The following is a 113,535-nucleotide window of genomic DNA, read 5'->3' as shown; positions in this document are numbered from 1 at the left end:
AGCTTTAGTTTTGGTAGATTAAAAGTGCCTAGTATGTTTAATGATGGGGTTTTGGTTACTTCGTTTTTAATTGATAATAATTCTTTAGATAATACAAATATAAATGCTTATTTTGTAGATAATTTTGATTTGAGTGAAAGTAGTTTGATAAACGAAAAAGCAATAAATCAAATATCTTATAAAATACCACTGAAAGCTACAAATCTGCCAAAGAATTTAAAATCACAAATCTATAATCAAAACCTTTATGGGTTAAATATTAATTATCATAATGATTTAATAAATCTTACTTTAGGTGCTGATTATCTTAATGATTTTGCTATTTTTTATGGAGTGGATTTGAAAAGTTATTTAGGAGATAAGAAGAGTTATCATTATTCTTTTAATTCTCAACTAACTAGCACATCATTAAAGCAAAATTACAAAACTTCTCTAAATGCAAGTAATTCTATATTTTATGGCGTTGAAATTCTAGTCGGATTTAAGAATTTTGATTTTGAGTTAGGCTATATAAATTATGGTAAAAAGGATAAAGCAAATTTTGTAACTTGGCATGATAAAGGATTGCTTTTGCATTCGGGAAAAACGATAATAGATGGATTTTATGGTGGAATAGGTAAAAGAGAATATTTGTATTCAAATATATCTTATAAATATGATAATTTTAATTTTTTATTTAGCATAATTGATGGTGGGGTAAAGCTTGATTTAGCTAAATATAAGCAAATAGAATTAATGCCAAAAATTGTTTATAAATATTCTAAGAAATTAAAATTTAGCGCATTTTATGATTATGCGATTACTAAAACCTATATGAAAAATATTAAAACTTATAAAACTAGATTAGAAGCTAAATACTCGTTTTAACTATATTAAGAATTTAATTTAGGAATTTAAAATAAATATATAGTTTTAAATTCCATTTTTCAATTAGTTTTTATCTAAATTATAATTTAAGATTTAATGTTTTCTTTGATAGCTGCTTTGATAACTTCTACAAATTCTCTACTATCTAAATAATAGTTAGGATAGGCTTTCCTTAGGGTTTTAATTTTGTCTGATGATACAAGCACTACATCAGTATTGTTTGCATTTTTTGATTTTTGTTCTAAAAAATCATAATATTCTTTAGCTTTTTCAAAATCTGATTTTTTATATCCAGTAATCCTTAAACGCTTTGTATTCATATCAAGGTCTATTACAAAATAATAATGTATCTTTTTTTGAAATTCTTCAATGTTTTTGCTAGATACTAAAAGTCCAGAAAGCATTGCTAATATGTTGTATTTTTTATCTAGTTCTAAAATCTTTTGGCATATTTCTTGTTGTGTAAATTTATTATAATTTTCGTGAATTTTTGTTTGTTCTATCATACAAAACAAAGCACTTGATAATCTAAAAAATTCTTTATATTGTTCTTCCCCTTCACCTTGCTTGATTTTTGATTTACTAGTTATTCCTAAAACTTCCACTGCTGTAGCCCAAAAATGCTGCAATTGTGTTCTAAGTTGCAATTCTAAGGCTCTTTTTGTCGTATCTTGATATTCATAAATCTGATGGATTGAGCGGTATCCATCATCTTTTGGTTTATTGATATAATCACTAGTTCGTAAAAGTTTAAATTTTTTTATACCCTTAAGATAGGTTTGTTCCATAATTTGCTGAAAAGTTTTAGTATTGTCAAGATTGGTAAATACTATCCTAAGTCCTGCAATATCTTGCATTCTATCAAGCTTCATATCTGGAAATCTTTTTAACTTGTATTCAACAGAATTTAGCCTTTTTAATCTTCTTGCTACTACTATAGGGGTAATTTTATTTGTTTTTAGTTTTCTATTAATTGATGTTGCAAAGCTTGACATTATTTGAGCGTGAACACTTCTCCAAAAAGACACTATCTCATAGTCGTTTTCAGTGGCAATACCTATTCTTATATTATCTCCAGCTTTTCTTACTTGTTGTTTGGTTGCAATTATATCGTTTTCGCCCATTTTTACTCCTATTATTGTAATTTTTAATATCAAAATCAATGCTTTTTCGTAGTGTAGTATATCAAAAAGTAATTTAGTTAATATTAGAATTAAACAACATAACGAAATTTAAGACTATTTTGTGGATTTCATTATAGCTTGATTGTAAAAATTAAATAAGAATAAATAATAAATTGTAGGAATTTAAAATAGGAAATTTATTTTAAAATTCCTAATTTAAATTCTTAATACACCACATTACTTCCACCAACAGGAATGTAAATAACATCACTTTTTGAAATATCTGTAAAATTATTATTTGTTTTTGAAATTCTTCCTGTTAGAATTTGTTTTAAAGATTCTAAGCCTAATAATTTATTGCATAATTCACTTCTAGTTTTTAGTTTTTTTACCACTATAAAATAATCATCAGTAGTAACTTCTAAACAATCAGTATTTTTAATAGTAAAATACTTATCATCTTTTAGACTTTGAGAAGTCATATCCTTTAAATTACTGCTAAAATTTGTTTGGGTTGTATAATAAGAGCCTAAATCACTAATTAAAATAGCAAGGTTTTGAGATGATTTTACTATTTCAGCATCATCTCTTGTAGCATTTAGTTTAGGAATTGCAACTGCTGCTAATACACCTAATATTACAATAACAAATATAAGTTCTATCATTGTGAATGCTGTTTTCATTAACTTCCTTAAAGTAACTAACCTAGATTAGTTTCTAGGTTAAAAATTAACATTTCCGCCACCGAGTTTGATTTCATAGGCACTAGCTATTCCTTGATGATTTTTTATATCTTTATTTCCCATAGCCGCTTTTACACTACTAGTTGCGAAGAATGATTTGCAAACACCTTTATCAAAGTCCGGAGAAGCAAAAATTTTAATAGTGCTTCCACTTGATTCTGCATTAATTGTTACACAATTTAAATCTTTAATATACAAATAAGCTGTTGAAGTGTTTGATGTGTGTGGTTGCATTACTACATTTGTCATATCTTGTATATTGGTAGCAAAACTTCCTTTAGCTGTGTAATAAGAAGCTATATCACCAAGAAGTGTTGAGAAATTACTAACACCTTTTGTAATTTCAGCATCATCTCTCGTAGCATTTAGTTTAGGTATCGCGACTGCTGCTAAGATACCTAGAATAACTATTACGAAGATTAGTTCTATCATTGTAAAAGCTTTTTTCATCTTTGTCCTTTAAAATTTAAAAAAAGCTAAGCTTGGATTTTACCAAACTTAGCTTTGTAATATTCATCAAATAAAGTGAAATTAGAAAGAAATATTTCCGCCACCTAGTTCGATTTTGTATGGGTTTGCACTATCATAAGTTGATAATTTTTTATTACCTAGAATAGCAGCTATACTACTAACTTTATCAAATGAATCACATATAGGTTCTGGTTTAGCTCCTAAATCTGAACCTTTTTCTATACTTAAAGTACTTCCAGATGCTTTAATTACAGCACATTTTTTACCTTTTATTTCAAAATTTCCACCTGAAGCTAACGCAACATTTGTCATTGTTGCTAAATCTGTTGCAAATGAACCTTTAGCTGTATAATAAGAAGTAATGTCGCTAATAATTGTTGAGAAATTGCTAGCTGCTTTAGCTATCTCTGCGTCATCTCTTGTAGCATTTAGTTTTGGAATTGCAACTGCTGCTAAAATTCCTAAAATTACGATTACGAAAATCAACTCAATCATTGTAAAGCCCTTTTTCATGGCTATCTCCTTAAAAAATAATTTCACTTTATTTACACAAATGTGAAATTAAAATCTATTAGATATATGAAAAATTCCATTGCAAAATCTAGCTAAATTAGACTTAGTTAAAATATTGATAAATAAAAATATTTATTAATTTCGTAAAATAAAATCAAGATTTATAGACAATAAAAGAATTTAAATAGTATTTATTTAAATTCTTTTTAATAATCTTTGGTAAAACTATGTTTTTATCAAAGATTTTATAAAATAAAAAATCTCATTTATAAGCTTTAAGGACTAATATGAAAGATTATTCGCATACTTTATTTGATGTTTTAAGCGAGAGTGATTATGCTAAAAAATTAGCTAAATTTGATGATTTTTACGATGATTTTTTAAGCAATAACCTAGCTTATAATGAATACGAGCCTTTAGTTTTAGAAGAGCCAAGTTATGCAAAAAGCCTTGAGATTATTCACCCAACAAGGATTAAAAGACCAAAAGAACTAAGTTCTGATAATGCTTTAGCAAAGACCTTACACCAAATAGCTCATATTGAGTATTCAGCAATTGACCTTGCATTAGATGCTGCTTATAGATTTTATCATACCGGCGGGCTTTTGTTTGCGAGTGATTTTTTAGAAATAGCTAAAGAAGAATGCTTACACTTTAGTCTATTAAACGACGCTTTAAATGAGCTAGGATATAAATACGGAGATTTTGGGGTGCATACTAATTTATTTGACGCTATGAGAGCTACTAATTCTAGTTTTAAGGTTAGAATGGGGGTTGTGCATAGGCATTTAGAAGCTTGTGGGCTTGATGCTAATCCTTTTGTGGTTAAAAAAATAAGCAGCACAAAACACCAAATAAAATCAAAATTATTAGAAGTTTTAAAAATCATCTTGCACGATGAAATAAGCCATGTAAATAAAGGCGATAGATGGTATAAAAACGCAGGTGGGACAAATGAGAATTTTTGTGATTTACTCTTAGAATACAAACACCTAATAAGACCTATTAAAAATATGAATGAAAATGCTAGAATTATGGCTGGATATACCCAAGATGAATTAGATGAAATAAAAAAGAATTTTAATTAATATGCTAGAGAAAATATCAAATCAAATATCAATTTTAAAAGACTTAGAACTAATTTATAATAATACTAAAATTAATTTTGCAAAAGGCTTTGAATTCGCCTTAGATTACGATGAATTATTAGCAAAATTAAATGATTATAATTTAGAAGAATTAGAGCAAATCTCAATTAATTTAGAATATTTGCAAAAAAATTATATAAATGAAATATTGTTTTTAGAAAATGCACTTAAGGATAAATAATGTTAATTTATGGATTAGATTATATAAAAAATCAATTTACAGCTTTAGAATTTGAATTAGGACTTAGTGTAAATAATGTAAGTTGTGTAAAATTTAGCGAAGAAATATTATCAAAGCCAAATATTAAAAGAGCTATATTTTGCGATACTTTAAGTGAAGTTTTGCAATCAAATGCAGCACTTTGTGAATACATTATCCCAAATGCTAAAATCTTAAAAGACAGCGTATTTTTAGCAGAAAAATATTTATTTGATAGCAAGATTTTATCTTTTATAAAAGATACTAGCGATATTGAAAAAGCCGCTTTAATAGGCGTTGATGCGGTGCTTTTTTGCTATTTTAAAGACTGCAAGGATTATTATATTTAATCTAGGAATTTCCTAGATTAATTAGCAAAAATTCTAATCCCGACATCAATTACTACAAGTATTATTAATATACTTAATAAAGTAATTAATGCTGCGTTAGACTTAGGTTTTATCTCGCTTTTAGCTTTTTCAATTTTCTTTAATTTATCATTTAATTGATATTCAAATTTATTTTGCTCTTCGCTTAATTTTTTAATTTGTTCTTTTAACTCTTGATTTCTAGTTTTAAGCAAACTTGAAAGCTCGTTTTCTAATTCGTTGATAGTATTTGCATCAACTTTTATTAATTCTTTACTTGTTTTATCCATTTTAATCTCCTTTAATGTTTTTATTAAATTCTAAACAATGAAAATTATCGCTAAAGCCAAAAAATAGATATTTAATGGCATTTGCGTATTTAATATCGCTAAATTCATCTACTCCAAATTCCATCAAAGCTCTTGATTGTTTTTTAAAGCTATGTTTTAGATTAAGTTTATCAAAATAAAAGCACAATTCATCATAATTTACATTCCAAGTAATATCACAATTTGCAAATAATTCTTTTAAATTAGCGTTAAATGGGTCAATTAATTGATGATTTTTAAATATTCTTAAACTAAACTCATCATTTAAATATGTAGAAAAATAATCAAATGTTAAAAAATAAAATTCCTTACACTTCTTATCTAAAGCACTTAAAAAATCATATATCATAGGAGAAAATTCCAAGCGTTTTTCAAGTTTATCTTGTAAATATTCATAACTATTTTTATGCTCTTTAAAGATTATTTTGCCATTTTCAACGAAGCCAAATTTATGATTATCATAAAGCTCACAAGCAAAAGCGTCAAATAATTCATTTGCGATAAAAAAGGCATTATTACTACTAAAATCATCAAAATAATAATGTTTAAATTCCACATTCAAATTCTTTTTTTGTAAAGCCCTTAGATTGTCGTGTGGCTCTATGATTTTTACATTAATTTGCTTATAAATTTCAGGGCGTTTATCTTTTAAATATGTTAAAAAATCTTTTAATAAATACCCTTCATTTGCACCGATTTCTACTATATCAATAGGTAGTTTTAAAATCTTTTCATCAACTAAAAAAATAAATCTTTTAGCACACAAAAAGCCAAAAAGCTCTCCAACGCTAACAGCTGTATAAAAATCCCCATCTTTACCAACTTTTACACCTTTTTTATAATACTCTTTACTCCAAGTATCAAAATATTTGCTAAAAATCAATTAAAAGCCTTTGCGTTGAATTTATTTACAAAATCAAGTGGATCAACACTAACGCCTTTTATAGCAATTCCAAAATGAAGATGAGGCCCACTAACCCTGCCCGTATCTCCACTAAGCCCTATAATATCTGATTGTTTTACAAAATCACCAACTTTTACATTAATCTTGCTTAAATGATAATATTGCGAATAAACGCCGTATCCATGGTCAATCACAACGCTACCACCTGAATAATATCTATCTTTTGCAATAACTACTACTCCATCATTACTAGCTGGAACGCTAACTCCAATTGCTGCTCTAAAATCAGTGCCTGAATGATAACTCTTAAGAGTGTTTTCAAACACCCTAGCACTTCCAAAAGGGCTTGTAATAACGCTATCTAAAGGGATTATGAAAGGCTTATTAATATATACTTTTTCGGTGCTTTTTGCATAGATTTTCACTGCTTCATCGTATTCTTTAGCAATTCTTTCTTGAAGCTTTTTGTTTGGCTTAATAATTGATGGCTTTGCAAGTTTAATTTGCTCTTTTTTATATTCTCCTTCAAGCACTTTAAGGCTATATTCTTGATTGTCTAAAGTAATATTTAAAGTTTTACCACTAGAGCGATAATTTGGGGCTAAAATTAATAAGGTTTTATTATTTATCGGATATTTTGTGTAAGTGATTTCACTTTTACTAATTATTGGATTTTGAATGCTAATATCAACTTTGCCATTTATTAGATTATTTGATAGCAAAAATGTTGTAAAAAATGAGATAAAAAATAATTTTTTCATAAAATTCCTTAGTAATTTAATATAGAAAAGATTAGCAAAATAGCATAAATATTGAGTTTTTGCCACTTTTTGATTATCATTATCTTATATATTTTATTTTATTTTAAGTTTTAGGGACTACAATCATTTTTGAAAACGAAAGGATTTTTAATGGATAAAGCTAAGGTTTTAAGTGAAGTTTTAGAATACATTACAATCACTCATCACACAAGTGGTAGATTAAGACTTGATATATCTAGCAAGATAAGAGAATTAAAAGACTTAGAAAGCTACAACATTGATGAAGTTTTTAATCTAAAAGGGATTAATGAAGTTAAAGTTAATAAAATCTTAGGCAAGGTTACTATTTTATATGATGATAAAATCATATCAAAACAAAGCCTTGATAATTTAATCAATGCAAAAAACATTGATGAGATTAACCTAGCTTTAAAGGAGCTTAACATTGCTTGAGCTAAGATTTGAAAACCAAGAGTTTTTGCAAGAACTAGAAAACAGCGATATAAGAAGAGCTTTTGAGCTAGATTTAACTAGCATAAAATTATATGAGTATTATGCTAATTGCTTTAATGATGGTATTTTAAAAGATATTTTAAATGCAAAAAAGCAATTAAATCAATTATTAATTAGCGATAATAATGCTTTATTAGTTGAGTGCAGTTTAAATGATGCTTATTTGCTACTTTTAGCAAAAGAATTTGAAATCGTTCAAGCTTATAAAATAGCGGCTAATGTTTGCAAAGATGAAAAGCTAAAAGACCTTATTTTTAGACTTTGGGCTAGTTCGGTTAATGAGTATCAGGTGGCTTTAAGAAAAAGCCTTGCGACTAATGAATTTAATGTAGATTCTTTAGTTAGTAATTTTTTAAAAGATATTTTAAAATAAAGGAAGATTATCATGCCAATTCCATTCATATTAGGTGCAGCATTAGGCGTAGCTGCAGTAACAATTTATAATAAAAAAGATAGTATTAAAAAAAGTATAAGTGAGTTTAATTCTCAAGATTTTGCAAAAAGTGCAGGAAAAATGACAGAAAATGCAATTTTAAAAATCTCAAAACTTAAACCTTGTTGCAAATGCGAGAAAGAAGTAGCTAAAAAAAGCTCTAAGAAGTAAAAATTATGCTTACATCAAATAGAGTTCCGAGTGATCATTTATTAAGCTCTAGTCTTAATAATTTTTTTACAACTCAAGATTTAAAAGCAAGTTTAAAGGTAGGAGTTACTAGCTATTTTGCAATTAAAACAAGCAATGATATAGCTAGGAAAGATTATAAAAACGCAATAGTTTCTGGAATTAGTGGAATTTTAATTAATCAATTTTTAGGAGAAAATAAAATGACAAATAATAATAATCCATATTTAAACAATAATCAAAATTATAATGTTAATCAAGGATATAATAATCAAAATTATTCTTATAATCCATATTTAAATAATGCTTCAAACAATAATTTAAATAATACAGCAAACAACAATCAAAATACAGGCTTTTTAAGTTCGCTAACAACTCAAGGAACAGGGCTTTTTGGCTCTCCTTTAGTAAAAGGAATTTTAATTGGTGCTGCGGTTACTTATTTATTAAGCAATAAAGATGCAAAAGATACTTTAGCAAAAGGTGTTGCAAAAATTCAAAGTTTTGCTAGTGCTGCTATTGAAGAATTTAAAGAGCAAGTAGAAGATGCAAAAGCTTCAATGCAAGAATAATTGTAAGGTTATTCATCACTCTAAAAATCGTCTTAGAATTAGGCTAAATACGCTTAATAATCTAAGCGATAATCATTTATTAGTAAGTGAGTTTAATCTTAATTTTTCTGGTGTTTTTGTAAGTGTTAATAATGCTTCAAAAAGCTTAGTTTTTACAAGTTCAAAAGAAATTGATAATAATTTAGCTCAAAAAATATTAGATTTTTTTAGCACTTATGAAATTAAGCAATTAAAAAAAGCAAAAGAAACTCCAAGTAAGGCTATGATTTATTCATCTATTTTAGCTTTAGCAAATAGCTATAAAACAAGCCCTATTTATGATGGTTTTGTTTCTAGTGCAACTGCATTGCCTTTATTAAAAGAAGGAACTTTAGAACTTATTGAAAATGGTTTAACTTCAAAAGTATTAGAAGCAGCAGCAGTAGGAGTTTCTTTATATAGAAAAGATTATAAGGCAGCAAATAGCACTAATTTAATGCTAAATATTGGCGAATATATTGAAGAAAGCGTAGTGGCAAAAAGTGATGATTTGATAAAAGAACTAGCAAAACCACAAATAACTCACGCTTGGGTAGAAGTTAATCAAGAGCTTGTTAAAAAAAGTGCGAAAGATTTGGTAGTAGGGGATATTGTAGTGGTATCTCAAGGAGATAATATAGCGGTTGATGGTTATATTGTTGATGGGATTGCTAGTATTAATCAAGTTTCTATGACAGGAGAAGCCCAAGCAGTTACTAAAAGTCGTGGAGATAGGGTTTTAAGTGGAACCGTGGTAGTTGAAGGTCGTATTAAAATATGGGCTGAAAGCGTTGGAGAAAATACATCAACGGCTAAGATTTTACATTATATGAAAGATTGCTTAGAAGAAAAATCAAAAATAGGGCAAAAAGCTTATAAATTAGCAGATAGTTTAGTGCCTGTTACTTTAGGACTTGCTGGACTTGCATATTTATATAAAGGAAGTGCAGCGATGGCTAGTGTGCTTCAGGCTGATTATTCTTGTGCTTTAAAACTAGCAACTCCTGTGGCATTTAAAAGTGCTATTTCTTATGCAGGAAGAAGACAGATATTGCTTAAAGGTAGCACTGCTTTAGAGAATTTAAGCTCGGTTGATACTTTTGTATTTGATAAAACAGGCACATTAACTTATGGGGACTTAAAAGTTGAAAGCGTTCATGTATTTAGTCCAAAATATGATGAAAAAACCTTACTAAATCTTAGTGCAAGTGCTGAAGAGCATTATTTTCACCCTGTTGCAGAAGCTATAGTAAAGGCTGCTAAAGAGCGTGGATTTTCTCATATTAATCACGGAGAAGTGGAGTTTATAGTAGCACACGGCGTTAAAACTAGCATTGATAATGAAGAAGTAATAATTGGTTCAAGGCATTTTTTAGAAGATGATGAAGGTGTTGATTTTTCTAGGGCTAATGCAAATATTAAAGAACTTTTAGATAAAGGCTTAACTCTTTTATATGTAGCAAAATCTAAAGAATTATTAGGCGTAATTGCTATGAAAGATGAAATTAGAAGCAATGCTAAAGAAGTCTTAGCAAAGCTTAAGCAAAACGGCGTAAAAGAATTAGTAATGCTAACAGGTGATATTGAAAGTAGGGCTTTAGAAGTTGCAAAAGAACTTGGAATTGATAAGGTTTATGCAGAGCTTTTACCACAAGATAAAGCAAATATTTTAGCTAGTTTAAAAGCTCAAGGCAAAAAAGTAGCCTTTATAGGCGATGGTATAAATGACGCTCCGTCGTTAGTTCAGGCTGATGTTGGAATTTCTATGCAAAAAGGTGCTGATTTAGCAAAAGCTAGTGCTGATATTGGATTACTAAGAGATGATTTTGCTTGTATTTTAGAAGCAAAAGTTATAGCTAATGAAACTATGAAAAAAATTGATAAAAACTTTAGCACAACGGTATGGGTTAATTCATTCATATTAGGTGCTGCAACACTTGGTTTATTAAGCCCAGCAGCTACTGCATTTGCTCATAATGGCACAACTATTGGCTTATTGGCTAATGCTATAAAACATAAGCAATTATTTTAAATTATATTAGGAATTTGATTTTAAATTCCTAATTTTTCTTTTTAATTATTCTTTAAAATTTAAATCTTTTAATTTTTATAAAACATTAAAATAATTATGTGTAAAATTGGCATTTTAAAGGAGTTAAAATGAAAAACAAATATGTTTGGATTGTTGTAGCGATTTGCTTTTTGCTTTTTGCGAATGTTGTTGGATTTTTGGATTTAGCCATAGTTTTAGCGGCTATATTTTTAGGTGTTAGACTTGGTGGAATTGCCATTGGCTATACTGGTGGGATTGGAGTTATTTTATTAGGTATTTTGTGTGGTATAAAACCAGGCGAAATTCCAACTTCGGTAATTTTAATCATTATGTCAGTAATTGCAGCAATTTCGGCTATGCAATTAGCAGGCGGGCTTGATTATTTGGTGCATATTGCTGAAAAAATACTTAGGAAAAATCCTAAAAAAATCAATTATTTAGCTCCTAGTATTACTTATTTTTTAACTATTTTAGCAGGGACAGGGCATACTGCGTTTTCTATGATACCAGTAATTGTTGAGGTTGCAAAAGAGCAAAATATTAAGCCAAAAGCTCCACTTAGCCTTGCAGTTGTATCAAGTCAAATAGCAATTACTGCAAGTCCTGTTAGTGCAGCTGTTGTTTATCTTAGTGGTGTGCTTGAGCCTTTTGGGTATTCTTATTTAACATTATTAAGCATTTGGATAGGTAGCACTTATTTAGCTTGTATGCTTAGTGCGTTTTTGGTAACTAAGTTTTCAAATCTTGATTTAAGTTCTGATGAGTATTATCAAGAATTACTTAAAAAAGGTGAAATAGTAAAAAAACAAAGTACTCAAAAAGAGATTATTAAAGGTGCTAAGACTAGCGTTGTGATTTTTGTTATTGGCGTTTTAGCTGTTGTTTGTTATGCGACTTATATTTCAGGCTTAAAAGCTGATGAGATAATTATTCCAAGAGATAGTGCTATTATGTGTGTAATGCTTAGCATTGCTACTTTTATTGTATTAAGCACTAAAATCAATACTTCAAAAATCATTGAAACAAGTGTATTTAAGAGCGGTATGAATGCTTGTGTTTGTGTTTTAGGTGTTGCGTGGCTAGGAGATACTTATGTAAGCGCTCATAGTAATGAAATAAAAGAATTTGCTAAAGGCTTAGTAGAACAATATCAATTCTTATTAGCTTTTGCCTTTTTCTTTGCTAGTATGCTTTTATATTCTCAAGCAGCAACTGCTAAAGCAATAGTTCCATCAGTAATTGTTGCACTTGCATTAAATGAAAACCCAGAAAACGCAAAAATAATCATCGCTTCTTTTGCAGCAGTTTCAGCACTCTTTGTGTTACCAACTTACCCAACATTACTTGGTGCGGTTGGAATGGATGATACAAAAACTACTAGGATAGGAAAGTATGTATTTAACCATTCTTTCTTTATTCCAGGCGTTTTAATGATTGCTTTAAGCGTTGCTTTAGGATTTTTATTTGTAAAATTTATTTAAAAAAAACTTGAAATTATCATTATTTTTTGTATAAAATGTATCCTTTTTCAAAAAAGGATACATTATGAAACGACTTACTTGGAGTAATAGACTTACATATATTTTAACCGTTGCAGGTGCTACTATTGGATTTGGAGCTACTTGGAGATTTCCTTATATGGTAGGAGAAAATGGTGGTGGTGCTTATGTTTTATTATTTATAATAGCTATGTTTTTAGTCGGTGTTCCTATTATCTTAGTAGAAAATATAATAGGCAGAAGAATGCATAAAAATAGCGTTGATTGTTTTAGTAAAAAATGGCAATTTGTTGGGTATTTAGGGCTATTTGGAAGCTATGCAATTATGGCTTATTATATGGTTTTAGGTGCTTGGGTAATTAGCTATATTGTTAATATTATTATGTCTATGTTTAATTTAGGCGGGCTTGATTTAACTTCAGTAATTACAGCAGAGCAAACTAGCTTACATTATCAAAAAAATATAGAAAATGACCCTTTAATGATAGGAATTTATACATTTATTTTTGTATTTATTAATTGGATTATTTTAAGGCGTGGAGTTATTGATGGAATTGAGCGTTCTGTTAAGTATCTAATGCCGCTTTTGTTTTTATGTCTTATTGCTATGGTTATTAGAAATGTTACTTTAGATGGGGCAATTGAAGGGATTAAGTTTTATTTATATCCTGATTTTAGCAAGATTACACCTAGTATATTTTTATATGTTATAGGACAAGTATTTTTTGCTTTATCGCTTGGATTTGGGGTTATGATTACATTATCAAGTTATCTTGATAAAGGCGAGGATTTATTAAAAACAGCAATTATTACAGGTATTGTAAATACTCTTGTAGCGGTTTTAGCAGGATTTATGATATTTCCTTCTTTATTTTCTTTTGGATTAAGTCCTGATGCTGGTCCATCATTAGTATTTAAAACCTTACCAATAGTGTTTTCTCATATGCATTTTGGGGATTTCTTTGCTATAGTGTTTTTTGTTTTATTATTAACAGCTGCACTTACTACGAGTTTGCCTATTTATCAAGTAATTATTTCTGTATTAGAAGAAAAATTTAAAATCTCAAAAAATACAGCGATTAATTTAGTTTTAGGTGGAATTTTTATATTAGGAAATACTCCTGCTTTATTAAGTTATGGAGTGCTTGATAATGTTTTAATTTATGGAAGAAATATTTTTGATACATTTGATTTTATTAGTGGAAATATTTTATTTGTAATTACAGCTTTACTTTGTGTAATTTATGTTGCTTTTGTTTTAGGTAAAGATGAAGCTTTAAGAGAAATTAGCAATAATTATGAACTTAAAAATCCACTTTATAAAGCTTGGTTTTATTATATAAAATATTTTATTCCTATTGTAATTATTGTAATTTTTATAAGTGGTTTTGAGAATTTAAAATCATATATTTTGGGATTTTTTAATTAAATATTTTACGATTTAGCATTAGCTAAATCGTAAGTATAAATTATTTTTTGTTTTCTACTTTTTCTTTTTTGTTGTGTTTTGATTTTTTAGCTTCTTTACTTTTTTTATTTTTCTTAGCTTCTTTTTTTGCCTTTTTAATTTCTTCTTTTGTTTGTTTTACTTCTTCTTTAACTACTTCTTTTTTTTCTTCTACTTTATCGCTAACTTGTTTTACCACTTCTTCTTTAGCTTTTGCTTCTTCTACTACCTTTTGCTCACTTTTTTCTAATATTTTTTCAGCTTTTGCGCCATTGATACATTCAGCACTTTTGCAATCTAAAACATCAACTGCAGGAATTTCAGCAGCACATAAATTAAGGCCTATAAAGGCAACTAATGACAAACATACTTTTTTCATTTTTATCTCCTTTTAAAAAAGTCGCGAAATTGTAGGAGCGAATTATTAAAAATGGTTAATAAGAATAAATTATTTTTATCAACATTAATTCTAATTGATAATAATGAAAAAAATAATAAGTATCATTTAGATTTTATTTATTTATAACTCATACAATAATGAGTAAAATTATTATAAAGGTTATCTTGTGAAAAAAATATTTTTGCTTATTTTTGCTATTTGTATATCTTTAATAGCTAGAGATGATGTTGATTATTTCAAGGAAAAAGATTTAATTATAGAAAAGCTAAATAAAGGTTTAGAAGCCTATAAAAAAGGTGATGCAAAAACTGCAAGACAACTTGCAAGTGAAGCTTATTTTCAACATTTTGAAAATATGGAAGGTCCTATTGGAAGAAATATTGGTAGAAAAGGCTATTTGATGGAGAGAAAATTTACCAATCTTCGTGGTTATTATGGGCGTGGAGAAAATATAGGCAAAATTGAAGCTTTAATAGATGGTTTGATATTTGATTTAGAAGAAGTAACGCCAGTTATACAAAATGGCTTTAAAATAGTTGCAGTAGCGTCTGATCCAAATTATGATAAAGCAAAAGCTGAAATGAATGCAAGAGAGAATTTGTTGAAAACTTGCATTGAAGGTGAGATGATGTTTGGAGCAGATGAAAATAGTGCAAAAACTAAATGTGAAGAACAAAAAGCAGCAGAATTAGCCCATCTTAGCAAAGAAGCAAGTGGAGAAATCACAAAACCAACTATGCAAAAAGAAGTTTATGATAGTTTAGAAGACCTTCAAGCAGCAGCTGCGATTGATCCAAAATTACAATATGTATATGATTTATTAAGTGAGAAATTTGACGAAGCTATTCAATACAATAAGCAAGGAGAATTTACAAAAGCAGCTGATACAATTGGCGTTGCAAGAGAAGAAATATATATAAATACAAATATTGAAATTCTAATAAATGCAACAAAAAATCTTAATATGAGAAGCAAGTTAAGAAGTTTTGGCAGTGATATTCGCGAAGGAAAAGTAACTGAAAGCGATATGAGAGCTAGAAGTGAAGAGATATTAGATTCTATATTTGATGTAATGACTAAAATAGATGCTAGTAATTTAGATAAATTAAAATTAGTTGGATATGTTGATGAGACTAAGAATGTAGATTATACTCAAGTTGCAACTGATATTAAAATAGCTTTAAATAAAATAGTTCAAGACTATGAAACAATGGGAGAAAAAGCAAGTATTGATGCTCTTCAAAATATATATTTAGATATTTTTGAAGCAAAAGGAATGGAGAGTAAAATTGGTGCTGTTAATTCAAATATAAAGCTTGAAATAGAAGCAAAATTTACTAAAGGAACAGCACTAATTAAAAGTAAGGCTTCTAAAGATGAGTTAATTGCTAATTTTGATGAGTTAAATAAATTAATTGAAAGTCAGTTAGATAAAATCAATGATACAAGTGTTTGGTTTTTATTTATATCATCACTTACTATTATTTTAAGAGAAGGTTTAGAAGCTTTAATAATAGTAGTTGCAATAATTTCATATATTATTCAAAGCGGTAATAAAGACAGATTAAATATAGCTTATTCAGCACTTGGTAGTGGTGTTGTTTTATCATTTATCACTGCTTTTATAGTTTCATATTTTATTAAAAATTCAGGACAAAGTAGAGAGCTAATAGAAGGTGTAACAATGCTAATTGCTGTTGTTTTATTATTTTATGTTGGCTTTTGGCTACTTAGTAATGCAAGAAATAAAAAATATGCAAGTAATTTAAAAGAGCAAGCAAGACTAGCTATTACAAATGGTAGTGCTAAAACATTATGGTGGACCGTGTTTTTAGCAGTATTTAGAGAAGGTGCTGAAACAATATTGTTCTATCAAGCATTATTGATTGATTCTGGTTCTGGTGCTGGACTTAGTGCTGTTTTAGGTGGTTTAGCTCTTGGTATTGTTATATTAGTAGTTTTATATTTCTTACTTAAAGCTGGTGCAATTAGAATTCCTATAAAACAATTTTTCTTAATAACCTCAATTATTATTTTTTATATGTGTTTTGCTTTTACAGGCAAAGGGATTATGGAACTTGTTGAGGGCAAGGTCTTAACTCCACATCTCATACCAATGCAATTTGAAAGCATTACTTGGTTAGGATTATATCCTTATTATGAGAGCTTAATTTTACAGGCAATAATCCTCGTCCTATTAATAGGAGGAGTTGTTTATATGCAAATCAAATCAAAGGAGAAACAATGAAAAAATCATTGCTTAGTTTAGTAGCAGGTGCTTTTTTAGCGTCTTCAGTGTTTGCAGGAGAAGTTGAAATTCCTACAATTGATGGTGCAGAAAGCTATAAATTACACGGAATGGAAATAGCAGCTGTGTATCTTCAACCAATTGAAATGGAGCCAAGAGGTATTGATTTAGCAGCGTCTTTAGCTGATATTCACTTAGAAGCTGACATTCACGCTCTTAAAGAAAATCCAAATGGTTTTCCTGAAGGTTTTTGGATGCCATATCTTACAATTGGCTATAAATTAACTAACCTTGATAATGGTAAAACAAAAGTTGGAAAACTTATGCCAATGGTAGCTGATGATGGTCCTCACTATGGTGCAAATATTAAAATGGATACAGGAATTGGTAATTATGAATTAGAATTTGTAATTGATAATCCTGAAAAACAAGGTTTTGGTCGCCACGTAGATAAAGAAACAGGTGTTGGCGAGTGGTTTGATACATTTAATGTTAAATACAAATTCAAATACACAGGAACACCTGATAAATAAAACTTAAAATATAGAAAGCTTAGGCTTTCTATAAAAAATATACAAAAATAAGGACAATAATGAGTATATATTTTGTGCATATATTTTTAGAGTGCTTTTTAGTTAGTTTTTTTACAGCTTTTTATGCTAAAAATTCATCATTAAAATTAAATATTATTTTTACTTTAGTTGGTTTTATTTTTGGATATATTTTATTTTATATATTCCACTATGAAAAAGTAGATAGAATAGGGGTATTAACAGCTAATATAATTTTATTAGTTACTTTATTTTTTAGCTTAATTAAATTAGTAATTTTTAAAAATAATTCTTTATTTGCTTATATATTAAGCTTTTTTATATCTTTAGCAGCTTCTTTAAAATACTTTTTATTATCAGTTGCTTATCCTATATTTTCATCAAGCTTATTAGATACTCAAGGGATTTTAAATTTTGGCTTTATTTTATTAGCTATTTTTATTTGTATTATTTTTTATATTAATTTTCTTTTTGCTAATTCAAATTCATTTTCAAAATCAAGAATTTGTATTTATGTAATTTTTGCAATTATGTTTTTAAATACTGCTTTTGCTGAGATTATGTATTATCTAATTAGAATTGGAGTTAGTGATAGCTCTATTTTGCTTAGTTATATTACTAAGAGTAGATATTATGCCGAGTTTTATTATTATATTTGCTTGATTTTAGGTATTATTTATGTTGGCACTTGCTTAAAAAATAGACCAAAATATAGAGAAAAAGCTTGTGATTTTGACATAGAATATAGAAAAAATATCGCAAAAACTTTTAGTATAAATTCTCATTTTACTATTCATTTTATATTAAGTATTAGTGCTGCTTTAGTTATGTTATTTTATGATTTAGTAGATTCTAAACCTATTCAAGTTGATGAGCCAAAAATCATTACTCCTAAAAATAAAGATTATTTTGAATTTGATGCTAAAGATATTCAAGATGGTAAATTATATCGCTATGCTTATATTTCTAGCTCTGGTAAGGAAATTAGATTTTTTATAATTAATCGCCACGCAGGTAAGCAAACTCCTGTAGTAGTATTTGATGCTTGTAGTATTTGTGGGGATAATGGCTATGTTATGAAAAATAATGAATTATTATGTGTAGCTTGTAATGTTAGGATATTTTTACCTAGCGTAGGTAAAGAAGGTGGTTGCAATCCAATTCCTTTAAAATTTGAAGTTATTAACGATAAGATAATTGTGAAAGTAAAAGATGTATTAGGTGGGGAAAACTATTTTAGTAAAGTAGTTGAAATGCAAGTTCAAGACCCAGTAAATAAAGAAAAATTTCTAAACACAAAAGCTAAGAAAACCTATATTTATAATGGTATTAGTTATTATTTTAATTCTGATGAAAGTTATCAAGAATTTAAAAAAGATCCATCAAAATTTGTAAGCTCAAGTGATAAAGCTTTATTTTTGATTGAAAGAAGAAGTTAGGAGTAAAAATGTTTTTAAGAATAGTAAAAAAATCAATTTTAGGCAATCCTATTCAAAAATTATTAAGTTTTGCGACTATTTTTTTAGCTTGTTTGCTCCTTGCTTGTATGCTTAATATAACTCTTGGAGTTGGCAATCAGCTAGGAAAAGAGCTAAGAAATTATGGAGCAAATATTAGTGTTTTACCACAAGGCTCATCTTATAGTATTGAAGTTGGTAATAAAAGCTTTAAATTACAAAGCGAAAGTAAATTCCTAAATCTTGATGATTTGAGAAAAATTAAAGATATTTTCTGGTCAAATAATATAACAGCAATAGCTCCATTTAAACAACGCCAAGTAGAATTTCAAGGCAAAAAAATTAGTATCTTAGGCACATATTTTAATAAAGAATTAGTCATAGAACAAGATAAATTTGGTAATAAAACCGTGGTATTTGATACTGGATTTTTATCTCTTTTGCCTTTTTTAAAGACTGATTTAAACTTTGTAAATGATAATAGTTTAGAAAATGAAGTAAATATAAGTGAAAAATTAGCAAATTCTTTAAATCTTAAAGCTAACGATACTTTTAAAGTGCTTATAAATGATAAAGAAGTAGAGTTAAAAGTAGTTGGCATTGTGAGTAATTTGGGTGATTATGAAGATAAAATTTTAATTAATATAGATAGATTAAATGATATTTTAAATGAGCCAAATACTTATGAAAGAGCAGAAGTATCAGCTCTAACAATTCCAGAAAATGACATAGCTCATAGGGCAAGATATGATATAAAGAGTTTAAATCAAGTAGAATTTGATAATTGGTATTGCACGGCTTTTGTAAGCTCTATTGCATATCAAATTGAAGAAAATTATAAAGGAGCAAGTGCAAAAGCTGTTAGTAAAGTAGCAGATGCTGAAAGCTCTATCGTTAAAAAAATTCAAGGTCTAATGGGAATTATTTTTATCATATCTTTAATCGTTGCAAGTATTGCAGAAGCGTCTTTAATAAATAGCGATGTTTATAGAAGAAAAAAAGAAATAGGTTTGTTTAAAGCATTAGGCGCTAGTAATTTACAAGTTTATTTGGTTTTTGCAATTGATTATTTGTTTGTTAGTTTAATTGCTAGTATTTTTGGTGCTGTGTTTGGATTTTTTGTAAGTGATATTATATCTTATAGTATTTTTTCTCATAGTATTGAATATAACTTCATAATTATATTTATTTGTATGTTTTTTGCTAGTTTGGTGGCTTTACTTGGCTCATTAATAGCTACTAAGAATTTTGTAAATCTTGAAATAGTTGAGGTGTTATATGAGCGTAAATAACTTTTTTTTCACACAAGTTAAAAAGAGTATAGTTTTTTCAAAGCAAAGATTAATAATAGTTTTAATATCAATTTTTATAGGAACTTGCGTTACTAATGCTTTTTTAAACATATATTTTGATATTGACAATAAAATGAGCAAAGAACTTAAAAGTTATGGAGCTAATATGCTAATTAGTTCTAAAAGTGATGATTATTTAGATATTAAAGAAGCTAATTTAATTAAATCAAAAATTAGTAAAGACAAATTATTAGCTTATTCTCCTTATTTATACTTTAGCCCTGTTTTTTCTACAAGGCAATTAATAGTAGCTGGGGTTGATTTTGATGAATTTAAAAAAATCAATAAGTTTTTATTAGTTAAAAAAGGTAGCCTAAGTCAAAGCGAATATTTAAAAGATAATAGTATTTATTTAGGTATAGACTTAGCAAATACTCTAAAAAAAGACATAAATCAAAAACTACCTTTAACAATAGTAAAAAATGGAATTCCTTATGAGAAAACTTATATTATAAAAGGGATTTTTTCTACTGGAGATGAGATTGATGCTATGGCTTTTATCAATTTAAATTCTGCTAAAGATTTATCAGGTATTAATGATAAATATTCTTATGTATCTTTAATAGTTGATGATGATTTTGAAAATCTATCAGAGCTTAGCAAAATAGCAGTAAGCAATAATGCAGAATTAAAACCAATTTTAAGTGTTAGTTTAAAAGAAGGAGCAATTTTAGAAAAAATAAAAGGTCTTATGTTTTTGATTTCTATTGTTATTTTAATAATTAGCTCAACAAGTGTTAATACAACTCTTAGTTCAATTATTTTTTCAAGAAAAAAAGAAATAGCCTTGCATTTAGCTCTTGGGGCTAGTTTTAAAGATATAGCAAAATTATTTGCTTATGAAGTATTTATTTTAGCTGTTGTTTCATCTTTATTAGGCACTATTGGTGGGTATTTTTTAGCACAGATTTTAGGCAATATTATTTTTAATGCTAGTATAGATTTTAGATTAAGTGCTTTTGTGCTTTCAATTTTTATATCGTTATTTTTTGCATCATTTGCTGCGTATTTTCCGATAAAAAAAGCATTGCAAATAGATATAGTAGGTAATTTAAGAGGAGAATAAATGAGTATTATTAAGGTTAGTAATTTACATAAAAGATTTGATAAAGCCCATGTTTTAAAAGGTCTTAATTTTGAATTAAATCAAGGTCGTTGGCTTAGTATCGTAGGTAAGAGTGGTAGTGGCAAAACTACGCTTTTAAATATTTTATCATTGCTTGATAATGCAAGTGAAGGCGAATACTTTTTAGATGGTATTAATGTAACTCATTTAAGTGAAGCTGATAAACAAAGAATAAGAAGAGAAAAAATAGGGCTTATTTTTCAACAATTTCATTTAATACCTTATTTAAGCGTATTAGAAAATGTTATGTTAGCTCAATATTATCATTCAAGTATTGAAGAAAATGATGCTAAGAAAATCTTAGATAAAGTAGGATTGTTAGATAGATTAGAGCATTTACCTAGCGAATTAAGTGGTGGTCAGCAACAACGCCTTTGTATAGCTAGAAGTCTTATTAATAATCCAAATATTTTATTAGCTGATGAGCCTACTGGCAATCTTGATGAAGAAAATGGAGAAATAGTTTTAGATATATTCAAAAAATTAAGAAGCGAAGGCAAGACAATTATATTAATTACTCACAATCCTGACTTGGCTAAAAATGGAGATGAGATAATTACTATTAAAGATGGACTTATAGTGAATGAATAAAATTCTAATAGTTTTAATACTTTTGTTTTTTGTATCTTGCGAAGATAATAAGTTAGTATTAAATAAACAAGCTCCTAATATTCTTGCAAAAACTACAGCTTTAAATAAAATAGAGTTAAAAAGACAAGGTATAGAATTGATAGAATTTTGGCAAAATGGTTGTGCTGCTTGCCTTAAAGTAATGGCTGGATTAAATGAATTTGCGAATGAAAATAATATTAGTATCTATGCAATTAATTCTATTGATGATTTAAATACTATTAAAAAACACGAATTAGAACACCAATATTCAAATATGATTTTTTTAAAAGATGAAGAAGACATTAGCTGGAGTAGGTATGATATTTTTGCTGTTCCGACTTTATTTATTTTAAAAGATGGAGTTTATGTGGATAAAGTATTAGGTGATAGAAGTTTGGAATTTTTAACTAATAAGATTAAGGAATATTTATGAGATTTTTTCTAGCAATTTTCATATTTTTACTTTGTGCTTGTAAAGATGAAGCAATGTTAGCTTTAAATTCAAAAGAGCCAATACATTTAAGTTATAGTGCGAAAGAACAAGCATTAAAGGGATTAAATGAGCCTTTTATGTTGTTTTTTTACACAAAGGATTGCGGTGTATGTGCTAAACAAATTCCTATCTTAAATGAACTTAGTAAGGATTATAAAATTATTGCTGTATTAGGTGGTATGAGAGATTATGATATGGCAAAAGAAAGCTTAAAAGGTGTTACATTTGCTACTATTTATGAGAGTTTAGATGTTGAGTATTTAAGCAATGTAGTAGGTGGTGTTTGGGGTGTGCCTGCTATGTTTATTTACGATAAAGATGGAAAAATGGTTAAAAAATTTATATCGCTTACTCCAAAATCTGTCTTAGAAAATGAATTAAATATGTTGATTTAATATTAAAAACGCATAAGTAAAATCTAAAATATTTTTCATCTAAAAATAATTAAGAATTTCATTTGATACTTTAATATTCAAAAATTAGCAAAACTTTAATTAGTATTACAAAACTAAAAGGTTTAGAGTTTAAGTTACTCTTCCTTTTAGTATAAATTTTATTAATTGTTTTCTAAAATACTTTTAGCTAGGGCTTTTGCTTCTTTATAATCTACCTTTCCACTGCCTAATAATGGAATTTCTTTTATCAAAATATATTTACTAGGTTTATAAATTGCTAGTATTTCGCTTTGTTTTATTAAATCTACAAAATAATCAAATTTTTCTTCACTACATTCAATTAATAAAACTACCATCTCGCCTTTTTTATCATCTTCTAAAGAAGTAGAGCAGAGTTTTACTTCATCATTATTAATCACTTTAGCAACTTCGCTTTCAACAAGTCCTAAAGAAATCATCTCTCCACCAATTTTTGCAAACCTTGAATATCTATCTACAATGTATAAAAATCCATCTTCATCTAAATGTCCCTTATCCCCTGTGTTATACCATCTAATGCCATCTATTTCTTTTATAACTTCGGCAGTTTTTTCAGGATTATTTAAATATCCTTGCATTACTTGGTGTCCGCCTATTAAAATAAGCCCATCTTCGTTTGCTTTTAATTCTTCATAGCTTAGTGGATCAACTATTCTAATAGCAGTGCCAGGTAAAGGCATACCTACGCTTTTATCTTTATTTGCTCTATGTAGTTGCCAATATGTGCTATCAAATTTATTAGGTAAATTCACACTTGCAACAGGCGTTGTCTCGGTAGCTCCGTAACCTTCGTAAATATTTTTTTTGAACTTTAGCTCAAAAGCTGATTTAATCTCGGGCTTTAATTTTTCAGCACCTGCAACTACAATTCTAAGGCTATCAAACATAATTTCATCTATTTTTTTATTTCTTGCATATATTCCTAAAAATGTAGAAGTTGCACACATAATGCTAACATTATTTTTTACTATAGTTTTTGCGACGCCTAAAGCATCGGTAGGGTCAGCACAAGTTGCACTTTTTATCCCTTCTATTAAAGGCATAAAGGTAGTAACGGTTAGTCCAAATGCGTGAAATGGCGGTAAAGATGAGAGTATTACATCATCATCTTTTGCACAAATTATGCTAGAAATTGAAGCAATATTGCTTAAAATATTTTTATGGCTTAACATAACTCCTTTAGGCATTCCTTCGCTACCACTACTAAATAAAATTGCAGCTGTTTTTTCATTGTTTAAATTCTTAGTAAATAAGGCTTGTAATATAAAGCTAGGTAAGATACTTATTAAAAAGAGTTTAAAGATAATATCTAGCTTTTCTTTTTTTATTGCTTTTATTAAATCTTCTAAATAAATGATATTTACATTTTCTAATTCTAATTTAAAGCCTTTATTTTCTAGCTTTTCTAAGAATTTAGATGATGTATAAATATGCTTTATATTTGCACTTTCTTTTGCTTGATTGATTGCTTTTATTCCTGCGGTGTAATTTAGATTTACTATGGTTTTTCCAGCAAATAAACTAGCTAGATTTACAAGCGTTGAAGCAAATGAAGCAGGTAATAATATGCCTATATTTTCATCGTTAGGGATTTTTTTACTAAGCACTAGGCTTAATGCTAGGAGTTTTTTGTAGCTTATATCTCCTGCTAAAGGGTCGTTTATCGCTATATTTTGTGAGTATTTTTTAGCACTTATGATAAAGGCTTTTTCTATTGTTTTTAGATTATCGCTTTTAGTTTTTGTAGCTAAGAATGATAGTTCAAATACTTTAGCTTTTACTAATTCTTTACTTGAATGTATGCTAAGGGCTGTTCCGAATGCTATTGCTATTTCTCTTTTACCGATTTTTTTATTTCTTAGATTGTATTCTTCATCACTTCTTGAAAACGAACTACCCCAAAGCCCGTGGATATAAAAAGGAATTATAATCCCATCATCTTCGCTTAAATCCTTGCATGCTAATTCAAAACCACTTTTAAATTCATTTAAATGTCCGTGTCTTGAGAGAGTTCCTTCAGGGAAAATACAAACAATTTCGCCTTTTTTGATATAAGTTGCAATTAATTCTAAGGCTTCTTTACTTGCAGCAGAGCTTACAGGGATTACTCCAAAATGCTTTATAAACATTCTAATATACCATTTTTGATAGTATTTTCTCTCCATTACAAAATGCACTTTTTTAGGGATTGCCATTTGTATGATAGCCCAGTCAATAAAGGAAATATGATTGCCTAATAATAGCACTCCTTTATTTTGTGGGATATTTTCAAATCCTGCTACTAATAATCTATATTTTTGATAAAAAGCAAGGCTTACTATTATTCTTACTAAAGAAAAAGGCAGTTTTATTAATACATAAAAAGAGCCTAAAAAACTCACAACTACAATGAAATAAAACAAATATAAAACATCAATTTCTAAATAAGCAAAAAAAGTAGCAAGTATTACAAAACTTAGCATAAAAATATTTTGAATAAAATTATTTCCTGCTAAGACTATACCTAATTCATTTTCTTTAGCATTAAATTGTATTAAAGAATTAAGAGCGATTGTGAATATTGCCCCAGATATGCCAAATATAAAAAATACAAGTGCAAAGGCAAATAAATTATTAAGAAAGCTTATTAATAATGAGCTTAAAAATAATCCTAAAGCACCAAGCGGGATAAGCCCTAATTCAATGTAGTTTTTAGAAAATCTACCTGCAATTATTGAGCCTATAATAACGCCTATTGCACTAGCTGCCATTACGCCTTGCACATAAAAGGTATTTAATTCATTTAGATGAAACTTAGCAAATACAGGAAAAGATACTAAATATAATTGAGAAATAGCCCAAAAGAAGGCAATTCCTATTATACATAGCCAAATTACTTTATTTTGAAATATTAAGCTAAGGTTGTTTTTAAGCAAAACTCCTTTTAAATAATCGTTTTTATTGAATGCTAAATTAGAATTTTCGCTTTTAACCTGCGGTAATTTAGACGCTAAAATAAATTCTAAAACACTAAAAGCTACTAGCAATAAGCCTAATGGAGCTACTTGAGTTAATATATCCTTACTCGTGCTAAACTCGTTTAATAATAATTCAAAACCTAAAGAAAATACAAGCATTCCGCACAAAATAGCCACAATACTAACAGCATTTATAGCACCATTTCCCATAGCAAGTTGTTTGATACCAACTAGCTCTTTAATATAACCATATTTAGCAGGAGAATATAAGGCTGATTGAATACCCATAATAAGCGTCATTATAAAGGCTAGATAAAAATAACCATTGTAATAACTAAAACAAATGATTGATACTAAAAATATATTTGCTAAAGCAGTTATTTTCATAACTTTATTTTTAGGATATTTATCAGCTAAAAATCCTGATATTGAAAAGCTAAAAATATAAGGCAATAAAATTAAAGCATTAATAATTGCGGTTAAAAATAATTGCGTACTGCCATCATAAATCTTATAAACCGTGTTTTGAATGATGATTTTATGTCCTAAATCAACAAAAGCATTCAAAAACCCAACTAATAAAAATGCGATTATTCCATTGATTTTTAAAAAATCGTTTCTCATTTATAACCCCTAAGAAATAATTTATTTAACTATTTTTTTATTTTATTGTAAATTAGTTATAACGCTTTATAAGGTGGTTATAAATATGGTTGGTTTGATTATTAATTGTTTTGGAATTTGAAAAATAAATGTATTTATGAGTATTTTTAGTTTTATTGAACGCTTAAAATATTTATAGGTAATAAAAGCTTATAATGCTAAAAGTAATTTAGCTAGAATTGTTTAAAAACCTAAAACTAAACAATAATTAGTGATTTTAAAGTTATTACATTATTGATTTAGCTAAGGTATTAATTTAAGAATTTTAAATGTATGATTTAATTTCTTATTATTTATATTTTAAGTGATTTTTATACATAGTTAAGATAACTTATTTATTGTTTAAAAGGTTGTTTATATCTGATTTTTCAAGTCTATGTAGTAGCCATTCATCTTTTGTTTTAGCTCCTATTTTTTTATAAACTTCAAGGCTTGGGTAATTATCTTTAAGACAAACCCAATCAATTCTTTCATAATCATTTTGATTGGCTATTTTTGCAAGTTCTTTTATAAGTGCTTTTCCTATTCCTTTATTTCTATATTCAACATCAACAAATAAATCTTCTAAATAAATTCCACATTTTCCTAAAAATGTAGAGAAATTATTAAAATACAAAGCAAATCCAACAGGTTTCAAATCATAATAAGCTATTAAAACATAAGCTTTTTGTTGTATAAATAAGCTTTCTTTTAAAAGTTCTTTAGTAGCCACAACGCTACTTGATAAGTTTTCATAATCAGCTAATTTTTTAATAAATTCTAAGATTAAATCTAAATCTTTTTCTGAAGCTTTTTGTATTGTAATCATTCTATAAACGAAATTCTATAAACGGAGAAAAATCTCCGTAATATTAGCGTTTAAGTTCTTTAATTCTTGCAGCTTTACCACGTAATCTGCGTAGATAGAATAGTCTTGAGCGTCTTACTTTACCATGGCGAACTACCGTAATACTTTCTAGACTATCAGAATAAATTGGGAATATTCTTTCTACTCCAACACCATTTGCACCAATTTTGCGAACCATAAAAGTTTCACCTGTGCCTTGACCACGACGAGCTATACAAATACCTTCAAAATTTTGAACCCTTGACTTATCACCTTCTTTAATATGAATAGCAAGTTTTAATGTATCGCCAGCTCTAAAATCAGGAATATTTTTTCCTTCAATTTGTTTAGCTTCAAACTGCTCAATATATTTATTTCTCATAGTTTTTCCTTAAATTATTGTGCTTAGCAAGTAAATCCGGGCGGTGGAATTTGGTCTTGCAAAACGATAGATGATTTTTTAAAAGGCTAATATTAGCGTGATTACCCTTAACAAAACTTGAAATTGAATAAAATTTCTTAAAAATATTATTTTTTTTATATTCAAATATAAAAGGTTTAGTAAAAGATGGAGCTTCTAATAAATAATTTTCAAAACTTTCTTCTACTAAGCTTTCTTGTTTTATTACTCCATTTATATTTCTAGCAATTGCATCGCACATACAAAGAGCTCCTAATTCCCCGCCCGTTAGGACAAAATCACCTATGCTAAAAACTTCATTAGCATAATTTTCATACACTCTTTCATCAATACCTTCATATCTTCCGCATACAAAAGTAATTTCATTTTTTAAGGCAAGTCTTTTAGCATCAATTTGTTTAAAAGGTTTTCCTGTAGGGCTTAAAAATATAATATGAGAATTTTTATAATTTTCTAAACAATCAAATAAAGGTTGGCAAGCCATAAGCATACCTGCTCCGCCGCTGATTTTCGTATCATCTACTTTATTATGTTTGTTTGTAGAATAATTTCTAGGATTGTCAAAATGTAGTTTTATAAGCTCTTTTTCTCTTGCAATTTTTAAAATGCTTTCATTAAAATAATTTTCAATTAGATTTGGAAATAAACTTATAAAATTAAATTTCATTATGAATTTTCTAAAATACTTTCAGAATTATTTACCTTGATAATATCACTTACTGAAATTATAAAATTATTGTGAAAAGGTATATAAAAACTCTTAGATAAGCCTAAATTTACTAATTCATCGCTAGTTTTTATCTCTAATAAATCATTAGCTCCTGTTTCTAAAATATCAACAACGCTACCTAAAAACTCATCATCTTGATATACTTTTAACCCAATAATATCAAAATAAAAATATTCATCTTTTTTAAGCTTAATATTTTTTCTAGTATTTTCAATATTAGAGTAAAGTTCCATATTTACAAGTTCTTTAGCCTTATTTACATCTTCATATCCTACAAATTGCACTAAAGAATTTGAAAAATCAAAAGATTTAATTATGAATTTTTTACCATTTTTATCAAAAAATTCAGCTTTAGGTTTAAATTGTTCGTAAAAATCACTTTTATTATGAAATTTTAAAAAACCAAGTAATCCGTGAGTTTTACCAATTTTAGCAACATAAACTAGATTATTCATCAAAAGTTTTTACCGTGATTTTATAATTTAATTTTTGAGTATTTTTGTGATTAACTGCTATTGTTTTAATTGCGGTTATGATTTTTCCTGATTTTCCAATAAGTCTTCCGGCATCTATTTTAGTAGCCATAATAACAATATCTATTAGGTTATTTTCTTTTTCTTCTACAAAAATTTCTAGCCGCTCAGGATTTGCGGCTATTGTTTTTGCATATGTAAAAATAAATTCTTTTACCATTATTTTGTAATTCTTGCTACACGATCGCTTAATTTAGCGCCTACGCTTTTCCAGTAAGCTAGTCTTTCAGCATCAAATTTGATTGTTTCAGGCTCGCTCATAGGATTGTAATATCCTATACTCTCAATCCAACCGCCATCTCTTCTTTTTCTGCTATCTGTTACTACGATACGATAAAAAGGACGCTTTTTTCTACCCATTCTTGTTAGTCTTACAACTGTCATTATTTTCTCCTTGATTGATTTAAAGATTTTTTATAAACAAAAATTGTCTATAAAAAAGCTTTAAATAAGTTTAAAGCTTTAAAAATTTTTAATTATTTTGGAAAATTTCCTTGATTTAGCATAGAACCTAACCCTTTCATACCACCTTTTGAAAGTTTTTTAGCGATTTTTGACGCATTTTCAAATTGTTTTAAAAATCTATTAACTTCCATTTGAGATAGACCTGCGCCTTTTGCAATTCTTGCTTTTCTAGCATTGTTTAATAGGCTTGGAGTTTCTCTTTCTTTTGGTGTCATTGAGCTAATCATTGCCTTTATATGTATCATTTCTTTAGAACTTTCCAAATCTATATCTTTTACTTTATTAGCAATGCCACCAAGACCTGGTATCATTCCAACTAATGAACCTAAATTCCCTAATTTTTTTACACTTTCAAGTTGGTTTATAAAATCATTGAAATTAAATTCACCTTTTTTGATTTTTTTGCTTAAGATTTTTGCTTCTTTTTCATCAAAAACTGCTGAAGTTTTTTCCATTAAAGTTGCTAAATCGCCTTCTCCCATAATACGACCAACAATTCTTTCTGGAACAAAACTCTCAAAATCTCCTACCTTTTCGCCAATACCTACGAATTTTAAAGGTAGATTTAATAATTTTGCTATACCTAAAGCAACCCCGCCTTTAGTATCTGCATCAAATTTACTTAAAATAACACCACTAATGCCTATTTTTTCATTAAATGTTTCTGCAGTTTTTACACCTTCTTGACCACTCATAGCATCAGCTACATAAAAACTCTCATAAGGATTTATTATATCTTTTACACGAGCTAATTCATTCATTAAAGGCTCATCAATCGCTAAACGACCTGCAGTATCCACTAATAATACATCATATAAGCCATCTTTAGCTTTATTAAGAGCGTTTTTTGCTACTTCGCAAGGGTCTTTGCTATCCATTGAAAATAAATCAATTTCATTAGCTTCACATAATTGTCTTAATTGCTCTACCGCAGCAAGTCTTTGTAAATCACACGCTGCTACTAGAACTTTTTTCTTTCTAAGTTTTAAATAATTTGCTAATTTTATCGTGCTAGTTGTCTTTCCACCACCTTGTAAGCCTATCATCATTACAGATGTTAAACCACTTGGAGAAAATCTAAATTCGCTTATTTTATTTTCTGGTGTTAGTATGTTTGTAAGGTTATTTTTAATTGCATCTAAAAAATGCTTTTGACCGATTCCTTTTGCTTTTACTTCATTTTCTACATTAACTAATAATTCTTTCGTTACCTTAAAATGAACATCAGCCTTTAATAAAGACTTTTTAAGAGTTTCCATAGCGTTTTTTAACGCTTTTTCATCATCTATTGTTTTTAATTTATTTACCGCTTGCTTAAAAGAATCACTAATCAACTCAAACATTAAAAATATCCTTTAATTTAAATTTTAAAAAAAGGGGTAATTATAACCCCAAATGCTTTATATTTGTTTAATAAATTATATATCTATATCACAAATAGTAGCAATCATAACAGCTTTTATAGTGTGCATTCTATTTTCTGCTTGATTAAAAATTATATCAGCATTATTCTCAAATACATTTTCTGTAATTTCATTACCTTTTACTGCAGGTAAGCAGTGCATTATTATTGTATTTTTTCCAGTTTTTAAAAGCAATTCATCATTTACTTGATAAGGTTTTAAAATATTTATTCTATCTTTTGCTTTTTCTTCTTCTCCCATAGAGCACCAAACATCAGTATATATAATATCAGCACCCTTAATATCTTCAATATTATCGCTGATTTTTATACTTGAGTTATTCGCAAAACTTTTGCAAAGATTTATTAATTTATTATCAGGATGAAGTTCTTTAGGGCTAATATTTATATAATTTAATCCTAATTTAGCACAGCCTATCATAAGAGAATTTGCCATATTGTTTCTACCATCTCCAATATATGCAAAATTAAGCCCTTCTAGTTTGTTAAAATGCTCGTAAATAGTTAGCATATCGGCTAGAATTTGAGTTGGATGAAATTCGTTTGTCAAACCATTCCAAACAGGAACATCACTATATTTTGCTAAGGTTTCTAAATCACTTTGATTAAAGCCGCGAAACTCAATGCCATCAAACATTCTGCTTAATACCCTAGCGGTATCTTGTATGCTTTCTTTTTTGCCTAATTGTATATCGTTAGCACCTAAATATTCAGGATAAGCTTTTTCATCGTTACAAGCTACTACAAATGCACATCTTGTTCTAGTTGATGGTTTTTCAAATATTAAAGCTATGTTTTTTCCTTGCAAATGATTGCCTGTTATACCTTGCTTTTTCTTTTCTTTTAGCTCTTTTGCAAATTTAATAAGTGCTAGGATTTCATCTTTACTAAAATCTTTTAAAGTTAGAAAATCTCTGTTTGTTAGTTTCATTTTTTCTCCTTTTGTTACTAATTTATACAATTTTAAAATATTTTTGAAGAATTTATTTTAATTTATTGTAAAAAAAGTTATTATAAAGCAATTTTTTTAAGGAGGACAAATGGAAAAATTACAAATAAATAAATCAAATCTGCGTTAAAACTTATCACTTCTTTTATTCTATTTTTTATTTTTTACATTTTTTTATTTTTATTAATTTTTAGGAGATTATTATGAAACAAATTTTTATAGCTACATTGCTAGCTTTAGGGCTTTTCGCACAAGAGATTTATAAGGTTGGCACAGGATATGATTATCCACCATTTGATTATATAGAAAATGGTGAAATTGTAGGATTTGAGATTGATTTAGTAAGAGCAGTAGCAAAGGAGTTGGGTATTCAGGTTGAGCCTGTTACAATGCCATTTGATGGGCTTATTGCGGCTTTAAAAGTGGGTAAAATTGATATTATTTCAGCAGGTATGAGTTATACTTCACAAAGAGCTAAAAATGCTGAATTTACAAAAAGCATATTTGATAGCAAAAATTATTATTTGAAGTTAAAAGGAAATGATAAAATAAATTCTTTAGATGATTTATCAAATGGTGCAATAATTGGGGCAAAAATAGGCACTCTTCAAGCTGACGAAATAACTAATTTAAAAGGTGTTAAGCCGTATTTAAACGAAGAATATATAGTGCTTATTAATTCTACTTTAAATGGTAAAATTGATGGTTTTGTAATGGAAGAGCCAGTCGCTAAAAGTTATATGAAAAAGTATCCAAATTTAGAAGTTTTTGCTACTTCTAGTATTGAAGGAATGAGCCTAGCTTTTAAAAAGGGTAATACAAAATTAAGAGATGATTTTGATAAAACTATTGAGAAATTTAAGCAAGATGGAACTTATTTAAAATTATTAGAAAAATATAATTTAAACTAATCCTTGAAAAAGGATTAGTAAATTCTTTCGCCTTTTAGCCAAGTTTGATGAACTTTTATATCTTTTATTTTTGTTTTATCAATACTAAAAATATCATTATCTAAGACAATAAAATCAGCGCTTTTACCATCTTCAATAGTTGTGCAATTTTTTAGCATTAGGATATTTTGTGAGTTTTTAGTTAGCATTAAAATTGCATCTTCAACTGATATTTCTTCATTTTTATTATAGTTTTTGCCGTTAGGATTAGTTCTTACAACAGCTGCATTAATACTTACAAATAAATTAAAAGGCTCGTGATGAATTGTAGCTGGTGCATCACTTGAAATGCTTAAATCTAAATGTTCTTTTAATGTGTTTAAAGCACAAATTGAATTAAATCTATCATCTTCTAACGCATCTTCATAGCTTGTATATTCAGCGTATTGAAATATTGGTTGTGTGCTTATAGCAATTTTTACTTTTAACTTTTTTATTTTTTCAATATGTTTTAAATTTAGCATAGAAGCATGCTCAAATCTAACGCTAGGATAATCTTTTAACCAATTTTCATAGCTTGTAAGATTATCAATTACTATATCTATAGCTTTATCTCCCATTAGATGAAAACTTATTTGGCAATTATTATTTTTGGCAAAATCAATGGCTTCTTTAATTTCATTAATATTACATACTAAATCCCCATAATTGTCGCTATTTTTATAAGGTTTATGAGTAAATGCAGTTTGTGATGAAATAGTGCCATCTACAAAGAATTTAATTCCATTAGTTTTAATATCTTCTAAGCTTTTAAATAAGCCAAATTCTTTAGCGTCTTTATAAACTTGATATAAACTAACTCTTTGTTTTAAACCCATATTTTTTGCTAATTTATATAATTCATAAGCTTTTAAAGGTTTAGAATAACACATCATATCGCTAATATTTACTATTCCTAAACTTGCATAAATTTCGCCTAATTTTACTAATTTTTTTGCTTCATCTTCTAAGCTTTCTTTTTCCATTGCATTGCGAATTAACATAGATGCACCTAAATCATACATAATACCATTAGGAGTGCCATCTTCAAATCTGCCTATTTTTCCACCTTTAGGCTCTTTTGTGTCTTTTGTAATATTTGCTAGCTCTAATGCTTTAGAATTGCAAACGCAAGAATGACAGCAACTTCTTAATATAAAAATTGGTTGTGTTGAGCTTATCAAATCTAAATCTTTTATAGTAGGAGCTCTTTTTTCATCTAGTTTTGATTCATCATAACACCAACCTTTAATCCATTTATTTTCCTTACCATAATTTGGTGAAGTTTTTAAAAATTCTATTAATTGTGGAATATTTGTCACATAAGGTTTAGTGCAAGCTAGACTATCTATTATTTGTGATACATATGTTGGATGCGTGTGAGTATCGCTTAATGCAGGAATAACGCAGGCATTTTTTAAATCTATGATTTTATTGCAATCATTTCTATTTACATTATTGATTTCACAAAATTTGGAGTTTTTTATACTAAATTCGCTTATAAAATCATTTTCGTTTTTACCTGTAAAAACTTTAGCATTAACAAAACCTATTTTCATAATCTATTCCTTTATGTTACATAATGTTACATTTTTTATATTTAATTTAAAATTAGACATATTATAATTAACATATTTTACTTTTTTGATTATTATAAGTCATATTTTTAAGGAGGACAAATGGAACAATTACAAATAAATAAATCAAATCTGCGTTAAAACTTATCACTTCTTTTATTCTATTTTTTATTTTTACATTTTTTATTTTTATTAATTTTTAGGAGATTATTATGAAACAAATTTTTATAGCTACATTTCTAGCTTTAGGGCTTTTCGCACAAGAGATTTATAAGGTTGGTCTATCGCCTGATTTCCCACCATTTGAGTATATGGAAAATGATGAAATTGTGGGGTTTGAGATTGATTTAGTAAGAGAAATTGCTAAGGAGTTAAATATAAAAATTGAGGTTATTCCAATGTCTTTTGATGGTTTGATTTTAGCGTTAAAATCAAAAAAGATTGATATTATTGCATCAGGTATGAGTTACACACCTAAAAGAGCTAAAAATGTTGAGTTTTCAAATCCAATAATAGAAAGTGAAAACCACTATATCAAATTAAAAAGTAATAAAAAGCTAAATTCTTTAAAAGACCTTGAAAAAGGAGCTATTTTAGGCGCACAAATAGGAACTTTGCAAGCTGATGAAATATCTAATATTAAAGGTGTAGTTCCGTTTTTAAATTCTGAATACATTCCACTTGTATTATCTACTTTAAATGGCAAAATTGATGGTTTTGTATTAGAAGCTGCCGTTGCTAAGAGTTATACTAAAAATTATGATGATTTTGAAGTATTCGCAAAAACTCCAATAGCTGGAACTTGCATAGCTTTTCAAAAAGGCAATACTAAATTAAGAGATGATTTTAATAATGTAATTAACAAATTTAAAAACGATGGAACTTATTTAAAATTGTTACAAAAATATAATTTAGACTAAATATTTGTGCCTAATATTTAGGCATAAATTGAATTTTTTAGATATATTAAAGTCTTAATAAAGGAAAAATATGAAAAAAAGTTATTTTTTAATAAGTATTTTATGTGTAATTTTTATATCTTTAAATCTTAGAGCACCAATTACTGCAATAGGTCCTATAGTTGATAATATTATGAGTTATTATGATTTAAATTCTACGCAAATTGGGATTTTAAGTGCTTTGCCGCTTTTTTGTTTTTTTATTTTTTCTTTAATCGCTCCGATTTTACCAAATACAAAAGCTATGCTTTATGCGATTATTTTAATAATGTTTGGACTATTTGCTAGGGCGTTTTTTAATACTTTTTTCTTATTTTTTGGGACGATTTTAATAGGTTTAGGTATTGCGATTTTGAATGTTTTAATGCCTAGTTTTGTTAAAAATCACTTTAAAAATATTGGAAAAATTATGGCACTTTATGGAATGTTTTTAAGCATTTCTAGCTTAATAGGAGTTTTTGGGCATTATTTGATTGATTATATTGGACTTAGTGGAGCTTTATTTTGTTGGATTATATTTGCTATTATTGCGTTTTTTTGCTATCTGCCATTTATTAAAAATCATAGGCTTAATAGATATTCTAAAACTCAAAATTTCAGTGATTTTTTAAGTATTTTTAAAAATAAAAACGCTTGGATAATAACTGCTTTTATGGGGCTTCAAAGTTGTGTTTTTTATACGATAATTACTTGGTATCCTAGCATATTAGCTATTAGTATGAATAAAGATTATGCGACTAATATTGTTATATTATTTCAATTTTGTTCTATGTTTTCAGCTTATTTTATACCTAATAAAATGGCTCAGATTGAAAATAAAGCAATGCTTTTAACTTTAGTTTGTATTAGCAATATTCTTGCTTTTTTTATATGTTTATTAAGTTCAAATATTTATATTTTAATAATTTCAGCTTTATTATTTTCTATTCCTGTTGGTGGAATTTTTGGCGTTGCATTGATAATGATTGCTATTAAATCAAAAGATACAAAAACTACAATATACTTAAGTTCAATGTCTCAAAGTGTAGGGTATTTAATAGCTACTATTGGGCCAATAATTTTTGGATATTTTAAAGATATTACAAATAGTTTTAATACTTCAATTATTTTTATGATAATTATTAGTTTTTTGTTGCTAATTTTTTCTTTACTTTCAAATAAAATAAGCTATATATAAACTTTATTGTGATAAAATCGGCTCTTCTTTTTTAGAAAATTCAACAAAAAGGAAAGCTTATGCCAAAAATGAAGAGCGTAAAAAGTGCTTCTAAGCGCTTTAGAGTAGGCAAAAATAAAATTAAGCGTGGTTCAGCTTATAGAAGCCACATTTTAACTAAAAAGCCTGCAAAAAGAATGCGTGATTTAAGAACAGCAAAATTTGTTCATGCTACAAATGAAAGCCGTGTTCTTAAAATGCTTTGTATGAAATAAGAGTTTTTGATTTTTAATCATTCGTTACCCCCGTTTAGGGAAAGATTTGCTTTAAGCAAACGCCATTAAAAGGAGAAATTATGGCAAGAGTAAAAACAGGCGTAGTAAGACGCAGAAGACATAAAAGATTATTAAAGTTAGCTAAAGGTTTTTATAGCGGTCGTAGAAAACACTTTAGAAAAGCTAAAGAACAATTAGAAAGAAGCTTGGTATATGCTTACCGCGATAGACGCCGCAAAAAAAGAGATTTCCGTCGTTTATGGATTATTAGAATTAATGCAGCTTGCCGCTTAAATGATTTAAGCTATTCAAGATTTATGAATGGTCTTAAAAAAGCTGGTATTGAACTAGATAGAAAAGTTCTAGCTGATATGGCTATGAATGACGCAGCAGCTTTTGCTAAAGTTGCAGCAGCAGCTAAAAAAGCATTATAATTTCTTTCCTAGCTAAGATTAGCTAGGAATTTCTTTCTTTAACATTTAAATATTTTCCCTAGTAATTTTTATTTTTTTAATATTATTTTAAGAATGGGGGGGGGTATAATCTTTTTTCTTAATTTTACTTTAAAGGATTTTTATGAAATTTGAGAAAAAAGTTATTATCGGCTCTTTAGGTGGATTTTTAACTACTATCATTGGAATTATTGCGGTGTTTTTTCCTAGTTTGCTTAATTTTGAAAAGAAAAATATGGAAGAAATAAAGATATTTATTAAAAGTGAAGCTGATATTCAAAAGTTTAAAAAAGTAATATTGGATAATCAAGGAAAACTTATTAATCTTGATTTAGAGTATTGTTATTACCCTACAATTTTTTATCAAAATGATATTTCAAATTCTAAGGATTATTTTTTAACAGCTGAATATGAAAAGGCAAAAGTTAATAATGATGATTATGTAGATAAAGATGAATATGACATAACAAGAATTTTTTATGGAACTATTCAAACTAAAGAAGGTTTGCAGCTTGATGAAGAAGAAAACATAGCTCAAGGCATGGTAGTTAGTGGTATGGCTACTTTAGAAGCAGAAGGGACAATTCCTGTTAGAACACACGGGGGAACATTGATTTTACAAGGTTTAAATGGTGCTAATTTAGCAGTAAATATCCCATTTAAAAGTGATAAAAAATATAGTTGGGATAATTTAGGAGCTTATTTTAAAGATAGTGAAGTGGAGCAAAAATGTATTCCTAGTGGTATTAAAGGGTATAAAAATGAGTATGAAATTCCAGAATTATTTCACGAAAAACTACAAGGAATATTTTATGTATCAGATTATGTTTCTTTAGGTAGGCAAAGTGAAATGCAATTTGACAATGTTGTGAATTTAGAACCATTTAATAAAAAAGATTTAGCTATTAGAGATTATTAAGGAGAAGAAATGTTTAAGAAAATTTTAAAAGGTGTGTTGATAGTATTTGTTGTATTGTTTGTTATAGGATTATTTATTGATGATCCTATGGAAGTTGAATCGATAACTGATTTTAATTCTCCTGAAGTTAATATTCTAGGAATAGGAGCTTCTAAAAAACTCAAAATTACATCTAAAATAGATGAATTAGAAATATATGAGATTAAACTAAATAAAGGAAATTGCAAACTTCATTATGTTTTATCAAAATCAAATCCTAAAAAATTAAAATACGGACAATCATTTTCACCTATACATTTTTGTGAGAATTTAAAACAAGCAGAAATTAAAACCAATGAAGGTGATTTTACTTATTCTTTTTAAGCTATAGATTTTCTATAGCTTAAAAATAAATATTACTATTTAAAAATATTTCGCTAAAATTACTACCTTAAAAAAGGAGTTAGTATGAAAAAATTATTAATTTTATTATTTAGTGTTTGTGTTTATGCCGTTGAGTGTGTGAGTTTAGAAGAATGCTTAAAAAATGCTAATTATTATCAGTTTGATAAAAATGATGAAGCAAACGCAGCTTTATATTATAAAGTTTCTTGCGAAGAATATGAAGATTATTTATCTTGCAAGGCTTTAAGTGATATTTATAAATATTCTGATAAATTGGAAAATAAAAAATTAAATAAAAAATACAAAAATTTAGCAATAAAATTGGTTAAACAATCTTGCAAAGATGATGATAATGCAAACGCTTGCTATGATTTTGCAAATTTTTGTGAAGTAAAATATACTCAATGTGATGATTTTGAAAAATTATATGAAAGAGCATTTAATTTATACGAAAAACAATGTAATAATAATGATTATTCATCTTGCTATTTTTTAGCAAATATGTATTTAAATGGAGTTAGCACTGATATTGATGAAGAAAAAGCTTTAGAATTATACAAATACGCTTGCAATAACAATGATAACAAAAGCTGCTATGAAGTATCTCAACTTTATGAAAATAAATCTCTTGAGTATTTAAGAAAATCTTGCGAATTAGAATTTAAATACGCTTGTGAAAAGTTAGATAATATAAAATAATTTTAAAAGTTCTTATTTTTAAGAACTTTTTATTATTTGATATATTTTTAAAAACAAGTAGTTATAAAAGCATATAAATTACAACTATTTAAAATAATTTAAGATTTTTATTATTGTTTTGTCATAATAATCACATTTACTTCAAAGGAATTTTATGAATATAGAAAAACACCAAAATATGATTAATTTTATTTGGAATATCGCAGATTGTCTAAGATATTTTAAGTTAAAATTAGTTTTGTTTTTAATGTGAGAAAGTTTATGGAAATAAAAATTACTAAAAAGCGGGTGAAAAATATTATTATAAAAGTTCGTGAGATTGGGCTTGTTGAAGTAGTATCGCCTTATTTTATAAGTAGAGCAAAAATTGATGAGATTTTAAGACTTAAAAAAGATTGGATAGAACAAAGATTAAACGAGCTTAAAACTACTAAAAAAGCAGAGCTTTTGAGTGGTAATTTTGTATTGTTTTTAGGACGAAAATATATTTTAGAATTTGATTTAAGAATTTCAAAAAATGTAGAAATTCACAATGATAAAATCATTTTAAAATGTCTTGAAAATGATGAAAATAAAGAAAAATTACTTAATGATTTTTATAAAATTCAATCAAAAGAAATCTTTAGCGAAATTTTAAAAAGATTTTGTGTGATTGTTGGTAAAGATATAAAAGCTTTAAAAGTACGAAAAATGAAAACTCGTTGGGGTTCTTGCAATACGAAAAAATCTTATATAAATCTAAATACCGAATTAATTAAAAAAGATATATTAGCAATAGAAGCAGTGATTATGCACGAATTAACACACCTTTATCACGCTAATCATTCAAAGGCTTTTTATGCCACGCTTTTAGGATTTATGCCAGATTATAAAGAAAGAATTAATTTATTAAAAGACAAATAATTTATATTTATCCCCCATATTTTATACAGCTAATGCCAAATTTATCTCTTATAGCACTTAGGGTTTCGTTTAATTTTTGATTTTTTGTGGTGTTTTGAAAAATATTTTCACAATATGTTTTATCAAGATTATTAGCAGCAATTCCTATATAATAAACACTTACATTTTTCGTATTTTTCATAAGAATTTCAAATCCTTTTACGGCATTATCAATTAGATTTTTTTCATCAAATGGTTGCATAATTTCAACTCCAATATGCTCTAATTTATTGCCGTATTTAATACTTATTTCTATTTTTTTAGGATGATATTTGTGCTTTGAAATCCAAACACATAAATATCTAGCAAGTATTTTAACCCTTCGCCTTAACTCATCATAATCACTAATTGGCTTAAAGCTTTTTGATATTGCGTGGCTTTTAATATCTTTTATTTCTTCTACTTTTTCATTATCAATGCCTTTAATTCTTGCTATGATTTTTTTGCCATTTTTACCATATTTATCTAGCAAATATTCTTTTTGCAATAATTCATCTAAAGTATTTACCCCATAAGCTCTTAAATATTTTTGTATTTCTCTTCCTATGCCTGCGAAATTTTTTATATCTATTCCTTTAATGGCATTGCTTAAATCATATTCCATTCTAATGCCAAAAGGTTTTGCTAAATCGGTTAAAAATTTAGCTCCCCATTTGCTATTATTAATGCCTATACTAGCTGGTAAGCCAAATTTATCTAATAGTTCTTTTTGAAGATATTTTGCATAATCTAGCACTTCTGTGTCTTTTTTAAACCCTTCTAAATCTCCAAAAAACTCATCAATGCTAAATTGTTCAATTACGGGTATTTTGCTTTCTAAAAATTGTCTTACTTTAAAGCTTAGTTCTTTATAAAATCTAATATTACTTCTAGCTATTTTTAAATTCGGACATTTTTGATAAGCTATATTTAATTTATCTCCTACTTTTACTCCATATTTTTTAGCTTCATAAGATACGGCAATTGCGGTAAAATGCCTATAATCAATTACTTTATTTTCACTTCTTGCAACTTCAATTGAGCTCATAAAGGCGATTTTATTATCTATATATTTTGCATCTTGATTGAAAAAATCTTCATCGCTTCCAGCATAAATCACGCAAGGTGTATTGCAGAGTTCTTTATTTAATAGTCGTTGGGCATTTACAAAATAGCTATCAAAATCTATATGAAGTTTCATTAGAATTTGTTTTTATAAATATTTATAAATTCATTAATCGGTGTAGCACCTTTATGATAATAAAATCCTTGTAATTCATCACAACCTAATTGTTTTAAAATATTTACTTGCTCTAGTGTTTCAACACCTTCTGCTACTACTCTTTTATTCATAGTTTTTGCTATTTTTATAATACCAATTATAATTGCTTTTGAGTTTTCATTAATTAAATCACAATCTTTACTATTTAATCCATCTATAAAGCTTTTATCAATTTTAATTGTATCAATAGGTAAATGATTTATATAAGAAAGAGAACTATAATCTTTCCCAAAATCATCAATACTTATTAAAAATCCAATAGCTTTTAATTTTTCTAATATAGTCTCACTACTGCTATTAAGTCTATATCTTTCTGTTATTTCTATATCTATTAAACTTGGATTTATATCGTATTTTTTAACATTTGCTAGCAAATAATTTATCATATCTTTATGGTGCAAGTGTTTTGCTGATATATTAATGCTTATTGGAATATTTATTCCTTTATTTTTTAAAACTTGTATTTCTTGAAATACTTTTGCAATTACAAATTTTTCAAGTTTTATTATTAAATCAGTTTTTTCTGCAATTCTTATAAATTTTTCTGTATTTTCAAATTTATCATTTCGTTTCCAGCGAATTAATGCTTCTGCGCCTTTTACTAAATTATCATTTGCTCCGATTTTTGCTTGATAATATACATCAAGCTCACCTTTTTCTAAAGCCCTTTTTAAATCATTTTCTAATTTTGCTTCATTATCTATTTGTGTTTTAACTTCATCAGAATAATCGCAATACAATGTATCTTTTTGAACGCTTGAAAGTAAGGCTGCTTTGTAAGTATCGTTTATTATTTGATTGTAATTTTCATTTGTTAATACACTAAAGCCAACCCCTATACTCTGCTCATAAATTCCATCACTTCCAAAATTAATACTTTCACTAAAGCATTCGTGCAACTTAATAGCCATATTATTAAAAGTTGTTTGTATTTCATCAATACAAGGAAATGCTAATAAAAAATCTCCATTGCCACTTATTTTGGCTATTTTAGAATTTAAAATAGTTGTAGAAAAACTTGAAAATCTACTTGCTAATTCTAATATTATTTTATCAGCTAAATCAAAACTTCTACTTTTTAATAGATTTTGATAGTCTTTAAGATATATATAGCTAACTATTATAGGACAATCGCTTTTTTCATAGAGTTCTTGTATGTCTAATAAGAATTTTTGTTTTTTAGGTAATTTGGTTAAAGAATTATAATTTTCTTGATAGTATATATCATTTAAGACTTCATTTAAAGAATTTGCTATTTTTTGAAATTCGCTGTAATTTAGCGTATCGTTTAGCATTAAAGGTTTATGTTTTTTGACTGAATTTGCAAGAAGTTCTGCAAAATCATTAAAATTTGATTTTACTCTTTTTAATCTTTTTATATAAATTGCATTACTAATAACTGCAGCTACTAATACAGCGAAAGAAAATACTAAAAATTGAAAAATAGTATGGTCTTTATTTTGTTGTAGCCTAATTACTAAGCTATCATTTCCTATATTGTGAATTCTATGATGCTCTTCAATTCTTTTTGCCTCGCTAATATATCTATAAGTTCCAAAAATTCCACCAGCAATTTCAATTAGTAAAAAAGTTGTAATAATAAAATTCTTAAACGAGTTAGATAGAATTGATTTTGTTTTCATAGTACTCACCTAAACATTTTAATTGATGCCTTTGCTTCTTCTTTTTCCATATAATTACGAACTGATTCTTGAGCATTTTTATTCATTAAATAGCTTTTAATTTGTTCTTTTGCTACTTCATAACTTGCCCCATTCATCTTATCTTTATTTAAATTATAAAATCTAATTACTTCATCATCGCTTACATCTTTCATATAATTTTGAGCGATTAAATCAAATAATTTCTTTTTTAGAATTTCATCTTTTATATTTTCTGTTAGCATTTTGATTTTATCTTGGTTATGTTCTATGAAAGTAGATAAGCTAATATTATTAGCAGCAGCTATTTTTGATAATTCTTGATTGATTTCTAGTTCATTTGCAGCTAATTTGAATTTTTTAGCTAAAGATGTGCATATTTTATTTTGAATTAGCAATCTTAATGCGTCGTTTTGGCTTATATTCATATATTGTGAAATTTCTATAATATCAATATTTGTAATAGGCTCGTTATTAACACTAGCTATGATTGAAGTTATAGGACTTGCGTTCATAAATGCACCAAATACAAGTGCAAGCAAAATTTTTCTCATTATTTACCTTTAAGTGATTTTAAATGATTATAACTATAAAAAATTCACAAAAGGCTAATAATAATGATAGTTACAAGATTTGCACCCTCTCCGACAGGGTTTTTACATATTGGTGGATTAAGAACAGCACTTTTTTCTTATCTTTACGCTAAAAGAAATAATGGTAAATTTATTCTTCGTATTGAAGATACAGATATGGCAAGAAATAGCGAAGAAGCAACCAAAGCTATTTTAGAAGCTTTTAAATGGGTTGATTTAGAAGTAGATGGGGAAATTACTTATCAAAGCAAAAGATTAGATATTTATAAAGAATACATTCAAAAATTACTTGATAGTGGCAATGCTTATTATTGTTATATGAGTGAAGATGAGTTAAACTCATTAAGAGCAGAGCAAGAAGCTAGAAAAGAACGCCCTAAATATGATGGAAGATACAGAGATTTTAAAGGCACTCCACCAGAAGGAATTAAACCAGTTGTAAGGATTAAAGCACCGCTTGATGGAGAAATAATAGTAAATGATGGAGTAAAGGGTGAAATCAGATTTAATGCTGCTGATATTTTAGATGATTTTGTAATAGCTCGTGCTGATGGCACTCCTACTTATAATTTCGTAGTGGTTGTTGATGATGCTTTAATGGGTGTAACTGATGTTGTTCGTGGAGATGATCATCTTTCAAATACTCCAAAACAAATAATAATTTATGAAGCTTTAGGCTTTAAGGTTCCTAATTTTTATCATCTAGCTATGATAAACGGAGAAGATGGCAAAAAACTTAGCAAAAGACACGGAGCAACCGATGTTATGGAATATAAGGCTTTAGGATACTTGCCTGAAGCTTTACTTAATTTCTTATTAAGATTAGGATTTTCAAATAAAGACCAAGAAATATTTTCAATGCAAGAAATGAAAGAATGCTTTACATTTGATAATGTTAGCAAAGGTGCAAGCACATATAACGCACAAAAATTAGAATGGATTAATGCTCATTATATAAAAAGCGTTAGCGATGAAAGATTAGTAAATGCTTGTAAAGATTTAGGATTTGATTTTTCAAGTGTTAAGAATTATTCATTCTTATTAACAATGTTAAGAGAAAGAGCTAAAACCTTAATAGATTTGATAAATAGTGCAAAAACTATTATAAACGAGCCAAATTCTTACGAAGAAAGTGGAGTTGCTAAGTTTGTAAATGATAATAGTAAAGCTTTATTTACTAAGTTTGTAAATGATTTTAAAGGTGCAAATACTGAAGCAGAATTTGAATTAGAAATTAAACAATTTTTAAATGATAATAATGCTAAGCTAAAAGACATAGCGCAATTAATTAGATTAAGCCTAACAGGAACAACAATTAGTCCTAGTATTTATGCTATTATGGAGTTTTTAGGCAATGATGAGATTAAAAAAAGATTTAATAATTTTTTAAAGGAGATTTTATGAATAATTTAAAAGAAAGAGCATTAGAGTATCATTTAGGCGGTAAATTAGGCACTTTTATTAAAACGCCTATGAAAGAATATGAGAGTTTAAGTTTAGCATATTCTCCTGGAGTTGCATATCCTTGTGAAGAGATTGCTCGTGATAGTGATTTAGCTTATAAATACACAAGTAAAGGTAATTTAGTAGCAGTTATTAGCGATGGTTCAGCTGTTTTAGGTCTTGGCAATATCGGTGGAATTGCAGGAAAACCTGTTATGGAAGGTAAGGCTTGCTTATTTAAAAAATTTGCAAATGTTGATTCTTATGATATTGAATTAAGCACTCAAGATACCGAAGAAATAATAGCAGCAGTAAAAGCTATTGCTCCTAGTTTTGGCGGTATTAACCTTGAAGATATAGCAGCTCCAAAATGTTTTGAGATTGAAGCAAGACTTCAAGACTTAGGTATTCCTGTAATGCATGATGACCAACACGGAACGGCTATTATTAGTGCGGCAGGGTTAATTAATGCTTGTGAACTAATTGGCAAAAAATTAGAAGACTTAAAGGTAGTTGTTTGTGGGGCAGGAGCAGCAGGGATTGCAAGTGCTAAGATATATAAGACTTTAGGAGTTAAAAAGATTTATTTAGTAGATTCTAAAGGTGTTTGCAATACTAAAAGAACAGATTTAAACGAGCATAAATTAGAATTTGTAAGAGAATGTGATGAGGATACTTTAGCCGATGTTTTAAAAGGAGCTGATGTTTTCTTAGGGCTTAGCAAAGCTGGAGCTTTAAGCGAAGAAATGTTAAAAACTATGGCAGAAAATCCAATAGTATTTGCTTTAGCTAATCCTGACCCAGAGATTTTACCTGAACTTGCGAAAAAAGTTCGCCCTGATGTAATTATTGCAACAGGAAGAAGCGATTATGACAATCAAATCAACAATGTTTTAGGCTTTCCATATATTTTCCGTGGGGCTTTAGATGTTAGAGCTAGAAAGATTTCTATGGGTATGAAAATAGCAGCTGTTAAGGCATTAAGCGAATTAGGACGCCTTGAAGTTAGCGAAAAAACTAAAAAATTATATGGTAAAGACTTAAAATATGGAAAAGATTTAATAATTCCAAAACCATTTGATGATAGGGTAAAAGCTTATGTTAGCACCGCAGTTGCTAAGGCTGCTGTTGATGAAGGCATAGCTTTAGTTAAAAATTTTGATGATAAAGCATATTTTGAAAGGTTATTGAATGAAAGTAATTAAAAATACACTAGTTTCAACTTATCTAGCGAAAATTAGAGATAAGAATACATCTTGTAGGGATTTTCGTGAGCATATAAAAAAGCTTAGTGGATTTGTTATTTATGAAGCTTGTGAATTTTTAAGCACAGAAAAAGTTAATATTCAAACTCCACTTATGCCTTGTGAGTGCGAAGTTATTAGCGATGATATTGTAATAGTGCCTATTTTAAGAGCAGCTCTTGGTATGAGTGATATTGCACTTGATTTATTGGGTAAAGCTAGTGTGGGATTTTTAGGTATTCAACGCAATGAAGAAACGCTTGAGCCTGAATTTTTCTTTGAAAAATACCCACAAGATATGCAAAATAAAACTGCAATTATAATTGACCCTATGTTTGCAACGGGCGGAAGTGCTATTGCAGCTGTTGATAGATTAAAATCAATTGGTGTCAAAAAAATAATTTTTGCAAGTATCATTGCAACTCCTGAAGCAAGAGATAGAATGAAAAAAGCTCATCCTGATGTAGCATTAATTACTGCTTGTTTGGATAAAGGGCTGAATGAAAAAGGATATATTATCCCAGGTCTTGGAGATGCTGGAGATAGGATATTTAATACTTTAAAGGCTTAAAAATGAAAAAAATATTATTGGGTTTAAGTTTATTTGTTTGTTTAAATGCTGAGGTAATTACACAAAATATCAAGGAATTTGATTTTACTAATAGTGATTATGCTGTAATTGATGTTAGAATGCCTAGTGAATACGCTGCAACAGGCGTTGTAAATAAAGCAAAATTGATAACATTTCTAAACGAAAATGGAAGTATCAATCCTGATTTTTTGAATGAAATTAGTAAAAATTATTCAAAAGATAGCAAAATAGCAATTATGTGTAGAAGTGGTAAAAGAAGTGCAATGGTAACTAAAATGCTTGAGCAAAACGGCTTTACTAATATAATAAATCTTGATGGTGGAATGAACGAATTATTAAAGACAAATATTAAATTAGTTCCATATCAAAATTAATTTTTAATCCTATTTTAAATTCTTTTTAAAATAGGATTTATTTAAGTATTCCTTGATAGCCTGTATTAAAAAGTGCTTGATTTATTATGCTTTCGTTAAGTTCTTTATCGCTTTTAATTATCGCTGTTTTATTTTCTAAACTAACATTTACTTTATTTACTCCATCAATTTTTAGTAGTGCCTTTCTAACAATTGCCGTGCATAATGGACAATGTATTTTAGGAATTTCTAAAGTGTATTCATAAGCATTTAAAACACTTAAAAATAAGCTTAACAATAATATTTTTTTCAAATCATTGCTCCTATAATTTCAGGATAAAATACGATAAATAATAATGCAAGTCCTATTAAAAATAATCTGATTTTATTTTTTTGATTTAGTTTTTTATAGACAAATATGCAATATAAAATGCAGGTTGCAATCCCCAAATATACTCTAAAAGGTGCTAAAAAATCAAAATTAACAAGGCTTACTCCAAATATCAAAAAGCTAATAGCTCCAACACAACAAAGGCTAGAGCTAATAGCTAAGATAAACATTGATATTAAATATTTTTTCATATTTGTTTTGAAGTGTATTCATACACAAATTCATTAGGTGAATAATAATCAATAGTATTTGAATCAACTTCAGCATATACATAGCCAAAATTATTAAGCGGTGCTTGAGCTGGGCGTGGAATTAGCACGAAATCTCTTTTGGTATTAAACTCGCACCAACACATTTCCCAATTACCGAATTGAAATTCTCTTAATTTTTGTATACCACTATCATTATTATCTAGGTTTAAAGATAATTTAACTTTAGCTACATCAGCAGGATCGCAAGGAATCCACCCATAGCCTTTTAGATAAAACTCCGCCCTACAATGTTGAGCTTTTGTTATATTTTCTTTACTACCCATTGCAGCATAAAATCTACTCGCACCTAAACGAATTCCAAAGCACTCTCTAGCAGGAATATTAATACTTCTTAAAAGTGCTACAAAAACAGAGCTAATATCAGTGCATTTGCCATAAAGTTTTTTACTTTCTAAAATAGCCTTAACATCACCAATTCCACACCCAATTACACTCTCATCACGAGTAAAATTAAGTGCTACCCAATCATAAATAGCTTTTGCTTTTTCTAAATCGCCTTTTATACCTTTTGTAATTTTTAGTGCATATTCTTTTACTATTCCACTAGTAAAAATATGTTCGCTTGGTTTTAAATATTGTGCGATACTTTCGTCTAATTTCTCGTTTTCATTAAAATTAACTTTAGAAAAATCAGTAATTCTATCATGAGTTTTAATGCTAAATTGTGTTATTAATTCAGCTTTTACATTAGAAAAACTTGCATATAAACTATTAGTTTCAAAATCACTTAAATAAATTTCATTGTAATTTCCACTATTTACAATATCACTTGTAAGGTATTGATATGAGCGTGATTTTGGTAATGGAAGCCATATTTTGCTAACTTCGCCTAATTCGCTTAAATTATGTTTTAAGCTTACAATGTATTCTTTACTATCGTCTTTTGTTGCTTGAGTATTATTTACTAAAGGTGTTTCATTCGCACTTAGTAAAGTGTTTGCTGCAACTGCAGACGATAAAGTTAAAAATGTTCTTCTTTTCATAACTTTATCCTTGTGTGAAATAAACTTTTATTTTAAATTATTTTATTTAATAATAAATTTAGTTTTTTAATAGTTTTTATGTTATTATTGACCTTTACATTTTTACAAAGGAAAATTATGGCTAAAGATGATGTAATAGAAATTGACGGCGAAGTTATTGAAGCTTTACCAAATGCAACTTTTAAAGTTGAGCTTGATAACAAACACGTAATTTTATGCCACATTGCGGGTAAAATGAGAATGCACTATATTAAAATTATGCCAGGAGATAGAGTAAGAGTTGAGCTAACTCCTTATAGTCTTGATAAAGGACGCATTACTTATAGACACAAATAATTTAGCACTTTTTATGGTGCTAAACTTCTAAATTATTTTTTACCATTCATTTATCTTGGGGGGGGGTATAATCACTCTTTTGAAAGGAGATTAAATGAGTGATTTAACAACAAATGAAAATCAAAATGAAAACAAATATGATTTGTTTAAAGGCGTTTTATTAGTTAATAATAACGACGTTACTCAATATGGTTTAATTTATATGAGTGAAATAGAAATAACTGCTAAATCCACAATTAATTATGAAGATGCGGAAAAGTCATTAAAAAATCTAGCTAGTTATTTGGGGTTTAATTGTATTTTAAATATAGTAAGAGATAACTATACTGATAGTATGCAAACTTCGGGGACTATGCATACAGAGGGTAGGGTTAGTAGTTTTTCTAATTCTTATAGTTCTACATCTACAATCAATACAGAAACTAAAGTAAATAATAATTTTAGAATAAAAGGCACTTTAGCAATCGTAGGCAAGCCAAATCCTAACGGAGTGAGCGTAAATATAAATGTTATTTTAGAAAGAGCAAATATAGTATATGAATGCCAAAGCACTACTCAGCCTATTTACGAAGCAAATTGTGCTTTAGAGAAGTTAGATAATAAAAGTAAAATAGCTTTAATATCTAGCGCTTCTTTAATAGTTCTTTGTCTAATTCCTATGATTGGTTTTGGTTTTGCATTTGTTAACATTGTTATCGTCGCTATTTCTTATTTTTCTATAAGTAAAATTAGGAAAATACCTTATAACACATTGCAAATTTGTGAGCCCAATCTAAAAAAAATGATTTTACAATATGGCGATGAAATGATAACCATCTATAAACTTACTTCAAAAACTAACATTAAATACATAGGAGAATAAATGAAAAATTTAATAAATAATTTAGAAGGTCTTAAGCAAGGTGAATTTGCAAAAGCTTTTCATAAAAATGCCATAGATGGCACAACAAATACAAATGAGTTATTAAAATATGCAAAAAACGATATATTGAAAAAATTTATTTTAATTGCAATTACGACAATAATAGCATCTATTGTATCTAGTATCGGTATTTTTTCTTTATTACTTACATTATATCCTTGGGTTTTTATATTTAGTGCAATTTATATAGTAATTAAGTTATTAAAGAAATTTAAAATATTTTAATTAATACGGAAATAAATTCCAAGTGGAATTTGAATCCGTAATTAAATAATTTTTATAATATGCTCTATTTTATTTTTATCTAGGATTTTTAAACTTCATTTATTATGGCATTCTACTTAAACACTTATTTCACAATCATTTGAGAGTTATCTTGGCGTTGAGGTTAACTTATTATAAATCTTCGCTTCATTTAACACCTGTTCTCTCTTATGCTCTCCAAAGATTTAAATTATAAACAATCAAATCTATTTTTTAAATTTTTTATATAAATAGATTAGTATTATTGGCAGTACAATAAAACCAAGTGGTGTAAAGCATAAGATAGTTGAGATTACTAATATTATTTTTTCTTTATTAGAAAAATTTACAATCGGTTTTGACTGTTCTATTAGATTGATATATTTATTTATATTTTCTTCACTAAAATTATAATCGTTATTTTCTATCATTAAATCAAAAGCCCTTGCAAAATTACCCGTTTTGTTTGTTGTATTTTCTTGCATTTTTACTCTCCCATGTGTTTTATTGTTACATTTTTAGAACATATTTTATAAATCGTTACAAAATCTTTACTGTATCTATCAAGCAATTCTTTTAAAGAATTTTCATATTTAACCAATGTTTCTACATGATTTTTAACAAGTCCTGCTCTTGTAAAATTTGCAAAGATATTCATCGGAAATATTGAGAGCTTTTGTTCTATATTTTTTATATGTAAATTTGCATAATAAATATTTCTTGCTGTATCTATACATTCTAAATATATTTTTTCTTTTTCTTTAAAAATTATTTTAAAGTATTTGCATTTGGATTTGGTTTGCCGATAATACCTAACAAACCTTTAATTGTAAATACATTGTTTGTTTTTGTAATGGATTTTATAGTAGAAGCTGTTTTGACAACATAATTTCTTGAAATTTCAAAAGGATTTGGACTAGCTTTCATAGTTCCTTTTGTATCCATTATACCGGTCGTGCTTGTATTATCTGTATATTGCTCTTTAGTAACTTTTAGAACACAATTAAAACCAAAAAAATCTGCCAATGCTTTTAGATTTTTTTCAGCATCTTTATAGTCTTCTTTAGATATAGAAATAATTTCAATTTCACTTAAATAAACTAAATCATAACCTACTATTTCATAGTTATCACTTAAAGCAACGCCTTTAAATAATTCATATTTGTTTTTGTTTATTGGTAATTCACTCATTAGTTCTCCTTTTGAGTGATTATACCCCCCCCCAAGTTAAACAAATGGTCAATTATATTTTTAATATAAAATAAAATTTTCTTAGAATTTAAATCTGTAATTAAATAATTTTTATAATATGCTCTATTTTATTTTTATCTAGTATTTTTGAAACTTCATTTATATTGGGATATTTCACCCACATTAAAAGTTATCTAAAACTTTATGAATTAAAAAAGTAAAATCTATAAATTAATTCTTAAATAATAGTTTGAGATTAGATTGCTAAGAAATTTTTAGAATTATCAAAGACAAATAAATTTAATATTTAAACCTATATTAATTTTGTTTTGATAATATTAGCACTTTTGCAATTTATCTGTGTGAAGAAGTAATATTTGAGTGAATTTTCCACCATTTAAATATTAGTTGGTAATTCGTGATACCTAAAAATGCAGATTGTAAAAAAGTGGAAAGCAAATTATTTTTTAGGAGACAAGATGAAAGTAAGACCATCTGTTAAGAAAATGTGCGACAAATGTAAAGTCGTTATGAGAAAAGGCGTTGTTCGTATTATTTGCGAAAATCCAAAACACAAACAAAGACAAGGATAAGGTATGGCTCGTATTGCAGGTGTTGATTTACCAAAGAAAAAAAGAATTGAATATGGCTTAACTTATATCTATGGTATAGGTTTATTTACTTCACGCAAAATTTTAGCAGCAGTTGGAATAGATCCAAACAAGCGTGTATATGAATTAAGCGAAGATGAAGCAGCAAATATTCGTAAAGAAATCCAAGAACATTATTTAGTTGAGGGTGATTTAAGAAAACAAGTTGCTATGGACATTAAAGCTTTAATGGATTTAGGTTCATATCGTGGTTTAAGACATAGAAAAGGTTTACCAGTGCGTGGTCAAAAAACTAAAACAAATGCTAGAACTCGCAAAGGTAAGAGAAAAACCGTTGGTGCAAAAGCGTAAGGATAGATAATGGCTAAGAGAAAAGTAGTTAAGAAAAAAGTAGTTAAAAAGAATATTGCTAAAGGTGTAGTATATATTAGTGCAACTTTTAACAATACAATGGTAACAGTTACAGATGAAATGGGAAATGCAATTGCATGGAGTAGTGCAGGTGGTTTAGGATTTAAAGGTTCTAAAAAATCAACTCCATTTGCTGCTCAACAAGCGGTTGAAGATGCTTTAAATAAAGCTAAAGAACACGGAATTAAAGAAGTTGGTATTCGTGTTCAAGGTCCTGGTAGCGGTAGAGAAACTGCTGTTAAGAGTGTTGGTGCAGTTGAAGGTATTAAAGTTACTTTCTTAAAAGATATTACACCATTAGCACATAATGGTTGCAGACCACCAAAACGCCGTCGTGTATAATATAAGTATAGGAATATAGGAGAAATAGTATGGCAAGATATACTGGACCAGTAGAGAAAATTGAAAGAAGATTAGGCGTTAGCCTTGCAATGAAGGGTGAAAGAAGACTAGCTGGTAAGAGTGCTTTAGATAAAAGACCTTATGCACCAGGTCAGCATGGTCAAAGAAGAGGTAAAATTAGCGAATACGGCTTACAATTAAGAGAAAAGCAAAAAGCTAAATTTATGTATGGTGTAAGCGAAAAGCAATTTAGAAAATTATTCCAAGAAGCTGCTAGAAAAGATGGAAATACAGGTTCTATTTTAATTCAATTCTTAGAACAAAGACTTGATAATGTTGTTTATAGAATGGGTTTTGCTACAACTCGCCGTTTTGCAAGACAACTTGTAACTCACGGACATATTTTAGTAAATGGTAAAAGAGTAGATGTTCCAAGTTATAGAGTATTACCAGGCGCTAAAATTGAAGTTGTAGAAAAAAGCAAAAACAATCCTCAAATAGTAAGAGCAGTTGAACTTACAAATCAAACAGGTATTGTTGAGTGGGTTGATGTTGAAAAAGATAAAAAATATGGAATTTTCACAAGAAAACCTGAGAGAGAAGAAGTTGTCATTCCTGTTGAGGAAAGATTCATAGTAGAGCTATACTCTAAGTAATAAGGAGTAGCAAATGAGAAAAGTAGTTACAACAGCTCATATGCCAAATGATTTTACTATTGAAAATATCGGCGAAAATAAAGCACGCATTAGTGCTTGGCCTTTTGAAATTGGTTTTGGCATTACATTAGCACATCCACTGCACAGGCTTTTACGCCTTAGTGCAATTGGCTATGCAGCAACTGCTATTAAAATTGATGGAGTAAGCCATGAATTTGATAGCAAAAGAGGTATGGTAGAAGATATTTCTTTATTTATTATTAATATCAAAAATATGCGTTTTAAAATTAAAAACGAAGATAGTAAAAGAGAAGAAGTAAGCTTTAGCTTTAAAGGGCCAAGAGAAATTAAAGGTAGTGATTTAGCTAATAATGTAATTGAAGTTGTAAATCCTGATAACTACATTGCTACTATAAATGAAGACACTGAATTAGACTTCACATTAATTATTGAAAAAGGTATTGGCTATGTAGCAAGCGAAGATTTAAGAGAAAAAACTGATAGTAGTTTTATAGCTCTTGATGCGTTTTTTACACCAGTTAGAAATGCAAATTATTCAATAGAAAAGGTATTACACGAAGATAATCCTGATTATGAAAAAATTGTATTTGAAATAACAACTGATGGTCAAATTACACCTGAAGATGCGTTTAAAAATGCTTTAGATGCTATGTATCAACAAATGATGGTATTTAATAAAATTGCAACTACAAGTCCTAGATTAATAGGGGAAGAAACAACTGAAGAAATTGATTTATCTCCTTTATTAAAAAGCGTTAAGGAACTTGGTTTAAGCGTAAGAAGTAATAATGGTTTAGAAAAAGCTGGCATTGAATTTATAGGCGAATTAGCTTTAATGAGTGAAAGCGATGTAAATAATTTAAAAAATGTTGGTAAAAAATCAGTGGATGAAATTACTACTGCTATGAAAGAAATAGGCTATCCGATAGGTTCAAATTCTGTAGATGCTTATAAAGATAAACTTATTGAAAAAATAAAAGAAATTAAAGGATAATAAATGAGACACGGACATGGATATAGAAAGCTAGGTCGTACTAGCACTCATCGTGCAGCTTTACTAAAGAATTTAAGCATTGCAATTATCAAAAATGGTAAGATTGAAACAACTTTAGAAAAAGCTAAAGAATTAAGATCATACATTGAAAAACTAATCACTCGTGCAAGAGTTGGAGATTTTAACGCTCATAGAGCAGTATTTGCAGCTTTACAAGACAAAGAATGCACAAATAAATTAGTAAATGAAATAGCTCCAAATTACAAAGAAAGAAATGGTGGCTATACAAGAATTATTAAAACAAGAACTCGCCGTGGTGATGCGGCTACTTTAGCTTATATTGAGCTAGTATAATAATTGAGTGCTTCGGCACTCAAAATATTATGAATAAAATAACACTCCCAAATAATCAAACTTTAGAAAACTATATATTAAACAAAGAACTTTTTACCCTAGCTGATATTTCTCAAAATGCTTATAAATTTTGGAAAAATATAAAATACGCACAATATCCAAATTCTAGAATTGTATTTTTAGATAAAAATACAATAGCTAAAAAATATGAGAATTTAATCCCTAAATGCTCTAATTTAAGTGGATTAGTATTAGCTAGTGCATTTTGTTCTATGAGTAATCTAGCGCCATCACATTTAAATCCAAATAATAATTCAAATCTTTTAAATGTAATAAAATTAGTAGAGATTGCAGGAATAAAATTTATTGATTTAAATGATTTTTTTACAAAGTTAAAAATACCTTTAAATTCTCATATTTATATAGAAAAATGTTGTTATTTTGCACCCGAGCCTTTTGAGAAAAAAATCAAACTCACAAATACTTTATGTTTAGGATATTACTAAGGAGATAAAATGCTTACGAAAATAAGAGATATTTTAAAAATCAATAATGCTGATTTTGCTTTAATACTAACGGCTGATTATCATTTAAGTGAGTATATTCCTGAGTATTTTAAACTTAGAGAATTTATAAGTGGATTTAGCGGTTCTGCGGGCTCGCTTTTAATTAGCCTTGATGATGCAATTTTATTTACTGATGGTAGATATTTTTTACAAGCTGAAAATGAGTTAAAAGATAGCATTAGATTAATCAAAAGTCCTGATTATATAGACTATATTAAAAACAATCTAAGCACTAAAAAGGCTTTAATTGATTTAAAAACCATATCTCAAAATAATTATGAAAAGCTAAAAAACCTTGTTAATATAATAGATTATGATAATTTTTATAAAGATTTTTACGATAAAAAACTTCCACAAGAGCCAATCTATAAACAAAATGAAAAATTCATAAGTGATTTAAGTGCTAATAAAATAAAAAAAGTCCAAGATGAATTAAAAAATAAAAACATTGATTATTGCGTAATCTCAAGCCTTAGCGATATAGCTTATCTTACAAATTATCGTGGTAAAGATGTGGAATTTAACCCCGTATTTTTAAGTTATATGATAATTTCACAAACTAATGCGATTTGTTATATAGAGCCAACAAAGCTTAAAAATATTCAAAAAGATTTAAATATAATTTATAAAAATTACGATGATTTTTATTCGGATTTATCTAGTTTAAGCGGTAATGTATTGTGTGATTTTGCCAATACGAATGCAAAAATTATTAGCTTAATAAATGCAAATTTAATAAATGAAATCTTGCCTAGCACCATACATAAAGCTTGTAAAAATGATATAGAAATAAAGCACATAAAACAAGCTCATATAATTGATGCTATTGCATTAACTAAGTTTAATTATTACTTAGAAAATACTAATTTAGACTTGGTTGATGAGCTAAAAATTGATGAAGTTCTCACACAATTTAGACAAGAAAATGAGTATTTTATCAGCAATTCTTTTGATACTATCGCAGCATTTAATGAAAACGCCGCAATAATTCATTATAAAGCAAACGCAAAAACTTCAAAATTACTTAATAAATCAGGCTTATTATTACTTGATAGTGGAGCTCAATATGAGTGCGGCACTACTGATATTACGAGAGTTTTTAAGATAAAAAACGCAAGTTTAGAGCAAATTAGAGATTATACTTTGGTTTTAAAAGCACATATCGCAATATCAAAAACCATAGCACCTGAAAATATAAAAATGCCTTTATTAGACAGCATTGCAAGAAAGGAATTATGGCAATACGGATTTGATTATTTGCACGGCACAGGGCATGGGGTAGGGTATTTTTTAAATGTTCATGAAGGTCCACAAGTTTTATCGCTAAATGCTAATATTAGCGAACATACTAAATTAAAAAGGGGTATGCTAACATCAATTGAGCCAGGTTTGTATCATAATAACAAATACGGAATTAGACTTGAGAATTTAGCAATTAGTAAGCATTGTTTTAGCAGTGAATACGGAGATTTTTTGAGCTTTGATATAGTTACGCTTTATCCTTTTGAGCTTGATTTGATTGATAAAAAATTATTAAATCAAGATGAGATTAATTGGCTAAATGATTATCATAAAAGGGTTTTTGATACCATAAGTGTATTTTTAGATGATGAGTTAAAGCAGTTTTTGGAATTTAAAACGAGAGCATTAAACTAAACTTTAGGAATATTATTTGCTATTAAACAAATAATTAAAGGAGTTTTAATGAAAGTAGAAAATATTGCATTATTTAATGATACTAAAATCAAAAAAAGCAAACAAATATCATCTGAATTTTTTACAAATGAATTAGCCAAAGTTACGACAAAAACTATATCAAATAATACGCCAACTTTACTAAGCACTTTAAACAATAGTATAAAAAATGAGCTTGATTATAAAAACGAATTAAATAAAGCAAAATCTAGCATTCAGTTTGGCTATAGCGTAGATAATGATGGATTTTTAGGAGCTGATTTTAATAAGGCTGCAGGATTGCCAGATGATTTTAAAATACATTCAAGCACACTAAAAGAAATAGTTAGATTTAATGAAAAAATGAATGTATATTCGGTGATGAAAGATTCGGGCAAGACATTTAGCAATATTGATTTAGCTGATACTATTAAGCATTATTATGATTTATTTACGCAAATTACTCACAACAATCAAGATTATCCAAGTGGTATTAGCATAGATTTTGGTTATAGTAAGGTTAGTTTTGATTATATAAATGATGTTAGCAAATACAAAATCACAAATATTTATAAAAATAACGAAGAATTAGAATATGCAAAAAGTATAAAAGCAGATGGCTTTAGCGTAATAGAGCTTAGTTTCGAGCCAAAAAATATTAGCGTTGATAAAGAACTTGCTTTTAGCCCTGATTTTTCTATGTATAATGAAAAAGAAAAGAAATTCATAGGATTTTTACAAAGCATAAATCCATTTGCAAGTGATAGTGGGACAACAAGGCTAAGCAAAGATGCTTTAAAATATGCTTTAGCTATGCAAGATGATTACAATAATATAAATAAAGATATTAAAAAGCATAAAGATTTATTAAAAATGGCTGATGAGATTAAGCATTTAGGCATTGATGAATTGCTAAAAACTAATACCGAAGTGGCTAAGTTTTTAGACAAAACTAAGGCTTGATTAGACTAAAATCTGCATTAGTTTTGCTTTATTCTCTTGGCTAATTTGGTAACTATCTTTACATTTTTGTAAAGTCATTTTAAGTGTTTTAGCGTCTAATTTGTGCGAGCTTAAAAACGAAATGCCTAATTCAAATTCTTTAGCTAAAACTACTTGAAAATACCAAGCTCTAGCCATATTTATATAATATTCATCACTTTTTATATTAAATATAGCTTTTAACCCATCTTTATAAGCGATAAATTTCATATAACAAATTATCCCAAAACGAATTTTGTATATGTGGTTTTCGCAAATTAATTCATTTGCAAAATCTTTTATATCTTGATTTTTAAAGCTTTTAGGCACTAAAGTATCACAATTAGCCCAATTATCAACGAAATCTAAATAAAGCTTAGTGTATTTTAGTGCTTTTGAGAAGTCTTTTTCATAATTAATCCCATAGGCAATTATTTGTAGATATTCATAAAATTTTTCATCTTTTAAAAACTTATTAAAAAATTCATCAAAGGTATTTTCTTTTTGAAGTTTTTTTGCGTAGTCTTTTAATATATTTGAGCGAACTCCTAAAATTTCATATTTGCTAAAAACTAATTTTTTATGAAATTCTTTATAATTGTTATCAATAAATTTTGTTAAATACTCTTTCAACCTAGCTCCTTTTAAATGCTAATATAAATAATTGGAATTTAAAGATTATATTTTAAATTCTAAAACTAAACTTAAAAAGAAATTACTAATTAACAAATATTTACAAATTTTTATTATTTTCATAGATTTAAAGTTAAATTTTGATAATATTAAAAGATTTTAATTCAAGGAATAATTATGAGAAATAAACTAAGTTTATCTTTATTAACTTGTTTGGCAATCAGCGGGGGGGGGTATTTACACGCTGAATTTTTTGATGTAGCTTGTAAAGATACTAATGATTGTGTGATAAATGATAAAAATGTTGAAGTAGGGTCTGAAAAAAATATAGGTAGTATAAGTGGTAATAAATCTACATTAAGTGTAAGTGGAAGCTTAACTGCAAATTCTATTAGCTTAAAAGAAGGAACTTTATCTAATAAAAATACTGGAAAAATTATTTCTTCTGTTATAAAAGGAGATAATACTACAGTTAGTCTAGTGTCTAATACTAATTCTTTATTTCAGGTTGATAAATTATATTTATCTAACTCTTCTAAATTAAATATTAGTGCTGGATCTTCTGGATACAATACGGTTGTTAATGTTGATTACTTTAAATTGGATAATTCAAGTATAGATAAAAGTGGTATGCTTGGTGTTAATATTCTTGAAGTGGTAAATAATGCTAGTTATAAAAATACTTTTTACAATGGACATATAGGTGAGTTAAAAATAGATGAAACTTCTACTTTTAATAATTTTCAAGGTAGTACTTATGTTAACAAGGTAACTAATATAAGTAAGAATGGTAATAAAGTAAAGCTTACTACTACTAGTGGTGGTTTAATTATTGGAGATTTAAACAATCTTGTACAAGGAAATATGAATAATGTAGACATTGAGGGAACAGGTCCTGTTGAAATTGTAAATATGCAATTAAATGATACCAATAAAATTGGCATTGGTGGAAATATAACATTAACTGGAAATATTAGTATTAATAATATGGATTTATCAAAAACGACTTCCACTCCAACTTCACATAAGATTGTTATAAAAGATGGTGCAAATGTTATAATTACCGATACAAATCTTACCAATCAATCTATAAATGCTAATAGTAGAAATGATAAGAATGGTTCTTTAACAATTATTGGTGGAATATTCAAAGATGTTAGTATAGGTGGGGCAACGGGAGCTACCAATCTTGCAAATGTTACTTTAGATAAAGTAAATATTGAAAATAGCGGATTAAATAAAGATAACAATATAATAGCTCAAAATGTTACTCTTAATAATATTACAACTTCAAATAATGCAAATATTAATGCAAAAACAAAATTGGATATAAAAAATTCTAAAATAGATAATACAAACAAACTTACAGCAACTAATGCAGAAATAGGAACTTCTACAATAGGTGCAGATATTAATGTAACTAATGAGTTAAAGGCAACAAATGGTGCGAATTTAAACGGCAGTATAACTTCAGGCACTATTATTGCTGAAAATGGTTCTATATTTAATGGGAATACAAAGGCTAATGACAGCATAACTGCTAATAGTGGCTCAAAATTTGTAGGAACTACTACAGCAACTAATAAAATTACTTCAAGCGGTGCTACATTTGATGGAGAAGTTACAGCAAAAGATTTAGAAAGTTCTAATAACTCTAAATTTAATAACAATATAATTATTTCAAATTCTATAACTTCAAGTGATACAACATTCGCAAAAAATGTAAGTGCAAATACAATCACTTCTACTAATTCAGTGTTTAACGGCACAACCACTGCAACTGATAGTATAACTGCTAATAGTGGCTCAAAATTTGTAGGGAATGTAAATGCAACTAATAAAATTACTTCAAGCGGTGCTACATTTGATGGGGTAGTGGAAGCAAAAGATTTAGAAAGCTCTAATAACTCTAAATTTAATAACAATATAACTATTTCAAATTCTATAACTTCAAGTGATACAACATTCGCAAAAAATGTAAGTGCAAATACAATCACTTCTACTAATTCAGTGTTTAACGGCACAACCACTGCAACTGATAGTATAACTGCTAATAGTGGCTCAAAATTTGTAGGGAATGTAAATGCAACTAATAAAATTACTTCAAATGGTGCTACATTTGAAAAAGAAGTAAAAACTGCATTCTTAGACGCTCAAAAAGGCTCTATATTTAATACTACAAGCATAGTCAATGCAACAGATATTAATGCAGTAGGTTCTACATTTAATGGAAGCATAGTTAAGAATAATTCAATTACAGCTGATAGTTCAACATTTGCTAATGCAATTGATACAGCTACTCTAACAGCTAAAAATAATTCAAGCTTTGCAAATGTTACAGCAAATACTATCACTTCTACTAATTCAGTGTTTAATGGCACAACCACTGCAACCGATAGCATAACTGCTAATAGTGGTTCAAAATTTGTAGGAAATGTAAATGCAACTAATAAAATTACTTCAAATGGTGCTACATTTGATGGGTTGGTAAATACAAAAGATTTAGAAAGTTCTAAAAATTCTATATTCAATAAAAACATAACAGCAAGTAATTCAATCACTTCAAGTGATACAACATTTAAAGCTATAGTAAATACAGCTACATTAAATTCTAATTCAAATTCTATATTTGATACTACAAGCATAGTCAATGCAACAGATATTAATGCAGTAGGTTCTACATTTAATGGAAGCATAGTTAAGAATAATTCAATTACAGCTGATAGTTCAACATTTGCTAATGCAATTGATACAGCTACTCTAACAGCTAAAAATAATTCAAGCTTTGCAAATGTTACAGCAAATACAATCACTTCTACTAATTCAATTTTTAGCGGTAGTGTAAATGCAAGTAATTCTATAAACTCTACAGGCTCAACCTTTAAAGCTTTAGTAAATACTTCTAGTTTAACTACTGATGCTAATAGTGTTTTTAGTGCTACATCTAAAGTAAATGTAGAGAAATTAACGGCTAATAGTACTAATTTTCAAGGTTTAGTGGATATTAATTGTAAAAATACTGACTGCACTTCAAGTCTTAATAATAGTAAGTTTAATGAATTAAGCGTTACAAATGCAACCATAAGCGATACATTTACAGCACACAAACTAACAGCAAATGATAAAGCTACATTTGAAAAAGATATAAAATCAGATTTTATCACGGCAAATAGCGGTTCAGTATTTAACGGCACAACCACTGCAACTGATAGCATAATTGCAAATAGCGGCTCAACTTTTAATGGTTTTGTATCGGCAAATAATATAACTTCAGAAAAATCAGTATTTAATAAAGAAGTTAATGTAAAAGATACTTTAAAGTCTAATAATTCTAGATTTAATTCTATAGTTAATGCCAATACAATTGAAGCAGTTTTAGACACTACATTCTCTAAAGATTCAAAAGTTAATGCTAACACTATTAATACGAGTAAATCTATATTTGATGGTGAAGTTGTAGTAAGCAATCTTAATGCACTTAATACAAAATTTAATGGAGCTACTACAATTGATTGTAAGGATAATACAAATTGTAAGTCAGATATTAAAGCTAGTTATTTTAATGATTTGACTTTAAAAAATAATGCAAAAATTACTCTTGATGAGGGAAGTTCGGCAAATAATTTAACATTACTTGATGATACTACTTACCTAGCACTTAATGGCAAATCTCAAATCACAGGCGATATTAAAAATGAAGGTATTATTGAGATAGTTGATGGGACGATTTCATCAAAAATCACAGGTAATGGGGACTTAATTAGTAATAAAGTAGTTTATACAAACGATGTTGAATTGAGTGATATTAAAGGTAGTGGGGGTAAATTTGGTGGAATAACAACTACTACAAATGATGTAAGCGTAGATAATACAACATTTGAAAAAGATTTAAATGTAGGTAAAACTTTATATGCTAATCAAGGAAATCAGTTCAGTGGTAAAGTTAGTGCTACTGATGCAATCTTTAGCCTTGATACAAGTAAATCTATGGAAAAAGGTAATGTAATTACGGCAAATCAAGTTGATATTACTAAGGATTTAAATATAAAAGATTTAAATGTTACAGCAGAAAATATCAAATCAAATTCCGCACGCATTACAAACTCTACTATCAACTCATCAAATATCAATTCTAATTTAGTAAATATTGCAAACTCTACTATTAATTCTAAGCTTTTAGGCAAAGATGATAGCTCAAGTAATGTATATGATGCTAATATACAAAAAGATAGCGGAACTTACACTACAAAACAATCAGAATTAAATGGCGGCGTAAGGGTTGATAAACTAGATACAACAAATACTCATATAAAAGGTCAAGTAGCAGTAAATACTTTAGTAGCTAATAATTCTAAGTTTTATATTTATGGTGGTGGAATTGATACTTCATTCCACGATATTTATAGTGGAGCTATAATAGTAAGAGAAGCTATAAGTGGTGCTAACAATACAATACAACTTGCGAATACAAACCTTACTATGCTAAAAGATAAAGAAGGTTTTATCCCTATAGCAATAGTTAATAACACTACTAATTCACAAAGAAGTGATGCAAATTCTCAATCAGGAATTAGCAAGGACTTTTTTAAAGTAACTTATCAAACAAAAGTGGCAAATTATGAATTAGCCGATAGATTTACGCATTTTAATCCTAATGCTAAAGGAAATGCTATTTGGAGCATTGGTATTAAAGGCGATGATTTAATAGATGAGAGTAATGTTGATAGTGTTATTTCGGGTCAAGATTTAGGCAATATAGCAAATGGTGCTAATAGCAATAATGTTAATACTTCTAGTTTAGAAGTTGTTTTAGGTGATATGTTTGATTTAATAGATTTTGATAAAGACGCTGTTGGGACGGCTAATTTCATTCTAACAAGCCCTGATTACATAGCAAATACTAAAAACAATACATTAAACAATAGATTAAGATTGGTAAAAAATCAAAAAGTAGGTAATGGATTTTGGCTAGATAATCAAATGGGATATAACAAATACGAATATAGTTCAATTCGTTATAAGAATTTTAATGTTGGTGCTGATAAGACAAATGAACTTAGCAATTCTAATTTAACTTTAGGTGTAGCTGCTAGTTTTGGAACGGCTGAAACTAAAGGAAATGTAGATGCTAATAGCGATTCAAAAGGCATTGGTTTATATGCTATGAATGTGTTTAATAATGGAGTGTTTATAGGTGCTAATGCTTTTTACCACAATATATCAAGCTCTTATGAGGCAGATAAATTAGGAATTAAAGCTGATAAAAATCACAATGTTTATACAGCTAGTTTTGAAAGTGGGGTTAGATTTGGGGATAAATATTATTTTGAGCCAAGTTTAAGATATGATTTGACTTCTTATAAGCCGACTGCAATTAGCACAAATGGTCTTAGTATAAGTGGGGATAGCCAATTAAAGCATACTTTATCAGCTAAATTAGAAGGTGGAGTTTCTATGCTAGATAGCCTTGATGGATTTTTATCTGTTGCACTTAGCAAAGAACTAACTAAAAAGCCTGATATGTTGTTAATAGATGAAGTTAAAGAAAATATCATTGAAGGTAAAAAGGGCGATACAAGTGTGAATTTAAATTTTGGTGTAGATTATAAAATCAACCCTAATGCTAGTTTTAATATCAATTTAGGAAGCAATCTTTACACAAATTCTGATAAAGAATTAAAAGGTAGCTTGGGCTTTAGCTATAAATTCTAATGAAGAATTCTAATTCGTAATTGTTATTACGAATTAGAATTTATTTTTACTATCACAATTATTTTCTTTTTTATTTGATATAACTAATAAAGATTTTATTGCTTTAAAATATTTTCAATTAATATATTTTTGAGTTTGTTGGTTGGATATTTTTTATGTAAGCAATTTTTAAATTCTGCTAATTATGTCAAAATGTATATTTTAAACTAAGATATTTTGCCGATAATTTCTAGGAGTAGATAGAACTATAAAAGTTATTTTTAGCTTTATATTGGTATTTTAAAGGGTTGTTAAAATAAAAAATAAAAGTTGATTTTAGTATCAGATGAAGTATAAATTTTGTAAATATACAGACTTATTAGGGCTAAAACCCTAATAAGATTAGTGAATTATTTTTTAATAAATTCGCCTAATAAATGTCTAAAAATCATAAATAATTCAAGACTTGATTTTTCTGCTTCTTTATAAAGCTCAACAATTTCTTTGCTATTAGACTGCTTGCTTGCAATATATCCAAGCGCTTGATTAATGCTTTCATGAACATTTTTATGCGGAGTATCAATCTTAGTGTATAAAGGAAGATGCCCGAACATTTCTTTACCTTCATTTTGATACCATTTACCAAGACGGCAACTAAAATGGTCGCTTAATTTTGTCGGATTTTCACTTAGTGCATTTGCATATCCATTTGCTTTAAATAAGATATGGTCAAGTTTTACTAAAGATGTAAATACTTCGTATTTGATAGCACTCGCATTAAATTTAATATCTTTAGATATATGCGATAATCTATCAAATTGTTCCGAAAATGTTCCGATATGTGCGTTTGAATCTTGTGATATTTGCTCTACCGATTCGCTTTGCGTAAACATTTCATTAGCGTTTTGTTTTAATAAATTGATATTCATTTCTACTTCAGCTGTTGCTTTTTGGGTTTTTTCTGCTAGTTTTCTAACTTCATCAGCAACCACAGCAAAACCACGACCATGCTCACCAGCACGAGCTGCTTCAATAGCTGCATTTAAAGCTAGCAAATTGGTTTGGTCTGATACATCTTTGATTAAATTAATTACATTTGTAATTTCATCAACGCTTCTATGGAGATTTTGTGCAGTATCACGAGATTTACTTGATGATTCAGTGATTTTTTCAAGTGATGTTATGATATTTTCAGATACTTGTTTAAGATTTACTATCATATCTACACAATCTGCTGAAAGAGTTTCTATTTCTTGAGCTCTTGATAAATCACCCTCAATATCTTTTTGAACAAAAGAAACGCTTTCTTTCATACCTTTTACCATAATGTCAAATAGTGAGAATTTGATTTTATCTTCTTCTTCATTATTTGCCTTTGCAGTAATTTCATTTTTTAATTTCGCAATTTCAGCTTCTAATTTTTCTTTTTCTGCTATTGCTCTATTTAATTTTTCCTGCAATTCATTTTGGAGGGTGTTATCTTTGTTAAAAAACATAAATACCCCCCCCATCAAGCTTTACTTTTAATAGAATTTAAATAATTATTTAAATCATCTTTTAATTTTAATTTTTCCTTTTTCATTCTAGCTATTTCTAAATCATCTAAATGAATTCTACCTTCTTCAGCATCTTTTATCTTATGATCTAATTCATTATGAGCTTCAAAAAGCTTATCAAAATGTGCGTCTTTACCTTTTAAATTCGTGATTAACTCTCTATGTTCGTGTAACATAACTTCTCCTTAATTTTTAGTAATGTGTATTAATATGGTAACTAAAATAAATTACAAACAGATAACATTTATATTTTATTTTAAACTTTCAGGAGTTTGCTTATTTTTAATAATTTTTTTAACTTCTTTAATACTTTCTGGAGTTCCTATTAACAATAATTTAGTCCCCGTTCCAATCATTGCATCACCTTTTGGCATAGGTAAAAAATTATTATTTGCATCTTTTATTCCGATTACGCTAACATTTGCTAATTGTCTAAAAGCTACATCTTTTAATCTTCTAAATCTAACCCAACTTTCATCAGGAACTTTAACTTCTTCAATATCAATACTTTGGTCTCTTGTGTATAAATATTGCTCTAATAGATTTTCCATTTCAGGTCTTACACTTACAACGCTAAGTCTTTGAGCTGCTAATTTCGTAGCTAATACAACCGTATTTGCCCCTAGCTTTTTAAGTCTTGCTGCGTCGTGTTCGGAATTTGAAATCGTTATTATAGAATAAGGACTAATTCTTTTTATATCTTTTTCATATAGTCTAGCACTAGCAATTATTGCTATATTATCAGCAGAATTTGGGCTAAGAGAAATAATTCCTTTCGCACTTGATAAATGTGTTTTTAAAAATGCCAAATCACTATGTGGCGGGCATTTAATATAGAATGGATATTTATTTGCTTCAGCAATTTTTTCAAAATCTGGTATATCATCTACTACTACAAAAGGTGTATATGTTTGTTTAAATTGTTTTGCTAATTCTTGGGTAAATTCGTTGTGATAACATATAACATAATGATTTTTTAATCTTGCTATTTTGTATAGCATTCGTTTTTCCTTAATAATTCTTGTTAATTCGCCTTTTTTTAGAACTTCAATCACAATACCTATTGAAAAAGTAAAAGTAACAAAGCCTAATAATACATAGCAAATCGTAAAAAATCTACCAGCAGGAGTGATTGTAGCTACTTCAGTATAACCTAAAGTTGTAAAAGTCATACCTGCTTGATAAATCCCATCAAGTAATGAAAAATTACTAGTAAGCATATAACCAATCGCCCCAAATAGCATCATTACAACAACTGCTATTAATGGGAGACGAAAAGGTTTTAATTGTTCGTAAAACTCGGTATTTATATCAACTTCAGGTTTTCCACTTTCAGCCCAACCGAGCAATTTGCCTAGCTTTTTAAAAAAGCTCATAAAAATTCTTTATAAAAATTAGTTAGCTCTTCTTTTTTTTAGTGTGCGTAATGTTGAAGCTGCAACTCTAATTTTTTTAGTTGTGCCATCGCCTAAATCAATGCGAATAGTGCGTAAATTAGGTAAAAATCTTCTTTTTGTTTTATTGTTAGCGTGGCTAACATTATTTCCTACCATAGGACCTTTACCTGTTAATTGACAAAATTTTGACATCGTAAATCCTTTTTTTGTGTTCTTGTAAAAATAAAAGTATTAATCATAGCATCTTAAGCTTAATTTTTTTTTTAAGTTTTAATGATATTCTATAAAAAATAATTTTAAGGATTAAAAAATGTATGTTGCTCCTAGTTTATTGTCTGCTGATTTTTTAAATTTGGCTGAAGATATTAAAAAAGTTGAGGCTGCTGGTGCTGATTTATTGCATATTGATGTAATGGACGGACATTATGTTCCAAATCTAAGCATTGGAACTTGCACTACAAAAGCTATTGCTAAAGTTGCTACTATTCCTTTAGATGTGCATTTGATGGTAAGAGAAGTTGATAAATTTGTTGATTTGTTTTTAGATATAAAACCTAAATTCTTAAGCTTTCATATAGATGCTACTACTCATCCTTTAAGATTGATTGATTATATTAAAAAACACGGCGTAAATCCTTCAATAGTATTAAATCCACACCAGAATTTAAATGAGATTGAATATGTTTTAAGTGAAGTTTCTATGGTGCTTTTAATGAGTGTAAATCCTGGTTTTGGTGGTCAAAGCTTCATACCAAGCACTCTTAGAAAAATCAGTGCCTTAAGAGAAATGATTGATAAGAATAATTATAAATGCTTCATTGAAGTTGATGGCGGAGTAAATGGCTTAAATATTGCAGATATTGAAAGAGCAGGGGCTGATATAGTTGTGGCTGGAAATTATGTATTTAGTAGTAATGATTATAAAGTCGCAATTAATTCTTTAAAAATGGAATTTTGATGGATTATAACGAGCTTTATAAAAAACAAATTGCTAATTGTGATAAGATTTTAGAAAGGCTACTTACAAGTAGTATTAATTATAAAGATTTAAAAAACCAATACGAAAATGCCTTAAATTTTGAGATAACTTATGAAACTCTTTTAATGTTAGGGCTTGATATTACGCTAAAACAAAATCAAGAAGTATTTTTAAACTCAAGAAATAAATTAATTCAAGATGAGATTTTTTGTGTTGTTGATATTGAAAGCACAGGCTCAATTAGTAACGGGCAAATCATAGAAATTGGTGCTGTTAAGATAAAAAATGGCGAGATTTTAGATGAATTTGAAAGCTTTATTTATGCAAACGAAGTGCCTGAAAATATAGTTGAGCTTACAGGAATTACAACGCAAATGCTAAAAAATGCTCCTAGAAGTGCTAGGGTTTTAGCTGATTTTAGATTGTTTTTAGGTAATGCTATTTTTGTAGCTCATAATGTATCTTTTGATTATGGTTTTATCGCAAAAGAAAGTCTTGAATACTTAAATGCTCCATTGATTAATAGAAAGCTTTGCACGATTATGTTAGCAAGGCGTTGTATTGAATGTGATAAATATGGTCTTGATAGTTTAAAAAATGAATTAGGTATAATTAGCACTCATCATAGGGCTTTAAGTGATGCAAAAGCTTGTGCTGATATTTTGAATTATTGTATTAATTCTTTAAAAGGTTCGCAAATTAAAACAAGTAATGATTTGATTTTATATTCACGCTCTAAGATGAAAAAATAAGAATTTAAAAGTGGCTATTAAAAGCCACTTTATTATTTTTTAGTGCTTTTTGGGGTGCAAAGCATATTAATGTAGCGACCTTCAAATAAAGGTGCTTTATCCATATTTGCAATATCGCTAATTTCTTCATAAATTTTTAAAAGTAGCTCTTCGCCTGATTGTGGATTGCTTAATTCACGACCTTTTAAAAATATTGACACAATTATAATATTTAAACATTTTATGCTTTTTATTAAGCACTTAAAAGATAGCATATTTTTTATTATTAAATTAGAATATAAAGTCAATGTAATTTTTGATGAAAATATTTAAAGAAATCTTTAGCACTAAGGCTAAAGATTTTGTAATTAGAATGTATATCTTACAACAGCGTTAATTTGATTGTCAATATTAAAATCAGCTCCGAAAGTTCTTTCGTAACCTAAGTTTAATCTTAAATTATCATTAAACTTATAATCACCTGTTAGATTTAAGTAAAATTTATTATCTCTTTTACCTTTTATTGTTTCACTTGCTTTGCTTGATTTTGCGATTATTATAGAATCACTTGGCTTATTAACATCCATAATATAACCAGCACCTAGTCTTATATTGGCATTATCATTTACCTTAAATCCTGAGAATACTGCAGGTTTTATATGTAAATTAGAATTAGCCTTACTTGTAATGCTTATAGCATTATTTTCTAAGTTAGTTTTAGGTGTATAATCAAATATAGTTTCTATGCTAGGCTCAACATAAAATCTATTTAAATCAAATCTTTTACCAAGTTCAAAACTTGCAATAAATCCTGTCTTGCTATCTTTTAAACCTTTTAAAAGCTCTGAATTGTATTTAACATTATAATGATTTGCTTTAATTACTAAATCAGCATATAAATCATTGTTTGAAATATAGCTTGTATATAGACCAAACCCGTAATTATTTCCTTTTAAAACATCACTAGATTTAGAATTAGAAATATTAGCCATAATTCCTGTAATTACATTGCCATCTGCAAAATCATTAGCTTTATCAGCTCCAAATTGAACTTCAAATGAATTAAGTTTTACATCATCTATACTTGCGTTTGTATAATAAGCTCTAGCCCAAACGCCTAATTCTTTATCTAAACCTCTAACTTCACCTAATCTTTTATTCATATTATTCCAAGCAAAAGTATTGATTAGATTTATTCCCTTTGAAATAACTTGAGCTTGAGCTTTAGCGTTTTTGTTGATTTTAATATCTTTTATAAAATCATCTGCTATTTGGTTTTTATCAATTGGATTTGTTACACCTGTATCAGGTTTGTTATCTGGTTTATTTTCAGGATTTGTTACACCTGTGTCTGGAGTTGTTACTCCTGTATCAGGTTTAGAATTGTCTGGTTTATTTTCAGGATTTGTTACACCTGTATCCGGTTTAGAATTATCTGGAGTTTCAGGGCTTATACTAATTGTTTGTTTAGCTAGATTATCTAATGCAGCTTTTAAGCCTTCATTACCATTATAATCGCCTGCGCTTTGATTTACTAATTTACCTAGCTCACTTGTCTTATCGCCGTTTGCAATGCTAACAATATTATCTGCATTAAGTCCTGTATCGCTTACTTTACCATTCTTATTAGTAGTTATCGCATAGGTTAGATAATCCCCTAGCATTGCACTAGCAATATAATCATTATTTATCACATAATCACTTATTCCATCGCTAATCTTGTAATCTTTAAAGAAAGTTTTTAGCTCTGCTGTTCCTGTTCCTTTTTTAAGTATTGCTAAAGGTAGATTTGCATTGATTTTGCTTGTATCAAGCTTATTATCACTCATAACATTAAGTAATACTAATTCATTGTTTGCTCCGCTTGTGTTTTCTCTTGAGATTATTGCACCTGTGTAGCTTTCTTTGTTTGCTCCTAGGTAATAAGCTGTATTATTTGAAGTAAGGCTATTTGCTAGAACTCTTTTTGCTACTTTTGAATTTTTTATATCTAAAGTATGTGCTCTAACACTATTTGTAGCTATTACATTATCTAAGTTTATATTACTTGTGTTTGCTATATTTAGGTTAATCTCATTTTTTTCATCAACAAATTCATTGTAAAAATTATCTTGGTTAATTAATGCTGAAGTTGTATAGCCTTTAGAACCTGATAATTGCATATTTATAGTGCTATTTTTAATCGTTCCTTCACCTATAATGCTACCACCAATATAATATTTATCACCTGTATCAAGCCTATCTATATCATAAGCACCTGCTCTTATAGTCTTAATAGCCTTTACCTTGCTTTGCTTTCCGCTCTCACTAGTGTTTAGGGTTAGTTTTGTAACATAAATATCATCATTGAATGTAGAGCCTTTAGAATCAAGACTACCTTTATATTTACCAGTACCAGTAGAATCTATACCACTTACTTTACCACCAACAATACTATCAGTCAATGTTACCTTATCATAAGAATTTATTGAAGTAGTTATATTTGAATTTGTAATTCCTAAAATTCCAGTAGATTTTATCTCTTTTATTGTAGAATCTTTAATTGTTAAATTTTTACTAACACTTATTAATCCTATATTAGAATTTGTAATTGTTAAATCCTTGCCAAACTCTATATTTGTTACATCAGCGTGATTGATTGATCCTGTTGTTTCATAAAAATTATCTACTTTTACCAAATTATCTTTTGTCCCATTTAGATTAACATTAGAATATGATATTCCATTAATGCGTCCTCCATTTGCATCAATTGTTCCGGTAGTTTTGGAAATAGAATTAACGGCAGAATTTGTTAAATCAATTTTTATTCCTTGCCCATTTTCTATGTAGTCTAAATAAGAATTTGTAGCTTTTATATTTTTAAAATTTATGATATATGAATCAACAAAACTGTTTTCAGCTATAAAATTATTTCCATTATTAAATTTTGCAGTTTCGAGATAACTTTTAATTAAAGAATTTTTTATAGTAATATTATTACTATTACTAATAGTTTTACTTCTTGAGTCCCAAAAAGAATTATCAAAACTTATAGGAAAATTTTTGTTACTTAATCCTTCTGAAAAATATACATTTACATTATCAGCACTTTCTTCTGTAATATCTGTGATATTTTTAAGATTTGTCTTGTAATAATCTGGTTTTTTATTATCAAAAGGACCAAAATTATCATTAAATGGTTTATGAATATCTGGAAAAGTTTTAAAATCAAAGCTTTCCACCTTAGCTTTATCTACAACATTTATTGTTGCACCAAATAAGTTTGAAGAGATACATAGACTTGCAATTAATGAGAGTTTAAATACCCCCCCCCCGTTACACTAAAATTTTGTTTCATAACATTCCTTTAAAAAAAATTGAAATGCTATTATCTTAAAATCTAACTTAAAGATTAATAAATATAAATGATTTTTTTTAAAAAATATCAATAAATTTCAATAATTATTATAAAGATTAAGGCAAATTAATTGCCTTAATGATAAGTTTTTATTTTTTAGTGCTTTTTGGGGTGCAAAGCATATTAATGTAGCGACCTTCAAATAAAGGTGCTTTATCCATATTTGCAATATCGCTAATTTCTTCATAAATTTTTAAAAGTAGCTCTTCGCCTGATTGTGGATTGCTTAATTCACGACCTTTTAAAAATACTCTAAATCTAACATGCTTTCCTGATTTTAAAAACTCAATAGCGTGTTTAACTTTATAGTTAATATCATTTTGAGCAATTTTTACAGAAAGTTTAATTTCTTTTACTTCAATGACTTTTTGTTTTTTCTTAGCATCTTTTAGCTTTTTTTCTTGTTGATAACAAAATTTGCCATAATCCATAATCTTACAAACAGGTGGTTTAGCATCTTTTGCGATTAATACCAAATCAAGTCCTAAACGATTAGCAAGTGCATTAGCCTCATCACTGCTAATTATGCCATATTGTGTTCCATCATCACCTATACATCTAACCTCTGCTAAATCTATTTCTTCATTTAACAATACATCTTTTTCTTTACTCAAAATACTACCTCGTTTTGTTTTTCTTTAATTAGTTTCAAAAATTCCTCCATTGTAAGTGTTGATTGTTGTTTAGCTCTTCTATCTCTTAAAGCTATTTGATTATTATTTATTTCTTCATCTCCGATTACTGCTATATAAGGCACTTTTAACATTTCTGCATTTCTTATTTTTTTACCTAGAGTATCGTTTTTCTCATTAATATCAGCATCAACTCCAAGCTCTAATAATTCCTTTTGTAATGCTTTTGAATACTCAATATGTTTTTCACCTACTGGCAAAATCATAACTTGAATTGGAGCTATAAAGAATGGTAATTCTCCTGCTGTATGCTCAAGCAATATGCCTAAAAATCTTTCAAAACTTCCAAGTAAAGCACGATGAAGCATTACAGGGCGTTTTTTTTCATTGTTTTCGTCTGTATATTCAAGCTCAAATCTTTCAGGTAGGTTAAAATCTACTTGAATAGTTCCACATTGCCATTTGCGTTTAAGTGCGTCTAGGATTTTAATATCAATTTTTGGACCATAGAAAGCTCCACCACCTTCATCAACTCCGTATTTAATACCTTCTTCATCTAAAGCTTCCATTAAAGCTTTTGTAGCAACTTCCCAAATCTCATCACTTCCTATTGATTTTTCAGGTTTTGTTGAGATTTCTAGTTCCCATTCAAATCCAAAAGTTACCATAATTTTTTTAGCAAAATCTAAAATCTCTTTTACTAAGGTTTTTATTTGACTTGGCATACAGAAAATGTGGCTATCGTCTTGAGTAAATTCACGAACTCTTAAAAGCCCGTGTAAAGCCCCACTCATTTCATGGCGATGAACCATTCCGTATTCAAAGAATTTAATAGGCAAATCTTTATAACTTCTACCTTCACTTTTATAGCAGAATACATGTCCTACGCAGTTCATTGGTTTTATTCCGTATTCTTGCTCATCAATTCTAGTAAAATACATATTTTCTTTATAGTTTGCATAATGTCCGCTTGTTTTCCAAACGCTAGAATTTAGCAATTCAGGGCCACGAACAGGCTCATAAAATCTAACTCTATGGGCTTTATATAAAATATGCTCTAATTTATTTCTAACTCTTGCACCATTTTTAAGCCATAATGGTAAGCCGCCACCAATTTGTTCGCTAAATGTGAATAATTTTAAATCATTTCCTAGTTTTCTATGGTCTCTTTTCTTAGCTTCTTCTATCATTGTTAGATAGTCTTTTAAAGCTTCTTTTGTTGCAAATGCGATACCATAAATTCTAACTAGCATTTCATTTTTTTCATCGCCGCCTAAATAAGCACCTGCTAATTTTGTTAATTTAAAATTCTTAAGCATTTTGGTGTGTGGTAAATGTGGCCCACGACATAAGTCGGTAAATTCGCCTTGAGAATATGTGCTAATCTCTCCACTTAAACGACTTAAAACTGCTTGTTTTAATTCATCATTTTTAAACTTTTCGCAAGCAGCTTCATAGCTCATCGTATTTTTTATCATAGGAGAGCCTTTTTTTGCAAGCTCTTTCATTTTATCTTCAATTACTTTTAAATCTTCTTCGCTGATTTTTTCATCTACTTTAAAATCATAATAAAAACCTTCATCAACGCAAGGTCCTACGAAAAATTTAGCATTTTTATATAATTGTGTAATAGCTTCAGCTAAAAGGTGAGCACAGCTATGGCGAATTATCTCAAGTGCCATAGGACTATCATCATAGAAAATTGGCTTAAGTCCTGCTCCATCAGTGCTTAAAGTATCATAAATATTTTTATCTTTATCGTAATATCCTATTATTTCCATTATTAATCCTTTAAATTTTTATAAATTTCATTAAGATTTTTATACAAACTATCATAGTTTATATCATTTTGCTCTAGTAGTTCATATAAGATTACATTGTCTTCTTTACCATTCCAAAGTTTTTTATAAGTTCCATTTTTATAGCCGTTATCTTGGCGGAATTTATTTAAGACATTTTTACCAATGTAGATTTTATAAAGTCTTGTAAATTCTAACTCACAACTACACATTAGCTTTAAAAATATTTCTGTAATTTGTGTTATGTTTAGCTCTTTTGTACTACTTGTGTGAATTAATTCTCTTGAAAGTTCTAAAATATCATTTAAATTTTTATTTGTTTTATTGAATTTAAATTCTGAAATCGTGTTTATAAGTTCTTTTTGTTGATTTTGCATAATTGCAAGGCTTAAAATAAAATGCCAAATATCAACTAATTCAATTTGAATATTTTCTAAATCCCAACTAGCATCTATGCTTTTCCAATGTTTCCAAGGCATAGAATCAACGAGTTCAGCACATTCCATATAAATACAACGAGCAAAATCAATTAAGCGATTTTCCTTTGTATAACCTTTTTCCCAACCAATTCCGCAAGTTGCGTTATTTAAAGCTTGTTGTAAGCTTAACATATCATTAGTATATTGTAATTTCATCATCCCTTCTACATCAAAAAATATCAAAATACTAGCAAAATTATTTAACAATCAAGCGTAGTGCTAAAATTTTTTTTAACTTGTGCTTTAAAATATAAATAATCATCTTTAAAACTCACTTCGCAAATATCATTGCTTTTTGGATAAATAGTAGCCTTTTCATCAACTAATTTAAGCATTCTAGCATAATAAAAACAAGCGTTCATTCCAGTTCCACAAGCTAAAGTTTCTCCAACTCCACGCTCATAAGTTCTAACATACAAAACCCCATCTTTAAAAGTTGCGTAATTTACATTTGCGTCATATTTTTCTCTTAAATATTTAGCATTTTCTTCGTTGTAGTTTTGCACTCCATCAAGAGTTACTAGGTGTGGCACACCTGTATCAATTAGGCAAAATACATTTTGAAATTCCACTAAATTTTCGTGTATAACCTTAGCTTTAGTTAGTCTAATTTCTACAAAATCATCATCAAAAATTGTCGCCTTAATAATCCCTGCACCAGTTAAAAAGCTCATATTTTTATTTGCTAAATTTTGAGTATAAGCAAAATGTGCCGCAGCTCTTGCACCATTGCCACACATATTAGCTTTTGAGCCATCTTGATTGTAAAATCCCCAAGTAAAATCATAATCTTTATCATTTTTTTTGATTGCAATAAGCCCATCAGCACCTATTCCACTATGTCTATTGCATAATTTTATGGCTAATTTACTTAAATAATTTTCATCTAAATTATCAGTTTGAAAAATAATAAAATCATTTCCATTCGCGTAGTATTTATGAAATTCCATGTTTTTCCTTTAGTTTTTGGATAAGTTTTAGCGAGTTATCTTTAAAATCTTCTAAATTACTATCGTTTTTGATTAAATAACTTGCAAATTTTATTTTTTTGTCTATGTGTAATTGAGAATTTAATCTTAGTTTTGCTTCAAATTCTGTTAAATTATTTCTATTCATAAGCCTTGTTAAAGATAATTCATAAGGGCAATAAATCACAATTTTATTAAGTAAAAAATTATAATTGCTATTTTCAAAAAACAAGGGAATTTCTACAAAAATTATTTTATTTTTATTTTTTTTGATTTTTTTGAGAATTTCTTTTTTGATTTTTGAGTGCATTATTTTTTCTAATTTCTTTTTAGCAAATTTATCTGTAAAAATCACATTAGCTACCGCTTGTTTTTTATCTTTTAAAGATTTAAGATTTGATTTTTTTATATTTAATTTTTTACGAATTTGTTTCCATTTGTAGCAAAAAACTTTTGAAGAAATTTCATCAGCACTAATACAAAATATTTTATTTTCCTTAGCAATATTTAAAAATGTAGATTTTCCACAAGCAATGCTAGATGTGATAACATAAATATTTTTATAAAATAGGTGTTTTTTTATCTTAATTTTTCTTATCAAAACCGACTCTTTTTATCATTATCATAATATTATTTACTTAGATAATTTTGTTTATTTTCTTAAGCCTAATTTTAAGGCAATAATGTATTATTTAGGTTACTTTTAAAAATTTAGTAAGGAGACAGCTATGGAGAACAAAAGAAGAGCTTTTCTTAAAAAAGCATTAAGTGCTGGAGCTACCTGTGCTGTTGCTAGTGTAGGTTTAAATGCAGCAACAAGTAGCGAAAATAATGGCTCTGGCGTAGTATCTGGTCGTGCAAAGAAAAAAGAAGTATTGTATAAAAAGACCCTTCACTGGGAAAAATTTTATAAAATTGCATATTAATTTATAGAAAGGATTTAAATGCGTAATCTAGGTAGAAGAAGCTTTTTAAAGCTTGCAGCAGTTGCAGGTGCTAGTACTACCGCATTTGGTGCAACAAACGCAGCTTTAAAGGCAGATGAAAAAGTTAAAATGCCTTATGAAGGTAGCAAAAGTGTTCGCACAATTTGCACTATTTGTAGTGCTGGATGTGGTATCGAAGCAGAAGTAGTAGATGGTGTGTGGGTTAGACAAAATAACGCAATAGACCATCCAATATCATTAGGAAGTCATTGCTGTAAGGGGATTGACCAAATTGATTTAACTAAATCAAAATGCCGTGTTAAATACCCGTTAAAAAGAGTTAATGGTAAATGGGAAAGAATTAGTTGGGAACAAGCTGTAAATGAAATCGGCGATAAAATGCTAGATATTAGAAAAGAAAGCGGTCCTGATAGCGTAATGTTTTTAGGTTCAGCTAAATTTAACAACCAACAAGCATATTATTTTAGAAAATTTGCTGCATTTTGGGGAACAAACTCAATAGATCACGTAGCTAGAATTTGACACAGCGCAACAGTAGCCGGTGTGGCTAATACTTGGGGATATGGCGCTATGACAAATCATTTTGGTGATGTTGTAGGTAATACAAAATGTATGATAATTTTTGGTGCTAATTCAGCAGTTGCAAATCCTATTGGATTTAAACATATGCTTCAAGCTAAAGATAGAAATAATGCTAAATTAATAGTAGTTGATCCTATTTTTACAAGAACTGCAGCTCACGCTGATATTTATGTAAGAATTCGTCCTGGAACTGACATTGCATTTGTATATGGAATGTTAAATATCATTTTTGAAAATGGTTGGGAAGATAAGGAACTAATCAAAAATAGAACTTATGGTGTTGATTTAATTCGTGAAGAAGCTAAAAAATATACTCCTAGCGAAGTTGCTGATATTTGTGGATGTAGTGAAGATTTATTAATTCAAGTTACAAAATTATTTGCAACTACAAAACCAGCTACATTATTCTGGGCATTAGGTATTACTCAACATTCAGTTGGTAGTTCTAATACTCGTATTTTAGCTATTTTACAATTAGTATTAGGAAATGTTGGTGTGCCAGGTGGTGGGACTAATATTATCCGTGGGCATGATAATGTTCAAGGTGCAACCGATATGGGATGTTTAGCAGATACACTTCCTGCTTATTATGGTCTTGCTGAAGGTGCTTGGAAACATTTTTGTAATTTTTGGGGCGTTAGTTATGAAGATATGCAAAAACGCTTTGCTGATGATAGTGCTAATGGTGGCAAAAATTGGATGTTTGAAAAAGGCTTTAGTTTATCTCGTTGGTGGCAAGGTGTTAAAGGTGTAACTCCTTATGGAACAGATAAAACTTACACTAATGCTCCTGTTAGAGTTCTTTGGGTTCAAGGAACTGGAATTACTTCTATGGCTCACACTGTTAAAATTCAAGAAGCACTTAAAAAGCTTGATTTAATAGTAGTAGCTGAACCATTTGTAAATGAAGTAGCAGTTTTAGCAGATCGTCCTGATGGAATTTATATATTACCTGCTTCAACTCAATTTGAAACAGAAGGATATGTAACAGCGACCAACCGCTCTATGCAATGGCGTAATCAAGTTATAAAACCAATTTATGAGAGTAAAGAAGATCAAGATATTATGTTTATGTTTGCTAAGAAATTTGGCTTTTATAAAGAATATACTCGTGGTATGAAACTTGAGCTTCAAAATCATAAATTAGTTCAGGTAATTCCTGATGATGTTGATGCAAAATGGCCTGATGATGCTACAAGAGAAATGAGTAATGGTTTATTATCAATTGGTCTTCGTGGTATTAGTGCAGAGCGTTTAAGAAAGCATCAAAAAAATTGGGCTAATTTTGACCCTGATACTTTAATGGGTATTGGTGGAGATGTAAAAGGCGAATACTATGGCTTACCTTGGCCTGTGTGGGATGCAAAACACCCTGGAACTGCTATTTTATGGAATCCAAATGTGCCTTATGAAAAAGGTGGAATGGGCTTTAGAAATAGATTTGGACTTGAGCATAATGGAGTTAGTCAGTTAGCTGATAATTCATTTACCCCTGTTGGTTCTAAAGTTAAAGGTGGTTATCCTGAAATTAAAAAAGATAATATTGAACAAGTGTTTGGTATTAAATTAAGTGATGAAGAAAAAGAATTAATGGGTAATTCTTGGAGCACAGATATTTCAGGAATTATATTAGAAAAATGCCGTGAAAAAAGTGCTTGTTGTTTAGGAAATGCAAGAGCTAGAACTATAGTTTGGGAATTTAGCGACCAAATTCCAAAACATAGAGAGCCAGTGCATTCACCAAGATGGGATTTAGTGCAAAAATATCCAACATTTGATGACCAAGAAAAGCCTAATTTCCGTGTTACAACTATGTTTAAATCAGAGCAAATGAAACAAGATTGGAGCAAAGAGTTCCCTATTATTATCAGTTCAATGCGTTTAGTAAATCTAAGTGGTGCTGGAATGATTGAAAGAACCAGTAAATATTTAGCTGATATTACACCTGAAATGTTTGCTAATGTTCATCCAGAGCTTGCAATGCAACACAATATTGGTGATGGAGAAATGATGTGGATACATAGCCCACAAGGAACTAAAATTAAAGTAAAATGTATTCATAATAGAAGCGTAACTCCAGATAGAATTTGCTTACCTTACAATTTTGCTGGTGTTTTACAAGGAGTTGATTTAAGCCACAATTATCCAGAAGGCACTAAACCTTATACAATAGGCGAAATGTCAAATACGGTAACTAATTATGGTTTTGATCCAAATACACAAATTAGCGAATATAACGCTGGACTTTGCAAGATAGAAAGGGCATAAAAATGGCTAGAATGAAGTTTTTTGTTGATAAAAATCGTTGTATTGGTTGTTTTGCTTGTCAAGTTGCGTGTTCAAGCGGACATGAAGTTCCTGTTGGTATTAAAAGAAGAAAAGTAATTACTTTAAATGATGGTATTGAAGGCAAAGAAGTATCAATGACAATAGCATGTCAGCATTGCACTGACGCACCTTGTGCTCAAGTTTGCCCTGTTAAATGCTTTTATATTCGTGAAGATGGTATCGTATTACACGATAAAAAAGAATGTATTGGTTGTGGTTATTGCTTATATGCTTGTCCATTTGGTGCTCCACAATTTCCAAGAGATGGAGCATTTGGAATTAAAGGCGAAATGGATAAATGTACAATGTGTGCAGGAGGTCCTGAAGAGACAAATAGTGATGAAGAAAGAGAGCTTTACGGACAAAACCGCATAAGCGAAGGAAGAGTGCCTATTTGTGCTGCTGTATGTGCTACAAATGCACTTTTAGTTGGAGATGAGAGCGAAGTTTCTAATGTATATAGAAAGCGTGTTTTAACTAAAAATGCAAATGTTAATTTAAGTAATATGTTTATTTAATTTAAATTAGGAGAGATGATGGAATTTTTAATTTTTGTTGGAGTTTTACTAGCTTTAATCATAGTCATTTTAATAAAGTCTATAATTATAGTATCGCAAAGCGATATTGTAATAGTTGAGCGATTAGGTAAATTTCACAAAGAATTAAGCGGAGGATTTCATTTAATCTTTCCTTTTATTGATATGGTTAAATCAATAATTACTATTAAAGAGCAACTAATAGATATAGAAAAACAACAAGTTATTACAAAAGATAATGTAAATATTTTAGTTGATGGGATAGTTTTTCTAAAAGTAACAAATGGAAAAATGGCATTTTATAATGTTGAAAATTATAAAAAAGCTATATCAAATTTAGCTATGACAACTCTTAGGGGTGAGATTGGCGGTATGTATCTTGATGATACTTTAAGTAGTCGTGATAGTTTAAATAGTGCTTTACAAATTGCACTTGGAGATGCTGCTGATAACTGGGGTGTAAAAATTATGAGAGTGGAAATTTCTGAAATTTCAGTTCCTAGTGGCATAGAAGAAGCAATGAATTTACAAATGAAAGCTGAAAGAGAAAAAAGAGCTATAGAATTAAACGCTGAAGCACAAAAAGTAGCACTTATAAAAAATGCTGAAGCATTAAAGCAAGAGCAAGTTTTAAACGCTGAAGCAATAGAAAGAATGGCTGATGCTAAAAAATACGAACAAATTGCATTAGCTCAAGGTCAAAAAGAAGCTATGAATAACATAAATGAAGCAATGGCACAAAACATTAATGCAGCTGAGTTTTTATTAGCTAAAGGCAGAGTAGAAGCATTTTTAGCTTTAGCAAAAAGTGAAAATAAAGATAAAATATTAGTTCCTTATGAAAGCACTGAATTAATAGGAGCTTTAAGTGTATTAAAAGAATTTGTAGGCAAAAAATGAGTAGCCTATATTTACTTTGTATAGGAATATTTTTAGGAATTTTAGAATTATTAGTCGGTAGTTTTTATATAATATTTTTTGCTATAGGATTTATTATTGTCGGTGCAATTAATTTAATAAAGCCATTAGATTTAGAATTACAAATAATATTAATTGCTGTTATATCTCTTGTTTTACTTATAATTTTTAAATTTTTTGTTAAAACTAAAAAAGTAGAGAATTATGACGATGATTTTTTAAATACTCAAGGCGAAGGCGTTGTTAAAAATGGTATGATTTATTATAAAGGCTCATTTTGGCAAACAACTGATAATTTAACCTTAAAAGAAGGTGAAATTGTAAAAATTGAAAAAATCCACAATAATAAAGTAAAAATTAAACAAGATTAATTTTTATAACTTTCAATAATATTTTTTAATTTATAAAATACAACCACAAACAATAATATTACATAACTTAAACCATAAATGCTACATAAATTACATAATAATGCAAATTGAAATTCTATGTTTGATTATTTTTTATAATCAAACATAATTTAAGTTATATTTAATTTATACAAATTATCTTCCAAGAGATAGAGCATTTGGAATTAAAGGTGAAATGGGTAAATATACAAAGTATGCTGTTGTATGTATTATAAATACACTTTTAGTTGGAGATGAGAGCGAATTTTAATGTATATAGAAAGCGTGTTTTAACTAAAAATGCAAATATAAATCTAAGCAATATGTTTATTTAAACTTTAGCCCCTTTTTTAGTGCTGATTCATATTTTAAATTCTTTAAATTTTATTTAATTTTTAACAAGTAAAAACCCTAAATTAAAAGTATTAAACATATTAATCAAAGTAATAGCTAATTTAAAAATCACAATTGCTAATTAACAAATTAGTTTCAATTTAAAAACAATTTAAGAAATAATTTTATATAATGATTATGAAAATTCTTTTCATTATAAATTAAAAAAAGGTATTAAATGTTAAACTTAATGCAAATTGGTGGTTTATTTATGTGGCCTATTTTTGTTCTTTTAGTGCTTAGTTTTGCTGTGATATTAGAAAAAATAACAAATATATATTTATGTCAATTTTCTTTTAATAATAATTTTAAAATCAAAATAAAAAAAGCAATATATGATAAAAATTTAATTGAATTAAAAAATATATGTTCAAATAAAAATTCTATATCAAATAGTATACAAAAAGCTATAAATATATACGAAAAAAATAATTTAAATGAATTTGAATTAGAAAATATTCACTTTAATGAAATAAAAAAACTTGAGAAGAATGGTTTTATCTTAGGTATAAGCATAAGTATATGTCCTCAACTTGGTCTTTTAGGAACCGTTACTGGTATGATTTCTTCATTTGCAGCTCTTAGTAAAGAAGCAAATGAAGAATTAGTAGCGGCTGGAATTAGTGAAGCTTTATATACAACTGCATTCGGATTAATTGTAGCTATTTTTGCTCTTGTATTTCATATCATTTTCAATAAAAGAATTGATTATTTAAATAACGAAATCTACCTTAATTTAAATTATTTTAATAAGGCTTTTAATGAGAAGAATAAATAGAAAAAAACCTGAATTTATAGAAATTTCTATGTTGAATTTGATAGATGTTATTTTTATATTACTTATATTTTTTATGCTAAGTACTACATTTTCTAAATACTGGCATTATGAAATAAGTCTACCAAAAACAAATAATAGTGAAAACACAACTAAAGAAAATAATATAAAAGAAGTGATTTTAAATAAAGATTTAAACTTATACATAAAAAACAATAAAAATTTAATTTTTATAGATGATATAAACAAATATATAAAATCTTCAGATATTGTCTTATTAAGTGCCGATAAAGAAATAAGCTACGACAACTTAATTAAAACAATATCTATTATTAAAAATTCAAACATTAATAAAATCAAATTAAATATAGAAAGGTAAAAAAATGAAAAAAACTATTTTAGCATTTTCATTAATTGGTGCATTATATGCTGATACTTTGCTTGATACTCAAGTAATTAGCGATAGTGGATTTAGTGATAGCTTAGCTGATGTTAGCTCAAATTTATTTGTCATAAACAAAGAAGAGTTAAATAAAAAGAACTATCATGATTTAGGAGAAATTTTATCTTATCTTCCTAGTGTTTCTTTAAATCCTGTAGGTATAGGCAGTGCAATTGATATTAGAGGTCAAGGAAGTAGAGCTAATGCAAGGGTAAAAATCTTGTTTGATGGAGTTAGTCAAAACGCATTAGATACATCACATCTTGGAATTCCTTTTAATACAATAAGCGTAAATGATATTGAGCAAATTGAAGTTATTTCTGGAGGAGGAAGTGTAGTTTATGGAAATGGCACTAGTGGTGGTGTTGTCAATGTAATTACAAAATCAAGCTTAAAAAAAGATTATGCAAATCTTACTCTTGGGTTTGGTTCTTTTTCTCATAAAAGTATAGGAGCAAGTGCTGGTGCAAATATAAATGATAAAATATATTCTCATTTTGGAATTAATTATATAGATGAAAAAGGATATCAAAGAGCAGATTTAAATAAACTTTTAAATACTGATATTGGGTTTAAATTTAAACTAACAGACTATCAAAATTTAGATATCAATGCAAATTATATGCATAATGAATATAGAAATAGTCAAGCTTTAACCGAGCAAGAAATTGAACAAGATAGAAGATATGAAGGAATAATTTGTACTCAATATGAAATTTCAAGATTTGGCTTTATTTGCAAAAATCAAATTCTAGCAAGTCAAGATTCAACGAAAACTAGCAGTAGAAAGAACTATAATCTAAAATATAGCAATGAAATTAATGAAAATATTTTAACAGAATTTATGGCTTATTTGCAAGATAATAACTATGAAGATAAACAATTTTTTGATAGAAAAATAGGGGCTAATGCTAAAGCAAAACTAAACTATGATTTTTCAAATACAATATTAGGATATGAATATTTATATGCAAAAGGCAAAAGAGCTTCTACAACAACAAATATAGTTAAAAAAGATACTCATTCTATTTATGCAATAGAACAATTAGATTTTAATCCGTTTGGAATTGATATTGGTGCAAGACTTGAAAATTCTAAATACAATATAAATAGAAGTGATGGAATAGCTACAATAAACGATTCAAAAAACACAAACAACTATGGTGCAAATATTGTTTTATCTCATAAATTTATGGATACAAATAGTGTGTATTTTAAATTTGAACGTGGGTTTAACTCTCCATCTCCTTACGAATTAACCGACAAGGCTGATGGAAAAAACTATTCTATTAATAATTTAAAATCAGAAGATTATTTAAATTATGAATTAGGATTAAAAGGTTTAGTATTTGACCAATATGCAAGTATAAGTTTATTTTATACCCTAACAAACAATGAAATAAATGTAAATATGAGCCATTATCCTGTTGTTAAATGGACTTATGAAAATATTGCTAAAACAAAAAGATATGGAGTTGAAATAAGCTTAAATCAAAGCTTACTTGATGATAGATTAAACCTGTTTGAAACCTTTTCATATATTGATGCAAAAGTGGTTAAAGACAATTTAAACAAATACAAAGAAGGGCAAAAAATACCAAATGTATCACCTTACAAAATCAGTCTAGGAGCAAATTATAAAATAACTGACAAATTAAGCGTAAATGCTGATTATAGATTTTATTCTAAAACAAATTGGGATTATTTAAACAACAATAAACAATTAGAAAAGAAAGCTTATTCTTTAGTTGATGTTGGACTAAATTATGACTTTACCAAAAATATAAGTTTAAGTTTAGAAGCAAAAAATATCTTTAATACAAAATACAATCTAAACTGCAGTGGCCAAACTTGCCAAGTTGCACCTACAAGCACTTATTATATGCAAGTAAAAGCGAGATTTTAAACAATGAAAAAATCATTATTTCTAGCTTTAATTAGTATTTTATGTATGTTATTATCGCTTGGAGTTAGCTCGCCTCAATCTAATTTCGGCTTTCAAGCATTATATAGACTAATAAGCTTAAATAATGATTTAAACGACTTAGATATTTTATATCAAATATTCATAGAATTAAAAGCACCTAGAATATTATTAGCATTTATAGTTGGTGCTTTATTATCTAGTAGTGGAGCGGTTATTCAAGGATGTTTTTTAAATCCACTAGCTGATCCTTATATAATAGGAATAGCATCTGCTGCTACATTTGGTAGTTTAATTGCATTTATGTTTAATTTAAGTGAGATTTATTTTGGACTTTTTGCATTTTTATCTTGCATAATTTTTACATTTTTTATATTTTCCATTTATAAAAAAAATCAAAATATGGCAACTTTATTAATTTTAGGAATAGCCACTTCAACACTATTAGCATCTATAACATCTTTTTTTATATATTTAATAGGAGAAGATAGTTTTAAAATAAGTGCTTGGCTAATGGGGTACTTAGGTAATGCAAATTGGAATATAGTAGTAATTGTATATATTGCAAGCATAATATGTATTTTATATTTTTATATTAAAAGATATGAACTTGATTTATTATTATGTGGAGATGAAGAAGCTAATTCTTTAGGGCTTAATGCAAGTAAAAGTAAAAAATTATTTTTAATAATTGCATGCATTGCAGTTGCTTTTTCTGTAGCTTTTTGCGGGTTGATAGCATTTATTGGTTTAATTATCCCTCACACATTAAGAATGTATTTTAAAACTTCATCTAATAAAATAATAATTCCATATTCAATATTTATAGGAGGAATTTTTTTATTATTTTGTGATAACTTAGCATTCAATATATTATATCCCATAGAAATTCCTGTAGGCATTATTACTTCATTTTTTGGAGTTCCTTTATTTATATATTTAGCTTTAAGGAAAAACTATGCTTGAAATTAAAAATTTTTCATTCTCGTATCAAGACAAAATAATTTTTCACAATTTAAATATAAATTTTAATTCATCAAATTTTATAGGTTTAATGGGTAAAAATGGTTGTGGTAAAAGCACTTTAATTAAATGCATAATAAATTTGCTTTCATATAAAGGCGAAATTAGTTTTAAAAATAAAAATCTAAAACTCTTAAATCATAAAGATTTAAGTAATTTAATCTCTTATGTTCCACAAAAATCAAATCAATTTATGCCTATTAGCGTGAGTGATTTTATAATGATGGGCTTATTTAGTAAAAACAATTCATTTTATATACAAAATGATTACAAAAAACTTGATGAAATAATGGAATTTTTAAATATACAAAACTATAAAAATAATCTTACTAATAATTTAAGTGGTGGAGAATTTGCAAAAGTAATGTTAGCAAGAGCTTTAATAAAAAAACCAAAAATTTTATTATTAGATGAAATTTGTGCTCCACTTGATATTAATTACTCTATATTTTTAATGCAATTATTAAAAGACTTAGCAAAGGATGGTTTGCTTATATTAATGGTAATACATGATTTATTCACAAGTATTAGATTTTGTGATGAGATAGCTTTTGTTAAAGATAAAAATATTTTATTTTACGACAAAACAAGAATAGTTTTTAATAAAGAAAACATTAAAAATATTTTTGAATTTGATTGTGATATTTATGAAAATAAAAATAATTTAAATGTTATATTTTAGGAGAAAAAATGAAAAAAATTTTATTAAGTTTATTAATTTTAGTTAATTTAAATGCAAATAAATTAGTTGTCTTAGAACCTAGTGCTGTAGAAATATTATATGAGCTAGATAGTTTTAATAATATTTTAGCTATAGCTAACACCACCACTTCTACCATTTATCCAGAAGATAAAACAAAACTATTACCAAGCGTAGGAACATACACAAGACCAAACATTGAAAAAATAATAGAATTAAAACCTGATGTTGTAATAACAAGTCAACATTCATTAGGATTAGAAAAATTAAAAGAATTTAATATAAAAATTTTAGATTTTAAAGCTAATTCTTTCAAAGAGCTAAAAAACAATATTGCTAAATTAGGAGAAATTACAAACAAAAAAGATAAAGCGCAAGAAATCATCAAAGAATTTGAATTAGGAATTAAAGAATTTCACAATCTTGCAAAAGATAAAACAGCTATGTTTATTTTCTCATCAAACCCTATAATATTATTTTGTGATAACAATTTAGCAAATGATGTTATTAAAGCTTTTGGTATGAAAAATATATGTGATTTAAAAGAACAAACGCCAATAGTAAATAAAGAATATATAATAAGTAAAAATCCTGATTATATTTTTTATTTTAATGACGGAGATTTAAAAATTATAAGCAATTTTTTAAAACATACTAAAGCATTCAAAAACAATAATCTAATAAAAACAAATTCTTCATCAATACTTAGGGCAAGTCCGAGAATTATTATAAATATGAAAGAATTGTCAAAGGAATTATAATGAGATTTTTTATAATTTCTTTGATAATAAACATTGTCGCACTAACGATACCACTTAGCACTGAAGAAATTATAATTGATAATAAAAAAATTAATATTGAAATAATTGAAACAAAAAAAGAAGATTTTGTAAATAATCAAAAAATCCTTCAAGAAGAGATTTTCAACCAACAAAATAATTTATCAGAGCAAGTTATACAAAAAGAAATAAATATAAAAAATACAAATTTAAAAGCAAATAAAAAAGTAAAAATTAAAAAAGAAGCAAAACAAGATACTAAAAGCACAAGCAATACAGCAAATGAAAACAAAGAAGAAACTAAAGAAAATCTTATTACTAACAATCAGATTAATATGGTTAAAGAATATCCTAAAAATACAAATTCACAATTTTGCAAAAGCAATATAATTTTTAATGAACTTGATAATTCTTATCCTAAAAAAGCAAAAATGTTAAAACTTGAAAGGATAAGTAAAGTTAGCGTTAGATTTAGCATTTCAAACAGCGGAATAAATATTTTAAGCATTACTGGAAATGACTTCTTTGCAAATCATACAAAAAAACTAATTTTAGATATGAAATACAAAATACTAGATAATCAAGCTTTAGGCTGTGTATTTTTAAAAAATATAGAATATAGGATGAATTAATGGTTGTTTTATATCTTAGCAAAAATAATAGCAGTAAAAAAATAGCCTTAGAAATCGCTAAACTTTTAAATATTGATTGCTTTAATTTAGAGCATTATAAAGACATTGATAAGCATAAGTATATTTTCTTAGTATTTTGGTTAGAAAAAGGCAATATCACAAGCAATATGCCAAAAATACAAAATAAGATTTTAGGCATAATTTTTACTTGTGGAGCAGATAAAAACAGCGAGTATATAAAAAATAAAAAAGAAATGTTTTTTAATATTTTTAATGAAAATAATCAAGTGCTAGGCATACAAGCAGTAAATGGAGCTATTAGTGATGAATATATAAATAATGCAAAAAAATTAGCTAAAGAAAACCCTAATTATATTATTACAAAAGAAAAGGAGAAATTATGGAAAAATAGCAAAAAACATCCCGATGAAAACGATTTAAAAATAACAAAAAACTTTACAATTTATATTAAGGAAAAAATCATGAAATTACAACAAGCAAAAGAACATATGAATAAAGACCATAAAGATTCTTTATTTAGACTAGTAAAGCATCATACAAATAAAGATGCTCAAAATGTGGAGTTAATAGATATAACTTATAGCGGAATGGATATTTTGTATGATGGAGAAATTTTACATTTAGATTATAAAACTAAGGCTAGTGAAGATACACTTCATTATAGTGTAATAGAACTAGTTAGCGAAACAAAAATAAATTCTAATAATTTAGATGAAGAAATAAAAAATTTTAAACATTCTTTTAAAAGTGTAAATATTGCTAGTGTTAGCAAAGATAATCAAGTTATTTGCTCTTATGCTCCAATAATTTTTAAAAATGATGAAATGTTTATTTTCATAAGCGAAGTTGCTGAACATTTTTCAAGTATTAAAAACAACCCTAACAATATAGAAATAATGTTTTTAGAAGACGAGAGTAAAGCTAAAACAATATTTGCAAGAAAAAGGCTCAAATATCAAGTAAATGCAAAAATAGTTGATGATAGAAGAGAAGAATTATTTGAAGTTTTAAAAGAAAAATATGGAAATGAGGTAAATATTTTTAGCAAAATGCTAGATTTTCATTTTATACAATTAAGTATAAAATCAGGTAGATTTGTAAAAGGCTTTGGTGCTGCTTTTGATATAGATTCTAATAATAAAGCTGCTGAAGTTAGATTAAATATGCCGCATAAATTACATAATAATGCAAATTGAAATTCTATGTTTGATTATTTTTTATAATCAAACATAATTTAAGTTATATTTAATTTATATAAATTATCATCACGACTTGCTTAGGCAAAATTATTTTTTTAAGGAGATGTCATGGCTAGACACATTACGGGGGGGGGTATTTAAGCTCTCATTAGTTGCGAGTGCATTAATTCTTAGCACTAGCTTAAATGCAAAAAGCGTTAATTCAAACGAAGTTGGAAAAGAAGAAAATCTTTATCTAATTAATTCAAGCAATGCTACTAAAGATATAACTACAGAAAAAGACAAATATCAACAGATTGGTTTTGATAACAAAGGAATTGATCCAACACCAGAGCAAAGAATTACTTTAAGTGGTAATATTACAAATGATGGAGTAAGCCTTATAAGAGATTTTAAAGGTGATGTACTTGAAAATACTTCGGGGATAATTAATGGAACCATTACCAATAATGTTTCTACTCAAAGTGTGCCAAAAGCTTTAAGAGATTATTATTACAATAATCCTGAAAGTATTCAAGGACAAAAAGAAGAAATCTTAGAATTTGCTAAAGACCTTGAGAGAGTTCAAGCAGTTACCGGTAAAAATATTAATATGGTTATAGATACAGCTAAGATTACTTCAGATATTGTAAATAATGGTGGTCTTTATGTAACAGATAGTGGATTAAAATCAGTTACTAATAATGGAGTGCTTTTTGTAGATTGGTCAGGTATTATTAATGAAGGTGGCGTAGCTATTAGTGGTAATGGAGATGTGATTTTAGAAGATGCAGAAATAAAAGGCACATTAAATGCTAAAGACCTTTATGTTATGGGAAAACCAAAAAAAGAAAGCGCTCCTTATGTAGCTAGAAAAACTAGCCAACCTCAAAACGATCATGTTACAAGTGTTAATGATGTAAATACCACAAACTTAGCTAAATTTGAAACTTCTATTGTAAAAGGTAAAGTTATAGCAAATACTAAAGCAAGTGCAAATAATTCATTCTATGGCTTTAACACAACTTTTCAAGGTGCTATTGATAATCAAAACGGCAAAGCTAGATTTATCCTTTCGGATATTCAAAATGGAGTTAAGAGTAAAGGCGATATAGAAACATACGGAACACTTATTCAAAATAGTGTAGAAACCGAAGGAAAATTCATAAGTGGAGCTCATCAAAAAGAATTAGCAAACAAGTATTTCTCAACTCTTTTAAATAGCGAAAAAATAGCAAGTGCTGAAGATATGAAGAGGCTTGATGAGATAATGGGAAATGAAGAAAATTTCTTACCTATTGTTAAAGCAGCAGCTTCAAATTCTCATGATATTGATAGCACTACATTTTATAAAGACTCTTTAAAATATATAGATAGCGATTATTTAATATCAGGAGATTTAATAGCTAATGGTGGTATTGATACAACTGGTTTTGAAACGAAAGGAACTGGAGTTGTTAGGGTTGCTAAGGGTGATATTAATAGCATTGTTGATACTTTTGCAAATACAGGTGGTGTTTATATTACAGAAGGTAATTTAAATGCTAATAACTCAATTTTTAAAAGTGATGTAAATATCGCTAAGGGCGATTTAAAAGCTTTAGGAAATTTATTAGAAGAAAAAAGAGATGAAAGTGGCGAAAGAGTAAAAGATAAAAACGGCAATCAAGAGTATAATCCTGCATTTTCTTATATTGACAATGATGATGCAATTAATACAATGTCAAGATTTAAAAACATCAATGTAAATGATGGAAATATAAGCCTAACAAATACTTATGCAGATAATATCATAGTAAACGATAGAGCTACAAGCTCTAAAACAATTACTCTTAAAAATGCAGTTATAAATAAGCTTACACACGGAACAAATCTAAAAGACGCAGAGTTTAATGTAAATGCTAATAAAGCTTTATTTAGAGAAAGCGTTACAAACTACGGCTCAATCAATGCTGTTAGTTCATCATTTGATAAAGATGTTAAGGCTAAAAATCTAAGCTTAAGCGGAATTGTTGAAGATGTAGAAAGACTGGATAAAGAAGCGGGAGAGTATCACGGAGAGATTAGCTATGACGCTAATATCGCAGCTTCAAATAATCTAAGCTTAACAGGTATAGAGAGTGCTTATAAATTAGATAAGAGTGCTAATACAACTCTTTTACAAGCAAAAGATATAAATATCAATAGTTCAGCTATCAAAGCTCAAGTTATAGGTAATGCTGATATTAGCGATGATTTAACTACTGGTGTATTGGCAAATCAAGTTAGTGCTGCGAATTTTTATAAAGACCCTATCTCAAAAGGTTCAAGCATTAATTTAAATAACGCTATTGTATTTGGCGATATGAAAGCTGATAAATTAAATGTGAATAATTCTAAGATTACAGGTAGAATTTTAGCAAATGATTTAAATGCAAGTAATAATACATTTATTATGGGTGGCACAAACAATACATTCTTAGGCACAATGATTGCAAGAAATAGCACAAGTGGTAAGGCAAATGAAATAGGATTACTTGGTTTAAATGTAAATAATGGCAAAGCTGATGCAACTAATTTAGCAAATCTTCCATTAGCTTTATTAAAGATTGGAAATGGAAATGCAACAGCAGAAGACTTCGTTACAAAAATCGGAGTTTATGATGGTCTAAGTGTATATTCATTAGATAAGAAAAATATCTTAAGCGGGACATTAAAGCAAGGAGATGAGGATTATATTTATTATTCAGTTGTAGCAAATCCTATTAATGCGGCTGCAAGTAGGGCTGATGCTAGTAAGACAAGTGATAATTTTAGTGCTGATAGCAAAAGTGGTGCTGATAAGAGTATCTTAGATAATGCAAGCTCAAGCGTAGGTGCAATTGCTCAAAAAGCAAATGAAGTTGCAAAAGGAACTGCAAGTGATGAGGTAATGGCAAATGCTAATAAAGTTGCAAATGATACAAGCAAGATTGTAGCAAGTGAAACTAGCCTTGATAAAGCAATTGAAGAAGCGCAAACAGATATTAAAAACGCAGCAATTGAAGAAGCTATTAAAGTAGGGTCTAACATTAATGGTAATGAGATTGAACTTACTTTAAAAGGCGCTAATACTAAGGCTTTAACAGATGCAAAAAATATGCTAAATCAGACTTATTATTCTTATGTTAGTGAATGGAACAATCTAAACAAAAGAATGGGCGAACTAAGAAATAATGATGGCAAAAATGCTGGAATTTGGATTAGAAGTTTTGGTGGCGAAGGCAAGATTGATAGTGCTAAAATAAAATACTATGAAGTGCAATTTGGTGCAGATAAGCAAACTAGCACAAATTACGGAGAATTATATTCAGGTGTAATGGCAAATATAGGTCAAAGCACAAGTAATTCAAGTAATTCTAAGGTGAAAAATCACGGCATTGGTGCTTATGTTAGCTTAGTTGGTAATGATGGCTTATTTATTGACGCTACAGCTAGATACACCAATCATAAATCAACATTTAAAGATAATGTTTGGTTAGGCGATTTAAAAGATAGCGGAAGTGGATTTTTAGGTAGCGTTGAGGCTGGATATAGAATGGGAAGTGATTTTTATCTTGAGCCTAGTGCTGAATTAATCCTTGGCTATGTTCCTATGGCTAATTTAAAGGGTAATGATAAAGTTACTTTAAAAAGTGAAGGTAAATTTATGGGAGCAGCAAAAGTTGCTTTAAGTGCTGGTGCGAATATTAATGATACTTTTGGTTTAAGAGCTAGTGTTGGCGGGGCGTTTGATTTAAATAACACTCCTACTATAACTTTAAGCGATGGCACAACTACAAGAGTTGAAAAAGGCTTTAAAGATAGTCGTGGATTTGCAAGTGTAGGAGCTAATTTTAACTTAGGTAAAAATACTAAGTTTAGCTTAGATGCTGAAAAATCATTTAGTGGAAAATATAATACAAACTACAATATAAACGGAACTTTAAGATATTCGTTTTAAAAATAGCCCTAGAAATAGGGCTTATTTTGATAATTTATTTTCTATATATTCATCTACACTTTTTTTGAATTTTATTGGTTCTCCAATAAAAGGAACAGGTGCAGAAGAACCAGCACCATTTATAAATATTGTGCCAAAATTAAAAATCCTACCAAGAATTCCTTGACCAACTCTGATACTTTCTATTTTTTCTAATCTTAGCTCTATTGTATCTCTTCTAATAAAGCCAAATTTAGCTATAACTTTTCTATTTGTTAAAGCAAGTTCTGTTGTTGTAATGATAATGAATATACGAAGTAAAAGAAAGATGATAAATATAGCAATAAAAGGATGAATAGCAATACTTAAAATTGCTAAAACTAAAATAGCAAATAAATCACCTATAAAAGCAAAAACACTAACTTTGGCTTTTAAAACAACGCTTTCATCTGTGCCTAAAACTTGTTCTACATAAGACATAAAAACTCCTTTTAAAAATTAAAAAAAGTATTATACCCCCCCCCCATTTTTAATTCTAGCTTAAATGATAAATATATTTTGCGTTTAAATTTATAAAGAATTTGAATTAATAATTTTAATATTTTTAAAAGTTTTATAATAACTTGAATTTAGGTTTTTATAAGTATATTTTATTGTTGCTTTTAGTAATGTATTTTAAAATATTTGTAGTTATTATTGAGTTAGAAAATATTCATACAAAAATTAATTTGACCTATTAAAAAAACTTGGGAAAATTGATTTATCTTAAGTAAAATTAAATGGCGCGGCGGACGGGGCTCGAACCCGCGACCTCCGGCGTGACAGGCCGATATTCTAACCAGCTGAACTACCGCCGCAACCGAATTTAATGAATGGTGGTCGCTATAAGACTCGAACTTATGACATCCACCTTGTAAGGGTGGCGCTCTACCAACTGAGCTAAGCGACCATGGCGACCCTTGAAAGATTTGAACTCTCGTTTCCAAACGGAGAGAATGGCGTCCTGAGCCACTAGACGAAAGGGTCTCAAACCTGGATCAAAAAAAATGGTGTCCTGTGCTGGATTCGAACCAGCGGCCCCCTCATTAAAAGTGAGATGCTCTACCTGCTGAGCTAACAAGACTTAAAATAAAAATAAGTTTGGATTATACATTTTAAAACTTAAATTAAAATTAATATTAAAATAATTTATAATATTTATACTAAATCTCTTGAAAATAAAGAAGATTTGAATAATCAAGTTTATAAAAATATTGCAAAAATTTTAATTAATAAGTTAAATAAATATACTTGCAAGATTTTATAACAAAAATATACTTAATTAAATTCTTTTATAAACAGTAATATGATTTGAATTTTATAAATTCTTATAATCAATTCCATCAAAATAAGTTAAAGCACTACCCCAAGTAAATCCGCCGCCAAATGCGTCTAAAAGCATTAATTTGCCATTTGTTAAACGACCTTGTTCGTAAGCTTCATTGATAGCTATTGGAATTGACGCAGCTGAAGTATTACCAAATTTATCAACACATACAACACATTGCTCATCGCTTAAGCCAAGTTTTTCTTGAACATAAGAGATAATTCTAAGATTTGCTTGATGCGGTATAAATAAATCTATATCACTTGTTTTAAGTTTGTTTTTATCTAATAAATACGACACATCATCTGATAATGTTTTAACAGCTACCTTAAATACTTCATTGCCTTTCATTTCAAGTTTAATAGGCTCTAATTGTTTTGTTTGATTTGAACGCTTAGTGCATAATAAATCTTTAAATTCTCCATCGCTTCCTGTATGAATATCTATAATTCCTTTACCTTCACTTGCACTTACAACGCAAGCTCCAGCACCATCTCCAAATAAAACACAAGTAGTTCTATCTGTATAATCAAGAACAGAAGATATTTTTTCAGCTCCTATTATTAATACATTTTTTTTAGCACCACTTTCAACCATAGAACGAGCAAGCTCAAGCATATAAATAAATCCAGAACAAGCAGCACTTATATCAAATGCACTTACACCTTTTAATCCAAGTTTATTTGCTACAACTACCGCAGTTGATGGCATAGTAAAATAATCAGGACTTAATGTAGCTACTATTATTAAATCTATTTCATTAGTTTGAATTTTAGCTCTTTGTATAGCTTTTATAGCTGCTTTATATGCTAAATCGCTAGTGTTTTCAGTTTCACTAGCAATATATCTTTGCTTAATTCCTGTTCTTTTTAATATCCATTCATCACTTGTATCTAAAAAACTTTCAAAATCTTTATTTGTTAGTGTTTTTTCTGGTAAATACGAAGCAATACTTTTAATGCAAGCTTTTAATTTCATCTTCAATCACTTTATTTACATTTGAATTAGCAAATTTTAAAGCTTGAAAAATTGCATTTTTTATAGCTTCTTCATTGCTTTTTCCGTGGCTAATGATAGCACATCCATCAATTCCTAATAATGGAGCTCCACCATACTGGTCGTAGTCTAAATGCTGTTTTAAAGCATTAAATGCACCTTTGCTAAGCATATAACCAAGTTTTGACAATGATGATTTTTTAATCTCATTTTTTAACAACTTAGCAAAAATGCCTACAGCACCTTCTGCAGTTTTTAATAATATATTTCCAGTAAATCCATCGCAAACTACCACATCACATTCTCCAGCAAATATATGTCCGCCTTCAACATTGCCCATAAAATTGCTTAAATGTTCTCTTAATAATTTATGTGTGTCTTTTGTAAGTTTGTTTCCTTTGCAATCTTCTTCTCCGTTTGAAAGTAGTGCAATTTTAGGATTTTTTATATTCATTACTTCTTTTGCATAAGCTTCGCCCATTATTGCAAATTGTAATAAATTTTCTTCTTCGCAATCAACATTAGCACCTACATCTAATACCAAAACCCTGCCGTTAAAAGTAGGCATTAAAGTTGCGATAGCAGGTCTTAAAACACCTTTTACTCTACCTATTCTAAGGGTTGCAAGGCTCATTGTAGCACCACTATGCCCAGCCGAAACAACTGCATTTGCTTCGTGGTTTCTTACTAATTCAACTGCTTTATAAATACTGCTGTCTTTGCGTTTTAAAACATCTGTAGAATTTTCATCCATATCAAAAACATCGGTAGTATGAACAAATTCAACTCTATTTGATAATTCTGATGGAATTTGACTTTTTATTTTTTCTTCATCTCCAACTAGAATAACGCTAAAATTATCTTTTTCTTTTAACGCTTTTATAACTCCACTAATTATTGGGGGGAAAGAAAAATCTCCACCCATAGCATCAACAGCAACTTTTATCATAGGTATTAATATTCGCCAGTTGTTGGATTAATTCTATGAGGTAATTTCCAACTACCATCTTTATCTTTAATTGGTCTTACTAGCTCAATTTTGTAATGAGTGCGTCTTTTTGCTGCTCTTGTTTTACTAACTCTTCTCTTTGGAACTGCCATGTTATTCTCCTTATTTACATTTTTGACAATAAAAATAATCGCTTAAATATAAAGCTAATTCGCTTTTTAATACTTCAATTAAGTCTATTTCACCATCATAAAATTCCATAGTGTCGCTTAATTCGTTTTCTTCATCTTTAAATACACCATCGCTTAAATCTAAATTAATTTTTTCATTAATTTCAATCTCAATTTCAGCAGCACAACTATCACAATAATGAATTACATTGCCTACTAAAACTGCGTCTAGCGTAACTATTTTATTATCTTTTCTCTTTAAAAAGCCTTCTAATATTAAATTATCAAAATCTAATTTAAAAGGGTATTTTACCGAATTAATTTTACTAAAAGCAATTTTCATTTTAATTTATTTCAAGTTTATTAAAGAAAAACTCTATTTCTATTTTAGCATTTTCTAAACTATCACTACCATGAACTGCATTTGCGTCAATACTTTCAGCAAAATCAGCTCTTATTGTTCCCTTAGCTGCTTCTTTTGGATTAGTTGCTCCCATTAATTCACGATTTTTAGCAACTGCATTTTCGCCTTCTAACACAGATACTACAACAGGACCACTAGTCATAAATTCAACTAAATCTTTATAAAATGGTCTTTCTTTATGAACTGCGTAAAATTCTCCTGCTTGTTCTTTTGTTAAATAAAGCTTTTTAATAGCCGCAATTCTTAAGCCATTTGCTTCAAAACGACTTAAAATTTGACCTATAACACCTTTCTTAACAGCGTCAGGTTTAATGATTGATAAAGTTCTTTGCATTAAATCTCCTTAAAATAAAAGCTCATATTATACAAAAATAAATTAATTTAAGCTTTAAAAATTAAGTTCTTTTAATAAAGTTTTTGCATCAACTAATCCTATTATTTGTTTTAGCACTTCGCCTTTATCGTTTAAAACAAGTAAAACTGGTGGTCCAAAAACCTTATAAGTCTCTGCCATTTCTTGTTCAAATTGGTTTGGGTTAGTTAAATCTATTTTAATTAAATTGTAATTTTTCAACTCATTTATAACTTCTTCATTTTTAAAAGTAGTATTTTGCATAACTTTGCAGTTTTCACACCAACTAGCAGTAAAATATACAATATTTTTTGAACTTAGATTTAATTTTTCTTTTGCTTGTGTGAATTCTAAATTCTGTTGAGAAATATTATTATTTGGATTAAAAGTTTTGTTTAATAATATAAAACTATAAGCTAATATTAAAACTAAAATAATTTTAAAAAATAAAAAGAATTTATTCTTAGTGTTTTCAAATAAGCCAAAAAATACTACAAAACTAATACCAAGTAAGGCATATAAGACATTTGTAATATTCTCATTTATTATTCTTTCTAAGAAAAATATTGCTATTCCTAATAAAATAAATCCAAAAAATTTATTAACATATTGCATCCAAGAACCAGTTATAAATTTAAAACCAAAACCAATTGCTATTAGTGGAATTCCCATACCTATACTCATAAAAAATAATGAAAAAGCTCCAAGCAATACATCATTGCTATTTGCTACATAAATTAAAATTCCAGCAAGTGGTGCAGCTACACAAGGTCCTACTATTAAAGCACTTAAGACCCCCATTAAAAATACTCCGATAATTCCACTATATTTTGAGCTTTTTTTATTTACGCTATTTACAATAAAGTTAGGCATTTTTAGTTCAAATAAGCCAAACATTGATAATGATAAAATTACAAAAATTAAAGAAAATAGAATGATTACAATTGGATTTTGAAAAAATACTTGAACTCCACTTCCTACTAAAGCTGCTATTATTCCTGCTATTGTATAGCTAATAGCCATTCCTAATACATAAATAATGCTTGAAATTATTGGATTTTTACCACTACTTTTTGCCAAAATACTAGATATTATAGGTATCATTGGTAGGGTGCAAGGTGTTAAAGATAATAGTATTCCTGATACAAAAAAAGTTAAAATATTTATTAAAAATGAAGAATTTAAAAGCTTGCTTTCATATTCGTTTTGTGTAGATTGTTTTTCTTTTTTTAGTTTTAAAGCTTCTTTGTTATCGTATTCTAAAACCAATTTATCATTTTGATAATTAAAAGACGCTACAAGTGGTTGATAACATAATCCTTCAGTAGAACAACCTAAATAAAAAATTTTAATATTGTCATTATTTTTTAATGTAAAATTTGGGAAATCAAATTCTAAAGTATTGTAAAAGACTTCAACATTATCCTTTAATACCGCATTGCTTAAGTCAAATTTATTTGTGATATTTTCGTTGTTTAATAAGACTTTTATTTCGTTTTTATATAAATAAATATCAGGATTTAGATTAAGTTTTATAAAATTTGCTTGAGAGTTATTTTCAAGTTGGAATTTAAATGCTTCATTTGGTGGTAGTGGATTTGCAATTGCTAATACGCAAAATATTAAAATATTTATAATAAATTTCATTGTTTTTTCCTTGTTTTTTTATATTGTATAAGAGTAAAACATATGATTGTAAAAATAATAAATAATGTGCTAAAAATAATTAGTATTTTTTCTTTATCGTTATAACTTGCCTTTATTTTTTTAAAGTTTTTAATTTTATCTAAATCAATAGTGCAACCATAATATACATTTAAATTTTTATCTTTTTTGATATAAGTTATTATATGTCTTATTGAGTAGTTAGTCCAAAAAATATTAGCTTTTGTATATCCTTCATCTTTTATTTTTGCTAGCAGTTCTTTTATATAAAATTTGTTATTTGTGTCTTTTTCTAAAAAAATATTTTGATGCTCATAGTCCTTAGAATAATGAGCTATATAAAATCCTAACTCATTAAAAGCATAGGCTTTTTCTTGATAATTATCAAAATTAATCGTATTAATTTCTTTTTTGATTAGATTAATTTTTTCTTTATAATTTAAAGAATTTGGAAGATTTTTTGCATAATTATCTATTTTATCTACTATTGCTTTTGCTTGTTTTGCGATGATATTTTTAGTGCCTTCATTGTCTTTTAGTTGATAGTTTTTATCAAGTGTAATATAAACATCTATGCTATTTAATATTACGCTAATACAGGCTAATAATGAAAATAATATAATAGTTTTTTTACCCATCAATACTTACCCTATTTAAAATTGCACTACTTAAAGAGTGAATATCAATATCTTGAATTTTAATACCATTTGGAACACCTTGAGCGATTTTGCTTACTTTTACATTGTAGTGTTTAAAATAATCTTCTAAATAAAAGCACACCGTATCCGTGCTAACGCTTGGTGTGTAGGCTAAAACTAGTTCTATTGTATTGTATTTGCAAATCATTTTTTCTAATTTTTTTAAATAGTATTCATTGGTTTTTGAAAGTATAAAATATCTACCTTCATATACTTTACATTCATCTATAAAAAATACATCTTTTGGGCTTTCTACTAAGCAAATTGTATTATCTAATTCATCATTTATGCAATAATCACAAAGTTCATTTTCACTTAAGCAACCACAAATAGAACATTCTTTTATATTTTTTTTAGCATTTTCTAAAGAATTCATTAGTTCTTCTAATAAATTTTTATTTTCATAACACAAATAATAAGCCATTTTTAAAGAAGTTTTTTTGCCAATTCCTTGAATTTTTCCTATGCTTTTGCATAAATTATCAAAATGTATCACAATATAATCCTAAAGTTATGATAGCCATCATCGTAAAAATATTTAAGCTCAAATCCTTGAGTATCACAAATATATTTTATTAAATAAAGTCCTAATCCAAATCCACCTTGCTCTACATTACCCCTTGCAAATGGTTTAAAATACTCTTCTGTATTAAAGTCTTTTTCTTCTCCTATGTTTTTTACATTAATATAGTCTTTTTGAAATTCAATTATACACTTATGGTTGCTTGAGTATTTAATAGCATTATCTAATAGATTTTTAATTAATATTATAAACAAAGCTCCATCTACTATTATTGTTCTATCTTCGTTCATTTTTACATCAATAATTTGTAAATTATCTAAATATAAAGCACTGATTGATTGCTCTAATAAATATGAATACGAATATTCTTTTAAGACTACTTCATGGTTTTTAGATAATATTTCTTCTACTTGCTTAAATTCATTTACTAAAGCATTCATACCTTTGAATACACTTATTAAGATTTTTTTATTTTTTTCGCTTTCTGGCATAGTTGCTGCAAACATTCCTTTAGCAATAGGTGTTTTTAACTCGTGCATAATTGCTCTTAAAAAAAATCTTCTTGCCAATACCAATTCATTATTTTTTTTAGTAGCTTTATTAAATTCTTTAGTTAATAATCCTATTTCATCATTTTTATAATAAGAAAAATTGCTATTTTTTCCGTTTGATAAATCCCTAATATGTCTTGTAAGACCCTTTAATGGTTGAATTAAATTATAACAATATATTAAAGAAGCGAAAAACATCATAATAATTAATGATATTAATAATTTAATTAAACCATCATTTATATTATTATTGTGGGTGTTTTCATAAACTTTTAATGAATTATTTTTTTGATTTATGAGTTTTAAATAATATTTGTCTTTATAAACAATTCCTTGAATTAGTCCAAAATTAGTTTTATGGTCTATTGGTTTATCATTGCTTGTGCAAAGCTCACGCATAAAACGCTTGTCTGTGATTTCTTGAAAATCAATATCTTGTAAGTATTTATCAATTTCTACACCAGCACCACTAGCATACAATTTATTAATAGCTAATATTGCAAAATAAAGCCTACTTATACTTTCAGCTCTTAAAGCCTTATTGGAGTATTGAGTTATTTGTATAATAGCTGTAATAGTAAGTATAATGCTAATAGCAAAAACTGCTATTAGCTTACTAAGAATAGAGTGTAACAGCATTAGCCAAGAAGCTTATAACCAATACCACGAACAGAGAATATATGTTTAGGGTCTTTTGAACTATCGCCTATCTTACTTCTTAATCTTCCTATAATTACATCTAAGCTTTTGCTATCTTTTTCTCTTAATGACCTACAGCTATTAGCTAGCTCATCTCTTGATACTGAATAGCTATGTCTTTTCACTAGATAACTTAATATATCATATTCAGCCGGTGTTAAGCTTAGTGGTTTTTTATCATAGTAAATTTCATGTTTTTCATGCTCAACTTTGAATAATGTGCTTACTTCTTCTTCAGGTGGTAGTAAGCTTTTTTTGTATCTTCTAACAAGTGATGATACCCTTGCTTGTAATTCAGTTGGCTCATAAGGTTTTGGTAAATAATCATCAGCCCCTAATCCAAGTCCTAAAACCTTATCACTTGTATCCCCTCTAGCACTTGAAATGATAATAGGAATATCATACTTCTTGCGAATTTCCTTGCATACTTCTAATCCATCCATTCCAGGTAGAGTTAAGTCTAAAATTAGACAATCATAATTACTAAAGTTAGCAGTTAAACCTTCAGCAGGAGTGCTGTAATTTGTAACTTTTATGTTAAACCTTGCTAAAAACTCTGTAATCAACTCAGCGAATTCCACTTCGTCTTCAATCATAATTACATTAATCATTTTTTCACCTTTATTTATTAAAGTCTTTCCATTCTAACAATAATTAATTTATAAATGATAAATTGCAAAAGGAAAAAGATGCGTGACTTTTATGAAATTCTAGGAGTTAGTAAAAATGCTAGTTCTGAAGAAATTAAAAAAGCTTATAGAAAATTGGCATTAAAATATCATCCTGATAGAAATCAAGGCGATAAAGATGCTGAAGAAAAGTTTAAAGAAATCAATGTAGCTTATGAAACCTTAAGTGATGACACTAAAAGAGCTAGATATGATAGATACGGCGAAGCTGGTCTTAATGGTGGTTCAGGTGCTGGTGGCTTTGGATTTGAAGGATTTTCAAATTTTAGTGATATTTTTAGTGATATTTTTGGTGGCTTTGGCGATAGTGATGATGAAGAAATTGATGAAGATTTATTTATTACTCTTGAATTAGGTTTTAAAGAAGCTATTTTTGGTTGTAAAAAGAAAGTTAATTATTCTTATAAAGCAAATTGTATTAAGTGCGATGGAACAGGCTCGGCAAGTAAAACTACAACTACTTGCTCAAGATGTAATGGCAAGGGCAAAATAGCTATTAGAAAAGGCTTTTTCCAAATGGTTAGCACTTGTGATGTGTGTGGCGGTAAAGGTAAAGTAGTAAAAGATAAATGTTCATCTTGTCAAGGTAGTGGAAAAGAAAATAAAAAAGAAGAATTAGAAGTAACTATTCCTGAAGGAGTTGATAACGGAGTAACTTTAAAATGCTCTAATAAAGGAAATGAGATTAACTCTAATGAGCGTTCTGATTTGTATATAAAACTTCGTGTAGCAAGAGATGATAGGTTTGTTAGAAAAGGTGATGATATTTATATAGATGTTCCAATTTTATTTACCCAAGCAGCTTTAGGTTCTACCATTATTGTGCCTACTATTAGAGGAGAAGCTAGTATTCAAATTCCATTTGGCTTAAGCGATAAACAACTTGTAAAAATTAGTGGCGAAGGTGTTAAAAACCATCATACAAGAAGAACAGGGGATCAATTTGTCCAACTTAGTATTATGTATCCAAAACATATAAATGCAGAACAAAAAGAATTATTAGAAAAATTAAATGAGAGTTTTGGTATCAAAAATGATGCTAAAGAGCAACAACACGGGATATTTGATACTATTAAATCTTGGTTTAAATAATTTTTATTTTAATTCAAATTCTTTTTAGAATTTGGATTAAAAATATTTTTATTAAAGTGAGCTTAAAATACTTTCGTATGCGTTTTGCAAATCTTCTTCGCTTTTTATATTAAAAACTTTTGCATTAAATTTTTTATTAAAAGTCCTTTGTCTTTTTGCTAGTTGTCTTGTATGAATTGTGATTAAATCTTCTAATTCGTCTTTAGATATTTTTTGATTAAAACAATCAATTATTTCTTTAGCTCCAATAGAATTTAATGCTTTTGTATCACCATAAATCTTATATAAATTTATAACTTCATCATAAGCATTTAAGCTAAGCATTTGTTTAGTCCTTAGCCTAATTCTTTCGTTTAAAATATCTTTATCCCATAAAATATCGTATATTTTAAGCTCTTTAATAAGTGCTTTTTGAGTATTTGCTTTTAGCCAAAGGCTAGGAATTTCATTTGTGCTTTTATAAATGCTATACCATTTATTTAGCCTATAAGTATCATTTGCTGATATGTTTGAGTTTTTATCAATTTTTAGCATTAGATTATAGATTTCATCAAGGCTTAAATTATGATTAATATCATTAATTTTAGGGCTTAATCCATCAAGCATTGCTTTTAGATAAAATCCACTTCCACCTGTTATGATTAGATTTTTTTCATTATTTTTTGCAAATTCTAAAGCCTTTTTGTATTCATCAAAATAAAGCCCTACATTATAATTTTCATTTACGCTAATTAGATTTATTCCAAAGTATTTAATCTCTTCTAGCATTTGATTATCTGGCTTGGCATTTATAATATTTAATTCTTTATAAAGACATAAACTATCAAGGCTTAAAATTATAGAATTTGAAGTTTTAGCAAGTTTATGAGCTAGGTTTGTTTTGCCACTTGCAGTTGTTCCTATGAGAGCAATTTTTTTCATCTTTATCCTTAAATCTTAATTAAAATATTATAAACTAGATTAAAAACGGAAGAGTTATGAATAAATTAAAAAACATTTTAGAATTAATCGTATTTAAGCATAGTATTTTTGCTTTACCTTTCTTAATTATTTCAATGCTTAGCGCTATAAAATTATATGAATTAAGCCTATCATCAATTTGGCTTAATTTTATCTTAGCTATTTTTTGTGCTGTTTGTGCTAGAAATTACGCAATGGCACTTAATAGATTACTTGATGCTGATATTGATATATTAAACGAAAGGACAAAAAATCGTCCTAGTGTAGATGGTAGAGTAGGGCGTGGGAATTTGCTTTTATTTATAATCGCAAATGCTGTAATTTTCGTGCTTTTAGCGTATTTTATAAATACTACTTGCTTTTATCTTAGCTTTTTTGCCTTAGCTTTACTTGGTTCTTATTCTTTATTTAAGAGATTTTCTTATTTGGCTCATATTATTTTAGGCTTATCTTTAGGATTTGCTTGTGTAGCAGGTGAAATTGTGCTTACAAATTCTATTAGTGCTTATTCTATTGCTTTATGTTTTGCGGTTTGTTTTTGGACTGCTGGGTTTGATTGTTTGTATGCTTTGCAAGATTTAGAATTTGATAAAGCAAATAATTTATTTTCTATACCATCTTGTTTTGGTAAAACGGCTACTTTATTTATAGCTGCGATTTTTCATTTGATTGCATTTTTGTTTTGGTTTGTTTTTTTAGTTAGTGTAAATGCTGGATTTTATGGATTTTTAGGATTGATAATAGTAGGAATTTTATTAATAATAGAGCATTTTATAGTGAGAAAAAATACAGAAAAAATAGAAAGAGCTTTTTTTGATATAAATGCTATTGTTAGCATAGTGTTTTTGATATTTTTTATAATAGATTTAAAGGTTGGCTAATGATTATGTATGAAGCAAGATTTAGAATTGATTATCAAGAATGTGAAGAATTAGAAGATAGATTTTTACAAGAATATAATGCTATTAATTATCATAAATCTTTACAAGATTATAGGCACAGAGCTAGTAAAATGGATATGTATCCTGAAGATAAATTGTTTTTTGAAATGCTTTGTGATATTAAAAAAGATTTATTAGAAATTAAAAATCTTAAAAAAGATGAATTTATAAAATTAGATAATAGCACCTTTTCAAATTCAATAAATTATGAATATATTCGTGTTGAAGATAGTTTAAAACCTAATCAAACATATTACGCAAGGCTTGTTTTAGTTGATAGAACTATATCTTGTTTTGTTAGTGCAATTGATGAGTATACTTTTAAAATCACTCAAATTAAAAGATATGATACAGAAGGGCTTAATTTATTTGTAGCTGATATTCAAAGGAATTTAATTAATATTAAAAAGGAAAAAAATGGGGATTGATTTATTAATTTATATTGTATTTATAATTTTTATAGTTTTATTATTTGTTTATGTAAGACTTAGTTTTAGAGATTTAAATGATAAATTAGATGGGGTTTTAAAGGCTATTGATGAGAATTATAAATCTATTCATAGACTTGAAAAAGATGTAGAAAAATTAAAACTAGCAGAGATAAATAACGCTAAACAAAATGATTTTAATGATAATATTATGCAAAATTGTGAGTTTTTAATACATTCAATTATTGATGAAAGAATTAATGAGCTAAATAGTGATTTAGGTATTATTCAAGAAAGTATTCAAGAAGTTACAAAAAACCAAGATAGTAGAATTGCAAATTTAGAACTTGCAAACGAGCCAATCACTAGGCTAAGTCCTAATGAAGACGCTGAAAGAATGCAGATTTTAAAACTTTTTGGAGATGGTAAAAGTGTAGAAGAAATAGCATTACTTCTAAACAAAAGCCCACAAGCAATTAATATTATTTTAAAAAGCTTATAAGGACTAAAAATGTTAATTGATTCGTATGGAAGAAGGATAAATTATTTAAGAATTTCACTTACTCAAAGATGTAATTTCCGTTGTCTTTATTGTATGCCAAAAGTTCCTTTTAATTGGGTTCCTAAAGAAAATTTATTAAGCTATGAAGAATTATTTTTATTTGCAAAATTATGTATGGATAAGGGTGTAGATAAAATCCGTTTAACTGGTGGAGAACCACTTGTAAGAGCTGATTTAGATAAATTCATAAAAATGCTAATTGATTATAAGAGCGATTTGGATTTAGCACTTACAACTAATGGATTTTTATTAAAAGAACAAGCGGCAAAATTAAAAGCAGCAGGACTTGTAAGAATAAATGTATCTCTTGATACTTTAGTGCCACAAAGAGCAAAATTAATCTCTCAAAAAGATATTTTAAAAGAAGTTTTAGAAGGTATAGAAGAAGCCTTAAAAGTAGGGTTAAAAGTAAAGATTAATTGCGTTCCCTTAAAGGGTATTAATGAAGATGAATTAATTGATTTGATTATGTTTTGCAAAGAAAAAAATATTCAAATAAGATTTATTGAATTTATGGAAAACGAACACGCTTACGGACAATTATGTGGATTAAGAGAAGCTGAAATACTAGATAAAATCAAGCAAAGATTTAGCATAAATGCACTTGAGAAAGAGCCAAATTCTCCTGCTAGTTTATATAAAATTGATGAGTTAGATTATGTGTTTGGTGTGATTAATCCACACAAGCACGATTTTTGTGATAGCTGCAATCGTTTAAGACTTAGTGCGGAAGGATTTTTGATACCTTGTCTTTATTTTGATGAAGCTATGAGTATTAAAAAGGCTTTAAGAAATAAAGATATTAATAAGGCTTTAGAGATTTTAAATACGGTTTTAGAAAACAAACCTGAGAAAAATAAATGGAGCGAAGAAGATAATAAAAGCTCTGCTAGGTCGTTTTCACAAACGGGTGGATGATGAAATTAGTTGAAGAATTTTTAAGTATTCAAGGCGAAGGGATATTTGCAGGAAGGCTTGCTTATTTTATCCGTTTTGCAGGGTGCAATTTCTCTTGCTATGGATTTGGAGTTGTTAAGAGCAAAAATAATAAAACATTAATTGGTTGCGATACTTTAAGAGCTGTTTATACTAATGAATTTAGTGATGAGTATAAGGAATTTAAATTAGAAAATATAATCAATAAATTAAACTCATTTAGCTATAAGCCTATGATAGTAATTACTGGTGGAGAGCCTTTAATTCATCAAGAACATCCTAAATTTATAGAGCTTTTAGAATATTTGGTAAAAAATGAATATTTAGTGCAGTTTGAGACTAATGCTAGTATTTGTTTAAAAGAATACGATTTTTATAAAAATTGTTATTTTGCAATGGGAGTAAAACTTGCAAATAGCAAAATGCCAAAGGAAAAAAGAATAAATTATGAAGCAATTAATTCAATTTTAAAGCTATCAAAACAAGCATTTTTTAAAATCGTTTTAGATAAAGCGGATTTAGAAGATAATCAAGAATTATTTGAATTAAGAAATGCTTATAAAGACGCTAATTTTTATCTAATGCCAAAGGGTGCTACTAATGATGAATTAAGAGCGAATGCTAAGAGCGTTTTAGAATTTGCTATTAAAAATGGCTTTAATTATACAGATAGGATACATATTAGAATTTATGATGATTTGGAGGGTGTATGAGAATAGGTAAATTATTTGAGTTTGAAAATGCTCATATAGTTAGGTTTTGTAGTTCAAAAAGATGTAAAACTAGCATTCACGGACATTCTTATAAATTAGAATTAATTTTATATGCAAATACTCTTGATAAAGCGGGAATGGTTTATGATTTCGGGCTTTTAAAAGGAAATATTAAGCAAATAATAGATGCGTTTGACCATAGCACTTGTATTTATAAATACGATGATTTAGAGTATGTAAATGATATTAAAAAGCATTCAGCTAGGTGGGTTGAACTACCTTGTAATATCAGTGCCGAAAATCTTAGCATAGTGTTTTTTATATTAATTTCTAAGATTTTACAAAATTCAAAAATGCATAATGATGAGAATGTAAGAGTAGATAAAATCAGACTAAATGAGACTAGAACAGGCTGGGCTGAATGTGAATACGATGATGCTTTTTATAATGATGAGCCTAGAATTAATTTAAATGAAATAACTTTTTCTAAGGCAATTTTAGAAGATTTTAGTGATATAAATTTATTTGAAAAAATTAAAAATAATGAGATTTTTATAAATCCAAAGGAAGTTTAATGAGTATTATTGGCATTCATATGTTTTTTGTGTATTGCTTGGTAGCTTTAGAATTTTCTTATTTGTTTATTTCTCAATGTTGTAAGGATATTAATAAATTTATTTCAAGAATTTCAATTATTAGTCCAATACAAATTATAGCCTTAGTTTTGGTGTTATTAAGTGGTATGTTTATTGAAGCTACTAAGGCATTTTTTAATTTTAAGATTTTTTTATTTTTAAGTTGGATTTTGATTTTTTATCTTAGCATTAGACAGCTTGTAATTTTTAATAAGATAAAAAAAGCAAAAAAAAGCTTTAATTTTAAATTATTCAGTATTGTTTTTGAGATATTAAAAATATTTTTAATCATATTTGCTGGTGTTACAAATTCTTTATTATTTTAATCGGAGTTTTTAATGAGTGATTTTATAAGTGTGCATTTGTTTTTTGTATATATTTTAATAATTTTAGAACTTTTATATTTTGTTTTTTCACAATATTTAAAGGACATTCATAAATATATTTTTAGAATCAGAGTGCTTTTGCCTGCTTATTATACGATAATTGTTTGTGTGTTTTTTACAGGCATTATTATTGAAGCTATGAAAGGCTTTAATGATTTTAGATTTTTAATGCTATTTGCTGTTATTTTAATTTTAGGAATTTCTATATTTCAATTTATTAAATTTAAAAAATATAGAAAAAGCAAAGAATATTTAAAATTTAAAAAATTAAGTTTATTTTTAGAGCTAATAAAATTATTTGCTATTTTAATTGCAGGATTTAACAATGTTTTACTATTTTAATGATTTAGCAGGTAGTGAAGAAATTGTTTTAGATAGTGAATTAGTATCTCATTTTAAAGCTAGACGAGAACAAATAGGAAATATAGTAAATATCAGTAGATTAGATGGGTTTTTGTATAAATATGAAATAATATTTATGCAAAGAAATAAAATCATTTTAAAAATGCTAGAACAATGTGAATTTAAAGCAAATAAAAGTGGTGTAAAAATTGCACTTGCTATGATAGAAATTGATAGTATTTTTGAAATTGCACCTTATTTAAATGAATTAGGATTAGAAGAATTATTTTTAGTTTATACAGATTTTTCTCAAAAATCTTATAAATTTGATGATAAAAAATTAGCTAAACTTGAAAAGATTTTGCATAATTCAAGCTCACAATGTGCTAGGGCTGATATTTTAAAAATCACAATTTTAAATAATTTAGCCGAACTTAAAAAACTTTATAATGATTTTGTTTTAATTGATTTTAATAAAAATGATTTATGCGAGTTTAATAAAGATTGTTTATATGTAATTGGCCCTGAAGGTGGTTTTAGTGAAAAAGAAAGGAATTTATTTAAAACTCAAGGTCTAAAAATTACAAATATTTTAAAAGCAAAAACAGCCATTATAAGCATAAGTTCAAAAATTTTAATGTAGATTTAATGTAATTTAAGATACAATCACAGCTTTATTTATGCCAAAAAGGAAAATATTATGAAAAAAGACATTCATCCAGATTATAAAAAATGCACTGTAACTTGTGCTTGTGGAAATACTTTTGTAACTAAATCAAATAAAGAAGAATTAAGAGTAGATATATGCTCAAGTTGTCATCCATTTTTCACAGGAAGTGAAAAAATCGTAGATGCTGCAGGTAGAGTTGAGAAGTTTAAGAAAAAATATTCAATGCAATAATGCTTTATTTTGTTCCTACACCAATAGGAAATCTAGGCGATATTTCATATCGTGCTTTAGAAGTCTTACAAGTTTGCGAGTTAATTTTTTGTGAAGATGTGCGAGTTTGTAAGGCTTTACTTAATTTATTAAGTAGTAAATATAATATAGAATTTAATATAAATAATTTCATATCACTACATTCACACAATGAAAAAGATTTTGATTTTTCTAAAATTGATTTTTCTAAAAATATAGCTTATTTGAGTGATGCAGGTATGCCTTGCATAAGCGATCCTGGAATTTCATTAGTAAAATATGCTCAAGAAAATGATATAAAATATAGTGTTTTGCCTGGTGCAAATGCTGCTATTACTGCACTTGTTGCAAGTGGGTTTTCTGATAAGGAATTTATATTTTTAGGATTTTTAAATATCAAAAAAAATCGTCAAGCTCAAATAGAAAATGCTCTAAATCAAAGCTATCCTACTATTATATATGAAGCTCCTACAAGGATTTTGGATTTAGTATTAGATATTGCAAAAATTGATGAAGATAAAGAATTATTTTTAATTAAAGAAATATCAAAAATGTATGAAAAAACCTATAAAGATACTGCTAAAAATCTAGCAAATATTTTAAAAAATGAGAATTTAAAAGGCGAATGGGTAGTGGTTATAAATAATGAAAATTCTATTTCAAATTCTAATATAAATTCTCAAGATATTTTAAATCTTAATATAAGTTTAAAAGATAAAGCGAAATTATTGAGTAAATTAAATGGGCTTAGCCCAAAACAAAATTATGAAAATTTATTAAAGAGTGAAAAATGATAATTTACGGCAAACAAGTGCTAATGCACTATATTACAAAACATCCTGAAAAAATAGAAGAAATATATTTAGCAAAAGATTTAGATAAAGATAGCTTTAGACAAATTACAAAATTAGGCAAAAAAATCCATAAGTTAGATTTTATTAAAGCTCAAGCAATGGCAAAGGGTGGAAATCATCAAGGCTATTTAGCAAAAGTTAGCGAATACGAATTAGCAAATATAAATGAGTTTAAAAAATTTGAAAAAATTGTTTTATTGCACGAATTAAGCGATGTTGGGAATATAGGTTCAATTGCTAGAAGTGCTTATGCTTTAGGGTTTGATGGGATTATTCATTCAGGAAATAATATTAATATAGAAGCAGTTATGCGTTCTAGTGCTGGTGCTTTACTTGAATTAAAATTAGCATTTACTAAGGATATTTTAAGCTTGGTTAATGAATTTAAGCAAGTTGGTTTTAGCTTTTATGCTGCAAATAATTCAGAAAACGCTAAAGAGCATAATAAAATAAAATATGCTACAAAATCGGTTTTAGTTATGGGTAGCGAAGGTAATGGACTTAGTTCTAAGATTATTAAATCTTGTAATGAAGAAGTAAAAATTACTATGAAAAATAATTTTGATAGCCTAAATGTTAGTAATGCTTTTGCTATTTTAGGCGATAGGATGATAAATGAATGAAGTAGATTATTTAAAAAGTTTTTCTGTTAAAGAAATAGCTTTAAAAACTCACTTAGATGAAGCTAGAATTAAAGCAATAATTAATAAAGATTATGAGAATTTAAGTAGTGTTAATATTGCAATGAATATAAAGATTTTAGAGCGTGAATATAATATTGATTTTAGCGAATGGTTAAATGAATATAATGAATATAAAAACAATCATTTTAAGGACAAAAAAAATTCTTTAAAAGTAAAACCTAAAGTAATGGGTTATAACTCTGATAAGGAATCAAATAGTAATTTAGCTTATTTTATATATCTTAGTTTAGCTACTATTATTGTAATAGCTGGGGTTTTTTATTATTTTAATTATTATGATGAAAATTCTCAAGAAGTAATAGAAAATACCACAACTCAAGAAAAACCAATAGAAGAATTGCAAGTAAATCAGCAAGAAAATTCTACACAAACCAAAACTCAAATAGAACCTATTAAAGAAGTAAAAGAAGAAATAAAACCAGCTACTCCTTTAGTAGAAAAAAAGCTTGAAGAAGTAAAAGAAGATAAAAAGCCTGAAAATTTAGAAGAAAGTAAGATAAATACAAAAGAAGAAACAATTCAAATTCCAGCACAAGTAGAGCTTATTCCTGAAATAAAACCACAAGAGATTAAAACTCAAGAAGTTAAAGTTCAAGAAGTAAAATCTAATGAAATTAAAGAAGAAAAAGCAGAGATTATAGAGCCTAAAGTAGAGATTAAAAAAGATAATAAATTATTATTAAGTCCAAATTCTAAGGTTTGGGTTAGTGTTAAGAATTTAAAAACAAAAGAAACTAAAAATTATATGATAGTAAAAAGTGCTAGTTTTACTCAAGACTCTTTAATTTTTGTTGGTAATAACTTATTCACCCTTGAATTAGATGGTTCTAAGATAGAATTACCTACCACAAATGATGCTAGATATATTTTATTTAAAGATGGAAAAGTTACTTTTTTAAGTCAAAAAGAATATACAAAATTAGATAAGGCAAAATAATGAAAAAATTAATATGTTTATTTGTATTAGCTAGTTTTTCTTATGCTACTTCTTCTTATGAAATAGCTTCAAAATTAGTAAATGACGATAGCAAAGA

General features: G+C 27.7%; 127 protein-coding genes and 4 tRNA genes (2 of these 131 running past the window's edge). 76 read left to right on the top strand and 55 right to left on the bottom strand.

The features are described 5' to 3' along the window. Window positions 1-867, top strand: the 3' portion of a protein-coding gene (locus AVBRAN9334_RS00940; protein ID WP_336606766.1) for a major outer membrane protein. Its footprint begins 330 nt before the window's first position; only the last 867 of its 1,197 coding nucleotides appear in the window; its start codon lies off the left edge, out of view; its stop codon occupies window positions 865-867. An 86-nt stretch (window positions 868-953) separates the two neighbouring features. Here the strand turns inward: AVBRAN9334_RS00940 and AVBRAN9334_RS00935 are convergent, their stop codons facing one another. The 4 genes from AVBRAN9334_RS00935 to AVBRAN9334_RS00920 form a co-directional block, all read right to left on the bottom strand. Beyond that, window positions 954-1,991 carry a hypothetical protein gene (locus AVBRAN9334_RS00935; protein ID WP_214150011.1) on the bottom strand — a complete coding sequence of 346 codons (1,038 nt, stop codon included), beginning with the start codon at window positions 1,989-1,991 and terminating at the stop codon, window positions 954-956. A gap of 224 nt (window positions 1,992-2,215) precedes the next feature. After that, window positions 2,216-2,674, bottom strand: coding sequence for a type II secretion system protein (locus AVBRAN9334_RS00930; RefSeq protein WP_239803106.1), 459 nt, complete (start codon window positions 2,672-2,674; stop codon window positions 2,216-2,218). Between the two features lie 39 nt (window positions 2,675-2,713). After that, complete coding sequence (locus AVBRAN9334_RS00925) at window positions 2,714-3,184, bottom strand: type II secretion system protein (RefSeq protein ID WP_336606765.1); 471 nt, start codon at window positions 3,182-3,184, stop codon at window positions 2,714-2,716. A gap of 81 nt (window positions 3,185-3,265) precedes the next feature. Beyond that, complete coding sequence (locus AVBRAN9334_RS00920) at window positions 3,266-3,718, bottom strand: type II secretion system protein (RefSeq protein WP_336606764.1); 453 nt, start codon at window positions 3,716-3,718, stop codon at window positions 3,266-3,268. A 287-nt stretch (window positions 3,719-4,005) separates the two neighbouring features. Between AVBRAN9334_RS00920 and AVBRAN9334_RS00915 the strand changes: the two genes are divergently transcribed. From AVBRAN9334_RS00915 to AVBRAN9334_RS00905, 3 genes are read left to right on the top strand one after another with little or no spacing between them, the layout of a single operon-like run. Then, window positions 4,006-4,806: a ferritin-like domain-containing protein gene (locus AVBRAN9334_RS00915; RefSeq protein WP_214117820.1), complete on the top strand. Its 801-nt coding sequence runs from the start codon at window positions 4,006-4,008 to the stop codon at window positions 4,804-4,806. A 1-nt stretch (window position 4,807) separates the two neighbouring features. Then, complete coding sequence (locus tag AVBRAN9334_RS00910; protein ID WP_214117819.1) at window positions 4,808-5,047, top strand: hypothetical protein; 240 nt, start codon at window positions 4,808-4,810, stop codon at window positions 5,045-5,047. Beyond that, window positions 5,047-5,415, top strand: coding sequence for a hypothetical protein (locus AVBRAN9334_RS00905; RefSeq protein WP_336606763.1), 369 nt, complete (start codon window positions 5,047-5,049; stop codon window positions 5,413-5,415). Before AVBRAN9334_RS00910 ends, AVBRAN9334_RS00905 begins: the two co-directional genes overlap by 1 nt. A gap of 17 nt (window positions 5,416-5,432) precedes the next feature. On the opposite strand, the gene AVBRAN9334_RS00900 is transcribed toward AVBRAN9334_RS00905, so the two are convergent. From AVBRAN9334_RS00900 to AVBRAN9334_RS00890, 3 genes are read right to left on the bottom strand one after another with little or no spacing between them, the layout of a single operon-like run. After that, on the bottom strand, window positions 5,433-5,723 hold the full coding sequence (locus AVBRAN9334_RS00900) for a hypothetical protein (RefSeq protein WP_214117817.1): 291 nt from the start codon (window positions 5,721-5,723) through the stop codon (window positions 5,433-5,435). 1 nt (window position 5,724) lies between these two features. Then, window positions 5,725-6,645, bottom strand: coding sequence for an SAM-dependent methyltransferase (locus AVBRAN9334_RS00895; RefSeq protein ID WP_336606762.1), 921 nt, complete (start codon window positions 6,643-6,645; stop codon window positions 5,725-5,727). Further along, window positions 6,642-7,427: a M23 family metallopeptidase gene (locus tag AVBRAN9334_RS00890; protein ID WP_336606761.1), complete on the bottom strand. Its 786-nt coding sequence runs from the start codon at window positions 7,425-7,427 to the stop codon at window positions 6,642-6,644. The genes AVBRAN9334_RS00895 and AVBRAN9334_RS00890 overlap by 4 nt, the downstream gene beginning before the upstream one ends. Before the next feature lie 150 nt (window positions 7,428-7,577). On the opposite strand from AVBRAN9334_RS00890, the gene AVBRAN9334_RS00885 reads away from it, so the two are divergent. The 7 genes from AVBRAN9334_RS00885 (at window position 7,578) to AVBRAN9334_RS00855 (ending at window position 14,133) form a co-directional block, all read left to right on the top strand. After that, window positions 7,578-7,880 carry an HMA2 domain-containing protein gene (locus AVBRAN9334_RS00885; protein WP_214117814.1) on the top strand — a complete coding sequence of 101 codons (303 nt, stop codon included), beginning with the start codon at window positions 7,578-7,580 and terminating at the stop codon, window positions 7,878-7,880. Then, window positions 7,873-8,313: a hypothetical protein gene (locus AVBRAN9334_RS00880; RefSeq protein WP_214117813.1), complete on the top strand. Its 441-nt coding sequence runs from the start codon at window positions 7,873-7,875 to the stop codon at window positions 8,311-8,313. The genes AVBRAN9334_RS00885 and AVBRAN9334_RS00880 overlap by 8 nt, the downstream gene beginning before the upstream one ends. A gap of 12 nt (window positions 8,314-8,325) precedes the next feature. Continuing rightward, window positions 8,326-8,544 (top strand): hypothetical protein, encoded by a 219-nt coding sequence (locus AVBRAN9334_RS00875; protein ID WP_214117812.1) that lies wholly within the window; start codon window positions 8,326-8,328, stop codon window positions 8,542-8,544. A gap of 5 nt (window positions 8,545-8,549) precedes the next feature. Further along, on the top strand, window positions 8,550-9,134 hold the full coding sequence (locus AVBRAN9334_RS00870) for a YtxH domain-containing protein (RefSeq protein WP_336606760.1): 585 nt from the start codon (window positions 8,550-8,552) through the stop codon (window positions 9,132-9,134). Next, a complete protein-coding gene (locus AVBRAN9334_RS00865) occupies window positions 9,109-11,184 on the top strand; it encodes a heavy metal translocating P-type ATPase (protein WP_214117810.1) in 2,076 nt (691 codons plus the stop codon). Before AVBRAN9334_RS00870 ends, AVBRAN9334_RS00865 begins: the two co-directional genes overlap by 26 nt. A gap of 128 nt (window positions 11,185-11,312) precedes the next feature. Beyond that, window positions 11,313-12,686, top strand: a complete 1,374-nt coding sequence (locus tag AVBRAN9334_RS00860) for an anaerobic C4-dicarboxylate transporter (protein ID WP_336606759.1) — start codon at window positions 11,313-11,315, stop codon at window positions 12,684-12,686. 64 nt (window positions 12,687-12,750) lie between these two features. Continuing rightward, window positions 12,751-14,133 carry a sodium-dependent transporter gene (locus tag AVBRAN9334_RS00855; protein WP_336606758.1) on the top strand — a complete coding sequence of 461 codons (1,383 nt, stop codon included), beginning with the start codon at window positions 12,751-12,753 and terminating at the stop codon, window positions 14,131-14,133. Between the two features lie 40 nt (window positions 14,134-14,173). Here the strand turns inward: AVBRAN9334_RS00855 and AVBRAN9334_RS00850 are convergent, their stop codons facing one another. Continuing rightward, window positions 14,174-14,530 (bottom strand): hypothetical protein, encoded by a 357-nt coding sequence (locus tag AVBRAN9334_RS00850; protein WP_214150187.1) that lies wholly within the window; start codon window positions 14,528-14,530, stop codon window positions 14,174-14,176. A gap of 187 nt (window positions 14,531-14,717) precedes the next feature. Between AVBRAN9334_RS00850 and AVBRAN9334_RS00845 the strand changes: the two genes are divergently transcribed. Genes AVBRAN9334_RS00845 through AVBRAN9334_RS00810 form a run of 8 tightly spaced genes read left to right on the top strand, consistent with a single transcriptional unit; the run spans window position 14,718 to window position 22,785 of the window. Further along, window positions 14,718-16,799 (top strand): FTR1 family iron permease, encoded by a 2,082-nt coding sequence (locus AVBRAN9334_RS00845; protein WP_336606757.1) that lies wholly within the window; start codon window positions 14,718-14,720, stop codon window positions 16,797-16,799. After that, window positions 16,796-17,332, top strand: coding sequence for an iron transporter (locus AVBRAN9334_RS00840; protein ID WP_214117805.1), 537 nt, complete (start codon window positions 16,796-16,798; stop codon window positions 17,330-17,332). Before AVBRAN9334_RS00845 ends, AVBRAN9334_RS00840 begins: the two co-directional genes overlap by 4 nt. A gap of 59 nt (window positions 17,333-17,391) precedes the next feature. After that, window positions 17,392-18,789, top strand: coding sequence for a Fe-S-containing protein (locus tag AVBRAN9334_RS00835; RefSeq protein ID WP_336606756.1), 1,398 nt, complete (start codon window positions 17,392-17,394; stop codon window positions 18,787-18,789). A gap of 8 nt (window positions 18,790-18,797) precedes the next feature. Then, window positions 18,798-20,099 carry an ABC transporter permease gene (locus tag AVBRAN9334_RS00830; protein WP_214117803.1) on the top strand — a complete coding sequence of 434 codons (1,302 nt, stop codon included), beginning with the start codon at window positions 18,798-18,800 and terminating at the stop codon, window positions 20,097-20,099. Then, a complete protein-coding gene (locus AVBRAN9334_RS00825; RefSeq protein WP_336606755.1) occupies window positions 20,086-21,225 on the top strand; it encodes an ABC transporter permease in 1,140 nt (379 codons plus the stop codon). Before AVBRAN9334_RS00830 ends, AVBRAN9334_RS00825 begins: the two co-directional genes overlap by 14 nt. Beyond that, window positions 21,226-21,876, top strand: coding sequence for an ABC transporter ATP-binding protein (locus tag AVBRAN9334_RS00820; RefSeq protein WP_214117801.1), 651 nt, complete (start codon window positions 21,226-21,228; stop codon window positions 21,874-21,876). Next, on the top strand, window positions 21,869-22,330 hold the full coding sequence (locus AVBRAN9334_RS00815) for a TlpA family protein disulfide reductase (RefSeq protein WP_214119523.1): 462 nt from the start codon (window positions 21,869-21,871) through the stop codon (window positions 22,328-22,330). The genes AVBRAN9334_RS00820 and AVBRAN9334_RS00815 overlap by 8 nt, the downstream gene beginning before the upstream one ends. Continuing rightward, window positions 22,327-22,785 carry a TlpA family protein disulfide reductase gene (locus AVBRAN9334_RS00810; protein WP_214119525.1) on the top strand — a complete coding sequence of 153 codons (459 nt, stop codon included), beginning with the start codon at window positions 22,327-22,329 and terminating at the stop codon, window positions 22,783-22,785. Before AVBRAN9334_RS00815 ends, AVBRAN9334_RS00810 begins: the two co-directional genes overlap by 4 nt. Window positions 22,786-22,946: 161 nt before the next feature. Here AVBRAN9334_RS00810 and AVBRAN9334_RS00805 read toward each other — a convergent pair whose 3' ends face one another. The 9 genes from AVBRAN9334_RS00805 to argF all read right to left on the bottom strand — a co-directional run bounded on the left by AVBRAN9334_RS00805 (window position 22,947) and on the right by argF (window position 31,773). Beyond that, a complete protein-coding gene (locus AVBRAN9334_RS00805; protein WP_336606754.1) occupies window positions 22,947-26,405 on the bottom strand; it encodes an acyl-[ACP]--phospholipid O-acyltransferase in 3,459 nt (1,152 codons plus the stop codon). A 370-nt stretch (window positions 26,406-26,775) separates the two neighbouring features. After that, window positions 26,776-27,252, bottom strand: coding sequence for a GNAT family N-acetyltransferase (locus tag AVBRAN9334_RS00800; RefSeq protein ID WP_336606753.1), 477 nt, complete (start codon window positions 27,250-27,252; stop codon window positions 26,776-26,778). A 43-nt stretch (window positions 27,253-27,295) separates the two neighbouring features. After that, window positions 27,296-27,652, bottom strand: a complete 357-nt coding sequence (gene rplS / locus AVBRAN9334_RS00795; RefSeq protein ID WP_214117796.1) for a 50S ribosomal protein L19 — start codon at window positions 27,650-27,652, stop codon at window positions 27,296-27,298. Beyond that, window positions 27,642-28,358 carry a tRNA (guanosine(37)-N1)-methyltransferase TrmD gene (gene trmD / locus AVBRAN9334_RS00790; RefSeq protein WP_214117795.1) on the bottom strand — a complete coding sequence of 239 codons (717 nt, stop codon included), beginning with the start codon at window positions 28,356-28,358 and terminating at the stop codon, window positions 27,642-27,644. Before trmD ends, rplS begins: the two co-directional genes overlap by 11 nt. After that, window positions 28,358-28,876 (bottom strand): ribosome maturation factor RimM, encoded by a 519-nt coding sequence (gene rimM / locus AVBRAN9334_RS00785; protein WP_442862413.1) that lies wholly within the window; start codon window positions 28,874-28,876, stop codon window positions 28,358-28,360. The genes trmD and rimM overlap by 1 nt, the downstream gene beginning before the upstream one ends. Further along, window positions 28,869-29,114 carry a KH domain-containing protein gene (locus tag AVBRAN9334_RS00780; protein ID WP_214117793.1) on the bottom strand — a complete coding sequence of 82 codons (246 nt, stop codon included), beginning with the start codon at window positions 29,112-29,114 and terminating at the stop codon, window positions 28,869-28,871. Before AVBRAN9334_RS00780 ends, rimM begins: the two co-directional genes overlap by 8 nt. Further along, a complete protein-coding gene (rpsP, locus tag AVBRAN9334_RS00775; RefSeq protein WP_214117792.1) occupies window positions 29,114-29,338 on the bottom strand; it encodes a 30S ribosomal protein S16 in 225 nt (74 codons plus the stop codon). The genes AVBRAN9334_RS00780 and rpsP overlap by 1 nt, the downstream gene beginning before the upstream one ends. 92 nt (window positions 29,339-29,430) lie before the next feature. After that, window positions 29,431-30,762, bottom strand: a complete 1,332-nt coding sequence (locus tag AVBRAN9334_RS00770) for a signal recognition particle protein (protein ID WP_214117791.1) — start codon at window positions 30,760-30,762, stop codon at window positions 29,431-29,433. 75 nt (window positions 30,763-30,837) lie between these two features. Further along, window positions 30,838-31,773: an ornithine carbamoyltransferase gene (argF, locus tag AVBRAN9334_RS00765; protein WP_336606751.1), complete on the bottom strand. Its 936-nt coding sequence runs from the start codon at window positions 31,771-31,773 to the stop codon at window positions 30,838-30,840. Between the two features lie 221 nt (window positions 31,774-31,994). Between argF and AVBRAN9334_RS00760 the strand changes: the two genes are divergently transcribed. Continuing rightward, entirely contained in the window at window positions 31,995-32,702 is a 708-nt protein-coding gene (locus AVBRAN9334_RS00760) for a substrate-binding periplasmic protein (RefSeq protein ID WP_239803086.1), read from the top strand. A 14-nt stretch (window positions 32,703-32,716) separates the two neighbouring features. On the opposite strand, the gene AVBRAN9334_RS00755 is transcribed toward AVBRAN9334_RS00760, so the two are convergent. Continuing rightward, window positions 32,717-34,279, bottom strand: a complete 1,563-nt coding sequence (locus tag AVBRAN9334_RS00755; RefSeq protein ID WP_336606750.1) for an amidohydrolase — start codon at window positions 34,277-34,279, stop codon at window positions 32,717-32,719. Between the two features lie 230 nt (window positions 34,280-34,509). Here AVBRAN9334_RS00755 and AVBRAN9334_RS00750 point away from each other — a divergent pair, with 230 nt between their 5' ends. From AVBRAN9334_RS00750 to AVBRAN9334_RS00715, 8 genes are all read left to right on the top strand, one after another. After that, complete coding sequence (locus tag AVBRAN9334_RS00750) at window positions 34,510-35,217, top strand: transporter substrate-binding domain-containing protein (protein ID WP_336606749.1); 708 nt, start codon at window positions 34,510-34,512, stop codon at window positions 35,215-35,217. Between the two features lie 70 nt (window positions 35,218-35,287). After that, entirely contained in the window at window positions 35,288-36,433 is a 1,146-nt protein-coding gene (locus AVBRAN9334_RS00745; protein WP_336606748.1) for an MFS transporter, read from the top strand. 59 nt (window positions 36,434-36,492) lie between these two features. Beyond that, window positions 36,493-36,687 carry a 50S ribosomal protein L35 gene (gene rpmI / locus AVBRAN9334_RS00740; RefSeq protein ID WP_214117785.1) on the top strand — a complete coding sequence of 65 codons (195 nt, stop codon included), beginning with the start codon at window positions 36,493-36,495 and terminating at the stop codon, window positions 36,685-36,687. Window positions 36,688-36,767: 80 nt separating this feature from the next. After that, complete coding sequence (gene rplT, locus AVBRAN9334_RS00735; RefSeq protein ID WP_214117784.1) at window positions 36,768-37,121, top strand: 50S ribosomal protein L20; 354 nt, start codon at window positions 36,768-36,770, stop codon at window positions 37,119-37,121. Window positions 37,122-37,263: 142 nt separating this feature from the next. After that, window positions 37,264-38,058, top strand: a complete 795-nt coding sequence (locus tag AVBRAN9334_RS00730; protein WP_336606747.1) for a hypothetical protein — start codon at window positions 37,264-37,266, stop codon at window positions 38,056-38,058. A gap of 9 nt (window positions 38,059-38,067) precedes the next feature. Further along, entirely contained in the window at window positions 38,068-38,421 is a 354-nt protein-coding gene (locus AVBRAN9334_RS00725; RefSeq protein ID WP_239803084.1) for a hypothetical protein, read from the top strand. Between the two features lie 84 nt (window positions 38,422-38,505). Continuing rightward, entirely contained in the window at window positions 38,506-39,141 is a 636-nt protein-coding gene (locus tag AVBRAN9334_RS00720; RefSeq protein ID WP_336606746.1) for a tetratricopeptide repeat protein, read from the top strand. A gap of 288 nt (window positions 39,142-39,429) precedes the next feature. Further along, a complete protein-coding gene (locus AVBRAN9334_RS00715; protein WP_336606745.1) occupies window positions 39,430-40,044 on the top strand; it encodes a M48 family metallopeptidase in 615 nt (204 codons plus the stop codon). Window positions 40,045-40,051: 7 nt separating this feature from the next. Here the strand turns inward: AVBRAN9334_RS00715 and AVBRAN9334_RS00710 are convergent, their stop codons facing one another. Genes AVBRAN9334_RS00710 through AVBRAN9334_RS00700 form a run of 3 tightly spaced genes read right to left on the bottom strand, consistent with a single transcriptional unit; the run spans window position 40,052 to window position 43,559 of the window. Further along, on the bottom strand, window positions 40,052-41,263 hold the full coding sequence (locus tag AVBRAN9334_RS00710) for a Y-family DNA polymerase (protein WP_336606744.1): 1,212 nt from the start codon (window positions 41,261-41,263) through the stop codon (window positions 40,052-40,054). Then, window positions 41,263-42,987 (bottom strand): EAL domain-containing protein, encoded by a 1,725-nt coding sequence (locus AVBRAN9334_RS00705; protein ID WP_214117780.1) that lies wholly within the window; start codon window positions 42,985-42,987, stop codon window positions 41,263-41,265. Before AVBRAN9334_RS00705 ends, AVBRAN9334_RS00710 begins: the two co-directional genes overlap by 1 nt. Window positions 42,988-42,992: 5 nt before the next feature. Next, complete coding sequence (locus AVBRAN9334_RS00700) at window positions 42,993-43,559, bottom strand: hypothetical protein (protein ID WP_214117779.1); 567 nt, start codon at window positions 43,557-43,559, stop codon at window positions 42,993-42,995. 42 nt (window positions 43,560-43,601) lie between these two features. On the opposite strand from AVBRAN9334_RS00700, the gene gltX reads away from it, so the two are divergent. From gltX to AVBRAN9334_RS00680, 4 genes are read left to right on the top strand one after another with little or no spacing between them, the layout of a single operon-like run. Continuing rightward, complete coding sequence (gene gltX / locus AVBRAN9334_RS00695; protein WP_336606774.1) at window positions 43,602-45,002, top strand: glutamate--tRNA ligase; 1,401 nt, start codon at window positions 43,602-43,604, stop codon at window positions 45,000-45,002. Further along, on the top strand, window positions 44,999-46,246 hold the full coding sequence (locus AVBRAN9334_RS00690) for a malic enzyme-like NAD(P)-binding protein (protein ID WP_336606743.1): 1,248 nt from the start codon (window positions 44,999-45,001) through the stop codon (window positions 46,244-46,246). Before gltX ends, AVBRAN9334_RS00690 begins: the two co-directional genes overlap by 4 nt. Then, window positions 46,233-46,856 (top strand): uracil phosphoribosyltransferase, encoded by a 624-nt coding sequence (gene upp, locus AVBRAN9334_RS00685; protein WP_214117776.1) that lies wholly within the window; start codon window positions 46,233-46,235, stop codon window positions 46,854-46,856. Before AVBRAN9334_RS00690 ends, upp begins: the two co-directional genes overlap by 14 nt. A gap of 2 nt (window positions 46,857-46,858) precedes the next feature. Further along, window positions 46,859-47,251 carry a rhodanese-like domain-containing protein gene (locus AVBRAN9334_RS00680; protein WP_336606742.1) on the top strand — a complete coding sequence of 131 codons (393 nt, stop codon included), beginning with the start codon at window positions 46,859-46,861 and terminating at the stop codon, window positions 47,249-47,251. Between the two features lie 37 nt (window positions 47,252-47,288). On the opposite strand, the gene AVBRAN9334_RS00675 is transcribed toward AVBRAN9334_RS00680, so the two are convergent. Genes AVBRAN9334_RS00675 through AVBRAN9334_RS00665 form a run of 3 tightly spaced genes read right to left on the bottom strand, consistent with a single transcriptional unit; the run spans window position 47,289 to window position 48,876 of the window. Next, a complete protein-coding gene (locus tag AVBRAN9334_RS00675; protein ID WP_214119551.1) occupies window positions 47,289-47,543 on the bottom strand; it encodes a heavy-metal-associated domain-containing protein in 255 nt (84 codons plus the stop codon). After that, the gene (locus AVBRAN9334_RS00670) at window positions 47,540-47,812 is read right to left on the bottom strand and encodes a hypothetical protein (protein ID WP_214117773.1); all 273 of its coding nucleotides are present in this window, start codon (window positions 47,810-47,812) and stop codon (window positions 47,540-47,542) included. The genes AVBRAN9334_RS00675 and AVBRAN9334_RS00670 overlap by 4 nt, the downstream gene beginning before the upstream one ends. After that, a complete protein-coding gene (locus AVBRAN9334_RS00665; protein ID WP_336606741.1) occupies window positions 47,809-48,876 on the bottom strand; it encodes a transglutaminase-like domain-containing protein in 1,068 nt (355 codons plus the stop codon). Before AVBRAN9334_RS00665 ends, AVBRAN9334_RS00670 begins: the two co-directional genes overlap by 4 nt. A 117-nt stretch (window positions 48,877-48,993) precedes the next feature. On the opposite strand from AVBRAN9334_RS00665, the gene infA reads away from it, so the two are divergent. From infA to AVBRAN9334_RS00650, 3 genes are all read left to right on the top strand, one after another. Beyond that, complete coding sequence (gene infA, locus AVBRAN9334_RS00660) at window positions 48,994-49,212, top strand: translation initiation factor IF-1 (protein WP_214117771.1); 219 nt, start codon at window positions 48,994-48,996, stop codon at window positions 49,210-49,212. Between the two features lie 94 nt (window positions 49,213-49,306). After that, window positions 49,307-50,074: a hypothetical protein gene (locus AVBRAN9334_RS00655; protein ID WP_336606740.1), complete on the top strand. Its 768-nt coding sequence runs from the start codon at window positions 49,307-49,309 to the stop codon at window positions 50,072-50,074. Beyond that, entirely contained in the window at window positions 50,075-50,359 is a 285-nt protein-coding gene (locus tag AVBRAN9334_RS00650) for a hypothetical protein (RefSeq protein ID WP_336606739.1), read from the top strand. It begins immediately after the preceding gene. A gap of 245 nt (window positions 50,360-50,604) precedes the next feature. On the opposite strand, the gene AVBRAN9334_RS00645 is transcribed toward AVBRAN9334_RS00650, so the two are convergent. The 3 genes from AVBRAN9334_RS00645 to AVBRAN9334_RS00635 all read right to left on the bottom strand — a co-directional run bounded on the left by AVBRAN9334_RS00645 (window position 50,605) and on the right by AVBRAN9334_RS00635 (window position 51,568). Next, window positions 50,605-50,862, bottom strand: a complete 258-nt coding sequence (locus tag AVBRAN9334_RS00645; RefSeq protein ID WP_336606738.1) for a hypothetical protein — start codon at window positions 50,860-50,862, stop codon at window positions 50,605-50,607. 2 nt (window positions 50,863-50,864) lie between these two features. Then, the gene (locus tag AVBRAN9334_RS00640; protein ID WP_336606737.1) at window positions 50,865-51,035 is read right to left on the bottom strand and encodes a hypothetical protein; all 171 of its coding nucleotides are present in this window, start codon (window positions 51,033-51,035) and stop codon (window positions 50,865-50,867) included. Between the two features lie 110 nt (window positions 51,036-51,145). Continuing rightward, window positions 51,146-51,568, bottom strand: coding sequence for a hypothetical protein (locus tag AVBRAN9334_RS00635; protein WP_336606736.1), 423 nt, complete (start codon window positions 51,566-51,568; stop codon window positions 51,146-51,148). A gap of 479 nt (window positions 51,569-52,047) precedes the next feature. Here AVBRAN9334_RS00635 and rpmJ point away from each other — a divergent pair, with 479 nt between their 5' ends. The 9 genes from rpmJ to AVBRAN9334_RS00590 are packed head-to-tail and all read left to right on the top strand — an operon-like array spanning window position 52,048 to window position 58,160. Further along, complete coding sequence (gene rpmJ / locus AVBRAN9334_RS00630) at window positions 52,048-52,161, top strand: 50S ribosomal protein L36 (RefSeq protein ID WP_214117768.1); 114 nt, start codon at window positions 52,048-52,050, stop codon at window positions 52,159-52,161. Window positions 52,162-52,164: 3 nt separating this feature from the next. After that, window positions 52,165-52,530 (top strand): 30S ribosomal protein S13, encoded by a 366-nt coding sequence (rpsM, locus tag AVBRAN9334_RS00625; RefSeq protein ID WP_214117767.1) that lies wholly within the window; start codon window positions 52,165-52,167, stop codon window positions 52,528-52,530. A gap of 9 nt (window positions 52,531-52,539) precedes the next feature. Beyond that, complete coding sequence (rpsK, locus tag AVBRAN9334_RS00620; RefSeq protein ID WP_214117766.1) at window positions 52,540-52,932, top strand: 30S ribosomal protein S11; 393 nt, start codon at window positions 52,540-52,542, stop codon at window positions 52,930-52,932. 29 nt (window positions 52,933-52,961) lie between these two features. Further along, on the top strand, window positions 52,962-53,588 hold the full coding sequence (rpsD, locus tag AVBRAN9334_RS00615) for a 30S ribosomal protein S4 (protein WP_214117765.1): 627 nt from the start codon (window positions 52,962-52,964) through the stop codon (window positions 53,586-53,588). A gap of 13 nt (window positions 53,589-53,601) precedes the next feature. After that, window positions 53,602-54,603, top strand: a complete 1,002-nt coding sequence (locus AVBRAN9334_RS00610; protein ID WP_214117764.1) for a DNA-directed RNA polymerase subunit alpha — start codon at window positions 53,602-53,604, stop codon at window positions 54,601-54,603. A gap of 3 nt (window positions 54,604-54,606) precedes the next feature. After that, entirely contained in the window at window positions 54,607-54,957 is a 351-nt protein-coding gene (rplQ, locus tag AVBRAN9334_RS00605; RefSeq protein WP_214117763.1) for a 50S ribosomal protein L17, read from the top strand. Window positions 54,958-54,986: 29 nt separating this feature from the next. Then, window positions 54,987-55,463, top strand: coding sequence for a cysteine permease (locus AVBRAN9334_RS00600; protein WP_214117762.1), 477 nt, complete (start codon window positions 54,987-54,989; stop codon window positions 55,461-55,463). Between the two features lie 9 nt (window positions 55,464-55,472). Further along, complete coding sequence (locus AVBRAN9334_RS00595) at window positions 55,473-57,179, top strand: M24 family metallopeptidase (RefSeq protein WP_336606735.1); 1,707 nt, start codon at window positions 55,473-55,475, stop codon at window positions 57,177-57,179. Between the two features lie 48 nt (window positions 57,180-57,227). Next, a complete protein-coding gene (locus tag AVBRAN9334_RS00590) occupies window positions 57,228-58,160 on the top strand; it encodes a Cj0814 family flagellar-dependent secreted protein (RefSeq protein WP_336606734.1) in 933 nt (310 codons plus the stop codon). Here AVBRAN9334_RS00590 and AVBRAN9334_RS00585 read toward each other — a convergent pair whose 3' ends face one another. Beyond that, window positions 58,161-58,811 (bottom strand): DNA alkylation repair protein, encoded by a 651-nt coding sequence (locus AVBRAN9334_RS00585; RefSeq protein ID WP_214117758.1) that lies wholly within the window; start codon window positions 58,809-58,811, stop codon window positions 58,161-58,163. It lies immediately after the preceding gene. A gap of 177 nt (window positions 58,812-58,988) precedes the next feature. Here AVBRAN9334_RS00585 and AVBRAN9334_RS00580 point away from each other — a divergent pair, with 177 nt between their 5' ends. Continuing rightward, entirely contained in the window at window positions 58,989-64,523 is a 5,535-nt protein-coding gene (locus AVBRAN9334_RS00580; RefSeq protein WP_336606733.1) for a hypothetical protein, read from the top strand. A gap of 389 nt (window positions 64,524-64,912) precedes the next feature. Here the strand turns inward: AVBRAN9334_RS00580 and AVBRAN9334_RS00575 are convergent, their stop codons facing one another. The 4 genes from AVBRAN9334_RS00575 to rpmB all read right to left on the bottom strand — a co-directional run bounded on the left by AVBRAN9334_RS00575 (window position 64,913) and on the right by rpmB (window position 67,647). Continuing rightward, a complete protein-coding gene (locus AVBRAN9334_RS00575; RefSeq protein ID WP_336606732.1) occupies window positions 64,913-65,998 on the bottom strand; it encodes a methyl-accepting chemotaxis protein in 1,086 nt (361 codons plus the stop codon). A gap of 14 nt (window positions 65,999-66,012) precedes the next feature. Next, window positions 66,013-66,234: a YdcH family protein gene (locus AVBRAN9334_RS00570; protein ID WP_336606731.1), complete on the bottom strand. Its 222-nt coding sequence runs from the start codon at window positions 66,232-66,234 to the stop codon at window positions 66,013-66,015. Between the two features lie 75 nt (window positions 66,235-66,309). Further along, a complete protein-coding gene (locus tag AVBRAN9334_RS00565; RefSeq protein ID WP_214117036.1) occupies window positions 66,310-67,434 on the bottom strand; it encodes a potassium channel family protein in 1,125 nt (374 codons plus the stop codon). An 18-nt stretch (window positions 67,435-67,452) separates the two neighbouring features. Next, the gene (rpmB, locus tag AVBRAN9334_RS00560) at window positions 67,453-67,647 is read right to left on the bottom strand and encodes a 50S ribosomal protein L28 (protein ID WP_214117022.1); all 195 of its coding nucleotides are present in this window, start codon (window positions 67,645-67,647) and stop codon (window positions 67,453-67,455) included. A 118-nt stretch (window positions 67,648-67,765) separates the two neighbouring features. Here rpmB and rpe point away from each other — a divergent pair, with 118 nt between their 5' ends. Together rpe and AVBRAN9334_RS00550 are read left to right on the top strand one after the other, a co-directional pair. After that, a complete protein-coding gene (gene rpe, locus AVBRAN9334_RS00555) occupies window positions 67,766-68,413 on the top strand; it encodes a ribulose-phosphate 3-epimerase (protein WP_214117019.1) in 648 nt (215 codons plus the stop codon). Beyond that, entirely contained in the window at window positions 68,413-69,186 is a 774-nt protein-coding gene (locus AVBRAN9334_RS00550) for a 3'-5' exonuclease (protein WP_214119567.1), read from the top strand. The genes rpe and AVBRAN9334_RS00550 overlap by 1 nt, the downstream gene beginning before the upstream one ends. A gap of 32 nt (window positions 69,187-69,218) precedes the next feature. On the opposite strand, the gene AVBRAN9334_RS00545 is transcribed toward AVBRAN9334_RS00550, so the two are convergent. From AVBRAN9334_RS00545 to coaE, 7 genes are all read right to left on the bottom strand, one after another. Then, window positions 69,219-69,386, bottom strand: a complete 168-nt coding sequence (locus AVBRAN9334_RS00545) for a hypothetical protein (RefSeq protein WP_336606730.1) — start codon at window positions 69,384-69,386, stop codon at window positions 69,219-69,221. Between the two features lie 147 nt (window positions 69,387-69,533). Beyond that, the gene (locus tag AVBRAN9334_RS00540; protein ID WP_336606729.1) at window positions 69,534-72,386 is read right to left on the bottom strand and encodes an autotransporter outer membrane beta-barrel domain-containing protein; all 2,853 of its coding nucleotides are present in this window, start codon (window positions 72,384-72,386) and stop codon (window positions 69,534-69,536) included. 265 nt (window positions 72,387-72,651) lie between these two features. After that, complete coding sequence (gene infC / locus AVBRAN9334_RS00535) at window positions 72,652-73,176, bottom strand: translation initiation factor IF-3 (RefSeq protein WP_336606728.1); 525 nt, start codon at window positions 73,174-73,176, stop codon at window positions 72,652-72,654. Further along, a complete protein-coding gene (gene thrS, locus AVBRAN9334_RS00530) occupies window positions 73,173-74,975 on the bottom strand; it encodes a threonine--tRNA ligase (RefSeq protein WP_336606727.1) in 1,803 nt (600 codons plus the stop codon). Before thrS ends, infC begins: the two co-directional genes overlap by 4 nt. Window positions 74,976-74,977: 2 nt before the next feature. Next, a complete protein-coding gene (locus AVBRAN9334_RS00525) occupies window positions 74,978-75,679 on the bottom strand; it encodes a dUTP diphosphatase (RefSeq protein WP_442862412.1) in 702 nt (233 codons plus the stop codon). Further along, window positions 75,673-76,422, bottom strand: a complete 750-nt coding sequence (gene dapF, locus AVBRAN9334_RS00520; RefSeq protein ID WP_336606726.1) for a diaminopimelate epimerase — start codon at window positions 76,420-76,422, stop codon at window positions 75,673-75,675. Before dapF ends, AVBRAN9334_RS00525 begins: the two co-directional genes overlap by 7 nt. Further along, entirely contained in the window at window positions 76,409-77,041 is a 633-nt protein-coding gene (coaE, locus tag AVBRAN9334_RS00515) for a dephospho-CoA kinase (protein WP_336606725.1), read from the bottom strand. Before coaE ends, dapF begins: the two co-directional genes overlap by 14 nt. A 127-nt stretch (window positions 77,042-77,168) precedes the next feature. Here coaE and AVBRAN9334_RS00510 point away from each other — a divergent pair, with 127 nt between their 5' ends. The 14 genes from AVBRAN9334_RS00510 to AVBRAN9334_RS00445 all read left to right on the top strand — a co-directional run bounded on the left by AVBRAN9334_RS00510 (window position 77,169) and on the right by AVBRAN9334_RS00445 (window position 93,968). Then, window positions 77,169-77,366: a twin-arginine translocation signal domain-containing protein gene (locus AVBRAN9334_RS00510; protein WP_336606724.1), complete on the top strand. Its 198-nt coding sequence runs from the start codon at window positions 77,169-77,171 to the stop codon at window positions 77,364-77,366. An 18-nt stretch (window positions 77,367-77,384) separates the two neighbouring features. Next, complete coding sequence (locus tag AVBRAN9334_RS00505; RefSeq protein ID WP_336606723.1) at window positions 77,385-80,237, top strand: formate dehydrogenase subunit alpha; 2,853 nt, start codon at window positions 77,385-77,387, stop codon at window positions 80,235-80,237. A gap of 2 nt (window positions 80,238-80,239) precedes the next feature. Next, entirely contained in the window at window positions 80,240-80,815 is a 576-nt protein-coding gene (gene fdh3B / locus AVBRAN9334_RS00500) for a formate dehydrogenase FDH3 subunit beta (RefSeq protein WP_214116984.1), read from the top strand. 15 nt (window positions 80,816-80,830) lie between these two features. Then, window positions 80,831-81,733 carry an SPFH domain-containing protein gene (locus AVBRAN9334_RS00495; RefSeq protein ID WP_214116983.1) on the top strand — a complete coding sequence of 301 codons (903 nt, stop codon included), beginning with the start codon at window positions 80,831-80,833 and terminating at the stop codon, window positions 81,731-81,733. Next, complete coding sequence (locus tag AVBRAN9334_RS00490) at window positions 81,730-82,122, top strand: NfeD family protein (protein WP_214116980.1); 393 nt, start codon at window positions 81,730-81,732, stop codon at window positions 82,120-82,122. The genes AVBRAN9334_RS00495 and AVBRAN9334_RS00490 overlap by 4 nt, the downstream gene beginning before the upstream one ends. A 589-nt stretch (window positions 82,123-82,711) precedes the next feature. Continuing rightward, the gene (locus tag AVBRAN9334_RS00485) at window positions 82,712-83,311 is read left to right on the top strand and encodes a MotA/TolQ/ExbB proton channel family protein (RefSeq protein ID WP_214116978.1); all 600 of its coding nucleotides are present in this window, start codon (window positions 82,712-82,714) and stop codon (window positions 83,309-83,311) included. After that, window positions 83,295-83,687 carry an ExbD/TolR family protein gene (locus AVBRAN9334_RS00480; protein WP_336606722.1) on the top strand — a complete coding sequence of 131 codons (393 nt, stop codon included), beginning with the start codon at window positions 83,295-83,297 and terminating at the stop codon, window positions 83,685-83,687. The genes AVBRAN9334_RS00485 and AVBRAN9334_RS00480 overlap by 17 nt, the downstream gene beginning before the upstream one ends. Window positions 83,688-83,691: 4 nt before the next feature. Further along, window positions 83,692-85,656, top strand: coding sequence for a TonB-dependent receptor (locus AVBRAN9334_RS00475; protein WP_336606721.1), 1,965 nt, complete (start codon window positions 83,692-83,694; stop codon window positions 85,654-85,656). A gap of 3 nt (window positions 85,657-85,659) precedes the next feature. After that, entirely contained in the window at window positions 85,660-86,640 is a 981-nt protein-coding gene (locus tag AVBRAN9334_RS00470; RefSeq protein ID WP_336606720.1) for a FecCD family ABC transporter permease, read from the top strand. After that, the gene (locus tag AVBRAN9334_RS00465; RefSeq protein WP_336606719.1) at window positions 86,633-87,379 is read left to right on the top strand and encodes an ABC transporter ATP-binding protein; all 747 of its coding nucleotides are present in this window, start codon (window positions 86,633-86,635) and stop codon (window positions 87,377-87,379) included. The genes AVBRAN9334_RS00470 and AVBRAN9334_RS00465 overlap by 8 nt, the downstream gene beginning before the upstream one ends. An 8-nt stretch (window positions 87,380-87,387) precedes the next feature. Then, window positions 87,388-88,158, top strand: coding sequence for an ABC transporter substrate-binding protein (locus tag AVBRAN9334_RS00460; RefSeq protein WP_336606718.1), 771 nt, complete (start codon window positions 87,388-87,390; stop codon window positions 88,156-88,158). Continuing rightward, window positions 88,158-88,808, top strand: coding sequence for a hypothetical protein (locus tag AVBRAN9334_RS00455; protein WP_336606717.1), 651 nt, complete (start codon window positions 88,158-88,160; stop codon window positions 88,806-88,808). Before AVBRAN9334_RS00460 ends, AVBRAN9334_RS00455 begins: the two co-directional genes overlap by 1 nt. After that, on the top strand, window positions 88,808-90,025 hold the full coding sequence (locus AVBRAN9334_RS00450; RefSeq protein WP_336606716.1) for a flavodoxin family protein: 1,218 nt from the start codon (window positions 88,808-88,810) through the stop codon (window positions 90,023-90,025). Before AVBRAN9334_RS00455 ends, AVBRAN9334_RS00450 begins: the two co-directional genes overlap by 1 nt. A 106-nt stretch (window positions 90,026-90,131) precedes the next feature. Beyond that, window positions 90,132-93,968: an autotransporter outer membrane beta-barrel domain-containing protein gene (locus AVBRAN9334_RS00445; RefSeq protein WP_336606715.1), complete on the top strand. Its 3,837-nt coding sequence runs from the start codon at window positions 90,132-90,134 to the stop codon at window positions 93,966-93,968. Between the two features lie 21 nt (window positions 93,969-93,989). Here the strand turns inward: AVBRAN9334_RS00445 and AVBRAN9334_RS00440 are convergent, their stop codons facing one another. From AVBRAN9334_RS00440 to AVBRAN9334_RS00370, 15 genes are all read right to left on the bottom strand, one after another. Further along, a complete protein-coding gene (locus tag AVBRAN9334_RS00440) occupies window positions 93,990-94,427 on the bottom strand; it encodes a PH domain-containing protein (protein ID WP_336606714.1) in 438 nt (145 codons plus the stop codon). A gap of 300 nt (window positions 94,428-94,727) precedes the next feature. Beyond that, window positions 94,728-94,804: transfer RNA gene (locus AVBRAN9334_RS00435), tRNA-Asp, on the bottom strand. A 16-nt stretch (window positions 94,805-94,820) separates the two neighbouring features. Then, a tRNA-Val gene (locus tag AVBRAN9334_RS00430) sits at window positions 94,821-94,896 on the bottom strand. 1 nt (window position 94,897) lies between these two features. Then, window positions 94,898-94,973: transfer RNA gene (locus AVBRAN9334_RS00425), tRNA-Glu, on the bottom strand. Window positions 94,974-94,994: 21 nt separating this feature from the next. Next, a tRNA-Lys gene (locus AVBRAN9334_RS00420) sits at window positions 94,995-95,070 on the bottom strand. Window positions 95,071-95,304: 234 nt separating this feature from the next. After that, complete coding sequence (locus tag AVBRAN9334_RS00415) at window positions 95,305-96,291, bottom strand: beta-ketoacyl-ACP synthase III (protein WP_336606713.1); 987 nt, start codon at window positions 96,289-96,291, stop codon at window positions 95,305-95,307. Beyond that, window positions 96,269-97,258: a phosphate acyltransferase PlsX gene (plsX, locus tag AVBRAN9334_RS00410; protein ID WP_214150181.1), complete on the bottom strand. Its 990-nt coding sequence runs from the start codon at window positions 97,256-97,258 to the stop codon at window positions 96,269-96,271. The genes AVBRAN9334_RS00415 and plsX overlap by 23 nt, the downstream gene beginning before the upstream one ends. Before the next feature lie 5 nt (window positions 97,259-97,263). Next, entirely contained in the window at window positions 97,264-97,410 is a 147-nt protein-coding gene (gene rpmF / locus AVBRAN9334_RS00405; RefSeq protein WP_214116941.1) for a 50S ribosomal protein L32, read from the bottom strand. 10 nt (window positions 97,411-97,420) lie between these two features. Next, a complete protein-coding gene (locus AVBRAN9334_RS00400) occupies window positions 97,421-97,771 on the bottom strand; it encodes a hypothetical protein (RefSeq protein WP_267525052.1) in 351 nt (116 codons plus the stop codon). A gap of 1 nt (window position 97,772) precedes the next feature. Then, a complete protein-coding gene (gene ndk / locus AVBRAN9334_RS00395; RefSeq protein ID WP_214116937.1) occupies window positions 97,773-98,186 on the bottom strand; it encodes a nucleoside-diphosphate kinase in 414 nt (137 codons plus the stop codon). Window positions 98,187-98,240: 54 nt separating this feature from the next. Continuing rightward, window positions 98,241-99,851: a protein-disulfide reductase DsbD gene (gene dsbD / locus AVBRAN9334_RS00390; protein WP_336606712.1), complete on the bottom strand. Its 1,611-nt coding sequence runs from the start codon at window positions 99,849-99,851 to the stop codon at window positions 98,241-98,243. Further along, complete coding sequence (locus AVBRAN9334_RS00385) at window positions 99,848-100,507, bottom strand: hypothetical protein (RefSeq protein ID WP_239803062.1); 660 nt, start codon at window positions 100,505-100,507, stop codon at window positions 99,848-99,850. The genes dsbD and AVBRAN9334_RS00385 overlap by 4 nt, the downstream gene beginning before the upstream one ends. Continuing rightward, window positions 100,500-101,063: a recombination protein RecR gene (locus AVBRAN9334_RS00380; RefSeq protein WP_214120267.1), complete on the bottom strand. Its 564-nt coding sequence runs from the start codon at window positions 101,061-101,063 to the stop codon at window positions 100,500-100,502. Before AVBRAN9334_RS00380 ends, AVBRAN9334_RS00385 begins: the two co-directional genes overlap by 8 nt. Beyond that, window positions 101,060-102,280: an ArsS family sensor histidine kinase gene (locus AVBRAN9334_RS00375; protein WP_336606711.1), complete on the bottom strand. Its 1,221-nt coding sequence runs from the start codon at window positions 102,278-102,280 to the stop codon at window positions 101,060-101,062. The genes AVBRAN9334_RS00380 and AVBRAN9334_RS00375 overlap by 4 nt, the downstream gene beginning before the upstream one ends. Further along, window positions 102,280-102,951, bottom strand: coding sequence for a response regulator transcription factor (locus AVBRAN9334_RS00370; RefSeq protein WP_214116928.1), 672 nt, complete (start codon window positions 102,949-102,951; stop codon window positions 102,280-102,282). Before AVBRAN9334_RS00370 ends, AVBRAN9334_RS00375 begins: the two co-directional genes overlap by 1 nt. Before the next feature lie 78 nt (window positions 102,952-103,029). On the opposite strand from AVBRAN9334_RS00370, the gene dnaJ reads away from it, so the two are divergent. Beyond that, window positions 103,030-104,121, top strand: a complete 1,092-nt coding sequence (gene dnaJ / locus AVBRAN9334_RS00365; RefSeq protein ID WP_214116926.1) for a molecular chaperone DnaJ — start codon at window positions 103,030-103,032, stop codon at window positions 104,119-104,121. Between the two features lie 51 nt (window positions 104,122-104,172). Here dnaJ and miaA read toward each other — a convergent pair whose 3' ends face one another. Then, window positions 104,173-105,042, bottom strand: coding sequence for a tRNA (adenosine(37)-N6)-dimethylallyltransferase MiaA (miaA, locus tag AVBRAN9334_RS00360; protein ID WP_336606710.1), 870 nt, complete (start codon window positions 105,040-105,042; stop codon window positions 104,173-104,175). A 56-nt stretch (window positions 105,043-105,098) separates the two neighbouring features. Between miaA and AVBRAN9334_RS00355 the strand changes: the two genes are divergently transcribed. The 14 genes in view from AVBRAN9334_RS00355 to AVBRAN9334_RS00290 are tightly spaced (at most 57 nt apart) and all read left to right on the top strand, a layout consistent with a single transcriptional unit that may run on beyond the window. Continuing rightward, the gene (locus AVBRAN9334_RS00355) at window positions 105,099-105,962 is read left to right on the top strand and encodes a UbiA-like polyprenyltransferase (RefSeq protein WP_214116922.1); all 864 of its coding nucleotides are present in this window, start codon (window positions 105,099-105,101) and stop codon (window positions 105,960-105,962) included. Then, window positions 105,962-106,450: a hypothetical protein gene (locus AVBRAN9334_RS00350; protein WP_336606709.1), complete on the top strand. Its 489-nt coding sequence runs from the start codon at window positions 105,962-105,964 to the stop codon at window positions 106,448-106,450. The genes AVBRAN9334_RS00355 and AVBRAN9334_RS00350 overlap by 1 nt, the downstream gene beginning before the upstream one ends. Next, entirely contained in the window at window positions 106,440-106,952 is a 513-nt protein-coding gene (locus tag AVBRAN9334_RS00345; RefSeq protein ID WP_214116919.1) for a helix-turn-helix domain-containing protein, read from the top strand. Before AVBRAN9334_RS00350 ends, AVBRAN9334_RS00345 begins: the two co-directional genes overlap by 11 nt. Window positions 106,953-106,961: 9 nt before the next feature. Beyond that, window positions 106,962-107,930 carry a GTP 3',8-cyclase MoaA gene (gene moaA, locus AVBRAN9334_RS00340; protein ID WP_214149883.1) on the top strand — a complete coding sequence of 323 codons (969 nt, stop codon included), beginning with the start codon at window positions 106,962-106,964 and terminating at the stop codon, window positions 107,928-107,930. Continuing rightward, window positions 107,930-108,661 (top strand): 7-carboxy-7-deazaguanine synthase QueE, encoded by a 732-nt coding sequence (locus AVBRAN9334_RS00335; protein ID WP_336606708.1) that lies wholly within the window; start codon window positions 107,930-107,932, stop codon window positions 108,659-108,661. Before moaA ends, AVBRAN9334_RS00335 begins: the two co-directional genes overlap by 1 nt. Continuing rightward, complete coding sequence (locus AVBRAN9334_RS00330; RefSeq protein ID WP_214149885.1) at window positions 108,658-109,236, top strand: 6-pyruvoyl trahydropterin synthase family protein; 579 nt, start codon at window positions 108,658-108,660, stop codon at window positions 109,234-109,236. The genes AVBRAN9334_RS00335 and AVBRAN9334_RS00330 overlap by 4 nt, the downstream gene beginning before the upstream one ends. Next, on the top strand, window positions 109,236-109,622 hold the full coding sequence (locus AVBRAN9334_RS00325; RefSeq protein WP_336606707.1) for a hypothetical protein: 387 nt from the start codon (window positions 109,236-109,238) through the stop codon (window positions 109,620-109,622). Before AVBRAN9334_RS00330 ends, AVBRAN9334_RS00325 begins: the two co-directional genes overlap by 1 nt. A 12-nt stretch (window positions 109,623-109,634) precedes the next feature. After that, window positions 109,635-110,024, top strand: a complete 390-nt coding sequence (locus tag AVBRAN9334_RS00320; RefSeq protein WP_214116907.1) for a hypothetical protein — start codon at window positions 109,635-109,637, stop codon at window positions 110,022-110,024. Then, a complete protein-coding gene (locus AVBRAN9334_RS00315) occupies window positions 110,008-110,667 on the top strand; it encodes a 16S rRNA (uracil(1498)-N(3))-methyltransferase (protein WP_214116905.1) in 660 nt (219 codons plus the stop codon). The genes AVBRAN9334_RS00320 and AVBRAN9334_RS00315 overlap by 17 nt, the downstream gene beginning before the upstream one ends. A 57-nt stretch (window positions 110,668-110,724) precedes the next feature. After that, the gene (gene rpmE, locus AVBRAN9334_RS00310; RefSeq protein ID WP_214116903.1) at window positions 110,725-110,925 is read left to right on the top strand and encodes a 50S ribosomal protein L31; all 201 of its coding nucleotides are present in this window, start codon (window positions 110,725-110,727) and stop codon (window positions 110,923-110,925) included. After that, window positions 110,925-111,737: a 16S rRNA (cytidine(1402)-2'-O)-methyltransferase gene (gene rsmI / locus AVBRAN9334_RS00305; RefSeq protein ID WP_214116901.1), complete on the top strand. Its 813-nt coding sequence runs from the start codon at window positions 110,925-110,927 to the stop codon at window positions 111,735-111,737. Before rpmE ends, rsmI begins: the two co-directional genes overlap by 1 nt. After that, on the top strand, window positions 111,734-112,420 hold the full coding sequence (locus AVBRAN9334_RS00300; protein ID WP_214116899.1) for a TrmH family RNA methyltransferase: 687 nt from the start codon (window positions 111,734-111,736) through the stop codon (window positions 112,418-112,420). Before rsmI ends, AVBRAN9334_RS00300 begins: the two co-directional genes overlap by 4 nt. Continuing rightward, the gene (locus tag AVBRAN9334_RS00295) at window positions 112,413-113,438 is read left to right on the top strand and encodes a hypothetical protein (RefSeq protein ID WP_336606706.1); all 1,026 of its coding nucleotides are present in this window, start codon (window positions 112,413-112,415) and stop codon (window positions 113,436-113,438) included. The genes AVBRAN9334_RS00300 and AVBRAN9334_RS00295 overlap by 8 nt, the downstream gene beginning before the upstream one ends. Further along, window positions 113,438-113,535 carry the start of a hypothetical protein gene (locus AVBRAN9334_RS00290; RefSeq protein ID WP_214116895.1) on the top strand. The gene runs 697 nt beyond the window's last position, so only the first 98 of its 795 coding nucleotides appear in the window; it begins with the start codon at window positions 113,438-113,440; its stop codon lies beyond the right edge, outside the window. Before AVBRAN9334_RS00295 ends, AVBRAN9334_RS00290 begins: the two co-directional genes overlap by 1 nt.

Origin of the sequence: Campylobacter sp. RM9334, from assembly GCF_020138145.1 — a bacterium.
In the GTDB taxonomy this organism is placed as follows: Bacteria; Campylobacterota; Campylobacteria; order Campylobacterales; family Campylobacteraceae; genus Campylobacter_E.
Note: the sequence above shows the minus strand (reverse complement) of the source record. Positions and strands in the feature narration are given on the sequence as shown.

What these genes read in the sequence shown, in the direction of transcription:
- AVBRAN9334_RS00935 (WP_214150011.1), bottom strand. Translation starts at nt 1,991, where the DNA reads ATGGGCGAAAACGATATAATTGCAACCAAACAACAAGTAAGAAAAGCT.
- AVBRAN9334_RS00930 (WP_239803106.1), bottom strand. Translation starts at nt 2,674, where the DNA reads ATGAAAACAGCATTCACAATGATAGAACTTATATTTGTTATTGTAATA.
- AVBRAN9334_RS00925 (WP_336606765.1), bottom strand. Translation starts at nt 3,184, where the DNA reads ATGAAAAAAGCTTTTACAATGATAGAACTAATCTTCGTAATAGTTATT.
- AVBRAN9334_RS00920 (WP_336606764.1), bottom strand. Translation starts at nt 3,718, where the DNA reads ATGAAAAAGGGCTTTACAATGATTGAGTTGATTTTCGTAATCGTAATT.
- AVBRAN9334_RS00915 (WP_214117820.1), top strand. Translation starts at nt 4,006, where the DNA reads ATGAAAGATTATTCGCATACTTTATTTGATGTTTTAAGCGAGAGTGAT.
- AVBRAN9334_RS00910 (WP_214117819.1), top strand. Translation starts at nt 4,808, where the DNA reads ATGCTAGAGAAAATATCAAATCAAATATCAATTTTAAAAGACTTAGAA.
- AVBRAN9334_RS00905 (WP_336606763.1), top strand. Translation starts at nt 5,047, where the DNA reads ATGTTAATTTATGGATTAGATTATATAAAAAATCAATTTACAGCTTTA.
- AVBRAN9334_RS00900 (WP_214117817.1), bottom strand. Translation starts at nt 5,723, where the DNA reads ATGGATAAAACAAGTAAAGAATTAATAAAAGTTGATGCAAATACTATC.
- AVBRAN9334_RS00890 (WP_336606761.1), bottom strand. Translation starts at nt 7,427, where the DNA reads ATGAAAAAATTATTTTTTATCTCATTTTTTACAACATTTTTGCTATCA.
- AVBRAN9334_RS00885 (WP_214117814.1), top strand. Translation starts at nt 7,578, where the DNA reads ATGGATAAAGCTAAGGTTTTAAGTGAAGTTTTAGAATACATTACAATC.
- AVBRAN9334_RS00875 (WP_214117812.1), top strand. Translation starts at nt 8,326, where the DNA reads ATGCCAATTCCATTCATATTAGGTGCAGCATTAGGCGTAGCTGCAGTA.
- AVBRAN9334_RS00870 (WP_336606760.1), top strand. Translation starts at nt 8,550, where the DNA reads ATGCTTACATCAAATAGAGTTCCGAGTGATCATTTATTAAGCTCTAGT.
- AVBRAN9334_RS00865 (WP_214117810.1), top strand. Translation starts at nt 9,109, where the DNA reads ATGCAAAAGCTTCAATGCAAGAATAATTGTAAGGTTATTCATCACTCT.
- AVBRAN9334_RS00860 (WP_336606759.1), top strand. Translation starts at nt 11,313, where the DNA reads ATGAAAAACAAATATGTTTGGATTGTTGTAGCGATTTGCTTTTTGCTT.
- AVBRAN9334_RS00855 (WP_336606758.1), top strand. Translation starts at nt 12,751, where the DNA reads ATGAAACGACTTACTTGGAGTAATAGACTTACATATATTTTAACCGTT.
- AVBRAN9334_RS00850 (WP_214150187.1), bottom strand. Translation starts at nt 14,530, where the DNA reads ATGAAAAAAGTATGTTTGTCATTAGTTGCCTTTATAGGCCTTAATTTA.
- AVBRAN9334_RS00840 (WP_214117805.1), top strand. Translation starts at nt 16,796, where the DNA reads ATGAAAAAATCATTGCTTAGTTTAGTAGCAGGTGCTTTTTTAGCGTCT.
- AVBRAN9334_RS00835 (WP_336606756.1), top strand. Translation starts at nt 17,392, where the DNA reads ATGAGTATATATTTTGTGCATATATTTTTAGAGTGCTTTTTAGTTAGT.
- AVBRAN9334_RS00830 (WP_214117803.1), top strand. Translation starts at nt 18,798, where the DNA reads ATGTTTTTAAGAATAGTAAAAAAATCAATTTTAGGCAATCCTATTCAA.
- AVBRAN9334_RS00825 (WP_336606755.1), top strand. Translation starts at nt 20,086, where the DNA reads ATGAGCGTAAATAACTTTTTTTTCACACAAGTTAAAAAGAGTATAGTT.
- AVBRAN9334_RS00820 (WP_214117801.1), top strand. Translation starts at nt 21,226, where the DNA reads ATGAGTATTATTAAGGTTAGTAATTTACATAAAAGATTTGATAAAGCC.
- AVBRAN9334_RS00815 (WP_214119523.1), top strand. Translation starts at nt 21,869, where the DNA reads ATGAATAAAATTCTAATAGTTTTAATACTTTTGTTTTTTGTATCTTGC.
- AVBRAN9334_RS00810 (WP_214119525.1), top strand. Translation starts at nt 22,327, where the DNA reads ATGAGATTTTTTCTAGCAATTTTCATATTTTTACTTTGTGCTTGTAAA.
- AVBRAN9334_RS00805 (WP_336606754.1), bottom strand. Translation starts at nt 26,405, where the DNA reads ATGAGAAACGATTTTTTAAAAATCAATGGAATAATCGCATTTTTATTA.
- AVBRAN9334_RS00800 (WP_336606753.1), bottom strand. Translation starts at nt 27,252, where the DNA reads ATGATTACAATACAAAAAGCTTCAGAAAAAGATTTAGATTTAATCTTA.
- rplS (WP_214117796.1), bottom strand. Translation starts at nt 27,652, where the DNA reads ATGAGAAATAAATATATTGAGCAGTTTGAAGCTAAACAAATTGAAGGA.
- trmD (WP_214117795.1), bottom strand. Translation starts at nt 28,358, where the DNA reads ATGAAATTTAATTTTATAAGTTTATTTCCAAATCTAATTGAAAATTAT.
- rimM (WP_442862413.1), bottom strand. Translation starts at nt 28,876, where the DNA reads ATGAATAATCTAGTTTATGTTGCTAAAATTGGTAAAACTCACGGATTA.
- AVBRAN9334_RS00780 (WP_214117793.1), bottom strand. Translation starts at nt 29,114, where the DNA reads ATGGTAAAAGAATTTATTTTTACATATGCAAAAACAATAGCCGCAAAT.
- rpsP (WP_214117792.1), bottom strand. Translation starts at nt 29,338, where the DNA reads ATGACAGTTGTAAGACTAACAAGAATGGGTAGAAAAAAGCGTCCTTTT.
- AVBRAN9334_RS00770 (WP_214117791.1), bottom strand. Translation starts at nt 30,762, where the DNA reads ATGTTTGAGTTGATTAGTGATTCTTTTAAGCAAGCGGTAAATAAATTA.
- argF (WP_336606751.1), bottom strand. Translation starts at nt 31,773, where the DNA reads ATGAAACTAACAAACAGAGATTTTCTAACTTTAAAAGATTTTAGTAAA.
- AVBRAN9334_RS00760 (WP_239803086.1), top strand. Translation starts at nt 31,995, where the DNA reads ATGAAACAAATTTTTATAGCTACATTGCTAGCTTTAGGGCTTTTCGCA.
- AVBRAN9334_RS00755 (WP_336606750.1), bottom strand. Translation starts at nt 34,279, where the DNA reads ATGAAAATAGGTTTTGTTAATGCTAAAGTTTTTACAGGTAAAAACGAA.
- AVBRAN9334_RS00750 (WP_336606749.1), top strand. Translation starts at nt 34,510, where the DNA reads ATGAAACAAATTTTTATAGCTACATTTCTAGCTTTAGGGCTTTTCGCA.
- AVBRAN9334_RS00745 (WP_336606748.1), top strand. Translation starts at nt 35,288, where the DNA reads ATGAAAAAAAGTTATTTTTTAATAAGTATTTTATGTGTAATTTTTATA.
- rpmI (WP_214117785.1), top strand. Translation starts at nt 36,493, where the DNA reads ATGCCAAAAATGAAGAGCGTAAAAAGTGCTTCTAAGCGCTTTAGAGTA.
- rplT (WP_214117784.1), top strand. Translation starts at nt 36,768, where the DNA reads ATGGCAAGAGTAAAAACAGGCGTAGTAAGACGCAGAAGACATAAAAGA.
- AVBRAN9334_RS00730 (WP_336606747.1), top strand. Translation starts at nt 37,264, where the DNA reads ATGAAATTTGAGAAAAAAGTTATTATCGGCTCTTTAGGTGGATTTTTA.
- AVBRAN9334_RS00725 (WP_239803084.1), top strand. Translation starts at nt 38,068, where the DNA reads ATGTTTAAGAAAATTTTAAAAGGTGTGTTGATAGTATTTGTTGTATTG.
- AVBRAN9334_RS00720 (WP_336606746.1), top strand. Translation starts at nt 38,506, where the DNA reads ATGAAAAAATTATTAATTTTATTATTTAGTGTTTGTGTTTATGCCGTT.
- AVBRAN9334_RS00710 (WP_336606744.1), bottom strand. Translation starts at nt 41,263, where the DNA reads ATGAAACTTCATATAGATTTTGATAGCTATTTTGTAAATGCCCAACGA.
- AVBRAN9334_RS00705 (WP_214117780.1), bottom strand. Translation starts at nt 42,987, where the DNA reads ATGAAAACAAAATCAATTCTATCTAACTCGTTTAAGAATTTTATTATT.
- AVBRAN9334_RS00700 (WP_214117779.1), bottom strand. Translation starts at nt 43,559, where the DNA reads ATGAGAAAAATTTTGCTTGCACTTGTATTTGGTGCATTTATGAACGCA.
- AVBRAN9334_RS00690 (WP_336606743.1), top strand. Translation starts at nt 44,999, where the DNA reads ATGAATAATTTAAAAGAAAGAGCATTAGAGTATCATTTAGGCGGTAAA.
- upp (WP_214117776.1), top strand. Translation starts at nt 46,233, where the DNA reads ATGAAAGTAATTAAAAATACACTAGTTTCAACTTATCTAGCGAAAATT.
- AVBRAN9334_RS00680 (WP_336606742.1), top strand. Translation starts at nt 46,859, where the DNA reads ATGAAAAAAATATTATTGGGTTTAAGTTTATTTGTTTGTTTAAATGCT.
- AVBRAN9334_RS00670 (WP_214117773.1), bottom strand. Translation starts at nt 47,812, where the DNA reads ATGAAAAAATATTTAATATCAATGTTTATCTTAGCTATTAGCTCTAGC.
- AVBRAN9334_RS00665 (WP_336606741.1), bottom strand. Translation starts at nt 48,876, where the DNA reads ATGAAAAGAAGAACATTTTTAACTTTATCGTCTGCAGTTGCAGCAAAC.
- infA (WP_214117771.1), top strand. Translation starts at nt 48,994, where the DNA reads ATGGCTAAAGATGATGTAATAGAAATTGACGGCGAAGTTATTGAAGCT.
- AVBRAN9334_RS00655 (WP_336606740.1), top strand. Translation starts at nt 49,307, where the DNA reads ATGAGTGATTTAACAACAAATGAAAATCAAAATGAAAACAAATATGAT.
- AVBRAN9334_RS00650 (WP_336606739.1), top strand. Translation starts at nt 50,075, where the DNA reads ATGAAAAATTTAATAAATAATTTAGAAGGTCTTAAGCAAGGTGAATTT.
- AVBRAN9334_RS00645 (WP_336606738.1), bottom strand. Translation starts at nt 50,862, where the DNA reads ATGCAAGAAAATACAACAAACAAAACGGGTAATTTTGCAAGGGCTTTT.
- AVBRAN9334_RS00640 (WP_336606737.1), bottom strand. Translation starts at nt 51,035, where the DNA reads ATGAATATCTTTGCAAATTTTACAAGAGCAGGACTTGTTAAAAATCAT.
- AVBRAN9334_RS00635 (WP_336606736.1), bottom strand. Translation starts at nt 51,568, where the DNA reads ATGAGTGAATTACCAATAAACAAAAACAAATATGAATTATTTAAAGGC.
- rpmJ (WP_214117768.1), top strand. Translation starts at nt 52,048, where the DNA reads ATGAAAGTAAGACCATCTGTTAAGAAAATGTGCGACAAATGTAAAGTC.
- rpsM (WP_214117767.1), top strand. Translation starts at nt 52,165, where the DNA reads ATGGCTCGTATTGCAGGTGTTGATTTACCAAAGAAAAAAAGAATTGAA.
- rpsK (WP_214117766.1), top strand. Translation starts at nt 52,540, where the DNA reads ATGGCTAAGAGAAAAGTAGTTAAGAAAAAAGTAGTTAAAAAGAATATT.
- rpsD (WP_214117765.1), top strand. Translation starts at nt 52,962, where the DNA reads ATGGCAAGATATACTGGACCAGTAGAGAAAATTGAAAGAAGATTAGGC.
- AVBRAN9334_RS00610 (WP_214117764.1), top strand. Translation starts at nt 53,602, where the DNA reads ATGAGAAAAGTAGTTACAACAGCTCATATGCCAAATGATTTTACTATT.
- rplQ (WP_214117763.1), top strand. Translation starts at nt 54,607, where the DNA reads ATGAGACACGGACATGGATATAGAAAGCTAGGTCGTACTAGCACTCAT.
- AVBRAN9334_RS00600 (WP_214117762.1), top strand. Translation starts at nt 54,987, where the DNA reads ATGAATAAAATAACACTCCCAAATAATCAAACTTTAGAAAACTATATA.
- AVBRAN9334_RS00595 (WP_336606735.1), top strand. Translation starts at nt 55,473, where the DNA reads ATGCTTACGAAAATAAGAGATATTTTAAAAATCAATAATGCTGATTTT.
- AVBRAN9334_RS00590 (WP_336606734.1), top strand. Translation starts at nt 57,228, where the DNA reads ATGAAAGTAGAAAATATTGCATTATTTAATGATACTAAAATCAAAAAA.
- AVBRAN9334_RS00580 (WP_336606733.1), top strand. Translation starts at nt 58,989, where the DNA reads ATGAGAAATAAACTAAGTTTATCTTTATTAACTTGTTTGGCAATCAGC.
- AVBRAN9334_RS00575 (WP_336606732.1), bottom strand. Translation starts at nt 65,998, where the DNA reads ATGTTTTTTAACAAAGATAACACCCTCCAAAATGAATTGCAGGAAAAA.
- AVBRAN9334_RS00570 (WP_336606731.1), bottom strand. Translation starts at nt 66,234, where the DNA reads ATGTTACACGAACATAGAGAGTTAATCACGAATTTAAAAGGTAAAGAC.
- AVBRAN9334_RS00565 (WP_214117036.1), bottom strand. Translation starts at nt 67,434, where the DNA reads ATGAGCTTTTTTAAAAAGCTAGGCAAATTGCTCGGTTGGGCTGAAAGT.
- rpmB (WP_214117022.1), bottom strand. Translation starts at nt 67,647, where the DNA reads ATGTCAAAATTTTGTCAATTAACAGGTAAAGGTCCTATGGTAGGAAAT.
- rpe (WP_214117019.1), top strand. Translation starts at nt 67,766, where the DNA reads ATGTATGTTGCTCCTAGTTTATTGTCTGCTGATTTTTTAAATTTGGCT.
- AVBRAN9334_RS00550 (WP_214119567.1), top strand. Translation starts at nt 68,413, where the DNA reads ATGGATTATAACGAGCTTTATAAAAAACAAATTGCTAATTGTGATAAG.
- thrS (WP_336606727.1), bottom strand. Translation starts at nt 74,975, where the DNA reads ATGGAAATAATAGGATATTACGATAAAGATAAAAATATTTATGATACT.
- dapF (WP_336606726.1), bottom strand. Translation starts at nt 76,422, where the DNA reads ATGGAATTTCATAAATACTACGCGAATGGAAATGATTTTATTATTTTT.
- AVBRAN9334_RS00510 (WP_336606724.1), top strand. Translation starts at nt 77,169, where the DNA reads ATGGAGAACAAAAGAAGAGCTTTTCTTAAAAAAGCATTAAGTGCTGGA.
- fdh3B (WP_214116984.1), top strand. Translation starts at nt 80,240, where the DNA reads ATGGCTAGAATGAAGTTTTTTGTTGATAAAAATCGTTGTATTGGTTGT.
- AVBRAN9334_RS00495 (WP_214116983.1), top strand. Translation starts at nt 80,831, where the DNA reads ATGATGGAATTTTTAATTTTTGTTGGAGTTTTACTAGCTTTAATCATA.
- AVBRAN9334_RS00490 (WP_214116980.1), top strand. Translation starts at nt 81,730, where the DNA reads ATGAGTAGCCTATATTTACTTTGTATAGGAATATTTTTAGGAATTTTA.
- AVBRAN9334_RS00485 (WP_214116978.1), top strand. Translation starts at nt 82,712, where the DNA reads ATGTTAAACTTAATGCAAATTGGTGGTTTATTTATGTGGCCTATTTTT.
- AVBRAN9334_RS00480 (WP_336606722.1), top strand. Translation starts at nt 83,295, where the DNA reads ATGAGAAGAATAAATAGAAAAAAACCTGAATTTATAGAAATTTCTATG.
- AVBRAN9334_RS00475 (WP_336606721.1), top strand. Translation starts at nt 83,692, where the DNA reads ATGAAAAAAACTATTTTAGCATTTTCATTAATTGGTGCATTATATGCT.
- AVBRAN9334_RS00470 (WP_336606720.1), top strand. Translation starts at nt 85,660, where the DNA reads ATGAAAAAATCATTATTTCTAGCTTTAATTAGTATTTTATGTATGTTA.
- AVBRAN9334_RS00465 (WP_336606719.1), top strand. Translation starts at nt 86,633, where the DNA reads ATGCTTGAAATTAAAAATTTTTCATTCTCGTATCAAGACAAAATAATT.
- AVBRAN9334_RS00460 (WP_336606718.1), top strand. Translation starts at nt 87,388, where the DNA reads ATGAAAAAAATTTTATTAAGTTTATTAATTTTAGTTAATTTAAATGCA.
- AVBRAN9334_RS00455 (WP_336606717.1), top strand. Translation starts at nt 88,158, where the DNA reads ATGAGATTTTTTATAATTTCTTTGATAATAAACATTGTCGCACTAACG.
- AVBRAN9334_RS00450 (WP_336606716.1), top strand. Translation starts at nt 88,808, where the DNA reads ATGGTTGTTTTATATCTTAGCAAAAATAATAGCAGTAAAAAAATAGCC.
- AVBRAN9334_RS00445 (WP_336606715.1), top strand. Translation starts at nt 90,132, where the DNA reads ATGTCATGGCTAGACACATTACGGGGGGGGGTATTTAAGCTCTCATTA.
- AVBRAN9334_RS00440 (WP_336606714.1), bottom strand. Translation starts at nt 94,427, where the DNA reads ATGTCTTATGTAGAACAAGTTTTAGGCACAGATGAAAGCGTTGTTTTA.
- AVBRAN9334_RS00415 (WP_336606713.1), bottom strand. Translation starts at nt 96,291, where the DNA reads ATGAAATTAAAAGCTTGCATTAAAAGTATTGCTTCGTATTTACCAGAA.
- plsX (WP_214150181.1), bottom strand. Translation starts at nt 97,258, where the DNA reads ATGATAAAAGTTGCTGTTGATGCTATGGGTGGAGATTTTTCTTTCCCC.
- rpmF (WP_214116941.1), bottom strand. Translation starts at nt 97,410, where the DNA reads ATGGCAGTTCCAAAGAGAAGAGTTAGTAAAACAAGAGCAGCAAAAAGA.
- AVBRAN9334_RS00400 (WP_267525052.1), bottom strand. Translation starts at nt 97,771, where the DNA reads ATGAAAATTGCTTTTAGTAAAATTAATTCGGTAAAATACCCTTTTAAA.
- ndk (WP_214116937.1), bottom strand. Translation starts at nt 98,186, where the DNA reads ATGCAAAGAACTTTATCAATCATTAAACCTGACGCTGTTAAGAAAGGT.
- dsbD (WP_336606712.1), bottom strand. Translation starts at nt 99,851, where the DNA reads ATGAAATTTATTATAAATATTTTAATATTTTGCGTATTAGCAATTGCA.
- AVBRAN9334_RS00385 (WP_239803062.1), bottom strand. Translation starts at nt 100,507, where the DNA reads ATGGGTAAAAAAACTATTATATTATTTTCATTATTAGCCTGTATTAGC.
- AVBRAN9334_RS00375 (WP_336606711.1), bottom strand. Translation starts at nt 102,280, where the DNA reads ATGCTGTTACACTCTATTCTTAGTAAGCTAATAGCAGTTTTTGCTATT.
- AVBRAN9334_RS00370 (WP_214116928.1), bottom strand. Translation starts at nt 102,951, where the DNA reads ATGATTAATGTAATTATGATTGAAGACGAAGTGGAATTCGCTGAGTTG.
- dnaJ (WP_214116926.1), top strand. Translation starts at nt 103,030, where the DNA reads ATGCGTGACTTTTATGAAATTCTAGGAGTTAGTAAAAATGCTAGTTCT.
- miaA (WP_336606710.1), bottom strand. Translation starts at nt 105,042, where the DNA reads ATGAAAAAAATTGCTCTCATAGGAACAACTGCAAGTGGCAAAACAAAC.
- AVBRAN9334_RS00355 (WP_214116922.1), top strand. Translation starts at nt 105,099, where the DNA reads ATGAATAAATTAAAAAACATTTTAGAATTAATCGTATTTAAGCATAGT.
- AVBRAN9334_RS00350 (WP_336606709.1), top strand. Translation starts at nt 105,962, where the DNA reads ATGATTATGTATGAAGCAAGATTTAGAATTGATTATCAAGAATGTGAA.
- AVBRAN9334_RS00345 (WP_214116919.1), top strand. Translation starts at nt 106,440, where the DNA reads ATGGGGATTGATTTATTAATTTATATTGTATTTATAATTTTTATAGTT.
- moaA (WP_214149883.1), top strand. Translation starts at nt 106,962, where the DNA reads ATGTTAATTGATTCGTATGGAAGAAGGATAAATTATTTAAGAATTTCA.
- AVBRAN9334_RS00335 (WP_336606708.1), top strand. Translation starts at nt 107,930, where the DNA reads ATGAAATTAGTTGAAGAATTTTTAAGTATTCAAGGCGAAGGGATATTT.
- AVBRAN9334_RS00330 (WP_214149885.1), top strand. Translation starts at nt 108,658, where the DNA reads ATGAGAATAGGTAAATTATTTGAGTTTGAAAATGCTCATATAGTTAGG.
- AVBRAN9334_RS00325 (WP_336606707.1), top strand. Translation starts at nt 109,236, where the DNA reads ATGAGTATTATTGGCATTCATATGTTTTTTGTGTATTGCTTGGTAGCT.
- AVBRAN9334_RS00320 (WP_214116907.1), top strand. Translation starts at nt 109,635, where the DNA reads ATGAGTGATTTTATAAGTGTGCATTTGTTTTTTGTATATATTTTAATA.
- AVBRAN9334_RS00315 (WP_214116905.1), top strand. Translation starts at nt 110,008, where the DNA reads ATGTTTTACTATTTTAATGATTTAGCAGGTAGTGAAGAAATTGTTTTA.
- rpmE (WP_214116903.1), top strand. Translation starts at nt 110,725, where the DNA reads ATGAAAAAAGACATTCATCCAGATTATAAAAAATGCACTGTAACTTGT.
- rsmI (WP_214116901.1), top strand. Translation starts at nt 110,925, where the DNA reads ATGCTTTATTTTGTTCCTACACCAATAGGAAATCTAGGCGATATTTCA.
- AVBRAN9334_RS00300 (WP_214116899.1), top strand. Translation starts at nt 111,734, where the DNA reads ATGATAATTTACGGCAAACAAGTGCTAATGCACTATATTACAAAACAT.
- AVBRAN9334_RS00295 (WP_336606706.1), top strand. Translation starts at nt 112,413, where the DNA reads ATGAATGAAGTAGATTATTTAAAAAGTTTTTCTGTTAAAGAAATAGCT.